107 protein-coding genes, 2 tRNA genes, 1 other RNA gene and 1 pseudogene (1 of these 111 running past the window's edge) are annotated in these 115,343 nt (G+C 38.4%); 52 read left to right on the forward strand and 59 right to left on the reverse strand.

Annotation, left to right across the window (positions count from 1 at the left end; all coding sequences use genetic code 11):
- Positions 1-136: 136 nt before the first annotated feature.
- The 3 genes from MSG66_RS15600 to MSG66_RS15610 form a co-directional block, all read right to left on the reverse strand.
- A complete protein-coding gene (locus MSG66_RS15600) occupies positions 137-1,600 on the reverse strand; it encodes an amino acid permease (RefSeq protein ID WP_324654554.1) in 1,464 nt (487 codons plus the stop codon).
- Positions 1,601-2,000: 400 nt separating this feature from the next.
- Positions 2,001-3,095 carry an arginine N-succinyltransferase gene (gene astA, locus MSG66_RS15605; RefSeq protein WP_324654555.1) on the reverse strand — a complete coding sequence of 365 codons (1,095 nt, stop codon included), beginning with the start codon at positions 3,093-3,095 and terminating at the stop codon, positions 2,001-2,003.
- Positions 3,092-4,327: an aspartate aminotransferase family protein gene (locus MSG66_RS15610; protein WP_324654556.1), complete on the reverse strand. Its 1,236-nt coding sequence runs from the start codon at positions 4,325-4,327 to the stop codon at positions 3,092-3,094. The genes astA and MSG66_RS15610 overlap by 4 nt, the downstream gene beginning before the upstream one ends.
- 136 nt (positions 4,328-4,463) lie before the next feature.
- Between MSG66_RS15610 and MSG66_RS15615 the strand changes: the two genes are divergently transcribed.
- The 9 genes from MSG66_RS15615 to MSG66_RS15655 all read left to right on the forward strand — a co-directional run bounded on the left by MSG66_RS15615 (position 4,464) and on the right by MSG66_RS15655 (position 14,224).
- Entirely contained in the window at positions 4,464-4,886 is a 423-nt protein-coding gene (locus MSG66_RS15615; protein ID WP_002120489.1) for an Lrp/AsnC family transcriptional regulator, read from the forward strand.
- Positions 4,887-5,215: 329 nt separating this feature from the next.
- Positions 5,216-6,646, forward strand: a complete 1,431-nt coding sequence (locus MSG66_RS15620; RefSeq protein ID WP_199990168.1) for a gamma-aminobutyraldehyde dehydrogenase — start codon at positions 5,216-5,218, stop codon at positions 6,644-6,646.
- 28 nt (positions 6,647-6,674) lie between these two features.
- Complete coding sequence (locus MSG66_RS15625; RefSeq protein WP_202742819.1) at positions 6,675-7,445, forward strand: nuclear transport factor 2 family protein; 771 nt, start codon at positions 6,675-6,677, stop codon at positions 7,443-7,445.
- Positions 7,446-7,500: 55 nt separating this feature from the next.
- A complete protein-coding gene (locus MSG66_RS15630; protein ID WP_324654557.1) occupies positions 7,501-8,220 on the forward strand; it encodes a FadR/GntR family transcriptional regulator in 720 nt (239 codons plus the stop codon).
- Between the two features lie 65 nt (positions 8,221-8,285).
- Complete coding sequence (locus tag MSG66_RS15635) at positions 8,286-8,993, forward strand: cache domain-containing protein (RefSeq protein WP_324654558.1); 708 nt, start codon at positions 8,286-8,288, stop codon at positions 8,991-8,993.
- A gap of 197 nt (positions 8,994-9,190) precedes the next feature.
- Positions 9,191-10,522 (forward strand): APC family permease, encoded by a 1,332-nt coding sequence (locus tag MSG66_RS15640; protein WP_324654559.1) that lies wholly within the window; start codon positions 9,191-9,193, stop codon positions 10,520-10,522.
- Positions 10,523-10,540: 18 nt separating this feature from the next.
- On the forward strand, positions 10,541-11,986 hold the full coding sequence (locus MSG66_RS15645; RefSeq protein WP_324654560.1) for an FAD-dependent oxidoreductase: 1,446 nt from the start codon (positions 10,541-10,543) through the stop codon (positions 11,984-11,986).
- 146 nt (positions 11,987-12,132) lie between these two features.
- On the forward strand, positions 12,133-13,491 hold the full coding sequence (locus MSG66_RS15650) for an amino acid permease (protein ID WP_324654561.1): 1,359 nt from the start codon (positions 12,133-12,135) through the stop codon (positions 13,489-13,491).
- Between the two features lie 373 nt (positions 13,492-13,864).
- A complete protein-coding gene (locus MSG66_RS15655) occupies positions 13,865-14,224 on the forward strand; it encodes a hypothetical protein (RefSeq protein WP_133974641.1) in 360 nt (119 codons plus the stop codon).
- Positions 14,225-14,381: 157 nt separating this feature from the next.
- Here the strand turns inward: MSG66_RS15655 and MSG66_RS15660 are convergent, their stop codons facing one another.
- The 4 genes from MSG66_RS15660 to MSG66_RS15675 form a co-directional block, all read right to left on the reverse strand.
- Entirely contained in the window at positions 14,382-15,062 is a 681-nt protein-coding gene (locus MSG66_RS15660; protein WP_324654562.1) for a DUF799 domain-containing protein, read from the reverse strand.
- Positions 15,059-15,427 carry a DUF4810 domain-containing protein gene (locus MSG66_RS15665; protein WP_324654563.1) on the reverse strand — a complete coding sequence of 123 codons (369 nt, stop codon included), beginning with the start codon at positions 15,425-15,427 and terminating at the stop codon, positions 15,059-15,061. The genes MSG66_RS15660 and MSG66_RS15665 overlap by 4 nt, the downstream gene beginning before the upstream one ends.
- 17 nt (positions 15,428-15,444) lie before the next feature.
- The gene (locus tag MSG66_RS15670) at positions 15,445-16,116 is read right to left on the reverse strand and encodes a CsgG/HfaB family protein (RefSeq protein ID WP_005048277.1); all 672 of its coding nucleotides are present in this window, start codon (positions 16,114-16,116) and stop codon (positions 15,445-15,447) included.
- A 289-nt stretch (positions 16,117-16,405) separates the two neighbouring features.
- On the reverse strand, positions 16,406-16,960 hold the full coding sequence (locus MSG66_RS15675; RefSeq protein WP_324654564.1) for a helix-turn-helix domain-containing protein: 555 nt from the start codon (positions 16,958-16,960) through the stop codon (positions 16,406-16,408).
- A 743-nt stretch (positions 16,961-17,703) separates the two neighbouring features.
- Between MSG66_RS15675 and MSG66_RS15680 the strand changes: the two genes are divergently transcribed.
- The 3 genes from MSG66_RS15680 (at position 17,704) to MSG66_RS15690 (ending at position 20,543) form a co-directional block, all read left to right on the forward strand.
- Positions 17,704-18,153 carry a hypothetical protein gene (locus tag MSG66_RS15680; RefSeq protein ID WP_324654565.1) on the forward strand — a complete coding sequence of 150 codons (450 nt, stop codon included), beginning with the start codon at positions 17,704-17,706 and terminating at the stop codon, positions 18,151-18,153.
- 186 nt (positions 18,154-18,339) lie between these two features.
- Positions 18,340-19,428, forward strand: coding sequence for a YjgN family protein (locus MSG66_RS15685; RefSeq protein WP_324654566.1), 1,089 nt, complete (start codon positions 18,340-18,342; stop codon positions 19,426-19,428).
- A gap of 20 nt (positions 19,429-19,448) precedes the next feature.
- Positions 19,449-20,543 (forward strand): M48 family metallopeptidase, encoded by a 1,095-nt coding sequence (locus MSG66_RS15690; RefSeq protein WP_324654567.1) that lies wholly within the window; start codon positions 19,449-19,451, stop codon positions 20,541-20,543.
- Positions 20,544-20,694: 151 nt separating this feature from the next.
- Here MSG66_RS15690 and MSG66_RS15695 read toward each other — a convergent pair whose 3' ends face one another.
- From MSG66_RS15695 to MSG66_RS15705, 3 genes are all read right to left on the reverse strand, one after another.
- On the reverse strand, positions 20,695-21,018 hold the full coding sequence (locus MSG66_RS15695) for a hypothetical protein (protein ID WP_133976363.1): 324 nt from the start codon (positions 21,016-21,018) through the stop codon (positions 20,695-20,697).
- Between the two features lie 365 nt (positions 21,019-21,383).
- Positions 21,384-21,473 (reverse strand) — tRNA-Ser (locus MSG66_RS15700).
- Positions 21,474-21,559: 86 nt separating this feature from the next.
- The gene (locus MSG66_RS15705; protein WP_324654568.1) at positions 21,560-23,590 is read right to left on the reverse strand and encodes an NADPH-dependent 2,4-dienoyl-CoA reductase; all 2,031 of its coding nucleotides are present in this window, start codon (positions 23,588-23,590) and stop codon (positions 21,560-21,562) included.
- 444 nt (positions 23,591-24,034) lie between these two features.
- Between MSG66_RS15705 and argG the strand changes: the two genes are divergently transcribed.
- Positions 24,035-25,393 (forward strand): argininosuccinate synthase, encoded by a 1,359-nt coding sequence (gene argG / locus MSG66_RS15710; protein ID WP_100222880.1) that lies wholly within the window; start codon positions 24,035-24,037, stop codon positions 25,391-25,393.
- A gap of 60 nt (positions 25,394-25,453) precedes the next feature.
- On the opposite strand, the gene MSG66_RS15715 is transcribed toward argG, so the two are convergent.
- On the reverse strand, positions 25,454-26,716 hold the full coding sequence (locus MSG66_RS15715; protein ID WP_324654569.1) for a diguanylate cyclase: 1,263 nt from the start codon (positions 26,714-26,716) through the stop codon (positions 25,454-25,456).
- A gap of 149 nt (positions 26,717-26,865) precedes the next feature.
- Here MSG66_RS15715 and pyrC point away from each other — a divergent pair, with 149 nt between their 5' ends.
- From pyrC to MSG66_RS15735, 4 genes are all read left to right on the forward strand, one after another.
- Complete coding sequence (pyrC, locus tag MSG66_RS15720) at positions 26,866-27,900, forward strand: dihydroorotase (RefSeq protein ID WP_324654570.1); 1,035 nt, start codon at positions 26,866-26,868, stop codon at positions 27,898-27,900.
- Complete coding sequence (gene rnt / locus MSG66_RS15725; protein WP_003652803.1) at positions 27,885-28,547, forward strand: ribonuclease T; 663 nt, start codon at positions 27,885-27,887, stop codon at positions 28,545-28,547. The genes pyrC and rnt overlap by 16 nt, the downstream gene beginning before the upstream one ends.
- Positions 28,548-28,565: 18 nt before the next feature.
- Positions 28,566-28,641, forward strand: a tRNA-Glu gene (locus MSG66_RS15730).
- 183 nt (positions 28,642-28,824) lie between these two features.
- Positions 28,825-30,939 carry a TonB-dependent receptor gene (locus tag MSG66_RS15735; protein WP_324654571.1) on the forward strand — a complete coding sequence of 705 codons (2,115 nt, stop codon included), beginning with the start codon at positions 28,825-28,827 and terminating at the stop codon, positions 30,937-30,939.
- Between the two features lie 40 nt (positions 30,940-30,979).
- Here the strand turns inward: MSG66_RS15735 and MSG66_RS15740 are convergent, their stop codons facing one another.
- The 6 genes from MSG66_RS15740 to MSG66_RS15765 all read right to left on the reverse strand — a co-directional run bounded on the left by MSG66_RS15740 (position 30,980) and on the right by MSG66_RS15765 (position 41,124).
- Positions 30,980-32,224: an NADH:flavin oxidoreductase/NADH oxidase family protein gene (locus MSG66_RS15740; protein WP_133974661.1), complete on the reverse strand. Its 1,245-nt coding sequence runs from the start codon at positions 32,222-32,224 to the stop codon at positions 30,980-30,982.
- Between the two features lie 187 nt (positions 32,225-32,411).
- On the reverse strand, positions 32,412-34,007 hold the full coding sequence (locus MSG66_RS15745) for a dipeptide ABC transporter ATP-binding protein (protein WP_324654572.1): 1,596 nt from the start codon (positions 34,005-34,007) through the stop codon (positions 32,412-32,414).
- The gene (locus MSG66_RS15750) at positions 33,982-34,992 is read right to left on the reverse strand and encodes an ABC transporter permease (protein ID WP_324654573.1); all 1,011 of its coding nucleotides are present in this window, start codon (positions 34,990-34,992) and stop codon (positions 33,982-33,984) included. The genes MSG66_RS15745 and MSG66_RS15750 overlap by 26 nt, the downstream gene beginning before the upstream one ends.
- The gene (locus MSG66_RS15755) at positions 34,992-36,044 is read right to left on the reverse strand and encodes a microcin C ABC transporter permease YejB (protein WP_324654574.1); all 1,053 of its coding nucleotides are present in this window, start codon (positions 36,042-36,044) and stop codon (positions 34,992-34,994) included. The genes MSG66_RS15750 and MSG66_RS15755 overlap by 1 nt, the downstream gene beginning before the upstream one ends.
- A 31-nt stretch (positions 36,045-36,075) precedes the next feature.
- A complete protein-coding gene (locus MSG66_RS15760; protein WP_324654575.1) occupies positions 36,076-37,911 on the reverse strand; it encodes an extracellular solute-binding protein in 1,836 nt (611 codons plus the stop codon).
- A gap of 15 nt (positions 37,912-37,926) precedes the next feature.
- The gene (locus tag MSG66_RS15765; protein WP_324654576.1) at positions 37,927-41,124 is read right to left on the reverse strand and encodes a lytic transglycosylase; all 3,198 of its coding nucleotides are present in this window, start codon (positions 41,122-41,124) and stop codon (positions 37,927-37,929) included.
- A 233-nt stretch (positions 41,125-41,357) separates the two neighbouring features.
- Here MSG66_RS15765 and dnaQ point away from each other — a divergent pair, with 233 nt between their 5' ends.
- The 3 genes from dnaQ (at position 41,358) to nudC (ending at position 45,251) form a co-directional block, all read left to right on the forward strand.
- A complete protein-coding gene (gene dnaQ / locus MSG66_RS15770; RefSeq protein WP_324654577.1) occupies positions 41,358-42,734 on the forward strand; it encodes a DNA polymerase III subunit epsilon in 1,377 nt (458 codons plus the stop codon).
- A 130-nt stretch (positions 42,735-42,864) separates the two neighbouring features.
- On the forward strand, positions 42,865-44,508 hold the full coding sequence (locus MSG66_RS15775) for a chemotaxis protein (protein WP_324654578.1): 1,644 nt from the start codon (positions 42,865-42,867) through the stop codon (positions 44,506-44,508).
- Complete coding sequence (nudC, locus tag MSG66_RS15780; RefSeq protein ID WP_005303431.1) at positions 44,508-45,251, forward strand: NAD(+) diphosphatase; 744 nt, start codon at positions 44,508-44,510, stop codon at positions 45,249-45,251. The genes MSG66_RS15775 and nudC overlap by 1 nt, the downstream gene beginning before the upstream one ends.
- 28 nt (positions 45,252-45,279) lie before the next feature.
- On the opposite strand, the gene MSG66_RS15785 is transcribed toward nudC, so the two are convergent.
- The 3 genes from MSG66_RS15785 to MSG66_RS15795 form a co-directional block, all read right to left on the reverse strand.
- A complete protein-coding gene (locus MSG66_RS15785; RefSeq protein ID WP_042898264.1) occupies positions 45,280-46,143 on the reverse strand; it encodes an alpha/beta hydrolase in 864 nt (287 codons plus the stop codon).
- Between the two features lie 3 nt (positions 46,144-46,146).
- On the reverse strand, positions 46,147-46,854 hold the full coding sequence (locus MSG66_RS15790) for a BON domain-containing protein (protein WP_042898263.1): 708 nt from the start codon (positions 46,852-46,854) through the stop codon (positions 46,147-46,149).
- A gap of 77 nt (positions 46,855-46,931) precedes the next feature.
- Complete coding sequence (locus MSG66_RS15795) at positions 46,932-47,333, reverse strand: YraN family protein (protein ID WP_003652834.1); 402 nt, start codon at positions 47,331-47,333, stop codon at positions 46,932-46,934.
- Between the two features lie 209 nt (positions 47,334-47,542).
- Between MSG66_RS15795 and rsmI the strand changes: the two genes are divergently transcribed.
- A complete protein-coding gene (gene rsmI, locus MSG66_RS15800; RefSeq protein WP_324654579.1) occupies positions 47,543-48,379 on the forward strand; it encodes a 16S rRNA (cytidine(1402)-2'-O)-methyltransferase in 837 nt (278 codons plus the stop codon).
- A 131-nt stretch (positions 48,380-48,510) separates the two neighbouring features.
- Here the strand turns inward: rsmI and MSG66_RS15805 are convergent, their stop codons facing one another.
- Positions 48,511-49,401 (reverse strand): LysR family transcriptional regulator ArgP, encoded by an 891-nt coding sequence (locus MSG66_RS15805; RefSeq protein ID WP_324654580.1) that lies wholly within the window; start codon positions 49,399-49,401, stop codon positions 48,511-48,513.
- A 105-nt stretch (positions 49,402-49,506) separates the two neighbouring features.
- Between MSG66_RS15805 and MSG66_RS15810 the strand changes: the two genes are divergently transcribed.
- On the forward strand, positions 49,507-50,109 hold the full coding sequence (locus tag MSG66_RS15810) for a LysE/ArgO family amino acid transporter (protein ID WP_324654581.1): 603 nt from the start codon (positions 49,507-49,509) through the stop codon (positions 50,107-50,109).
- 56 nt (positions 50,110-50,165) lie between these two features.
- Here MSG66_RS15810 and MSG66_RS15815 read toward each other — a convergent pair whose 3' ends face one another.
- A complete protein-coding gene (locus MSG66_RS15815; RefSeq protein ID WP_042898260.1) occupies positions 50,166-50,807 on the reverse strand; it encodes a cation transporter in 642 nt (213 codons plus the stop codon).
- A gap of 65 nt (positions 50,808-50,872) precedes the next feature.
- Between MSG66_RS15815 and MSG66_RS15820 the strand changes: the two genes are divergently transcribed.
- Positions 50,873-51,274 (forward strand): MerR family transcriptional regulator, encoded by a 402-nt coding sequence (locus tag MSG66_RS15820; RefSeq protein ID WP_133974685.1) that lies wholly within the window; start codon positions 50,873-50,875, stop codon positions 51,272-51,274.
- Positions 51,275-51,334: 60 nt separating this feature from the next.
- On the opposite strand, the gene MSG66_RS15825 is transcribed toward MSG66_RS15820, so the two are convergent.
- From MSG66_RS15825 to MSG66_RS15845, 5 genes are all read right to left on the reverse strand, one after another.
- Entirely contained in the window at positions 51,335-51,586 is a 252-nt protein-coding gene (locus MSG66_RS15825) for a hypothetical protein (protein ID WP_003652849.1), read from the reverse strand.
- 206 nt (positions 51,587-51,792) lie between these two features.
- Positions 51,793-53,025 (reverse strand): FAD-dependent monooxygenase, encoded by a 1,233-nt coding sequence (locus tag MSG66_RS15830; RefSeq protein ID WP_324654582.1) that lies wholly within the window; start codon positions 53,023-53,025, stop codon positions 51,793-51,795.
- Positions 53,022-54,230 (reverse strand): 2-octaprenyl-6-methoxyphenyl hydroxylase, encoded by a 1,209-nt coding sequence (gene ubiH / locus MSG66_RS15835; RefSeq protein ID WP_133974690.1) that lies wholly within the window; start codon positions 54,228-54,230, stop codon positions 53,022-53,024. Before ubiH ends, MSG66_RS15830 begins: the two co-directional genes overlap by 4 nt.
- A 31-nt stretch (positions 54,231-54,261) precedes the next feature.
- The gene (pepP, locus tag MSG66_RS15840; protein WP_324654583.1) at positions 54,262-55,581 is read right to left on the reverse strand and encodes a Xaa-Pro aminopeptidase; all 1,320 of its coding nucleotides are present in this window, start codon (positions 55,579-55,581) and stop codon (positions 54,262-54,264) included.
- A gap of 67 nt (positions 55,582-55,648) precedes the next feature.
- The gene (locus MSG66_RS15845; protein WP_133974694.1) at positions 55,649-56,278 is read right to left on the reverse strand and encodes a UPF0149 family protein; all 630 of its coding nucleotides are present in this window, start codon (positions 56,276-56,278) and stop codon (positions 55,649-55,651) included.
- Between the two features lie 64 nt (positions 56,279-56,342).
- Between MSG66_RS15845 and MSG66_RS15850 the strand changes: the two genes are divergently transcribed.
- The 3 genes from MSG66_RS15850 (at position 56,343) to ssrS (ending at position 57,556) form a co-directional block, all read left to right on the forward strand.
- Entirely contained in the window at positions 56,343-56,903 is a 561-nt protein-coding gene (locus MSG66_RS15850; protein ID WP_133974696.1) for a hypothetical protein, read from the forward strand.
- Positions 56,900-57,184, forward strand: a complete 285-nt coding sequence (locus tag MSG66_RS15855) for a cell division protein ZapA (RefSeq protein ID WP_003652859.1) — start codon at positions 56,900-56,902, stop codon at positions 57,182-57,184. Before MSG66_RS15850 ends, MSG66_RS15855 begins: the two co-directional genes overlap by 4 nt.
- A gap of 188 nt (positions 57,185-57,372) precedes the next feature.
- A non-coding RNA gene (gene ssrS / locus MSG66_RS15860) (6S RNA) lies at positions 57,373-57,556 on the forward strand.
- A 116-nt stretch (positions 57,557-57,672) separates the two neighbouring features.
- On the opposite strand, the gene MSG66_RS15865 is transcribed toward ssrS, so the two are convergent.
- From MSG66_RS15865 to MSG66_RS15875, 3 genes are all read right to left on the reverse strand, one after another.
- Entirely contained in the window at positions 57,673-58,002 is a 330-nt protein-coding gene (locus MSG66_RS15865; RefSeq protein WP_324654584.1) for a hypothetical protein, read from the reverse strand.
- Between the two features lie 91 nt (positions 58,003-58,093).
- Positions 58,094-58,207: a hypothetical protein gene (locus tag MSG66_RS15870; protein WP_128814522.1), complete on the reverse strand. Its 114-nt coding sequence runs from the start codon at positions 58,205-58,207 to the stop codon at positions 58,094-58,096.
- Positions 58,208-58,321: 114 nt separating this feature from the next.
- A complete protein-coding gene (locus MSG66_RS15875; RefSeq protein WP_324654585.1) occupies positions 58,322-58,666 on the reverse strand; it encodes a hypothetical protein in 345 nt (114 codons plus the stop codon).
- Positions 58,667-58,908: 242 nt separating this feature from the next.
- Between MSG66_RS15875 and MSG66_RS15880 the strand changes: the two genes are divergently transcribed.
- The 5 genes from MSG66_RS15880 to MSG66_RS15900 all read left to right on the forward strand — a co-directional run bounded on the left by MSG66_RS15880 (position 58,909) and on the right by MSG66_RS15900 (position 65,320).
- Entirely contained in the window at positions 58,909-59,493 is a 585-nt protein-coding gene (locus tag MSG66_RS15880; RefSeq protein WP_324654586.1) for a 5-formyltetrahydrofolate cyclo-ligase, read from the forward strand.
- A 444-nt stretch (positions 59,494-59,937) separates the two neighbouring features.
- Positions 59,938-62,367 carry an endopeptidase La gene (lon, locus tag MSG66_RS15885; RefSeq protein WP_133974795.1) on the forward strand — a complete coding sequence of 810 codons (2,430 nt, stop codon included), beginning with the start codon at positions 59,938-59,940 and terminating at the stop codon, positions 62,365-62,367.
- A 305-nt stretch (positions 62,368-62,672) separates the two neighbouring features.
- On the forward strand, positions 62,673-63,152 hold the full coding sequence (gene rlmH / locus MSG66_RS15890; protein WP_003652981.1) for a 23S rRNA (pseudouridine(1915)-N(3))-methyltransferase RlmH: 480 nt from the start codon (positions 62,673-62,675) through the stop codon (positions 63,150-63,152).
- 112 nt (positions 63,153-63,264) lie between these two features.
- On the forward strand, positions 63,265-64,041 hold the full coding sequence (locus tag MSG66_RS15895) for a dioxygenase (protein WP_042898249.1): 777 nt from the start codon (positions 63,265-63,267) through the stop codon (positions 64,039-64,041).
- A 169-nt stretch (positions 64,042-64,210) separates the two neighbouring features.
- Positions 64,211-65,320 carry an META and DUF4377 domain-containing protein gene (locus tag MSG66_RS15900; protein ID WP_324654587.1) on the forward strand — a complete coding sequence of 370 codons (1,110 nt, stop codon included), beginning with the start codon at positions 64,211-64,213 and terminating at the stop codon, positions 65,318-65,320.
- A 54-nt stretch (positions 65,321-65,374) separates the two neighbouring features.
- On the opposite strand, the gene gdhA is transcribed toward MSG66_RS15900, so the two are convergent.
- Positions 65,375-66,778: an NADP-specific glutamate dehydrogenase gene (gene gdhA, locus MSG66_RS15905; protein WP_262472868.1), complete on the reverse strand. Its 1,404-nt coding sequence runs from the start codon at positions 66,776-66,778 to the stop codon at positions 65,375-65,377.
- A 272-nt stretch (positions 66,779-67,050) separates the two neighbouring features.
- On the opposite strand from gdhA, the gene MSG66_RS15910 reads away from it, so the two are divergent.
- Both MSG66_RS15910 and nth read left to right on the forward strand, forming a co-directional pair.
- Positions 67,051-67,842 carry an RnfABCDGE type electron transport complex subunit B gene (locus tag MSG66_RS15910; RefSeq protein WP_324654588.1) on the forward strand — a complete coding sequence of 264 codons (792 nt, stop codon included), beginning with the start codon at positions 67,051-67,053 and terminating at the stop codon, positions 67,840-67,842.
- On the forward strand, positions 67,843-68,532 hold the full coding sequence (gene nth, locus MSG66_RS15915; RefSeq protein WP_262472866.1) for an endonuclease III: 690 nt from the start codon (positions 67,843-67,845) through the stop codon (positions 68,530-68,532).
- A gap of 37 nt (positions 68,533-68,569) precedes the next feature.
- On the opposite strand, the gene MSG66_RS18730 is transcribed toward nth, so the two are convergent.
- From MSG66_RS18730 to MSG66_RS15935, 4 genes are all read right to left on the reverse strand, one after another.
- Positions 68,570-68,707: a hypothetical protein gene (locus MSG66_RS18730; RefSeq protein WP_162234628.1), complete on the reverse strand. Its 138-nt coding sequence runs from the start codon at positions 68,705-68,707 to the stop codon at positions 68,570-68,572.
- Positions 68,708-68,779: 72 nt separating this feature from the next.
- Entirely contained in the window at positions 68,780-69,433 is a 654-nt protein-coding gene (gene adk / locus MSG66_RS15925) for an adenylate kinase (RefSeq protein ID WP_016138896.1), read from the reverse strand.
- Positions 69,434-69,519: 86 nt separating this feature from the next.
- The gene (locus tag MSG66_RS15930; protein ID WP_324654589.1) at positions 69,520-70,833 is read right to left on the reverse strand and encodes a hypothetical protein; all 1,314 of its coding nucleotides are present in this window, start codon (positions 70,831-70,833) and stop codon (positions 69,520-69,522) included.
- A gap of 61 nt (positions 70,834-70,894) precedes the next feature.
- Complete coding sequence (locus tag MSG66_RS15935) at positions 70,895-71,413, reverse strand: hypothetical protein (RefSeq protein ID WP_005042185.1); 519 nt, start codon at positions 71,411-71,413, stop codon at positions 70,895-70,897.
- A 235-nt stretch (positions 71,414-71,648) separates the two neighbouring features.
- Between MSG66_RS15935 and mrdA the strand changes: the two genes are divergently transcribed.
- The gene (mrdA, locus tag MSG66_RS15940) at positions 71,649-73,649 is read left to right on the forward strand and encodes a penicillin-binding protein 2 (protein WP_324654590.1); all 2,001 of its coding nucleotides are present in this window, start codon (positions 71,649-71,651) and stop codon (positions 73,647-73,649) included.
- Positions 73,649-74,200, forward strand: coding sequence for a 16S rRNA (guanine(966)-N(2))-methyltransferase RsmD (rsmD, locus tag MSG66_RS15945; RefSeq protein WP_042898243.1), 552 nt, complete (start codon positions 73,649-73,651; stop codon positions 74,198-74,200). The genes mrdA and rsmD overlap by 1 nt, the downstream gene beginning before the upstream one ends.
- Before the next feature lie 40 nt (positions 74,201-74,240).
- On the opposite strand, the gene MSG66_RS15950 is transcribed toward rsmD, so the two are convergent.
- The 8 genes from MSG66_RS15950 to MSG66_RS15985 all read right to left on the reverse strand — a co-directional run bounded on the left by MSG66_RS15950 (position 74,241) and on the right by MSG66_RS15985 (position 80,018).
- Positions 74,241-74,810: a HupE/UreJ family protein gene (locus MSG66_RS15950; protein WP_202742781.1), complete on the reverse strand. Its 570-nt coding sequence runs from the start codon at positions 74,808-74,810 to the stop codon at positions 74,241-74,243.
- Between the two features lie 9 nt (positions 74,811-74,819).
- On the reverse strand, positions 74,820-75,434 hold the full coding sequence (ureG, locus tag MSG66_RS15955) for an urease accessory protein UreG (RefSeq protein ID WP_133974813.1): 615 nt from the start codon (positions 75,432-75,434) through the stop codon (positions 74,820-74,822).
- A gap of 26 nt (positions 75,435-75,460) precedes the next feature.
- Complete coding sequence (locus MSG66_RS15960; protein WP_324654591.1) at positions 75,461-76,126, reverse strand: urease accessory protein UreF; 666 nt, start codon at positions 76,124-76,126, stop codon at positions 75,461-75,463.
- A complete protein-coding gene (gene ureE, locus MSG66_RS15965; RefSeq protein WP_042898240.1) occupies positions 76,113-76,595 on the reverse strand; it encodes an urease accessory protein UreE in 483 nt (160 codons plus the stop codon). The genes MSG66_RS15960 and ureE overlap by 14 nt, the downstream gene beginning before the upstream one ends.
- A 78-nt stretch (positions 76,596-76,673) precedes the next feature.
- The gene (gene ureC, locus MSG66_RS15970) at positions 76,674-78,374 is read right to left on the reverse strand and encodes an urease subunit alpha (RefSeq protein ID WP_324654593.1); all 1,701 of its coding nucleotides are present in this window, start codon (positions 78,372-78,374) and stop codon (positions 76,674-76,676) included.
- A gap of 37 nt (positions 78,375-78,411) precedes the next feature.
- Positions 78,412-78,720, reverse strand: coding sequence for an urease subunit beta (locus MSG66_RS15975; protein ID WP_324654594.1), 309 nt, complete (start codon positions 78,718-78,720; stop codon positions 78,412-78,414).
- Positions 78,721-78,739: 19 nt separating this feature from the next.
- Positions 78,740-79,042 (reverse strand): urease subunit gamma, encoded by a 303-nt coding sequence (ureA, locus tag MSG66_RS15980; RefSeq protein ID WP_042898237.1) that lies wholly within the window; start codon positions 79,040-79,042, stop codon positions 78,740-78,742.
- A gap of 100 nt (positions 79,043-79,142) precedes the next feature.
- Positions 79,143-80,018: an urease accessory protein UreD gene (locus tag MSG66_RS15985; RefSeq protein ID WP_324654595.1), complete on the reverse strand. Its 876-nt coding sequence runs from the start codon at positions 80,016-80,018 to the stop codon at positions 79,143-79,145.
- A 201-nt stretch (positions 80,019-80,219) separates the two neighbouring features.
- Here MSG66_RS15985 and MSG66_RS15990 point away from each other — a divergent pair, with 201 nt between their 5' ends.
- The gene (locus MSG66_RS15990) at positions 80,220-80,543 is read left to right on the forward strand and encodes a hypothetical protein (protein ID WP_075431296.1); all 324 of its coding nucleotides are present in this window, start codon (positions 80,220-80,222) and stop codon (positions 80,541-80,543) included.
- Between the two features lie 186 nt (positions 80,544-80,729).
- Positions 80,730-81,200: a copper resistance protein NlpE gene (locus MSG66_RS15995; RefSeq protein ID WP_324654596.1), complete on the forward strand. Its 471-nt coding sequence runs from the start codon at positions 80,730-80,732 to the stop codon at positions 81,198-81,200.
- Positions 81,201-81,258: 58 nt separating this feature from the next.
- Here MSG66_RS15995 and MSG66_RS16000 read toward each other — a convergent pair whose 3' ends face one another.
- Positions 81,259-82,863 (reverse strand): isocitrate lyase, encoded by a 1,605-nt coding sequence (locus MSG66_RS16000; protein WP_133974825.1) that lies wholly within the window; start codon positions 82,861-82,863, stop codon positions 81,259-81,261.
- 588 nt (positions 82,864-83,451) lie between these two features.
- On the opposite strand from MSG66_RS16000, the gene MSG66_RS16005 reads away from it, so the two are divergent.
- The 3 genes from MSG66_RS16005 (at position 83,452) to MSG66_RS16015 (ending at position 87,786) form a co-directional block, all read left to right on the forward strand.
- A complete protein-coding gene (locus MSG66_RS16005) occupies positions 83,452-84,441 on the forward strand; it encodes a LysR family transcriptional regulator (RefSeq protein ID WP_133974827.1) in 990 nt (329 codons plus the stop codon).
- 110 nt (positions 84,442-84,551) lie between these two features.
- Entirely contained in the window at positions 84,552-85,877 is a 1,326-nt protein-coding gene (locus MSG66_RS16010; protein WP_003653027.1) for a hemolysin family protein, read from the forward strand.
- Positions 85,878-86,445: 568 nt separating this feature from the next.
- Positions 86,446-87,786: a CitMHS family transporter gene (locus MSG66_RS16015; RefSeq protein ID WP_133974829.1), complete on the forward strand. Its 1,341-nt coding sequence runs from the start codon at positions 86,446-86,448 to the stop codon at positions 87,784-87,786.
- A gap of 40 nt (positions 87,787-87,826) precedes the next feature.
- On the opposite strand, the gene MSG66_RS16020 is transcribed toward MSG66_RS16015, so the two are convergent.
- The gene (locus MSG66_RS16020) at positions 87,827-88,339 is read right to left on the reverse strand and encodes a hypothetical protein (RefSeq protein ID WP_202742773.1); all 513 of its coding nucleotides are present in this window, start codon (positions 88,337-88,339) and stop codon (positions 87,827-87,829) included.
- Between the two features lie 222 nt (positions 88,340-88,561).
- Between MSG66_RS16020 and MSG66_RS16025 the strand changes: the two genes are divergently transcribed.
- The gene (locus MSG66_RS16025; RefSeq protein WP_324654599.1) at positions 88,562-89,110 is read left to right on the forward strand and encodes a DUF2239 family protein; all 549 of its coding nucleotides are present in this window, start codon (positions 88,562-88,564) and stop codon (positions 89,108-89,110) included.
- 53 nt (positions 89,111-89,163) lie between these two features.
- Here the strand turns inward: MSG66_RS16025 and cysN are convergent, their stop codons facing one another.
- From cysN to lysS, 5 genes and pseudogenes are all read right to left on the reverse strand, one after another.
- Positions 89,164-90,777, reverse strand: coding sequence for a sulfate adenylyltransferase subunit CysN (cysN, locus tag MSG66_RS16030; protein ID WP_324654600.1), 1,614 nt, complete (start codon positions 90,775-90,777; stop codon positions 89,164-89,166).
- A gap of 30 nt (positions 90,778-90,807) precedes the next feature.
- On the reverse strand, positions 90,808-91,716 hold the full coding sequence (gene cysD / locus MSG66_RS16035; protein WP_004641806.1) for a sulfate adenylyltransferase subunit CysD: 909 nt from the start codon (positions 91,714-91,716) through the stop codon (positions 90,808-90,810).
- A pseudogene (locus tag MSG66_RS16040) lies at positions 91,709-91,841 on the reverse strand (hypothetical protein). The gene cysD and the pseudogene MSG66_RS16040 overlap by 8 nt, the downstream one beginning before the upstream one ends.
- A gap of 254 nt (positions 91,842-92,095) precedes the next feature.
- Complete coding sequence (locus tag MSG66_RS16045) at positions 92,096-93,541, reverse strand: capsule assembly Wzi family protein (RefSeq protein WP_324654601.1); 1,446 nt, start codon at positions 93,539-93,541, stop codon at positions 92,096-92,098.
- Positions 93,542-93,726: 185 nt separating this feature from the next.
- Positions 93,727-95,256, reverse strand: a complete 1,530-nt coding sequence (gene lysS / locus MSG66_RS16050; RefSeq protein WP_004641802.1) for a lysine--tRNA ligase — start codon at positions 95,254-95,256, stop codon at positions 93,727-93,729.
- A gap of 258 nt (positions 95,257-95,514) precedes the next feature.
- Between lysS and MSG66_RS16055 the strand changes: the two genes are divergently transcribed.
- Positions 95,515-96,003, forward strand: a complete 489-nt coding sequence (locus MSG66_RS16055; protein WP_133974839.1) for a YqiA/YcfP family alpha/beta fold hydrolase — start codon at positions 95,515-95,517, stop codon at positions 96,001-96,003.
- A 53-nt stretch (positions 96,004-96,056) separates the two neighbouring features.
- Here the strand turns inward: MSG66_RS16055 and MSG66_RS16060 are convergent, their stop codons facing one another.
- Complete coding sequence (locus tag MSG66_RS16060; protein WP_133974841.1) at positions 96,057-96,497, reverse strand: SRPBCC family protein; 441 nt, start codon at positions 96,495-96,497, stop codon at positions 96,057-96,059.
- A 434-nt stretch (positions 96,498-96,931) separates the two neighbouring features.
- On the opposite strand from MSG66_RS16060, the gene rubA reads away from it, so the two are divergent.
- From rubA to oxyR, 4 genes are all read left to right on the forward strand, one after another.
- Positions 96,932-97,096: a rubredoxin RubA gene (rubA, locus tag MSG66_RS16065; protein ID WP_000760495.1), complete on the forward strand. Its 165-nt coding sequence runs from the start codon at positions 96,932-96,934 to the stop codon at positions 97,094-97,096.
- Positions 97,097-97,190: 94 nt separating this feature from the next.
- Positions 97,191-98,372 (forward strand): rubredoxin reductase RubB, encoded by a 1,182-nt coding sequence (rubB, locus tag MSG66_RS16070; RefSeq protein WP_324654602.1) that lies wholly within the window; start codon positions 97,191-97,193, stop codon positions 98,370-98,372.
- A gap of 53 nt (positions 98,373-98,425) precedes the next feature.
- On the forward strand, positions 98,426-99,370 hold the full coding sequence (gene estB, locus MSG66_RS16075; protein WP_324654603.1) for an esterase EstB: 945 nt from the start codon (positions 98,426-98,428) through the stop codon (positions 99,368-99,370).
- 6 nt (positions 99,371-99,376) lie between these two features.
- On the forward strand, positions 99,377-100,285 hold the full coding sequence (gene oxyR / locus MSG66_RS16080; RefSeq protein ID WP_042898222.1) for a LysR family transcriptional regulator OxyR: 909 nt from the start codon (positions 99,377-99,379) through the stop codon (positions 100,283-100,285).
- Positions 100,286-100,315: 30 nt separating this feature from the next.
- On the opposite strand, the gene MSG66_RS16085 is transcribed toward oxyR, so the two are convergent.
- Positions 100,316-100,906, reverse strand: coding sequence for an SPOR domain-containing protein (locus MSG66_RS16085; protein ID WP_202742936.1), 591 nt, complete (start codon positions 100,904-100,906; stop codon positions 100,316-100,318).
- A gap of 57 nt (positions 100,907-100,963) precedes the next feature.
- Between MSG66_RS16085 and MSG66_RS16090 the strand changes: the two genes are divergently transcribed.
- Positions 100,964-101,092: a hypothetical protein gene (locus MSG66_RS16090; protein WP_081399186.1), complete on the forward strand. Its 129-nt coding sequence runs from the start codon at positions 100,964-100,966 to the stop codon at positions 101,090-101,092.
- Between the two features lie 59 nt (positions 101,093-101,151).
- Here MSG66_RS16090 and ppk1 read toward each other — a convergent pair whose 3' ends face one another.
- Positions 101,152-103,230 (reverse strand): polyphosphate kinase 1, encoded by a 2,079-nt coding sequence (ppk1, locus tag MSG66_RS16095; RefSeq protein WP_324654604.1) that lies wholly within the window; start codon positions 103,228-103,230, stop codon positions 101,152-101,154.
- Between the two features lie 104 nt (positions 103,231-103,334).
- Positions 103,335-104,012 carry a monofunctional biosynthetic peptidoglycan transglycosylase gene (gene mtgA / locus MSG66_RS16100; RefSeq protein WP_133974845.1) on the reverse strand — a complete coding sequence of 226 codons (678 nt, stop codon included), beginning with the start codon at positions 104,010-104,012 and terminating at the stop codon, positions 103,335-103,337.
- A 76-nt stretch (positions 104,013-104,088) separates the two neighbouring features.
- On the opposite strand from mtgA, the gene MSG66_RS16105 reads away from it, so the two are divergent.
- Positions 104,089-104,898 (forward strand): rhomboid family intramembrane serine protease, encoded by an 810-nt coding sequence (locus MSG66_RS16105; RefSeq protein WP_133974846.1) that lies wholly within the window; start codon positions 104,089-104,091, stop codon positions 104,896-104,898.
- Position 104,899: 1 nt separating this feature from the next.
- On the opposite strand, the gene MSG66_RS16110 is transcribed toward MSG66_RS16105, so the two are convergent.
- Positions 104,900-107,362, reverse strand: a complete 2,463-nt coding sequence (locus MSG66_RS16110) for an ABC transporter permease (protein ID WP_324654673.1) — start codon at positions 107,360-107,362, stop codon at positions 104,900-104,902.
- Positions 107,363-107,365: 3 nt separating this feature from the next.
- Positions 107,366-108,058, reverse strand: coding sequence for an ABC transporter ATP-binding protein (locus tag MSG66_RS16115; RefSeq protein ID WP_133974848.1), 693 nt, complete (start codon positions 108,056-108,058; stop codon positions 107,366-107,368).
- Positions 108,059-108,102: 44 nt separating this feature from the next.
- Here MSG66_RS16115 and MSG66_RS16120 point away from each other — a divergent pair, with 44 nt between their 5' ends.
- Positions 108,103-108,726, forward strand: a complete 624-nt coding sequence (locus tag MSG66_RS16120; protein WP_133974850.1) for an arylesterase — start codon at positions 108,103-108,105, stop codon at positions 108,724-108,726.
- A 35-nt stretch (positions 108,727-108,761) separates the two neighbouring features.
- Here MSG66_RS16120 and MSG66_RS16125 read toward each other — a convergent pair whose 3' ends face one another.
- The gene (locus MSG66_RS16125) at positions 108,762-109,376 is read right to left on the reverse strand and encodes a carbonic anhydrase (RefSeq protein WP_075431290.1); all 615 of its coding nucleotides are present in this window, start codon (positions 109,374-109,376) and stop codon (positions 108,762-108,764) included.
- A 285-nt stretch (positions 109,377-109,661) separates the two neighbouring features.
- On the opposite strand from MSG66_RS16125, the gene MSG66_RS16130 reads away from it, so the two are divergent.
- Together MSG66_RS16130 and MSG66_RS16135 are read left to right on the forward strand one after the other, a co-directional pair.
- Positions 109,662-110,687: an alpha/beta hydrolase gene (locus MSG66_RS16130; RefSeq protein ID WP_324654605.1), complete on the forward strand. Its 1,026-nt coding sequence runs from the start codon at positions 109,662-109,664 to the stop codon at positions 110,685-110,687.
- A 26-nt stretch (positions 110,688-110,713) separates the two neighbouring features.
- Complete coding sequence (locus MSG66_RS16135; RefSeq protein ID WP_202742764.1) at positions 110,714-111,721, forward strand: hypothetical protein; 1,008 nt, start codon at positions 110,714-110,716, stop codon at positions 111,719-111,721.
- A gap of 23 nt (positions 111,722-111,744) precedes the next feature.
- Here the strand turns inward: MSG66_RS16135 and MSG66_RS16140 are convergent, their stop codons facing one another.
- Entirely contained in the window at positions 111,745-114,009 is a 2,265-nt protein-coding gene (locus tag MSG66_RS16140) for a TonB-dependent siderophore receptor (protein WP_324654606.1), read from the reverse strand.
- A gap of 170 nt (positions 114,010-114,179) precedes the next feature.
- Positions 114,180-114,818: a Fe-S biogenesis protein NfuA gene (gene nfuA, locus MSG66_RS16145; RefSeq protein WP_133974854.1), complete on the reverse strand. Its 639-nt coding sequence runs from the start codon at positions 114,816-114,818 to the stop codon at positions 114,180-114,182.
- Positions 114,819-114,976: 158 nt separating this feature from the next.
- Here nfuA and MSG66_RS16150 point away from each other — a divergent pair, with 158 nt between their 5' ends.
- A protein-coding gene (locus MSG66_RS16150) for a rhomboid family intramembrane serine protease (RefSeq protein WP_324654607.1) crosses the window boundary here: on the forward strand, positions 114,977-115,343 show its 5' portion. The gene runs 251 nt beyond the window's last position; 367 of the gene's 618 nt are visible here — the first part of the coding sequence; its start codon is at positions 114,977-114,979; its stop codon lies beyond the right edge, outside the window.

The raw sequence follows: 115,343 nt of genomic DNA on the forward strand, positions 1-115,343 counted from the left end.
TTCTTAGTTAACATCTTGTAGACAGAATTGTATGTATAGTCACATTATTTTACATAACAACAATATATATCTCAATATTTTTATTTCATAAAAAAGCTAGGCTCCTGCCTAGCTTTTAAAAAATTCATTATGTAGTTTAAATATAATCAACCTTTTGAGCTTTTAAAATATCAAGCTGCAACATCTTTTTCTTTTTATATCTATAGGCAACAAACAAACCAATAAACCAGATGGGCGAACACTCAAGTGCAATTAAGGTATCATGATCTAAAGCTAAAATTACAATAGTGAAAACTAAAAACAGCATCGTAAACCATGCCATAAATAATCCACCCGGCATTTTATATTGGGATTGAATATGTAATTCAGGGAATTTTTTACGATAGGAAATATAAGAAAGCACAATCAACATGAATGTAAAAATACATAAAATTGAAGTCAGTGCTGAAATAATCGTAAATGCAGTCATAACATTTGGAACAATAAATAAAATAGATGTTCCCGCCGTCACACAAGCCATAGAAAACACAAGCCCTCTAATTGGAACCTTACTTTTCGATAATTTACTAAAGCTTTTAGGTGCGTCGTTGTCCAATGCTAGGCCATATAACATACGGCTGGTCGCAAAGATTCCACTATTTGCCGAAGATAGCGCCGAAGTTGCTACAACAAAATTGATTAAACCTGCCGCAATTGGTAACCCGACCAATGTAAACATTTCTACAAATGGACTTTTTTCTGGTGAAACTTTTGCCCAAGATGTAACTGCAATAATACAAATCAATGCACCCACGTAGAACAATAAAATACGTAAAGGAATAGAGTTAATCGCTTTTGGAAGTGATTTATGCGGATCTTTAGTTTCAGCAGCAGTTGTACCAACAAGCTCAATACCCACAAACGCAAATATGGCAATTTGGAAACCAGCCAAGAAACCTGTTACACCATAAGGAAACATAGATTGTGTTTCAAACAAATGGCTTACCGATGCCTTAACACCATTAGGAGAAGTAAAGCCGGTACTAATTAAATAGATACCCGCAAGAATGAACAGAATAATGGCTGTAATTTTGATGAGGGAAAACCAAAACTCGAGTTCACCAAATAGCCGAACGGCCACAAAATTGAGTATGGTTAAGACTGCCAATGAAGTAAATGCAGGAATCCAGACGGGTAAATCGGGATACCAAAACTGCATGTACCCTCCGATCACAATCACGTCTGCAATAGCAGTAATAATCCAGTTACACCAGTAGGACCAACCAAGGAAAAACCCCGCCCACGGACCGAGATAAGCCGTTGCAAAATCTGCGAATGTTTTAAAATTAGTATTCGCCAGCAGCAACTCGCCCATTGCTCGCATTACGAAGAAAAAGAAGAAACCAATAATTAAATAGGTTAATACAATTGAAGTTCCTGAAATACTTAATGTTTTACCGGAACCCATAAATAATCCAGTACCAATTGCACCGCCAATCGCAATCATCTGAATATGACGATTGGTTAATGAGCGTTGCAATTTCTCTTCTTCTTGCTCAGTCATATGTTGACTACCAAGAAGATCTCCTTCCAGGAATTGCTTTCCGTTATTCTTACTCATGTAATATTTACTCCAATTTATAGCAACCGTCGTAAATGCTTTAATAATAAATAAATTATATGATTATTAATTTAGTCCATTAAATCATGTTAATAATATTATTAAATCATTTAAAACCTTATAAATTCCTTTTTAAAAGCTATTACTTATAACAATAAAAATTAATCATAAACCCTTTCCTTCATTATTATATTAGCCTGACCTCTATCAATATAATTTCGGTAGATAATTAAAATATATGAATGAATTAAATATTTTAATTATCTGTCTTTTATAGAATAACGGCAGGCTAATGAATTCCAGCTCAGCGAGCAAGATTGTGTTTATCCATGTACCAATCTTGCGTTAGCGATAATATAGTATTCCTTCTTAAATTTGGTGAAATGTATAGTATTTCTGCTTAATTAACAGCCATTCGCAAATGATCAGCCTCTTTGAGTTTGTTTACCGCTTTTGGATTGGAAACGTGTTTAGCTTGGACACTTAGCACACGAACTAAACAACCATTTTCGGCATTCAATTGTTCTGCCTGTTCTTTAGTTAATTGCAGCTTTTCTCGATAAGGTTTGCTGTATACAAGAATGGCGCGATAATTTTCATAGTCATCATTGGCTACAATGTAAGGTTCATCCCCTACCGCAATATTTTCAGGTTGTTCAATTTGGACCACTACCGATTGACTTTCTTTAATCGCTCGTAAATTTTCGATATCGGCCTGCAATGTCGCCCCACCATCAAAAATATCGACATACCCTTTATAGCGTAGCCCTTCTTCGAGTAAGAGGTTATAGGCTGGTCGCGTGTTTGGGTGAACAATACCGATCGCAGCTTTAGCATCGTCAGGCAACATATCGACATAGAGTGGATGTCTTGGCATCAGCTCAGCAATAAAAGCCTTTTGCCCGACTCCACTTAAATAATCAGCTTTGGTAAATTCAATATCAAAAAACTTATGACCTACTGCATTCCAAAATGGTGATTGCCCATTTGCATCGGAATAACCACGCATTTCTGCCACAATGGTTTCTTCAAAATATTGGCGAAATGCCGACAGAAACAAGAAGCGAACTTTAGATAAAAATTTGCCATTTTTATTTAAGCGATAGTCCGGATCTAAAAATAAAGTACAAAGCTCACTACAGTTGGTGTGGTCATTACTCAAATATAGTGTTGGTAAAGCTTTATAAACACTTAGAGGTTCTGACGCATGAACTTGGGTCCCTACATGAAAATTGTACCAAGGCTCTTTTAAACCAAGTGCGACTTCAATACCACAGACCCCTACTACTTTGTTGAGTTCAGTATCTTCTAGAACAAATAAATAAACCTGATCTGCCTTTGGCAACTCACCTGCAACTGTCTTGCAAGCTCGGTCGATGCGCGCTGCCAATTTTTCTATATTGGGCTGTAAAGACGTCAAGCCAAAACCTGCTTTTTGAGCCAAGAGGTAAAGGTCATTAACATCTTTAGGTTCGATGTAGCGAATAATCATCATGCCGCTTGTTCATCCTTTTGAATTGCTACGAAGCGAGTAAGTGCACGATCAAATCTTTTTAAACCTTCATCAATATCAGCCAAAGGAATAATAAGTGATGGCGTAAAGCGCACAACATTTGGACCAGCAATAAGGCTAAGTAATCCCTCTTCACCCGCAAGGTTGTTAATATCTTTTGCTTTGCCAGCGAACTCTGATTTTAAGACACAGCCAATCAGTAAACCTTGACCACGAATTGCTTCAAAGATTTCATATTTTTCATTTAATTTATTTAAAGCTTTTTTATAGTAGTCATGACGCGCTTTAACCCCGTTAAGTACTTCAGGTGTATTAATAAATTCAAATACTGCACCTGCAACCGCACTTGCTAATGGGTTACCACCGTAAGTCGTACCGTGCGTACCGACTGAAAAATGTGGAGCAAATTTATCTGTCGTTAACATTGCACCGACTGGGAAACCACCACCTAGTGCTTTTGCAGTTGTGAGAACATCTGGAATAACACCAGTGTTCATGTAGGCATAAAGTGAACCTGTACGGCCTACACCAGTTTGTACTTCATCAAAAATAAGTAAGGCACCAAACTCATCACATAGTGTACGTAAACCTTTTAAAAATTCGATGTCAGCCGGAATAACGCCGCCTTCACCTTGTATTGGCTCAACAATAACTGCACATGTCTGCTCATTAATTACCGCTTTTGCTGCGTCTAAATCATTAAACGCAACATGGTTGATACCATTTGGAAGCGGAGCAAAGTCTTGTGAATATTTAGGCTGACCACCTGCTGAAACGGTAAATAAGGTACGACCGTGGAAAGCATTTTTAAATGCCACAATGCCACTTTTACCAGCAACGCCGCTGTCTAGACCGACTTTACGAGCTAATTTCAATGCAGCTTCATTGGCTTCTGCACCTGAGTTACAGAAGAATACCTTGTCTGCAAATGTATTTTCAGTGAGTTGTTTTGCAAGGCGTAGAACAGGTTCATTGGTATAACCATTGCCCACATGCCAAAGTTTTGTTGCTTGTTCTGTTAAAGCATTCACTGCCACTGGATGCGCATGACCTAATGCGTTTACTGCAATCCCGCCTGCAAAATCAATATATTCTTTATTTTCTTGATCCCAGATACGAGAACCTTCGCCACGTACAGGAATGAAATTTGCCGGTGCAAAAACTGGAACCATCCAGTCGTTAAAGTCACTACGAGAAACTGCAAAATTATTCATTCTATCTAGTCCATTAAATTAAAATTATTAGGGTTAGCTGATGACCTTATTATTCAAAATCAAATTGATTCACAAAATTTGTATTTCAGTAAAAAATGAATTATTTTTTACCAATCTGATAATTGACAATTACAATATGGATAACATTGATCAAATTATTTTAGGTTTGCTTAAAGATAACGCACGGATGTCTGTTACCGAGTTAGCCGAAAAAGTTCACGTTTCACGAGCAACGGTCAAAAAGAGAATCGAGTATTTGGAGTCTTCGGGCATCATTACCGGATACACGGTACGGTTTAAACCCAATGCAGAACGAAATGTCATCCGCGCATGGATGAGCATTATGGTTGAAGGCACTAAAGCGCAGTCTGTGATTAAAGAACTACGTCTAGAAAGTGCGGTCGAATGTTTGCATAAAACCAATGGCAAATGGGACATTTTGGTCGAGCTACGGTCTGACACTTTAGAAAACTTCGACAAAGTTTTAGAAAGAATTAGGAATATTTCAGGTATTTATAACAGTGAAACCAGCATCCTGCTTGCGAGTCATAAGACCTGATATTTCAGTTTAATTTCAAAGAATAAGAACAAAAAATTGATGAGCTAAGCATAAGGTTTGGCTCATCAAGCTGCTCTCGACTATTAAAATTCTTCTATTGTCTTTCATCAAATCTACAAAACTATTACGACGATGAACCTCTCCTAAAAATCTTCAATAAATTTTTTAATTTTTTTAAATAATCAAATCAAAAACTTAAAATCTAATTTAATCTAAATTCCAACTTTTTTCACTCATTCCCCTCATCAAAGCATTTGACAGAAAATTTAAAACATAATACATATAGTCTTATATGTTATATGTTAAAACCTAAGGACAAGGTATAAAAAATGGCTAAAACTCAACTAAAACACTTTATTAACGGCGAATATGTTGCTAGCAAAGGAAATGATTATTTTGACTTGGTAAGCCCAGTGACTGGCGAAGTTTACGGTCAATCGCCTAATGCAACCGAGGCCGAAGTTGATGCAGCTTACGCTGCTGCAAAAGAAGCCTTTAAAATTTGGGGACGCAGTACACCTTCGACTCGCCAAAAAGCATTATTGAATTTGGCAGATGCTATCGAAGCAAATGCAGAGCGTTTAATTGAGGCTCAAAGCCGTAATACAGGTCAGTTAAAGCACTTAATTGCATCTGAAGAAGTAGGTGCATCGGCAGATCAGGTTCGTTTCTTTGCAGGTGCTGCCCGCTTACTGAATGGCACAGCTTCAGGTGAATATTTAGAAGGTTTAACCTCTTCTATTCGCCGCGAACCAGTCGGTGTAGTGGGCCAAGTTACACCTTGGAACTACCCACTCATGATGGCTGTTTGGAAAATTGCTCCTGCTTTAGCAGCTGGTAACACTGTGGTACTTAAACCAAGTGACACAACACCAGAAAGTACACTTTTACTGGCAGAAATTGCTGCGCCATTTTTCCCTAAAGGTGCATTTAATGTGGTGTTAGGCCAAGCTCAAGTAGGTTCAAAAGTTGTTTCGCATAAAACACCTGCGCTCGTTTCTATTACCGGTTCAGTTCGTGCAGGCTTACAAGTTGCGGCTTCTGCTGCTGCAAATTTAGCTAAAGCCCATCTTGAACTTGGTGGTAAAGCACCAGTTGTTGTTTTTGAAGATGCCGACATTGATAAAGCTGTTGAAATGATTGCTTTAACGGGTTACTTCAATGCAGGACAAGACTGTACTGCTGCAACACGCGTGATTGTTGCTGAAGCAGTTCACGATGAATTTTTAGGTAAATTAATTGAAGCGGCAAAAAATACACGTTTTGGCGAACCAGATGATCAAGACGCACTTTATGGTCCACTCAACAACGCCAATCAATTAAAGAATGTTAAAGCCTTTATTGACAACTTACCTGCTCACGCCAAAGTTGAAACGGGTGGCAAACAAGCAGACCGTCCAGGATTCTATTTTGAACCGACTGTGATTAGTGGTTTAAAACAACACGACGAAGCAATTCAAAATGAAATTTTTGGACCAGTGATTACAGTTCAAAAATTTACAGATGAAAATGATGCTATTGAAAAAGCCAACGATATTGAATATGGCTTAGCTTCAAGTGTCTGGACTAAAGACCATGCACGTGCAACTCGCTTGTCTCGTGAACTCGATTTCGGTACGGTTTGGATTAACACCCATATTCCACTCACCGCAGAAATGCCACATGGCGGCTTCAAAAAATCAGGTTATGGTAAAGATTTATCAGGTTACGGTTTTGAAGAATATACACGCGTTAAACATGTAATGAGTTCAAATGAATAATAAAAATCAGATTTGAAAGGAGTTCAAAATGAATAAACAAGAAATGAAAGACTTTGTGAGTAAGGCGCACCACGAGTTATTTAATTTACATGACACCAATGCTCTAGACCGTTATTTTTCTGAAGACTTTATTGAGCACTCTCCACTGGTTGCCAACGGTATTTCAGGATTGCGTCAACTGGTAGAAGACTGCCCCAACATGCAACATGAAGCTGTACGCGTATTGGCAGATGGCGACTTGGTTGCAATTCATGGGCGCTTTCAGGGATTAGATGAAAACCCGTTAGTTGGCTTTGATATTTACCGCGTTAAAGATGGAAAAATTGTAGAGCATTGGGATGGACTGGTAGCTGAAGCAGCCCCGAATGTGAGTGGCAGAACACAATTAGATGGTCCAACCGAAATCGTAACTCACCATGACCCAGAGGAAAATCGAGAGATTGTGACCTCTTTCTTTAAGAAGTCATTAATTGATGGAAATTACGAAGCGTTTAAAGAATACACCCATGGTGATCAGTTCATTCAACATAGCCCAGATATTGGGGATGGCGTTAAAGCAGTGATTGATTTTTTGAACAATATCCGTAATGAAGGACAAGGTTTGGTATACTCCAAAACTCATCGCTCCATTGCTGATGGTCAATTTGTATTGACTCATTCCGAAGGAAATATTGCTGGAAATCGACATGCCTATTTTGAATTGTGGCGTGTAGATAACGGCAAAATTGTTGAACTTTGGGATGCAATACCAGCTGTACCTGAAGATGAACAGGCAGTCCATCAATATGGCGTGTTTTAATCATTTATCCGTTTCATTAAGCTAAGTCACTGACTTAGCTTTTAGAGAATTCGCCATGTCAGCATATACGATAATTTTTGCACCTATCGCTCAGGCAACTCGATCGGAACAAGTTGTTGAACGCTTGGAAAATGCAATTATCTCTGGATTGCTCAAAAGCAATGAACAACTTCCTAACGAGGCGGATTTAGCTCGCTTAATGGGAGTGTCACCGATTACCGTTCGTGAAGCGTTAAATACTTTACGGGTAAAAGGTCTGATTGATACACGACGCGGACGAAACGGCGGAAGCTTTGTTTGTGAGTTACCTTCCGACTTACTCTTAAACAAACATCCTTTGCGTCAAGCTTCAAATGAATATCTTGCTGATCTAGGTGAATTTCATAGTGCAATTTTAAGTCATGGTGCCTATTTGGCAGCACAAAGAACCACTGAATATGAACTGAACAAAATAAAAGAGTTGATTGAGCAATTTGAACACGCCGTTGAAGCAGACACTCGTGCGCAACTTGATTTACGTTGCTTGCTTACTCTCACATCTTTTGCTCAATCAGCTCGACTAGCAAATCAAGAGTTAACCGTACAAGCTGAATGGGCGCCCCTCATTGCCGTGCTTTATCAAGATGATCATTTTCATCAATTAGTCGTCGCGCAATACCACCAACTTTTATCATCTTTTGTTCAAGGCAATGAAGATAATGCTGTTATTCAAGCACGAAAAATTATTTCGATGCTAACAGACCAAATGCTTCGATATAAGTTATCTATCGAATAAAAATAATAAAACAGAGCGCTTATCAAATATCGAGTGAGAAATACGGAATTTTAGGAGTTATAGGAATGACCCAACATTTAGATATCGAAGAGCTTCAAAATTTGTTAAAGACGGTGGTTGAGGAAACGACAGCCATTACAGAAAAGCTTGCAACTAAAGCGAGCAAAATTCTCTCAAAACATGAACCTGAAAAAACAAAAGACGTTAAGCTTTCAGGTTCAGAGCGTTCAGCTTTGCAAAAAGAAATTAAAAAGGCATTACAGGAAAGCCATTACAGTCAAGGTATCGGCTTTGCAAGTTATAGTCCTGCAACGCAAGAAGAACAAGATTATTGGACGCTCGAATGGTGGTATAAAAAAGAAGATCAGTTACAACAAGCCAAACTTGAAAACTATCAAAATGCTCAACGATTTTTAGATTTTCGCTCATTCGAATGGTTCCATAAACCAGCTCAAAATAAAAGTCCGTGCATCCATGGACCTTATGTCGATTATATTTGCAATGGTGCATACACCATCACCCTTGCCCATCCAGTCATGATTCGTGATCAATTTATCGGTGTGATTGCCACCGATATTTTAGTTTCCGCACTCGAAAAACTTCTCATGCCGAAGCTTAAAAACATTAAGCAAAAAGCAATCGTGATCAACGATTCTTCTCGCGTCATTACGTCAAATGACGTCACGATCAGGACAGGCACATTATTTAGAGAACAAAGCCCCGAGCAGGTTCTCTCACGACCGTGTCAATCTTTTCAATTGGTCGTTATCTAAAGTGAAGTCAAAAATACTAAATATTTGACCTTACTTTAGGGCATCACCAAAGCGAAACAGCACCTAAAGCCTCTGGCTTTTGTTCAAACTTTCTTCAAACAGACTTGCTCATTCAGGTCTTGGGGAAGTTTTGGCTCAAAAATAGCATCGCTTTTCCGGATGAAAAGCAAAACAACGAAATTTGAGGTTGAAATGACATGGAAAATAAAACGTCTTCCTTAAAAAAACTGTCTCTTTGGCAAGTCACGATTATTGGTATTGCCTACATGACGCCAATGACAGTGTTTGATACTTTCGGCATTGTCTCTGGAATTACCAATGGTCACGTGCCACTGGCATATTTACTCGCACTTGGCGCCATGTTACTTACTGCTTGGAGCTATGCAAGATTCAGCAAAAATTCAGAAAAATCAGGCTCAGCATATAGCTATACTGCTGAAAGCCTAGGCCCTAAAAGTGGCTTTTTTGTCGGTTGGTGCTCCCTACTCGACTATCTGTTATTACCACTCATTAATGTTTTGCTTGCCGCAATTTATCTCACTGCCCTCATACCAAGTCTGCCTTACTGGTTTTGGGTGATTGTGTCAGCGAGTCTAGTCACTTTAGTGAACTGTTTCCGCATTCGCTTACTGGCCAATTTAAGCCTGTTGTTTGTGTTTGCACCTATCATACTCATGGTTATCTTTGTCTATTTAGTGATTCATGGCATTGGTTCTACACAAGGCTATGATCATGTACTTACTTTAGCCCCACTCTGGCATGAGCACCAATCTTTACTACCGCTCGTGGCGGGCGCCTCAGTTTTGTGCTTTTCATTTTTAGGTTTCGACGCAGTCACAACGCTTTCAAATGAAACCAAACAACCCACCAAAAATATTCCCCGAGCAGTCATGTTAACAACACTTGCTGGTGGATTCATTTTCTTTACCGCCGCTTGGTTTATTCAGCTTTATTTTCCAAACAATCTTCGCTTTCAGCACCCTACTGAAGCACTTCCTGAAATTGTGCTTTATGTCGGTGGTGCATTTTTTCAGTCCATATTCTTATGCGGGCAAATTATGAACACCGTTGCCTCTGGCCTAGCCTCACATGCCAGCGCGTCACGTTTACTGTATATAATGGGCACTGACAATATTTTTCCTAAAAAGTATTTTGGGACAATTCATATCTCCTTAGGTACACCATTTTTCTCGGTTTTATTTGTTGGTCTTATTTCAATGTCGGCGGTTTTTCTAGATTTAGCACAAGTCGTAAGCCTTATCAGCTTTGGTGCTCTAGTCGCTTTTACAGCCGTAAACTTCTCGGTTTTTATGAAATTTTATATTAAAGATAAACAGCGCTCAGGGTTTAAAAATAAATTTCTAAACCTATTTTTGCCGCTTATATCAGTCATCAGCATTATTTGTCTCTGGCTTAACCTTGACTCCTCTTCACTGACTTTCGGATGTCTCTGGTTATCTTTAGGCATTCTTTTATTTATCTATAAAACGATTAAAAAACAAAGTATTGCTATTAGTAATGCTTATTAATTTTTAAGGAACTTCATCATGAATATTATTTCTAAACCCCAGTTTTTAAAAGACGTGGAATATAAACCAAGTCAATCTTTACAAGTGGGTAAAGAATGGAGCTGGTTAAATCCAAAACATGCAAAATTTGATGAAACAACAGTTGAAAGCGCATCGGTAGATAACCCAGCGAACTACTATGAAAGCTCACTTTCTGATTGGCATACATTTGACAGTTTAAAAGCTGATATTGAATGTGATGTGGTTGTTATTGGTGGCGGTTTATTAGGTTCATCGACAGCCTTACATTTAGCTGAACAAGGCGTAGATACCGTTTTATTAGAAAAAAATCGTATTGGTAGTGCAGCTTCTGGTAGAAATGGCGGACAACTTACCCCCGGTTTGGCACGCTGGGAAGCTCAAGAAATGGCCGATCGCTTAGGTTATGAAGATGCAAAAAAACTGTGGCATTTTACCTCTACAGAAGCCATGCAACTCATTGATGACATCTCGGAAAAATATCAGCTCAACTTTGATCGAAAACAAGGTCATATCACTGCCGCCGTTCATGAAGGACATTTAGTGGGTCTGACCCAAGGTTCAGATGCACGAAAATATTTAGGGGAAGACCACACTCGCATTGTGGGTAAACACGAACTCATGGACTATATTAAGTCTGATTATTATACGGGCGGTTTAATTGATGAGTTGGGTGGACAAATCCATCCTTTAGCTTTAAACCGTGGCTTAATTTATGGTTTTTGCCAAAACGGCGGTTCTATTTATGAGCAAACAGAAGTTATTTCGATAGAAGAAAAACCAGATGGTATTTATGTTCAAACAGCCAATGCCGTCGTGAAAGCTAAAAAATCTGTAGTTTTAGCTGTTCACCATGCTTCGTTTAAACTTTTATCAGAACAAAACAATACGACTATTCCATTTTATACCTATGTAGCGACCACCGCTCCGTTAGAGCTTGATACAAAAGAGCTTCTGCCATTTGGGCATCCGGTTTATGACACTCAGTTCCAGATTGATTATTACCGTCCTGTGTTTAATAACCGTTTATTGTTCGGTGGACAAGGCACAGGAACATGCTGGGGTCCAGAGAAAACCTTAAATTATCTAGAGCATCGATTTCATACGGTGTTCCCTCAAATTAAAAATCTAGAGATGGATTTTGTCTGGAGTGGAACGACTGATTTAACCGTAAATGGTGCAGTCGATAGCCGTAAGTTCGGCAATAAATTCCCGATTTACGCGGTTCATGGCTGGAGCGGTCACGGCGTTGCTCAGACCGTGCGTATTGGTAAAGCCATCGCAAGTGATTTTGTTGGGCAATCTAACGACTTTGAAATGTTATCTAAAATTGACCATCAAAATATTATATTTGGCCGCACACTTGCACCCGTTGTCATTCCACTCGCAAAAAGCATGTATGGCATTGGTGCAATGCTGAATCCCGGCAAAATGGTGTCTTTCTAATCTTTAAAAAACCTATTTTTCTAAAAAAGGATTCGTACAGTTTTGTGCGGGTCCTTTTATTTACCTGAGTAAAATCCTTTTCAAACTAGGTTATCCCTAACCAATCTATTACAATAGCGCCAGCTTTTTAATTCAGCGCATATATTTTGAGCAACTCATCTTCCCAATTAAAACGTGGACTTAAAAATCGCCATATCCAGTTAATCGCTATGGGTGGTGCTGTCGGCACAGGACTATTTTTAGGTTCTGCACAAGTTATCCAGTCTGCTGGTCCTTCCATTATTTTAGGTTATGCCATCGTTGGTTTAGTTGCATTTTTAATTATGCGCCAAATGGGTGAAATGATCGTAGAAGAACCAGTGGTCGGTTCCTTTAGTTACTTTGCACAAAAATATTGGGGCAAATTCCCCGGTTTTTTATCAGGCTGGAACTATTGGGTTGTCTATATTCTGGTCGCAATGACCGAGCTGACAGCAGTTGCTAAATATGTGCATTACTGGTGGCCCCACATTCCGGCATGGATATCGGCTTTATTTTTCTTTGTTCTGGTTACTTGTTTGAACTTGGGCAATGTTAAATTCTACGGTGAATCTGAATTTTGGTTAGCCATTATTAAAGTTGCTGCTGTCATTTCAATGATTGTGTTTGGACTATATTTATTGCTTACAACAGATAGCAACTCAATAGCTAGCTTTTCAAACCTATGGCAGCATGGCGGATTTTTCCCACATGGGTTCTCGGGCCTGTTTTATATGCTCGCCTTCTTAATGTTTGCTTTTGGCGGTATTGAACTGATTGGGATGACAGCTGCCGAAGCCGAAAATCCAGAAAAAAGTATTCCGCAAGCAATCAATCAAGTCATCTTTCGAATCTTGGTTTTTTATGTTGCTTCACTTGCCATCATTATGTCGCTTATTCCTTGGAATCAGCTTGACCTTGGTGGATTAGATAAAAGCCCATTTGTCATGATTTTTAGCCAGCTTGGCATTGGTTGGGCTGCACATTTACTCAACTTTATTATTTTGACTGCTGCGCTTTCGGTTTATAACAGCGGTATGTATGCCAACAGCCGTATGTTATATGGGCTTGCAGTACAGGGCCATGCCCCAAAAGGTTTTGCAAAAGTAAGCAAACAAGGTGTTCCTAAAGCTGCTGTTATTTTTTCCTCTATTCTGATTTTTGGTTGTGTATTACTTAACTATTTCGTACCAGAAGAAGCTTTAAGCTACCTCATGTACATGGCAGTGTCTGCACTGGTTTTAAACTGGGCAATTATTAGCTTTACCCATTTGAAGTTTAAACGTGCTATGAAACTTGAAAATAAAGTTGTCAAATTCCCTGCACTATTTTCACCTTTGAGTAACTATATCGTTTTGATTTTTATTTGCATGATTTTATATATCATGTGGACACAAGGCTTTGATAAATCCGTGATTTTACTTCCGATCTGGATCACTTTCATGTTTGGGTTATATAAATTTTTAAGTTGGAAAAAAGCGCTCTAATATTCAAAGAAGGCTTATTCAAACAGGATAAGCCTTTCATCATTTAACAGCTCGTCATCCTAAGTAACTTCAGAAAATCTACTCAAAAAACCATCCACATTTTATTCATCATTATGAATTGTTCTCTGCTAGACACATCGATATGTAACCCTTCGTCATTCTAAAGATTGGTTTTTAATGAGATAATTATTAAAGTACAAGTGTTTACATGATCTATAAATATTTGCGCTCATGTTCAGCTAGAATCAAAGCTGACCAGTTTATTGTTGCAATCACCGATCAGGCAAAGCGCTTAGTTATAAGTATTGATTTACCCACTCTTTGATTCAGCTCAATCAACTACGTCACTCAATGATGAAAGACAGGAAATTTTATGGAAAAAGCTCTGCAATGTCCTAAGTGTGGTTCTACAGAAGTTGAAGCACGTGACCATGACAAATTACTTAGAACAACTGGTGGTGTTTTACTAACAGCTGCTGGTACAACAGCAGGCACTGTGGGTGGTGCAGCAACTGGCGCTACTGTTGGGGCAGCTATTGGTACCGTTGCTGGTCCATTAGGTGTGATTGTTGGCGGAACTGTAGGAACGTTTGTCGGTGCAATTAGTGCAGGAATTACTGGCGGTGTGGTTGGTAATATTTTTGGTAAAAAAGCGGGTGTGATGATCGATAAGAACATTTTTCAGGATTATCGCTGCCTAAAATGTAAATACCGTTTTAAACTAAAAAAATAAATTGAATTAAGTAGGAGAACTAGTTGCTCTAGCTCTCCTACTTAACCAAAAAATTTATAAACCGTCTGGAATAATAATTTTTTATATAGTGCTCCATATAATTAATATATGAAGCAGCCTATTTTTAAAAAAGTAACACTTTAGCTAAGAATTTAATTTACTTAGCTACTACTCCATCTTGTTGATACTTTGGTGAACGTGGGCCATATAACAATCCCATACCAGGATTATAAGAAGTCGGAGTAAATAGTTGAGTATTTACCATACTCGATAATGGATAAGCCCGATCATTAAAGCTACCAGCAATCTGTTCAACTAAAGCACCGACGACCATGCCAATTAAACCTGCATTACCATCATTACTTGCTTGAACAAGTTTTTTCTCACCTGTCCAAATCACATCTCCAGTTTTTAAATCGACAAGCTTTGCATCAGCACTTACTGTCGCGACACTTTGAATCACTTGATATTTAGAACCATATTCTTTAATTCGAATATATAAAGCAGCATCTGCGCCAAAAATCTCTTGTAATTTCTGAGGTGAGATAGACTGAGCATCGCTGCCATTAGTCACACCATTCTCTTTAAACATATTGTCTACAACAGAGATTGGAAAAACGTAATAGCCAGCTTCTGCGACAGGTGCCACCACAGTAGGCCAATAACTATAAGTCGCTTTTACATCAGGTGAATCATTGACTGGCGGTAATACCAAAATTGACTTTGGCATATGAGCTTTATAAGCAGTAATATCTTTATTAGGTGGTGGAGTAACAGCACATCCCGTAAATGCAAGGCTAGAGATGACCAAACCAGCAATTAAAAATTTCTTAATCATGATTTTGTAGCCCCACCATTAGCATTCATTTTTTGCAATAAACGGTCCATTAAAACTGTAGACTCTGGATATACTTGTCGTTCGAGCTGGAAATACTCGATTGCTTTTTGAGAATTATTTTCTTGCAAATATAATAATCCTAAATGAGCATATAAACCTGGTGGAACAGCTAAGTCCTTACCTTTAGTTTTTTCAATCTCAGCTTCTAATTTTGTGATTTGCGTACTTGGTGTAGCTTTCTCAGGTGCGTTATACATCAAATAAGTTTGATGAGTATAAGTTCCCCAATTATATAAAGGTTGAGGACCAGCAGCACAACCAACCAATCCTATAGCAAAAAAACTGCTTAAAAGAATTTTTTTCATCTAATAAATATCCAAAATTATTGAACTGACCAACGGTTATTTTGAATATCTGTTACTAGATTATTAACTGCTTCACGAACAGCTAAATCGAGTACTTTGCCATTTAAAGTAGAATCATAAGAAGCTGTAGAGCCAAAACCTAATACTTCACGAGCACCTAATGCATATTCACCCGCACCTTGTACGGAATGCACAACTTCTGATGTTTTTACATCAACAACATTTAAATTAACTTTTGCGTAAGCAACTTGCTCTTTACCGCGACCTAAAATACCAAATAATTGCTGATCGCCTACCTCTTTTCGACCAAACTCAGATACGTCACCAGTAATGACATAACGGGCGCCTTTAATAGATTGGCTTGTATTGCTATAACCAACTTCTTGTTTGATTTCAGATAAATTATCGCGATTTAAAACTGTAAAATAACCAGTTTGCTGTAGATGTGTCTCAAGAATAGTTTTCGCTTGCCCACCTAGACGATCTACATTGTCAGAGAAAACACCTCTCATATAACTAGAGCGATTATCAAATTTACCAATAGAAACTGGAGCTTTTACTCCGGTATATTTAATTTGTGATGTAGCTACAGCCACTTGTGGGCTTTGGATCGTTCTTGAAGTTTCAGTAGTTGAACACGCAATTAAACTGAAAGAACTCAAAGTAGTAATGATTAATATTTTTTTCATGTTTACTCTATAATGATTACAAAATATAAAGAATACATATTATATACAAAAAGACTATCAAACAATCCAGTAATTTAACCATTGAGTAAAAAATGCTATTTTTATTTTAGAAATATTTAATTAATAAAAAACTCCTATTTTTATAGGAGTTTTTCGAATTTGGTTAAAGTGATAAATGTCTGAAAGCAATCTTACAAAATATTATAAATATAGTGATAAATCGAGCAGCGATTATTGCGGGCTTTAGATAGGATTTTTGGTATCTTTCCTTACTATCCTCTCATCACACCTACTCCAAAGTAATTAAAAAATAATCCAACAACCTTTCTCTTTCATCTGGTTTGTTCGGATCTAAAAGCTGAACCATTGCCCCATCAATCACGAATAAAAACATGTGCGCATCTTGTTTTGCAGCATTTGCATTGGTTGTTAAAAGCAAATTATAAATTTCATTAATAAGCCAATTTCGATAGTCAACGACCACCTGATAAGCCTTGGGATGTGTTTTCGCAATTTCAAAAATAGCTTTAAAAGGCAAATGATAGAGTCCGTCTAAATCTGCATGTAAAAAGTAAATTTTGCGAAGCTTTTCAAGCAGAGTTAAGTCTTTTTGAACATAGATGATTGAAATCACCTCATGTTTAAGTCCATCTTTTTGAAAGGTTAAGCTCATTTCAATGAGCCTTTCTTTTGAGTGAAAGTAATTATAAAAAGTCGCTTTGGGAGTTTTCGAAGATTCAATAATGCGGTCCACCCCGACTTTATGAAAGCCATATTTATTAAAAAGAAATCGGGAGGTATGAAGTACGCTTAAAGCACGAAATGGAAGATCTGAATGTGGCATAGTTTTACCGTTATAAAATAAATTTTTGTTGTAAATTAATGAGATAAAAAAACCTGCGCCCTTTCTGGGAGAAAAAAGGCACAGCAAAGCCATAAAGACTGTGCTTGGCACATCTCAAGTTTTATTGTTAATTACGTTTTTTAGTCTTGACGAATTAAAGTCCGATAAGCCTAGTAGCCATCAAACTGCTTTAAAGGTTTAAGTTGTGTCGTTATAACTTTTGGCAAAGGCTGCCAAGAAATAATGAATGTGCAAAGCCAACTCCTTTTTATTGGGAGTTCTGCCAAAACATTAAAATTATGGTGGCAGAACGAAAGGGGGTTCGCAGACTGGAAACAAAGGAACCAGCACACCCGAAGGTGTCCCCCTTCCGCCCTACCGTAGAGAAAAAGGAGGCGAACGAGTTCCCGACACACAAAACAAGAGTTTTGCATATCGACTTTGTTTTCCCGGTCTGCGACAACCGACTGGCAATGTGGCCAGCAGGCAAAGGATAGTGCCCAACCCTATTGCAGTCAAGCACACAAAATGACATTTGTTTTAAAATAGATCATTAAAAAGTAAGGATAAATAATTAAAATTTATTGTTAAATTGGGGTTTATAAAGTCACAGAAGTTAAGAACAGTTTAGTGATTTATAGGTTTTTCGATTTGGGTTTGTGCCCGTATTTCGTATAAGGGGTACTATGTTAATTGAGGAAAATTTATTATATTAATAATAATCTCTAAGGCTAAAAAATTTAATGCTACCGAACACTCATCAAGACTATATAAACAAGATAACTAAAATACTTGAAAATTTGGAAGAAAAAGGAGAAATAATGATTATTTCATCATCTTCAGAAATAATATCGAAACTGATAATCCACTCAATTGCAGAAGAAACAATAGAAAAGAGATTAGAAAGTGATTTTATTATTGAATGTGACATTCCTTATTTACTAGAAACTATATCATCTCAGTTAAGCTCAATATTTAAAGAAGATAAAGAAAACTCAGATGCAATTGTGAATCAGTTTTATCATAATTTATTAGATAGATTGAATATGCAGCAAGTTGCAGAGCTTTTACACCATGAAGGAGCTTTTGAAATAGCCTTAAGATCATACTATTCCATAAAATTGGGGAATGAAGATTATTTAGATTTAAACTATGTTGATTGGCGAAAACAATATTATTCTCAACTAAAATAATAAGAGGCTTTATATAAAATAAAAGGTGTCTTTCTCCCGTTCCGCCGCAGAGGGAGACGAGTGGTATTGTTGTTTGCTTTTCATTCTATTTCTTTCTATTTATAAAAAATATATAATATTCTCAATAGCTTTCCAATTATCTATTACTTTCAATCAAGATCATTTAGTTTCAATAAAGAGAATAAAATGCAAGAACAAGCTTTACCCTCATCTCCTCAAGATTTGAATGAAGATCAAAATATTACGTCACAACCAATTTCTCAATCAGGAATTTATCATTTTAAGTTTCATGGTAAAGCCTCAGAATATTTTGGAATCTGGATCGTTAATATTCTTTTGACTATTATTACTTTAAGCTTATACGCACCTTGGGCTAAAGTTCGTCGCTTACGCTATTTCTATGGCAATACAGAATTTTTTGAACGTCGCTTTGATTTTACAGGGATTCCAACCAAGATTTTGATTGGACGTTTAATTGCATTAGGAATTTACGTCGTATTTGCAATTTCATCACAGTATTCAATGATTGCGACTGTGGTTGGACTAGTTGCGTTATATACAGCAGTACCTTGGTTAATTCGGGCTACTTTGCGTTTTACGGCAAGAAATAGTAAGTTCGGCAACACACGTTTTTATTTTGGTGGAACGATAAAAGAATCTTATAAAGTCTTTCTTTTGAGTATATTGGTATATATTTTCACATTAGGAATCTTTACACCCGTAGCTATTTGGCTATATAAAAAATATTATCTTAACAACTTATATGCTGGACAATTAAATTTCAAATTAAACGCAAATTGGTCTGCATACATGGCTGCATTTTATATACCCGTTTTTATTGCGCTTGGTGTAATTGCTATCTTTTCAATCTTTTACTTTGGTATTATCGGAACAATTTCTGGATTCTCATCGAACTCTGTAGTCTTCGGAATGTTTATGGTATATGCATTTATTGGATTATTTATTTATCCATTAATTGCTGCACGTCTTTTTATTACGACATGGAACAATACTACTGTTGGAAACAGTCAATTTAAAACAGACTGTAATCAATGGCGTTTTGCATGGATTGTAGCTTCAAACTGGATTGTAAAAATCTTAACTATAGGCTTAATGTCTGCTTGGGCTGCAGTTCGTATTCACAAATATCAGATTGAATCGATGAGTTTAATTTTATTAGATGATCCAGATCAAATGATGAATCTCGCTCAGCAAGAACAAAGTGCTTTAGCTGAAGAAATCAGTGATATTTTTGATATTGACATCTCTTTATAATAATTTGAGTTTAATAATTTATGTCCCAAGCAGTAGATATCATTTTCTATGACGGCATAGTGTCTAAACCTCACCGTGCTCAGATTTCAGCTCAATCTAAATCTGAAGTTCTCATTCGGTATGGTGAGCAATTAGAACAACAGCGTCATTATCAATATACTGATATGAAATTGATTGGTGCGCTGGGACAGTTACACCCAATGATTGAATTATCTGATGATGCTCGGATTGAATTTCATAGTGCATTACCTGAATGGTTTAATTATGCAACTAAAAAGGTTCAACATTCGATCTGGAAATTTGAACGCTCTCCAGCTCTTATTCTTTTTAGTGTAATTTTTGTGATTACTTTCGCGATCAGTCTCGTGAAATGGGGTGTTCCAGCTACATCCCATTATCTTGCTTTTCAATTACCTGAGAATACTTTAAAGAAACTAGGTGATGAAGCCGAGAATTATGTATTAAATAATTGGACTGCACCCAGCCAATTAGCACAAACTCAAAAAGACCAAATTACTAAACAATATTTGAATACTATTGCTGAAAACAGACCAGCCAAATTAGTCTTCCGTCAAGGTAATCAATTAGGAGCAAATGCTGTAGCATTACCTAATAATACGATCATCATCACAGATGAACTGATCAAAATGGCACATACTAATCAGGAAATCTTAGGCGTATTAGCCCATGAACAAGGCCATTTGATTTATCGCCATAGTTTACAACAAGGGTTAACTAGTTTAGGCCTAAGTGTATTATATATTGCAATGACCGGAGATAGTTCAGACTTATTTACCTCATTACCTGCCGCTATGATTGGTGCAAATTATTCACGTAAATTTGAGTCCGAAGCCGATCTATATGCTTTACAGCTGATGGATAGGAAGCACATAGAAGTCTCGCACTTCGCAAATTTCTTACAACGTTTAAGCGATACAACAGAAGAAGGTATCGATAAAAAAAATCAGTCCAACCCGCCAACTTCTCAAGAAGAATCTTCAGCTAATAAACTATCTACAGCTGTTCTTGATACTTTATCTTCTCATCCTGCAACTGAAGAGCGTATTCGAATGGTCCATGATTTTGAGAAAAAACAAAAGCTAAATATTAAATAGTAGAAAGTGAGGATTCAGTCCCAAGACACTATGAAATATAAAATTAAGCTGAAGTCTTAATCTGCCCAACTCAATCCAAATTTTTATATGGGTTTCTAAGTACTAAAACATTTTTTAAAGGCGCACAAAATAATTTATAGATTCACAAGCTCTATCTAGAAAATTTATGGTCTTTAGGAAGTGGAGCATCACATGGTTGATCCGTCTTTACATTGACCATTTTCACAGGCCCATCGTTGTAGATTGTTACCTTACAGCCTTTTACGACATATTCCTGTTGAATTCCACCATACATTTCATCCTCAGGAACAGCTGATGCAACATCACACGCCTCGTCAGCACGGCATGCAGCCTCATCTTCACCAACCTCTACAGCTTCTGCTCCAACTGCTTCCATTGCGTCTACAGCGCTCTCCTGCACTTCAGCATCTACAGCCTGTATCTTTGCTGCATATGTATTTGAAAGATTCATCATAAGAAAAATTGCAAGAAATGACTTACTACAGTGATTTATTAAATTCATGAACTATCCATATCTATTAATTTAAATTCAGCGTATACCGAGATCGATTTTACTTTGCAAGTTAGGGATGCAAAGGGGTTAGTATTATAAGGAGCTATTCTACCCATAATTATACATATAGCAGCAATAGTTGACCCGAAAGAATTCTTCAAACAATTACAAGATATTGACCATTATGAAGGTGTATTAACTAAAAATATAAAATTAAGCTGCATCTAAATCTGCCTAACTCAATCCAATTTTTTATACAGGTTTCTAAGTACTAAAAAACATACATATAAAAAAAGCCCCTGCTTTTAACAGGGGCTTTTCGAATTTGGCGGAAGCGGTGAGATTCGAACTCACGGAGGACTCACACCCTCGTCGGTTTTCAAGACCGGTGCATTAAACCGCTCTGCCACGCTTCCATGTGCGTAAGAATACAAAGCTTATTCATTTTATTCAAGAAAAAAATCACTGCTTTGTGTTCAAGTGCGTATTGTTTCATCAAATATTACAATCGAGCAGCTAATTCTGCACCATCTTTGATCGCACGCTTCGCATCTAGCTCTGCTGCAAGCTTTGCACCACCAATAATATGGTAGTTTGCTACGGTCGACTCACCCTCTTTTGGCATCAAGTCTTTTACCGACTCTTGACCTGCACACACCACAACCGTGTCTACACGTAAAAGCTGATCTTGACCGTTATGTTCAATCCAAAGCCCTTCATCAGTGACTGCTTTATATTGCACGCCACGGAGCATACGCACGCCATGCTTTTTAAGCTGTGCACGGTGTACCCAACCAGAAGTTTTCCCAAGTCCAACACCTAACGGCGTAGTTTTACGTTGCAGTAAGTAAATTTGACGAACTGGAGGTTCAATCTGAGCAGGTTGCATACCTCCCTCAGAAATATAGTCAGGGTTAGGGTCAATTCCCCATTCACGTTGCCATTCGGCTAAAGGTTGAGGCTGTGGTTGATGTGGAGGTTTAAGTAAAAATTCAGACACATCGAAACCAATACCACCCGCACCAATCACTGCTACTTTTTGTCCAACTTCTGCCCCTTTTAAAACTTGAGCATAAGAAAGAACTTGTGGTGCATGGCTTCCTTCAATCTTTAATGCGCGAGGGATTACACCTGTTGCAACAATAACTTCATCAAAACCTTCGCGTTCAAGCTGCTCACGATTCACGCGAGTATTTAAACGTACATCCACGCCTGTTTTTTCGAGTTGGACTTTAAAGTAGCGAATCGTTTCATGAAATTCTTCTTTACCTGGCACTACCTTGGCAAAGTTAAACTGACCGCCCACATCTGAAGTGGCTTCAAACAAAGTGACTGCATGACCACGGCTCGCCGCAACGGTTGCTGCTGACATACCCGCAACTCCGCCACCTACTACCGCAATACGTTTAGGCTGCTTGGTTTTTAAATAAACCAGTTCAGTTTCATGACCTGCGCGTGGGTTAACCAAACATGACACACGCTTATTTTTAAAAGCATGGTCTAAACACGCTTGGTTACAGGCAATACAGGTATTAATTTCATCAACACGGTTAGTCGCCGTTTTATTTACCCAAAATGCATCGGCCAATAATGGACGTGCCATTTGAACCATATCCGCTTTACCACTTGCCAAAATTTCTTCGGCAGTTTCAGGCATGTTAATACGGTTTGATGCAATAATCGGAATAGAAATATGTTGTTTTACATGAGCCGTGTAATCAACAAAAGCGGCACGAGGTACAGATGTTACAATGGTCGGAACACGGGCTTCATGCCAACCAATGCCGGTATTTAATAAAGTCACACCTGCCTTTTCTAGAGCCTTGGCAACAGTAACCACTTCTTGCATGGTGTTACCGTCATGAACTAAATCGAGCAAAGACAAACGGAAACAAATAATAAATTTCTCGCCAACTTTGGCACGAATCGCCTTAACAATCTCGACTGGGAAACGCATACGGTTTTCAATTTCACCACCCCAGCGGTCAGTCCGCTGGTTCACGTGGCTACTCAAAAATTGGTTAATTAAATAACCTTCAGAGCCCATAATTTCGACACCGTCATAACCTGCTTTTTTGGCAATGTCCGCGCACTGTGCATAGTCATCAATTGTGCTGAGAATATTTTTGTCAGATAGTTCACGTGGTTTAAATGGTGAAATTGGCGATTTGATCGGACTAGAAGACACCACAAAAGGTTGGTAACCATATCTGCCCGCATGCAAAATCTGCATTAAGATTTTAGAGCCATGTTTATGAACAGCATGCGTTACCAAACGGTGCTGAGGAACATCAAATAGACTGTTCATGGTTCCGCCAGCAGGTGCCAACCATCCTTGACGGTTCGGTGAAATACCACCGGTTACAATTAGGCCAACTCCGCCTTTTGCGCGCTCTTCAAAATAAGCTGCCAGTTTTGGATAATTATAGAAACGGTCTTCTAAGCCAGTATGCATGGATCCCATCACCACACGGTTTTTAATAGTGGTAAAGCCTAAATGTAATGGTTTTAATAGATTGGCGTAACTTGTCATGCTGCGTCCCAATAGTTTTTGCAACTTGTTGCATAGTACTTTAATACTTTTTTTATGGTTTTGGATGACCAAGAGCAAAATTTTATCGAGGCTTATGGTCAATCCATCCAACCCCAACGTATTGCTTTTATTTAATGACACTAATGAAATCTGGTTCTTTCTCCCATTTATATAATAGAAACAGCATAATCATGCCAAGAATGGTGACGCTTCATATTCATCCTATTTTCTTTTTAAGTTATTAAAAGTCTTTTCTTATTTGCACAACAATACTTCACTTACTTCTTCTCATTCTATAAGTGCGCTTAGTTTTTTATCAAATTAAAACTTCAAAGCAGAACAAGCGAATTAATGCTTTTTTTGCCAAAAAAAGCACCATGAATAGTGCTACAATAGCCGCCATTCAGAATTCTCGAGACCACCTGTACGGGGTCTTTTTTATAAATGTTAGGATTAGCAATGACTGATAATGCAACTATCTTGCAGCATGTACCAGTAGGCAAAAAAGTTGGGATTGCCTTCTCCGGAGGCCTAGACACTTCAGCTGCCCTATTGTGGATGAAACAAAAAGGTGCAGAGCCTTATGCATACACTGCAAACTTAGGCCAGCCTGATGAAGATGACTACGATGCAATTCCAAAGAAAGCAGAACAATACGGCGCTGTAAAAGCTCGCTTAATTGACTGCCGCTTACAACTTGCGCTCGAAGGTATTGCTGCAATTCAGTGTGGTGCATTCCATATCAGTACAGGTGGTGTTCCTTATTTCAATACGACTCCATTGGGTCGTGCAGTAACAGGTACAATGTTAGTTACTGCAATGAAAGAAGATGACGTTAACATCTGGGGTGACGGTTCAACGTATAAAGGTAACGATATTGAACGTTTCTATCGTTATGGTTTGTTGACCAACCCAAATCTTAAAATTTATAAGCCTTGGTTAGATCAAAACTTCATCGATGAACTCGGTGGCCGTGCAGAAATGTCACAGTTCCTGATCGACAACGGTTTTGACTACAAAATGTCAAAAGAAAAAGCGTATTCAACTGACTCGAACATGTTGGGTGCAACTCACGAAGCAAAAGATCTTGAATACTTAAATGCTGGTATCAAAATCGTTGACCCAATTATGGGCGTTGCTTTCTGGAAAGATGACGTTGAAATCAAACCAGAAGAAGTGACCGTACGTTTTGCAGAAGGTGTACCTGTTGCATTGAACGGTCAAACTTTTGACAATCCGGTTGAGCTTATTCTTGAAGCAAACCGTATTGGTGGCCGTCATGGTTTGGGTATGTCTGACCAAATCGAAAACCGTATTATCGAAGCGAAATCTCGCGGTATTTATGAAGCTCCGGGTATGGCCCTTCTTCATATTGCTTATGAGCGTTTGGTTACTGGTATTCACAACGAAGATACGATCGAACAATACCGCATTAACGGTTTACGTTTAGGTCGTTTACTTTACCAAGGTCGTTGGTTCGACTCTCAGGCGCTTATGTTGCGTGAAACTGCACAGCGTTGGGTTGCTAAAGCTGTTACTGGTGAAGTTACTCTTGAACTTCGTCGTGGTAATGACTACACCATCATGAACACTGAGTCTCCAAACTTAACATACGAAGCTGAACGTTTAACAATGGAAAAAGGCGATTCAATGTTCTCGCCTATGGACCGTATTGGTCAGTTGACTATGCGTAACCTCGACATTACCGATACACGTGCAAAACTTGGTATCTATACAGATGCTGGCTTGCTTTCAATCGGTCAAGGTTCTGCTATACCACAATTAGATAGCAAGAAAAAATAATTTTCTTAGCTCATAAAAAAGCCACCTACAAAGGTGGCTTTTTTATTTGAATGCTTTTACTTAAGCAATTTCTGGTAACTGCAAAGGTTGATAATAAATCTGATTACGTCCAAGCTGCTTAGCTCGATATAAAGCTTGATCGGCAGCATGAATTAAATTTTCCTGAGTAACTTTTAAGCCTTCTGTATAAACAGTAAAGCCTAAACTAATGGTAACCTGCTTAGAAACCAAAGATGCAGCATGAGGAATCGCTTGACGCTCAATGGCTTTATAAATATTGGCAGCCACAGCATAGGCACCTTGAGCGGGTGTTTTCGGTAAAAGAACGACAAACTCTTCTCCGCCATAACGAGCAACAAAATCAACATGTCGAATCGAATTTTTAATTGTAGAGGCAATAGATGAAATGACCTTGTCTCCCATCTGATGTCCATAAAAGTCGTTATAATTTTTAAAAAAATCGATATCAATAAATAAAACGGCCAATGGGCGCTGTTCCTGCTTTGCACGATAGTAAAAGAAGTCGAACATCTCATCAAAGGTACGTCGATTAGGAATTTTAGTAAGCGCATCTTGCTGACTTAAATGAAGCAACTCAGATGCCTCAATACGTAAAATCTGCTCGTTAAGTTCAGCAAGCTGATTATTTAAAAAAAGGCTTCTTTCTCTAGACGTGAGCATCGTGCTAATTGAAAAACCTAAAATACAGCTACCAAATAAAGCCCTTCCCAAAGCAATATAATCACAATTGGCTTGCAATAATAACAATAGAGAAAAAACGGAAATTGCTGCGATCAAACCAACATAAAGCATATGTAAAGGCTTTATACCGCTCAAAATAAAGCCAAGCATATATAAAAAAGAAAGCAGTAACATCGACTGATTTTTAAGGGCTGCATTTCCGACACTAAGAAGCAACATTGCATTGACAATAATGGTAAAAAAAATAATAACGCATGCGGCAATATAAAAATAATCGGTGAGTTTCTTAAACTTTGCAAATACCCAAAATAGCAGTAGCGCACCTGCAATATTAATTGCACTTAATATGCAGTAAATAAAATCCCAAGTGATGTAAGGTACACCTATCACCAAATAGTCAGTAGGTAGCGCTAGCAAAATAAAAATGAGATAGGTTAGAACACCACTTGCTAAAAACTTGGAGATGTTTTGTTTGGTTCGTTCAAGATTTAAATGCCAGAACTTTTTTTCTAATTGATGAGGCAAAGGTGTATTGGCATAACGATGAGTATGTAGAGTTACCAGATATTCTATTTCTTCTTTTGCTTTGAGTAATTCATGTACATTCCCCCTATTTACCACTACTCAATTCCTAGCTCTTACATATTAACAAAATATAACATTATTTTTTAAGGCCTCTTGCGCTTTATTTTGCCATTTGTCCGTAATTCTCGTTACCATTTTCACACTTTATCGATTATCATTTGTTTTATTTCGAAGTTTGAACTGCCTTGGACTCTATTACCCTGCTCCAGCCAGATGACTGGCATGCACATTTACGTGATGGTTTAGCATTAAAACGTACCGTACCCGATTTGGCTAAACAATTTGCTCGCGCAATCTGTATGCCAAACCTTGTTCCGCCAGTAAAAACTGTGGAAGAAGCATTGGCTTATCGTGAACGTATTCTTGCTCATGTTCCAGAGGGTCTCAATTTTGACCCACGTATGGTGCTTTATTTTACTGACTTCACCTCACCAGATGAAGTTCGTAAAATTAAAGAATCTGGACATGTGAATGCCATTAAACTTTACCCAGCTGGCGCAACCACCAATTCTGATAATGGTGTGAGTGATATCCGTAAGGTTTATGCGGTTATTGAGCAATTAGAAGAGCATCAAGTGCCGTTATTACTTCATGGTGAAGTGACTCATAACCACGTCGACATTTTTGACCGTGAAAAACGTTTCCTTGATGAAGTACTCAACCCGCTTTTAAAACAATTTCCAAAACTTAAAGTGGTACTTGAGCACATTACAACAAGCGATGCGGCTCATTTTGTTTTAGAACATGACCGTAATGTTGCTGCAACAATCACGCCTCAACATTTATTATTTAACCGTAATGACATGCTGGTCGGTGGTATTAAACCGCATTTTTATTGTTTACCAATTTTAAAGCGCCAAACACACCAAACAACTTTGCTTGAAGTTGCAACCAGTGGTAACCCTAAATTTTTCTTGGGTACAGACAGCGCACCCCACTCGCAAGATGCAAAAGAAAATGCGTGTGGCTGTGCAGGCTGTTATAGTGCACCTAATGCAATTGAACTTTATGCTCAAGCATTTGACCAAGTAGGTAAATTAGAACGCCTAGAAGGTTTCGCTAGCCATTTTGGTGCGGACTTCTACGGTCTACCACGTAATACTTCTACCATTACCTTGGTAAAAGAAGATAACCTTGTACCAGAATCTTTTGATTATTTAGATGATCAAAAAATTATCCCGCTGCATGCCGGGAAAAAGCTGCAATGGAGAAAAGTGTGACACAAGAAACCTCTGTCCCGGTCATTGGCCAACGTTTTCGTGGCTTCTTACCTGTTGTTGTTGACGTTGAAACGGCAGGTTTTAATGCCCAGACAGATGCATTGCTAGAAATTGCGTGCATTCCAATTGTGTATGATGCTCAGGGACAATTTGTCCCTGGTCCAGCATTCCATGCGCATATTAACCCGTTCGAAGGAGCTAACCTCGACCGCCGTTCGCTAGACTTTATTGGTATTGATCCGTTCAACCCAATGCGTATGGCAATGGCTGAAGATGAACGGACTGCATTACGCCGTATTTTTAAATCAGTAAATGAAGTTCGTAAACAGCAACATTGTACGCATGCAGTGTTGGTCGGCCATAACGCCCATTTTGATCTTGGTTTTGTTCAAGCAGCGATTGCACGTACAAGCACAAAAAACCAGAACCCATTTCATAGTTTTTCAGTCATGGATACGGTTACTTTAAGTGCTGTTATGTTTGGACAAACTGTCCTTGCCAAAGCCTGTATACAAGCTGGAATTGAGTTCGATGGTAAAGAAGCCCACTCTGCTTTATACGATACTCAGAAGACTGCTGAACTGTTTTGCTATATTTTGAACAAACTGTCTCCTTACCTACTTGACAGTTTGGTGGCGGCTTCTTAAGATACCGCCATCCTCAACGTCCCTATCGTCTAGAGGCCTAGGACATCGCCCTTTCACGGCGGTAACCGGGGTTCGAATCCCCGTAGGGACGCCATTATTCTATTCTTATAAAATTTCTTTTTATTTTCTTAATATTCTATTTATTTTTTAACCCCTCTTATTTCCAAATAAAATACATTTGTATTTAAATATCACTGATCCAGTATTTCTTTTATATACATTTACAATATAATAATTCCTATTTTTATACTGATATTTATTATCAAACAGGTTTTAAATGGATCTTAAGCTTCGCCTCCTCTCCCTCAGCATTGCTCAACTCTGTTGTATTTCAACTGCTTTTGCAGAAACAGATAGTTCTTCAACGACTCTTGCTACGATTAAAATTAAAGCTCAACAGGCTTCTGACCAAACTTACAAAGTCGATAGCTCGAGTAGCGCGACACGTAGTGAAGTCGCATTAAAAGACACACCGCAATCGGTAAGTGTTGTGACCCAAAAAGTAATTGAAGATATTGGTGCAACACGTTTAATCGAAGCGCTTGATTTAGCAGGCGGTGTTGGACGAGCGAATAACTTTGGTGGTCAAGGCTTAACTGCTTTTAATCTTCGTGGTTTCACCAGTGGTGAATTTTATCGTAACGGATTCCCAATTAACCGTGGTTATCCAAATGCGCCAGATAGCAACACCATTGAACGTATAGACGTTTTACGTGGCCCCTCTTCTAGCTTATATGGCCGTGGTGACCCAGGCGGTACGTTTAACTTAATTTCAAAAACACCAAAGTCTGAGCAACAAACAACTTTAGGCGCTCAGCTTAACAGTGAAGGTTTATACCGCACCACTGTAGACACCACAGGTACGATACCAAATGCAGAAAATATCGGTTATCGCCTAAATGTGATTGCAGAAGGTGGTGATAGTTATCGTGATCATGTCGAATCCAAACGTTATGGAATTGCGCCAGTCATTCAATGGCAAGCGACTGATGCAACTAAAGTAACCTTTGAAGCCGATATTTCACGGAATCAACATCCGCTTGATCGTGGGCATACGCGTTATCCTACACAGAAGTCTTTTAATAGTTCACCAGAAACCTATTTGTGGGAAACAGGTAAATATAACAATCGACTCTACAATGATAACAACATGACTCAATTACGAGTTGAACATGACCTTGGAAATGACTGGAAGCTTAATGCGGGTGTGCAATATTTAAATGGCAAATTGCATGGCTATGCCGTAGAAGCAAATGGAATTCAGTCTGATGGAGAAACACTCGAAAGAAATTACAACTATCGCGAATTAAAATGGCAAGATACCGATGCCCAAATTAATTTAACAGGTAATTTCCAACTTTTAGGTTTAGCACATACCTTAGTGACTGGACTCGAATACGAAAACTATGATTACAAGTCATACATTATTCGTTCAGATCTAAAGTCAAATAACTACCCAATCAATATTTATAATCCTGTTTTAGGCCAACCTCTACCTGAGCTTAAAAATGTTACTACCCATGATCGTGAAAATTTAAAAACAACTGCCCTTTTTGTACAAGACCAAATCGATTTAAATGAACGTTTAAGTGCTTTATTGGGTTTACACTTTGAGCACTATGAGCATGACTATAAAAACCTATTACCAAATACTGCAAACTGGAATACTAGTCACGATGCCTTTATTCCCCGTTTAGGGTTAGTTTTTAAAGCCCGTGACGATCTTTCAATCTATAGTAATGCAGCAAAGTCTTTTAAACCAAACACTGGCGCTAGCCGTAATGGAGAGGGATTTGATCCAGAAGAAGGCATGGCTTACGAGTTAGGTTTTAAATGGCAAGCGCTAGACAATATGTTGTCGGTTGACTCTGCTATTTTTTATGCTGAAAAAGAAAATGTATTAACTATCGATCCTGTTGATTCAGCTTACAAGGTTTCTGCTGGTGAAGTCCGTAGTCGTGGTATTGAGCTAAATATTACAGGTCAACTTACACCTGCTTGGAAAATTATTGGTGGATACGCATATACAGATGCTGAAGTGACTAAAGACAACACTTTGCAAAAAGGAACGTCTTTAGCCAATATTCCAAAGAACAGTTTTAACCTGTTAAATATGTATGAGTTTCAGGATGGTCCTTTACAAGGTTTAGGTCTAGGGGTTAATCAAAAATATATTGATAAGCGTGCAGGCCAAACAGCAAATAGTACCTACACCATGAAAGGTTATGCAGTTACCGACTTAGTTTCTTACTATCAAGCAACACCAAAACTTCGTCTTAACTTAGATCTGAAAAATATTTTCGATAGAACTTATGATGAAAGTGCCTTTAATTTATATGCATACCCAGGCGAACCACGTACTGTTCAGTTTGGTATGAGCTATACGTTCTAAAATAAATGCGCCATTTCAGCTTTTGAAATGGCGCATCGGATTAAGCAGATTTACGTGAATTCACGCGACCTTTTACCACAGCTGTAATATTGCCTTTGGCATAATTAAAAAAGACGACTAGTGGTGAAAGTTTCGGATTTGGCTTTTTGCCTTTACCAATGGTTTTAAATTGAGCGGCATACCAAATAATTTCCATGATTGCCATTTTATCGACAAAAGGTAGGCCTGTTTTAATTGGTTTTACTGCATAGCGTACGTCCTGCCCTGCAATTAAACGGTCTGTTAAATCAGTCTCAACTGCAAGCGGACGCGCAATACCAATAAAATCACAAGCCCCACTTGCGAGTGCTGCATTCATTCCTTCTACAGTACGGAATCCACCTGTCACCATGAGTTTACATTTAACATGTTGGCGGATCTTTTCAGCAAAATCTAAGAAATAAGCTTCACGAGCAATCGTGCTTGTCTTACGCTTATCAGCTTTAGCCCCTGCCATTGCAGGTGCTTCATAAGTACCGCCTGAAATTTCAATTAAATCAATACCAGCTTCATCAACTGCTTTAAACACTGAAATTACATCTTCTTCGCTAATTCCACCACGTTGAAAATCGGCAGAGTTCAGTTTGACTGAAATGATAAAATTCTCGGAGGTTGCTTCGCGAACAGCCTTATAAACTTCTAATAAAAAGCGGGTACGGTTTTCAACTGAACCACCCCATTGGTCGGTACGCTTATTCGTTAAAGGTGATAAGAACTGGCTAATCAAATAACCATGCGCACCGTGTAATTGCACTCCTTCAAAACCTGCTTTTTCACAAATACGAGCAGCGGTTGCAAATCGATTAATGATATCTAGAATTTCATCATGAGTTAATTCACGTGGCGTTCCAAACATAGTGGCTAAAGCTGGACTAAATGGTACTGCTGACGGCGCGACAGTCTCTTTATTTAATCCTTTTGGACACTGACGCCCTGGGTGGGACAATTGAATCAATTGCACCATTCCATATTTTTTACCTAATGCTGCCCACCCTTTTAAGCGCTCTAAATCACGTTCGGTTTCAATAACAACAACACCGGGTTCATTTTTTGCGGCTACATTGACCATGACGTTGCCTGTGATTGCACAGCCAAGCCCACCTTTTGCCCACGCCCCATATAAGCCTAAATGCAAGTCATTTGGTTGACCTTCATAATTTGCAAGCGCTTCACTCATTGCACCTTTAATAATTCGGTTTTTGAATGTGGTATTGCGAATTGTGATGGGTTGGGCAATCTGGTTCATGGTTAACCTCTTTTTTAGTTTTTTAGAGCAATTGCTCTAATTTAGACGAGTTATAGGGCATGTCAAGTTATAATCGATAGCTGACAATAGCATATGTCAATTTCAAAAAACATAAAAATATGCAACTTTTTGCATAAAATGCATAAATAAAATATTCCATTTAAAAACAATAATTTAATATTTTATTTTAAAAGCTTGCTTTAATTAATTGTCTTGTATATTCAGTCTTAGGCTTAGAAAACAACAGTTCTGTTTCCTGATATTCAACAACTTGTGCACGGCGCAACACCATAACTTTATGGCACAACGATTTGACTATATTTAGATCATGACTAATAAAGATATAGCTCAAATGTTCAGTTTTCTGTAATTGTCGTAAAAGTTTAATGATGGCTTTTTGCGTGGTTCGATCTAATGCAGAAGTGGGCTCATCCAAAATTAAAAGTTTCGGTTGAACGACTAAAGCTCTTGCCAAAGCAACCCGTTGACGTTGTCCTCCAGAGAGTTCGTGTGGGTAACGATGTTGAAAATCTTCAGGCAGTTCAACCTTCTTGAGAACAGATTTAACTTGTTCTTGAATTTGACTGTTTAATACTTCTTTTACTTTTAAACCTTCAGCAATAATCTGCCCAACCGTCATTCGAGGGTTCAAACTACCAAACGGATCTTGGAATACAAGTTGAAAATCAGATCTCGCCAAACGTAAAGCTTTGGGAGCCAACTGATTCAAATCTTGTCCTAAAAAATTAATCCGCCCTTCACTTTTAATGAGCCGCACTAAAGCCAGAGCCAAAGATGACTTTCCAGCGCCACTTTCCCCAACGACTCCAAGTGATTCACCTTGAGCAAGATCGAAGCTCAAACCTTCTATTGCAGTCACATAGCCCTGAACGCGATTAAAAATACCTTTTCTAATTGGAAATTGCACGCTAAGCTGTTGAACAGACAAAACATTCTTTTCTATTTCAAGAAGTTCTGCATTGCCAAAATCATGTTCTAATAATTGCTGTGTATAAGCGGTTTTAGGATTTGCAAAAATCTGGCTAAGCTCACCTTGCTCTACAACACACCCACTTTGCAATACAACCAGTTCATCGGCATATTGACGTACCAAATTTAGGTCATGGCTAATTAAAATAAGTGCCATTCCATATTTTGCTTGTAAAGATTTTAATAATTCTAAAATCTGGATCTGTAAAATGACATCAAGTGCTGTAGTCGGCTCATCAGCAATTAAAATTTTGGGTTGCAGTGCCAATGTCATGGCAATCATGACACGTTGCCTTTGACCACCAGAAAGCTCATGCGGATAGCGTTTTAAAATCTGTTCTGACTCACTTATTCCAACATCTGTGAGTAACTCAATGACTTGTTGTCGAACATTCTTTTTAGTCAAACCTAATAAAAAAAGGTTTTCCCCTACAATTTTTTCAACCCGATGTAGCGGATTTAACGCAGTAGCAGGCTCTTGAAAAATCATGGCGATTTGTCGACCACGCACATTAGATTGAGCTTTTTCATCTAGCTCAAGCATATTTTGGGAACCAATCCAAACGTGACCTGTTATTTCTAATTTCTCTTGTAGTAGCCCCATGATTGCTAAACAGCTAAGTGATTTACCTGAGCCACTTTCCCCAACAATAGCCAGTGTTTCCCCTTCACTAAGCTGCAAATTAAGGTCTTCTAACAAAATCTTTTGATCTAGCGTTTGAATAGAAAGATGTTCTACTTTTAATAACGTTGGAGCTGTATTTAAATTATTTTCTTGGGTCAAAAGCATCACGGGCAGCCTCCCCAATATAAATTAAAAGTGAAAGAACAATAGCCAAACTAAAAAAACCTGAAATCGCTAGCCATGGTGCATCTAAATTATTTTTACCTTGGAGCAACAACTCCCCTAACGATGCTGCATCGGGTGGTAAGCCATAGCCTAAAAAATCAAGAGCAGTTAAAGCGCTAATATTAGTGGTTAAAATAAATGGTAATTGGGACAAGCTCGAACTGATTGCATTCGGCAAAATATGCTTAAAAATAATAACGCGGTCAGTCACTCCTAACACTTGAGCGGCACGAACATAATCAAGCTGACGAGCTTTCAAAAACTCTGCTCTGACAATCCCCACTAAAACTGTCCAGCCAAAAAATAACATAATGAAAAATAGCCAATATACATTGGGTACAAACATGCTGACCAAAATCATGACCATAAATAGCATGGGTAAGCCATTCCAGACTTCAACCAAACGTTGTCCCAATAAATCTACCCAACCGCCATAGTAACCTTGAATGGCACCCACAGTAATGCCAAATAAAGCAGAACAAAAAGTTAAGGCCAAACCAAAAAGCAAAGATACCCTTAAACCATAAAGAATACGGGCAAAAACATCTCTTCCCTGATCATCAGTTCCTAACCAGTTTTGCTTGGTAGGTGGTGACGGTACAGGAACTGCCAAGTCTAAATTGGGAGTTTGATATGAAAATTTAATAAGTGGCCAGACTGCCCATCCTTGAGCATGAATAAGTTCTTGCACAGCTGGATCTTTATAATCAGCCTCTGTTTCAAACACGCCACCAAACGTCGTTTCTGGATATGTCTTAAACACGGGTAAATAATAGGAATCTTCATACTTCACCAGTAAAGGCTTATCGTTAGCAATCAACTCAGCAGCTAATGACAAAACCAAAATTAGACTAAATAAAATAAAGCTGGCCCAACCTAATTTATGTTGTCTAAAACGTTGTAACCGTGTCCGCACAATCAAAGACATTATTTGCCTCCTTGTGCGTCAAAGTGAACCCGAGGATCAATCCATTGGTACAGCACATCACAGATGAGACGTAAAATTAGACTAAATAAAGTAAAGAAAAATAAGACGCCAAAAATAACAGGATAGTCCCGCTGGACAATGGCTTCAAAGCCTAATAATCCGACACCATCTAAATGAAAAATAATTTCTACAAACAGGTTACCCACAAAGAAAATACCCGCTAGCACTTCTGGTAACCCTGCGAGCACGACTAAAATAGCATTACGAAATACATGCTTATATAAAACTTGCTGGCCATTTAATCCTTTTGCATAAGCAGCTAAAATGTAGGGTTTATTGAGTTCTTCTAAAAACGAATATTTAGTTAAATACGTTAAACTGGCAAAACCACCTAATACCATCGTAATAAGTGGCAAAGTCATATGCCATAAATAGTCGGTAACTTTGCCCCAAAGACTGAGTTGATGAAAATTATCTGAAACAAGATTTTGTAATGGAAACCATTGAAAATAAGAGCCGCCTGCAAAAAAAACAATCAATAAAATGGCAAATACAAAACTGGGTACAGCATATCCCACCACAAGAACTAAAGAAGTTGAGCGATCAAACCATGAACCTTGCTGTCTGGCCTTCTTTATACCAAGCGGAATCGAAATTAAATAAATCAGAAAAGTACTTACCAGCCCAAGCGAAATAGAAACAGGCATTTTGTCCCACAGCAATTGCACGACTGGTTTATCTTTAAAAAAACTTTGTCCAAAATCTAAAGTTAAATAGCCTTTTAACATGAGAAAAAACCGCTCAGGAGCAGAACGATCAAAGCCATACTGCGCCTTAATTTGCTCAACTATTTCAGGGCTTAAACCTTGAGCACCTTGATAATAAGTCTCTGCACTTAAGGCACGTCCAATTCCCAAATCACTTTGTGCCTGATGTATTGCTTGCTCAACTGGCCCACCCGGTGCAATTTGCACAACCACAAAGTTAATCAATAAAATGACAAACAATGTGGGAATCATTAAAAGAAGTCGCTTGAGAATATATGAACCCATATAACAGGATTTCCTTTATGGCAGGTGCTTTTTATTGTTGATGTAAATATTTAGCAACTTTTTTGGCTTTGTTTGCATCACTCCACCAATAATCTATTCCAGACGAAAGTACTGGTTTAATTTTAGGCTGTTGATACATATTCCAATAAGCATACCAGTTTTCACCTTTACCATAGGTCGGAATTTGATAATAACCAGCCCTCAGCAATCGATCGAGAATACGAGTATAAATAATCTGTTGTTCACGATTTTTACTTGCAATGAGTTTAGAAATAACTTGATCAATTACTGGATTGCGAATTCCCGCATAATTGTAATTTCCATCCTGCGCTGCCGCCTTGCTCCCCCAAAACTGAGTTTGTTCATTACCCGGATTAAGAGATTGCGGCAGATTCATGGTGGTCATATCAAAGTCATAGCGGCGAGTACGTTCTAAATATTGCGGAGCGTCGACTTGTCGTAAATTAACATCAATGCCTAACTTTTTTAAGTTACGGACAAAAGGCATTAATGTTCGTTGTTTACCATCTTGTTGAATTAAAAACTCAAGCTGAACTTTTTTACCTTCAGGCGTCAACAACTGTCCATCTGTAACTTTATAGCCAGCCTGTATAAGCAGCTGCCGCGCAATTAATAAATTTTGACGGTTAAATCCACTCGCATCCGACACTGGGTATTTCCAATCTGCTAAGACACCCTTTTGCATTATTGGAGATAACTTAGGCAATAACGGTTTTAACAACTCTAATTCAGTTTTTGAAGGTCGACCCGTTGCTGCTAATTCACTATTTTCAAAATAACTTTTAAGACGCTGATACTGTCCATAAAACAAAGCTTTATTTTGCCATTCAAAGTCATAGGCGTAAGTTAAGGCTTGTCTAAAACGAATATCATTTAAAGGTCTTCGTCGTGTGTTAAAAACATAACTTTCAGTGGCAATCGGGTTATGGTGACGAAACTTATATTGAGTAACAAGTCCTGCTTTTACGGCTGGAAAACGATAATCTGTTACCCATTTTTTAGGGTTAGTTTCTTCATGCAAGGTGTATTGACCAGATTTAAATCCTTCAAAAGCAATATCCCAATTTCGATAATAAACATATTTTAATCGGTCAAAATTATAACGTCCTTTATTAATAGGCAAATCTTTTGCCCAATAATTTGGGTTTCTTTTATAACTAATGCTTCTACCCGGATCAATTCGTTCAACCACATAAGGTCCCGAGCCAATAATCGCTTGTAAAGTAATTCGGCTAAAATCCCTTGTTTGCCAATCTGCTTTTGAATAAATGGGTAAGGTTGCCAAAATGAATGGCATTTTAGGGTTGTGCGTAGATTTAAAACTAAACTTTACTTGATGGGCATTTATTACTTCTGTTTTTGCCAAATCGGCAAGGTACATCTGCAAACCTAAATTTGACTTAGTCTGATAGGCATCAAAACTAAATTTAACATCTGCTGCTGTAACAGGCTGTCCATTACTAAAACGCGCTTTAGGGTTTAAATAAAAAGTAACAGACTGTGTTTTTTCTGGATCATAAGTAACTTTCTCTGCCAAAAGAGGATATAAAACCCCGACCTCATCTAGCGATTGGGTCATTAAAGTATCAAAAAGATAATTAACGCCTTCTGTAGCATTCCCCTTACCATTCATACTATTGAGGTTATCAAAAGTTCCTTGAGCCGCCTGACTTAACAAGCCACCTTTAGATGCATTAGGGTTTGCATATGGCATAGCCATCATTCCTAAATATTTAGGCTTGGAATGAATCGCTATATATGAGGTAGTTTGCTGTGCAGAAAAAACAGCATGAGAAACAACACTGAGCCCGACTAGCAGGCTCAGTTGAAAATATGATTTATGCATAAGTTGCTAATTATTTTATAAATTAGGTACTTTAATGACGTCGCCAATGCGAAGCTGAGTAGAAGGTGTCAAATCATTCAGCTCAGCCAAGAAATTGGTTTCTAAACCATATTTGCTAGCAAGACCAATTAACGTATCACCACGCTTCACTTTGTATTCCACAACAGTTTTTGGAATCACAATATTTTGACCACGTTGTAAGTTAGCACTTGCTTTTAATGCATTCATTTCAGCAAGTTCACGCACTGAAATACCCGCACGGCTCGCAATACTATTTAAAGACTCACCAGATTTAACAGTATATCTTTCAGTGTTTTTACCAGCCGCAACTGTTTTAGTTGACGACTTAGTATCAACTTTTGCTGTTTCAACGGTAGGCATATCACCTGTTAGCTTTAAACGTTGCCCTACACGAACACTACTGTTACGCGAAAGACCATTTAATGCGGCAAGGTAGTCCAACTGCAAGTGGTGACGGTTAGCAATATTACCTAAGCTATCACCAGATTTGACTGTATAGGTCTCTGGTATTTCTTCTTTCGTATTTTTAGAAGGTTTACTTGATGCTTCTTCAACCGTACCTGTGAGTTTTAAACGTTGACCAGCACGTAAACCAGCACTACGAGACAAACCATTTAAGTCAGCCAAATAGCCTGTTTGCAAGTTATATTTACTCGCAATCGCATTTAGGCTGTCCCCAGACTGTACAACGTATTGTTCCGGTACCCTTAGACCAGCAGGCACTTTTAAAGTTTGCCCAAGCTGTACATAACTACTCGTTTTTAAGTTATTTAACTCGGCTAACTCGGCTAGGCTAATTTTTGATTTAGTTGCAATACTCGATAAAGTATCACCACGTTGTACTTTATAGCCTTCTGTTTTATAAGAAACACTTAGCGTCGCTTTCTCAGATTTATTAGACGTCTTAGTTTCAGCAACTTCATCTACCGAAATATCTTGTGTAGGCACATTAATTTTTTGGCCTACCATCAAGTTACTGCCCGCAGTTAAACCTGGAGTTAATTCAGCAAGCTCCTGATTAGAGAGTGCATAACGGTCTGCAATCAATTTAAGGTATTCACCACGCTTCACAGTATAGCTTTTAGTTGCTATACGTCGTGCATTTGCCTGAGCCGCTTTCGCACTTGAGCGGCTATTCTTCGGCTCTTTCAACTGTAGCTTTTGCCCAACAAATAGGCCATCGGTCACTGATAAATCGTTATATTCAGCCAATTGTTTGACTGACAAATCAAACTGATTAGCAACACCACTTAAGCTATCGTTAGCCTCCACTACATATACATCTGGTTTAGCCGTACTTTTCGAAGTACTTTGAGTTTCTTGTGGTTTCGCATCATAGAGATAAAGACTAGTTCCTACAAACAAAGTCTTTTCTGGATCAATCTGGTTCCACTTAGCCACATCACGCCAGTTCACACCATTTTTCATGGCAATCACGGCTAAAGTATCACCTGGCTGAATTGTATAAGTACTACGCTTACCTTTAGGCTGTACAACTACAACATCAGTATCAGTTTTGATATAAGGCTTATCTTTATTACGTTGCCCATCTTCAGAGCTAGCTACAGTCGCATCTTCAGCTAAAGTTTTTGGATAAGCAAAACCTCTACTTACCTCTTTACCTTGTTGCTCTGCAACTGACTGGCTCGTCTGAATTGCGGTTAACCTAATTTTGCCATCATAAGGATCGACAATTTCAGTTCCTTGCGGCGCAATTGCTTTTAATTCAGCAACGACTTGATCTTTCTCTGCTTGAGTTGCTTGCGGTTGTAAAGCTTGATCTACAGTTTCTTTTGCGCCTTCAGCACGAACTGCAGCTAAAATCTTTTCACGTTCAGAAGCCGAAATTGGTGGCTCCATTTTAACAGGCTGCTTAATATTAGCTGCATTAGTGACAGCTACAGGAATACGCGGCGCACTCGGTACATCTGCCGATGCGGCAAAGGCAGCCAACGCATCTGAACCACGTGGTGTAGATTTTGAAGTCGTTGAACTATTCTTCACAGGTGAAGACGGTTTAACTGGCTGAACTTGCGTTGTAGGAGTTGTTTTTGTTGTTACTGTAGTCGAAGGACTAACCGTAGGTGTAGACGGCGAAGTTACATTTGCCCACCAACCTGAGCCACCACCCGTTTTTTTCCCTTTTAATTTATTATCAATTGAAGGACTTAAATCTGCTGGAAGCAAAATACGCATTGGACTTGCAGGGTCCACTGCTTCACCACGATATCCCGGGTTTAATGCATAAAGTTCTGAACGGCTTAATCCTGCTACAGAAGCAATTTCATTTAAAGTTAAAGGCGCAGATAAAGTCACTTCACGGAAATGGGGTCTATTTGCAATAGGCGGTAGTTCTACACCATAAGCTTTTGGATTTTTAATAATTTGAGCAACAGCTAAGAAACGTGGAACATAGTTCATCGTTTCTTGAGGTAATTTTAGTGACCAATAGTCAGTTGGTAAACCCGCAGCTCGGTTACGGTTAATCGCCTGTTGAATACGTCCCGGGCCAGCATTATAGGCAGCCAAAGCAAGTTCCCAAGAACCGAATTGATTATAGAGGCTTCCTAAAAATTCATAAGCTGCACGAGTCGACTCAACCACATCGCGGCGCCCATCATACATACCTGTTTGCTTTAAGCCATAAATACGACCAGTACTTGGAATAAATTGCCATAGCCCTGCTGCTGCTGCACTACTTGTTGCAGCTGGGTCATAAGAACTTTCAATTACGGGTAATAACGCAAGTTCAGTTGGCAGTCCACGGCGCTCAGCTTCTTTCACCGTATGGTACAAATAACGACTGGCACGAGCACTCAAGCGATCGAGGTAAGGCTGACGAGAAATAAACCAGCTACGCTGAGCTTCAATACGTGAATCCCAATGATTCAAGTCCATTTTGAAACCAACAGACATACGCTTCCAGACATCACCGTGCTTTAAAATAAGCAGACGATCACCTTCTACAGCACGCATATCAGTTGCTGAAAGTAGGTCTTCTAAAGAGTCAAGACTACTTGCATCTAAATAACCTGCACCACTGACCTGTTTCGATTTAGAGGTTTTTGCAGATTGCGGAGTCGATGAACAGCCTGTTGTAATACCCAACGCAGCTAAAGCAGAGCTAAGTACGGTAATTTTGAACAATGATGCCGCAGATGGCTGCCACACAAATGTGGTTGGTTTATACATAAAAACTTCCAAACAACTCGCGTAATATTTTTTGGGGGTCTGCCGACAAACCCTAGGTCTTCGATGCCATTGTAGTAAAGCGTGCAAGATAGACAAGGCAATAAGTTAATGTCATTTGCATGGAAATGTTACAAGAAATTAAAAAAACCTTGCTTTGTTACGATGGAACCGAACTTTTTGCGTATACAATACACCATATTCAGTTCTTTTTCTTTTAGTTTAGGTTTCGATTTATGTCTCAAACAATCACACTGTATGTTGATGGTGCATGTCGCGGCAATCCGGGTTTAGGTGGTTGGGGCGCATATGTCATTACCGAGCAGGGTGAACATAAATTATTTGGCGGTGAACCGGATACAACCAATAACCGCATGGAGCTCACTGCTGCGATTGAAGGCGTTGCATTTTGCCCAACCGATGCTCATTTAATTATCTGGACAGATTCAAATTATGTGAAGCAAGGGATTACTGAATGGATTCATGGCTGGAAAAAGAAAAACTGGAAGGATGTAAAAAATCCTGACCTTTGGCAAAAATTAGATGCTGTCTGTGCAGGTCGAAATATTGAGTGGCATTGGATTAAAGGCCATGCTGGACATGCTGGCAACGAAATGGCCGATGAGCTTGCAAATATCGGAGCTGATCAAACTGCACTGCAAAAAAAAACAGTTCAAGCGACGGCCCTACAAGATATAAAAAAGCCTGAACAGGATTGGTTACTTGATGACCCCTTTGGGTTTGATATGGCAGAAGTAACCGAAGAAGATAATATTGATCTTGAACAGCCTGAAGAAGTTGAGATGATTATTGTGGACGAAAAAGTTATTGAAGTTGAACCTACTGAGTCAGAAAGTAAGCAACCAATTAGTAATATTCATCCTCAAGTTGTTGTGACCGAAGCCAAACTAAAATTACAAGGGCCTCGACAACTGATTCTTGATACAGAAACCACTGGTTTTTATTTTCAAGATGGTGACCGCATTATTGAAGTGGGCGCCATTGAAATGATTAACCGGAAACTCACCGGTAGCTCGATTCATATTTATATTAACCCGCAAAAACCAGTGGGCGACTCAGAAAATATCCATGGTATTAGTGATAATTTCTTAAAAGATAAACCGCTCTATGCAGAGATTGCCGATACGCTTTTTGATTATCTAAAAGGCGCAGAGATTATTGCCCATAACGCAACCTTCGATATGAACTTCCTTGATATGGAGTTTAGACGCGCAGGCCTTCCCGCGCTTTCTGAAGTATGTGAGGTAACAGATACGTTAGCCTTAGCAAAAAGTAAGCATCCAGGACAAAAAAACTCGCTTGACGCCCTTGTAAGACGTTATGAAATTCCAGCACGTGACCGTACTTTCCACGGTGCATTACTCGATGCTGAAATTCTTTCAGATGTTTACTTGGCAATGACAGGTGGGCAGGTTTCTTTTGATATAGATGCCTTATCTCAAAGTGAAAATAGCCTGAACACAGCAAATAAAACCAGAGTTCAAATTGAACTACCCGTTATTCTTCCTTCCGAAGAAGAGCTAAATACACATGAGACTTGGGTCAAAGAATTTGAGAAAAAACATGGAGAACCTTGCCTTTTTGCAAAATAAATTTTTGATTCTTTAGCATTTTTAGCTTTTCCCCTTTGTAAGTTAAGTTATATTAGTCACATAGATTTTTAGCTCAAATTATCGAGCACTACGAATATAACAATTGATTTTTTTGCAAAGGGGAACGTTTATGTCTGAGCATACTTCGATTCATTTCGATCCAACAGCTTTACTCATCATTAAACATGAAATTGATCGTTCAATAAAACTGGTTGAAGGCGCAGTAAGTACTTTAATTGAGGAACAAACACTCCCTTTTGGCATTGATGATGCATTAGAACAATTTAAGCAATGCACTCAAGTCCTCCATTTAATTGATATCCCCTATCTTGCAAAAATCACTCAATATTCAACTGAGCTGATGCAAAAAATTATTGCCAAGCCAACGCAAATTAACACCAATGATGTGGTTGCGCTGAGTGAAGGCACGACCATGGTAAAACGATATATTGATTTTATCTGTCTGCGTGAATTACAAGTCCCTCAGTTTCTTCTTAATACTTTAAACAATTTAGAATTAGCTTTAAATAAACCACTGACATCTTCTGGACAAGCAATTGTTCCGTTAATTGCAAATACTTCTCTTGAACTTCCCTTACCAGAAGTATTCATTAATGAAAAAACTCAGTTTATTCATCAACTCTATAAGCTATCTCTACATCAAATTTTAAACAAGACAGAAGCTAATCATAATTTTCAAGCTTTTAAACTTATTGGTACCTATTTGGTCAGCCTAGCAAACCATCAGCCAAGCCAACAATATTGGCAACTCGTGAATTATGCTTTCGGCCATATTGATAACCTGCTTTTAAATGATTCACGCCTACGTGTACTCATTAATATTGAAAGTTATATTGGTCAGTTCTTAACAAGTCCTAAAACTTTTAAGCCTGATTTGGCTGCACTTGCAGATATTTTAAGTATAGTTATTGCTCAAGAAGATGAGATTGCTCACCATATTCGTAACCAACTCCATATCGGTGAAGAAATACCTACAGATACTCAATTACTCGTTTTAAGCCGCCATCTTTATGGGCCTGACTTTGACACCATGCACACAGTCAGCCAATTAATATTGAGCGAAATGAACAAAGTGCGTAATGATATTGAATATAACTATCAAAATATGTCGCCTGAAAAAGCACAGCAATTACAAACGAGTCTTTTGCAATTAGCCTATACATTTAAACTGCTTAATCTTGATGAAGCTGCATCTGAACTTTCTCAACAAGCGAGCAGTTTAAGTCAGCTCAATATATTAAGTAATGAAAACTATGCTCAGCAGCTTATGGACAGCATTTTGTCGGCCATGAACTCAATTGGTATTTTGGTACGCCAATATACATCTAGTCGTTTACAGCTTAATGTGAACAATACAAATATTTCTTTAGATCGCCTTGATGAGGCACATCAAGCCTTACTCACAGAGACAAAAAATTTAATTGATTTTATTTGTCAGAGCCTTACGTTGTATGCAAATGATCCTACACAAAATATTGAAGCAATTGCAGGTTCATTAAAAGAGCTGGCGGGTGCAGCAGAATTTCTCGGAAGTACCATTCAACAAGAGGCTTTACTTCAAACTGCTCAATTTGTTCAACAGCAACTTGAACAAAACCAGCCTTTTAATACAAACCAAATTCACTGTATTTTTAACGTATTAGCAGGCCTTGACATGTTGGTTGACAATTTAAAAAATAAACAACCTGTTCTACAATCCATGTTTAATGTAGCATTGTCGAGTAGTCAACAACTTCAAAAAAAGGCAGCTTAATGTCTGAATTATCACTTGCTTATATTTTCCATCATCAACAATTACTGGTTGATCAAAACCTTCAACTACCCAAAGTCGAAAAGTTAGCAAGTGATTTACTTTTCACTCATGATGAGCAGGTCATTGCACGTGACTTACTTGCTGAGGAACCTATCCCTGAAGGCTTACAATTAGTTCCAATTCGCCAACTCATTACAAGTTGGTCGAAAGAACAGTTTTTGCAAGCAAGCCGAGCTGTTCAGTTACTTGAATGGCGACGCAATCATAAGTTTTGTAGCCACTGCGGACACCCGACAGAAGTTCATCCAACTGAATATGCAATGGTGTGCCCTTCTTGTCGCTATCACCAATATCCTCGTGTAAACCCGTGCATTATTACCGTCATTACTCGAGGGGATGATGAAATCTTGCTGGCAAAGTCAGTCCACAATAAAACCAACATGTATGGTTTGATTGCAGGCTTTGTTGAAGTGGGTGAAACTCTAGAGGAAGCGGTACAACGCGAAGCTTTTGAAGAAGTAGGCCTACGGCTCAAAAATGTTCAATATATGTCAAGTCAACCTTGGCCTTTCCCAAGTAACCTTATGGTTGCGTTTAGAGCAGAATATGAGTCTGGTGAAATTAAGCTGCAAGAAGAAGAAATTGCAGATGCACAATTCTTCAAAATTGATCAATTACCTGAAATTCCATTTAAAGGTAGTATTGCTCATTCAATGATTATGCAGATTACCCAAGCTGGGTAATCTGTTGTGTTTTAAGCGATACTCTCGTTTAAAACACTTCCTCAAGAAAATGCAAAATAGTTCTTTTAGTTCTGAAATAATGACTAATAAAACTAGAAAGACTAGCTAAAATTGTAATATGGCCAGTTTTAGGAATCACGGCAATATGGCTGTGATTTCCACTTTGCCTTAAAGCGCGATCCAAATCTAAAGTATTTTCTTTACCGACAAGCTGATCATTTTCAGCCATGAGTAAGTAATGTTTAATACTATTTTGATTGACGAAATAGTATGGCATCACTTCTTGATAAGAAATACTTTGGTCAAAAGCATCTTCGGCCATCGGATCGCCCTTATAATCAAAATGATATGGGCCAGCCAAACCAAAAATCGCTTTGATATTGCCCAAACATTGAATAGTGTTTGGTTTTGGGTGATAAACAGCAGACATCACATTAAATGCCCCTGCTGAGTGTCCCATAAGTACAATATTTTCTGTAGAAATTTCTAGTTTCCCTTGGTTTTGATGCAAATAATTTAATGCCTGAGTCAGGTCATCAACAAAACTTGGGAAAATATTTTTAGGTGCTAACTGGTAGTTAATAACAGCAACGTCATAACCTTCTTTGGCAAATGTCTCACCAATAAAAAGATAATCTCGTTTGTTACCATGCTGCCAAGCTCCCCCATGCACAAAAACAATGAGAGGTTGATGAGTTAGCTTTTTAACAGATCGGTAAATATCCAAACGGTGGCGAGGCTTTAGACCATAACGAATATTTGGAACCTGTTCAAAACCATCTTTTGGTGTAAAACGGTTTAAAGCAAAACTCCCCAAATCATACAGGCGGAACTCTTTATAAAGACTTCGCGCCTGTTCAATTTTGCTTTGCAGTTGTTCAATCAGATTCATATATTACTGTGCAGTCGAAGCAGGAGCTGTTTGGTCAGGATCAATTGCAACAGGTGTTTGAACTGTTGGCTGAGCAATGACGTTATTAATAATCGGTGTAGTCGTTGTACTACCCGCACTCGCTGCTGGTGCAGGCGCCAAATCAATATTATCAATTAAAGTGACAATTTTGGTGACGTTACCGACGTTTTGTAAGACGCTATTTAAATCATTAATTTCAGCTGTATTTAAACGTCCCATTACATAAAGCACGCCGTCTTCGGTATGTACCAGAACCTTACTATCAGAAACTACAGGCGCCTTCATTAAAAGGGCACGCGTATTTGCTGTTACACCCGCATCTTGCATGATGGTGTTATAGCTGACTTTGTTACCCACCGTAATATAGTTATGTACAGCTTTCACATCACTCATGGCTTTAAGATTGTCTTCTGCCAATTGTTTTAAGTACGGGTCTGGAACTTGGCCAGTTAATAAAACTGTACTATGGAAGCTTTCGATATTAATACGCGACTGCTTGAAACGTTGATCAAGTTTATAAATATTGATATTTGCTGTACGTTTAATTGAAGAGTCAATGAATACTTGGCCTAGACTACGGACACCACTATCTGTGCCCACTGGAGCTGTGCCTGTTCCACCAGAAATAAAACTTGCGCAACCTGATAAACTTGCGACACAAAGCATTGTTACAGCAATACGTTTTAACACTCCACCAGACTCCTATCAATTTCTTGGCTTGATCATAAAGCATCAGACTTAAATTTGCTCAAAAGAGTAATGAACTCTTAATCCAAAGTAAATGCATTTTCGATCCATTGCAGATCATAATGGAATTTTGAAAAGTCATGCTGTACTGTTTTTGCAATTTTCTGTGGAAAATCAAAACAAATCACATCAAAACGACAATAAAAATCCTGATAAGATGGATAGCGCTGTAAAAAACGCATCGCAGTTTTGATAATTTTCTTCTGTTTTGTCCATGTTACCATTTCACAAGCCTGCCCATAATTTCCTATAGTGCGTGCTTTTACTTCAACAAAAACTAACTCTTGCCCTCTTTTGACGATTAAATCAACTTCGCCACGGCGTGAATGGTAATTACTTGTGACCCACACATAGTTTTGTGCTTGTAAAAGGTTCAAAGCCGTTTGCTCTGCCCACTTCCCCAATTGCTGTGCTAATAACATTTTTATTTTCCCCAATTAAAAAGCATCTCTACATGTCTTTATACGTAACTTATTTTCTTAAATTCATCCGCCCTATCAAATCTGAATTGAACAAATGAAAATCAGATCACCTTCGAAAAGCTCAAGCTGGCAGACATTGTTCACGCCCAAATCATAATTTCGGGTAAACTACCCCATTAAAATTGTTTATCTGTACGGAGTAAAACCAAATGAGTGCTCAGTTATTTGTTGTAGCCACCCCAATCGGGCACTTAGATGATATGACTTTCCGTGCAATTGATATTTTAAAATCAGTTTCTATTGTAGCTGCCGAAGATACTCGCCAATCAGCACAATTATTTAAACACTATAATATATCGACTCAACTTACTGCATGTCATGATCACAATGAAAGCAATAAAATTGAGCAGTTAGTTCAAAAACTACTTGCCGGCGATAGCGTTGCTTTAATTAGTGATGCAGGTACACCGCTCATTAGTGACCCAGGGTTTAAATTAGTTCGTGCTGCTCAAGAGCATGGCATTAGAGTCGTTCCTGTGCCGGGTGCATGTGCTGCCATCGCTGCCTTAAGTGCTGTAGGTTTACCGAGTGATCGCTTTAGCTTTGAAGGCTTTTTGCCATCTCGAGCTTCGCAACGTATTTCTCAATTAGAAAAACTTAAAAACGAAACCCAAACCTTAATTTTCTATGAAGCACCCCATCGTATTTTAGAGTCTGTTAAAGATATGACTCAAGTATTTGGTGAAGACCGTCCTGTAGGGTTTGCACGTGAAATTACCAAAACCTTTGAAACCATCAAAAAAATGACGTTAAAAGATTTGGTCAGCTTCATTGAAAATGACCATAACCAAGAAAAAGGTGAAATTGTAGTGGTTGTGGGTGGTGCAGCTGCAAAAACAGATCTAGAGCAAGAAAAATTAGATGAGCTTTTAAAACGCTTACTCCAAGATTTATCTGTTAAAGCAGCGTCTCAACTTGCAGCCGATTTAACAGGGATTAAGAAAAAAATCGCTTATCAACGCGCGCTTGAATTAACTCAAGCTTAGTTAAAAAATTAAGCATGGTGATGACGAATAGTCTGTGTCATCACCATGCTAGAATTTTGCATAATAATATTAAAGATAAAAATAACTTCAAAACTGAAATAAACTTTATGGCTTTTAAAAATACCTAAACGCTATCTCAATATGTGTTTTGCTGACTGTACAATTGTCTCTGTCAGTGCATCTAACTGTTTAGACTGCCTTTTCCAATGGTGCCAATATAACGGGATGTCGAGCTCAGCTTCGGGTATAACATCCAGTAAAGTTCCATTGGTTAATAAAGATTGCACCTGAAGCTCGGGTACCATGCCATATCCCAAACCCAATTGAATCGCTTTTACAAAGGCATCTGTAGCAGGAATAAAACTGTAAGGATAACTCTGCAAGGACAATCCATAATATTTCAGTAATACCTCTGAATGCATAAGGTCTTTATGGTTAAAAATGACTGCAGGTGCATTTCTTAAAGTTTCTCGGTTTACGCCATGTTTAAACCAGTCGGCAGCAAATTCGGCCGAAGCCAACATTTTATAACGCATTTTCCCCAGCGGTTGAGCTAAACAGCCTGACATGACCTGCTCTTCTGCCGAGATACAGGCGTTGACTTGTCCAGTTTCTAATAAAGTATGAGTATGAGATTGATCATCAATTTTTAGTTCTAAGACTATTTTTTCTTTAAAAAGGGTTTGCTGAATGCTCGGTAAAAGCCAAGTAGCTAATGAATCTGCATTTGAAGCCAGAGCAATTTTATAGAACTCTGATTCAGATGATTTACCCATCAAACCTTGTAATAAGTTTTGCTCCATTAATCTTGTATGACGTAAATGTTGCAATAAGGTCTGCCCAGCTTGTGTAAGCACACATGGACGACCACGTATAATTAAAATTTGGCCTAAATACTTTTCTAAAGCCTGCACACGTAAGGATACTGCCGAGGGCGTAATATATAAATGCTCTCCTGCCGCATCAAAACTTCCCGCTTCTGCTACTGCAAGAAAGGCTTCACATTGTTTGCTATCTAACATATCAAACCTAAATATTTTTTAGCCAAACCTAAATATTCTTAATTTTACTTATTTCTTAATAAAAAGTCAGATAATTCCTACATCTGATTTTTTCACCTTATTGTTATGTTCTCTCTTAGTATATTTTTTAAAGGTTTCGGTATTGGTAGCGGACTTATTGTAGCAATTGGAGCTCAAAATGCTTTTGTTTTAAAACAAGGCCTTAAACAGCAATATGTATTTTGGTTATGTTTAATCTGTGCGCTCTCCGACTCGATTCTAATCGCTTTTGGTGTATTAGGTTTTGCCGAAATCATGACCGCATCACCGATCTTAATTACGGTCGCTAAATATTTAGGGGCAACGTTCTTATTGGTTTACGGCGCGAAAGCATTCTACGCGGCCTTTAAGTCCACCCAAAGCATGGAGCTTGGTAGCGGTCAAAAACAGACTCTAACTCAAGCACTAGTGACCTGTCTTGCCTTTACTTGGCTCAACCCACATGTCTATTTAGACACCATTGTTCTGATTGGTTCTGTTGCAACCCAGCTAGAAGACAAAATTAGTTTTGCTTTGGGCAGTATTGTTGCCTCGTGGATTTTCTTTTTCAGTTTGGGCTATGGTGCAAGATTATTAAAACCATTATTTACCAATCCAAAAGCTTGGAAGGTTTTAGACTTTATTATTGGTATTGTCATGTGGAGTATCGCAATATCACTACTCATCTAGTTCATTTAAAACAGCAAAAAGTACCATGTTTGAATGGTACTTTTATGCACTCAAAACTATGCTTCTGAACCCAACACCAGTTTTGACTGTTTTCTTTCTTGCTGTGACTGTTTTATAACAGCATAGCCAGAAGATACGCCCAAGTAAGCAATGACAAAGGCAACAAATAAATCAGGAAATACACTACCTGTTCCAAATACTCCAACCGCCGCTAGAATTACCGCAACATTGGCAATAGAGTCGTTTCTACTGCACAACCAGACAGAACGCATATTGGCATCTCCATCACGGAATGCGTAAAGCATAAGCGCGACAGAAACGTTAGCAACTAAAGCCATCACGCCAATTGCGCCCATCACCATAGCTTCGGGTGGAACACCATGAAAATATGACCAGACCACTTTCCCAATGACAAAAACACCAAAAGCTGCCATCGTTATTCCTTTCACTAATGCCGCCGTTGCACGCCAATATAAGCTCATCGAAAGAACGACTAACGATAACGCATAGTTTGCTGCATCTCCGGCAAAATCTAATGCATCTGCCCACAGTGAAACTGATTGGGCTTTGTAACCCCCAAAAATTTCTACCACAAACATCAATGCATTAATGACAAGTGCAATCCATAACGCTTTTCTAAATCGTGGACTCACTTTCTTTGAAGGAGAACATGTCGAAGCACAACCACATCCAGCCATTTTATTTCCTCAAGAACTCTTTTATAGTGATTAGAAACCCTTGAGTAGCTCCAGAGTCAAGCCTTATGAATCTTTCTATTGGTCAATTATCAAAAAAAGCGGATGTTCCAATTGATACGATCCGTTATTACGAAAAAGTAGGTGTACTTGATCGTATCCAACGTTCAGAAAATAATTATCGTGTTTATACTGAGCAAACATTGGGTGACCTTTTGTTTATTAAGCATTGCCGTGAACTCGATATTTCACTCAGTGATATTAAAACGTTAAAAGAAATGAAAACTCAGCCTAAACAGGCATGTACAAAAATTGATAATTTAGTAGATAAATACTTAAATGAAGTATCAGAGAAAATTGAACGATTATTGCTTTTAAAAGAATCTTTAATTGATTTAAAACAGCACTGCTCTACCAATCGAACAGTAGATGAATGTGGGATTTTAAAAGAACTGCAAAGCTCTCTTTAAATCTATTTTGGTAAATTCATACAAATAAAAAAGCACCACTCATGTGATGCTTTTTTAAGATTAATGGTCGCTATGTTCATCAGGAGGAACTTCGGTAATTCTCCCACCCCGAGCTAAAAATGCGGCGATTTCATCTTCCAGCGCTTGGCGCTGTTTCTGTTTAGCAGTTACAGTCAGCGTTTCTGCCTCAGCAAGATCAGTATCACTCATACTGCCTGCTTCTTCATCAGCCGCACCGCTTTCAGCTGCTTTCGCTTCATCTTCATCTACAGCAGAATCTTCTGCATCTTCATAATCATTGATATCTGACATTTCACACTCCCCAGAATGATTTTATTGCATCATTGCTATGGTCCCAAGACCTCAGAAATTTAGCAACCTCTTTGCATTTAGCAAAGAGCCAATTTGGTCAATTACGTATCTTTTATGACCAAATTGGTAATGATATATAAATGATTGTTCAAAAATTATCTACTGGCATTTAATTCGCTCAGTAGAGTATAGGCCCAGTAAATATTTTAATGCCTATAGCGGGTACTTTGTAAAGCCCCTAAACCATTTGCTTGTTGCATAAATCGCTCTTTTAAAGCAGGAGTCTGCTCAACCTGCTTAAGACCCATATTGCGAGCCCAAACTATTGGAAATAATTCACTACTTTCAAGCCAACCAATTGCCGACATGCTATGCATCATTGCATCATTCTGACCTTTACGGCGATGCTCATAACGCATTAAAGTTTGTTCATTTGCCCATACCCCACGCGCTAAGTCATGTAGTAGTGCATCACACAGCATTGCTGCATCCAGACAGCCGATATTTACCCCTTGTCCAGCAAGTGGGTGAATCACATGTGCAGCATCACCAATCAAAGCTAAGCCTGCTTTTACATATTGTTTTGCAGCACGAGCTTTCAGCGGAAATTGTGCTCTTGAACGAACTTCTAACACCTCACCCAACATGTGTTGGCTTTCTTGAGTTAAAAGCTGCATAAAATCGGTATCGGTTAAAGCTGAATATTCATCGGCATAATCATCTGGTAGTGTCCAGACAATTGATTGCCAGTAGCCGTTTTCAGTTTCTTCAAGACTTGCCATAGGTAAATATGCCAAAGGTCCTGTAGGTAAGAAAATTTGACGGGCAACATAATGATGGGGTTTTGCTGTTCTAATTGCACAGCTAATGGCTGCTTGTTTGTAATCGAGTACATCGAGATCAATAAAAGCCTGTTCACGTACAAATGAATTAGCGCCATCTGCACCAATCAGCAGTTTAGTTTTGAGCGTAGTACCATCTGCCAATTGAATATGCCAACATCCAACACCCTGCTCAATACGAGTAACACGAACTTGGGTACGGTAATCTGTTAATTGCTCTAACATTTTTTGTTGAATGGCAACATTTAATACACTCGGCTCTACCATAGAACCCAAGGCTTGCTCAGGCATCGGTCTTTGTTGCGACTCTTGGCCAAAATTAATTTCACCATAGCCATTAAGATTCCAGACTTGCATGCCTGTATAAGGCATTTGGCGCGCAAGATCATCCCAAACATTTACCGTTTTAAGCAAATGAATGGTCGCTTGGCTAAGCGCCAAAACACGTGGATTCATCACACTTAATGTTTTCTCAACATCAAGTACAGGAGCCGCATCAAGCACTGTGGGTTGTACGCCACCTTGCGCAAGTAATAAAGCAGTTAAACCACCAACCAATCCACCACCAACAATGACGACATCCAACACTTCACTCATGCTTTTAACCCCATTGCATAGTTAGCCACCAATGGTTTTACACCTGGAATGACATCAAATGCAATTAATCCTGTATTACGAATTAATTTTAATAATGGATTTTGGTTACTAAAACCACGAACGACAGTGTCACAGAACTTAATTACTCGCTGCTGATCTGATAATCGAGCTTGTTCATAGGCAAGTAAGTTATCAGGGGCACCTAGATCATCAGAACTGGTTAACTGATTCACTAAATAACGTACTAAAACATCTGCATCACGTAGGCATAAATTAAAACCTTGTCCTGCAACCGGATGAATTGTATGTGCTGCATTCCCCATTAAAATAACGCGGCCAACAGCTTGTTTATGGGCAAGCACTTGTGAAAGTGGATAACTAAAACGCTTACCCGTTTTTTCAAATTTACCCGCTCGGTCACCGTAGGTTTGTTGCAAAGCACTTAAAAAGTGTTGGTCATTTTCTTCACCTAGCCATTCATTTTCGGTGCCTTTTTTCACAGGCCATACGACCGAGCGGCGGTACTCACCAGGCAAAGGCAATAAGGCTAAAGGGCCTAAAGCACTAAACCGTTCAAAACCTACCTGCTCATGCGGTTTTGATGTCTGAACCGTAGTGACAATTGCAACCTGATCATAATCATGGACATCCACACCAACGCCAATTGCCTGACGACAAAAAGAATCGCGTCCATCAGCCGCAATTAATAATTTTGACTCAAGTTTTAAGGTTTCTTCACCACGTTGAGCTTCAATATGCACTTGTTCAGCATCTTGAGTTAAAGCCGTAACTTGTACGCCATCAATCAGCTCAATCAAAGGTTGTTGACGCACTTGAGTTAACAGAACACGACCAAGCCAAGCATTTTCAATCACTTGCCCAAAGCTTTCGACTTTTTCTTGCTCTGCGATTAAACGTGCTTTACCAAAACTGCCTTGCTCAGTAATGTGAACTTGTAAAATTGGAGTAGCATGTTGCTGTAATGCATCCCACAACCCTAGCTTTTGATAAATTTGCACACTACGACGTGATAAAGCCGTATTACGTGCATCAAAACTCGAATGGTAAGGGGCAACATTTTGATCATCATAGTTTGGGTATTTCACAGCTTCTAATAGCTTTACCGCAATATTGGCCTTCGCCAGCATGAGCGAAAGGCTCAAACCAACCATACCCCCACCTACAATAATCACTTGTTGTTGCATCGAGTTTTGCTCCTTGGGCGAATACGTTTAATTATGCTTTAGCTTGCGCCATTAAATGTTCAATATCTGCAATATCTTTAACTACATTAGCAGTTAAAACTCGTGGCCCTTTCGATGTTGCGACTACATCATCTTCAATACGAATACCGATACCACGCCATTTTTCATCTACAGTTTCATCATCTGGCGCAATATATAAACCAGGTTCGACTGTAATAACCATGCCTTCTTCGTATTGACGCCAGTCTTCACCTTTTTTGTAAGACCCAACATCATGTACATCCATACCTAGCCAATGACCTGTGCCATGCATATAAAACTGACGGTATGCTTCGGTTTGGATAAGTTCGTTAACTTCGCCTTTAAGCAAACCTAAATTAACTAAGCCTTCAGTTAAAATTTTGACTGCAACTTCATGAGGTTCACGGTAAGAATTGCCAATACGAACTGCATCAATGGCTGCATATTGGGAAGCCAATACAACTTCATATAATGCTTTTTGCTCAGCACTAAATTTACCATTTACTGGAAAAGTACGGGTAATATCCGAAGCATAGAATTCATATTCACATGCAGCATCAATTAAGACTAAATCACCATCTTTGAGTGGCTGGTTATTTTCAACATAATGCAAAACACAAGCATTCGCACCACCGCCTACAATACTGTTATAAGACGGGACACAACCATTTTTCCCAAAAATATAATTGAGTTCAGCTTCAAGAGCATATTCCATCATTTCTGGATGTACCGTTTGCATCGCACGAGTATGTGCATCGGCACTAATGTTTGCAGCAATTTGCATTAGCTCAAGTTCTTGTGGTGATTTGACCAAACGCATTTCATCAACAATACGGTCGAGCTGCACCAATTGAGCTGGAGCACTCTCATGTCGGTGTTCGTCATCTGCTTTTTTAATCCACTGGCTCACCCGCGCATCAAACGCAGCATTGTGCCCAATTCGATAATAAAGACGCTCTTTATTTAATAATTTTTCAATAATCTCTTCATCAAGCAAATCAATTACGTATGCTTCATCAGCATCATAGTCTTCAACTGCACCATCAACTCCAGCACGAAAACCATTCCAGATTTCCATCTCACGATTGCGTTCACGGCAAAAAAGACTATAGCTATAGTCATCGTCCTCGAAAGTTTCAATGACAGCAACTGCCTCAGGCTCAGCAAAGCCCGTCAAATAGAAAAAACTACTATCGGCGCGGAATTTATAATCCGCATCACGATTACGGTACATTTCCTCACGCGTTGCAATAATTGCAATACTGTTTGGACCCATTTTTTCTGCCAGACGGTCTCTACGATGTCGAAAATCAGCTTGAGGCAATTTCATAATGATCTACTTGATTTAGAATTTTAAAGTTAAAAAATAAAATACAACCAATAACACATCGCCTCAATTAACTTGGGCGATGTGGAGTAAACATTTCTACAATAGTTTGTTCTGTATCTACAGCAGCAGATTTAATTTTTGCATGAAAGTTTTTCAATAAAGAACTTTCAGATACAGTGATTTTTTTTCTACCAATAGACAAGCTTACAGGTATTAAGCGTACAAATTCATACAATTCTTCGTAACTGCTTTCACCTTCCTCATCATTATCAGAGTCTTCAAATTCAACTGCTGCAATATCTTGAAGGTTCTCAATCAACTCACGTTCATCATCACGAATATGGCCCGATGCCAACCCAAAACCTAATACAACACCCGCACACCAATCTGATAAAGCTTGCACACGCTCTTGAAGTGGGTGCTCATCATCAGGAAGCATTGGTAAGTAATCTAATTCATCATCAGATATAGCGTGAACAACATCTTCTGCTTCATCAGTTAAAAGTACTAAAGCATCTTCACTTAACGCTGGCACATTAAGGGTTGTTAAAATTTGTGACCATTCTTCACGCGTTGGCGCTTCTGTCACACAAACAATACCTGTTAACAAACCATGTAACTCACTAGGGCTTGAAATTTCTTCAATTCCTTCAAAATGAGCGTTCCAATCTGTCCAGCCTGAAATATCGTCTTGCATTCGTTTATCCAATCTCTATACTTTGTATATATTACCTTTGATTGCAATTCTGTGCGACCTCGTTATGTTAGAACAATTACAGCGGCTACAAGCGCATATTAGCGTATTAAAAACACGCTTACATCATTTAGAGAGTGAACATGCGACACTCTCAGAAGCTAAAGAACTGGCTGAAACAGAGCATCACGCACAAGTTGTGCAAAAAAATAGTATTATCACTAAAAAACAAGAGGAAATTGAGTCGGTAACTGAGCAACTATCTCAGTTAAAAGGTCAATTTCAGCAATTGAATCAGGATGCTAACACACTTGCTGAACGTTATAGCCGACTAGAAAAAAGTACGACTGATTTAAAAAATCGTTTTCAAGAAATTCTTGCCGAACGCAATGAATTACGTGTGGCAAAAGAAAAGTTACAAGCCCACCAGCGTCAAACCCAACAGGAGCTTCATGATTTACAACAAGATCGTGATCGTTTGTTACAAAAAAATGAGCTTGCTAAATCAAAAGTTGAAGCCATTATTCAACGTTTAGGAATTTTAGGTACTGCCCAAGATCAGCATACTCAAGAAATTCAGCAACTTGCCCATCCAAATGCTGAAACTGGTGAGGAGACCCAATCATGAGTGAACAAGTCATGGTAGAGCTTAGGCTGATTGAGCAGACCTTTAGACTCGCGACTACTTTAGATAAAAAAGATGAACTTGAACGTGCAGCAGAACTTCTCAATGAGAAATTTAATGAAATGCGCCGTAGTGCTCCACGTGTTGAGCACAATAAACTGGTCATTATGGTTGCTCTACAATTGACTCAAGAAGTACTAAGCCTTAATAAGTCTTTGCAAGAATACACTCACTGTGAACGTTTACTGCAAACGATATTGGATGATGTTGAACAAATTGTTTAATAAACTATCCATAAGAAAACGCCTTGCTCTATGAATAATAGATGCAAGGCGTTTTTTATTGAGGCTATCTAGCACATTGAAAATTAATTTATGCTTGTGAGTGTACAAAGCTTCATCAAACGCAAACTAAGTTTACAGTTCCAGAGGTTTAGGTGATTGCCAACAGGGTCAGATCGGTTATACTTAAGTTGTCTCTGGGATGTTCGCCAGCGGGTCTATTCCCCTGCCGATACTTAAACTTATGGATGTGTTCTGTATATTTAGAGTGTATGCCTACCTTCGTGTAGGAAACCCAGCAAGTATACGTCGCGTCCACCTTGAACTCATCGGGTTCAGGGTAACGACACATGCAGCGGCATCTTCGGAGCATTTAGTTTTAACTTTAAGAAAAATTCAAAATATTTATTTTAATTTAGCTTTTCATACAGACCTTTCAGTCTAAAATTTTCTTTTTAAACATTAAATTGCAGCTTATATATTTAATTTATTCAACTCTCTCTAATTTTATTTTTATTAAGACACTCTTCATACCAACCTGTTTGAAAATCTTCTATTGCTTTTCTTTTAAAGAAACCTGTTCTGAATACTTTGACAGAGTAAGCTGAATTAATTAAATCTTGATAAAGTTGTTTTGCTTTTGGATCTTCGAGACCATTCGCTATCTGCTGTAAGTCTTGAGATGGAACTTTTTGTTGACGTGCCTCCATGACAGTATAAGCAACTTTTTTCACCACATTACAAATCTCGGGATCACTTACGTTTTCGTTGGCATGACAACTTAAAGACAAAAAACCAAGAAGAAACAATTTAAACTTCATGACCCTACCTTATCTTTATAGTTTAAAACGAATGACAGAATTTAATTATTAAAAAGAAATAGAAAATTTCTCACTATTTCTTTTTAAAAGATCACGCTGGATTAATTACGTAAAAATAAATAATGAGCCCACCCAATACGGTTGAAGCAATTGTTAAGTATGTACCGACTGTATTAAAACTCTGTAAGAATTTCAAGATTTCCATATCTAGAACCCCCTAAATTAGCGACTATAAAAACAAAATGAAATTTATCACAACTCAATAATGCCAATCAATTCACATTTGTCGGATTTTTTGAGATTTAAAACATCAATTGACTTATTGATTACAACTAATCGCAAAGGCTTCTTTATAGTAGTCAGTTGCACTCTTCAAATCTAACAACAATTTTTCTTCGGTATAAGGTTTGGGTGAAATTTTTATTAATGCGGGCATATATTGGGTTTTATAAACTTCCGGATAATCATGGCACAAGATTTTGACTTTAACTTCTTGTGGTGTTTTCGGATTATCCAATTGATCTAAAAACTCTCCGATTTTACGGTCAGACTCTTCAAATTGAGCTTTATAGTCAACTTCAGCAGCTTCAGGCTCAGCTTGTTTTGTGCACCCACCAAGTAGCAATACGGCGCTTATTGTAATGGTTAAAATTTTTAACTTCATAGGCTTAACAATTTCATATTCATCTTTTTAAATATTCTTAACTTATTAAATGTAAATAAATACTGGTAATACGTAAAGAAATAGAAGATTTTATCGTTAAAAGAAGATCTATCACCTCTGTTTAAGGCAATTAACCAAATAAATTTAATGTTATCTTCCAATTACTCTTCTATTTCCATAAAGCTATAAAAAAATAGGTATAATTTTGCACGACTGATCTCAAATCTTTGTTAGATTTACATATGAATGAACTTGGTTTTATTAGAAAAAATTTAAGATCTAAAAGACGCTCTTTAACTCTCTTTGAGCAAAAACAAGCTCAGCTTAATGTTCTCCATCATTTAAGTACGCTTGCTATTTTTCATACATCAAAAAAAATTGGTTTATATTTACATGCCTTTGGAGAGGTTCATACAGAACTTCTCATAAAGCTGTGTTTTCAAAAAAATAAAAAAGTTTATTTACCGATGATTTGTTCTATGAGTCAACGTCTAGTTTGGGTAAAAATATCTAGAAACCAATATTTAAATCGACGTTTTTCTCATCATCCATTGGGCATGAAAGAACCCATGGCAACTCGAGGAGAACATGTATCAAAAATTGATTTACTGTTAATACCACTTTTAGCTTGTGATCAATACGGTACGCGTATTGGTATGGGAGGCGGCTATTATGACCGCACATTGGCAAGTGCAACACATAAGCCATATCGTTTGGGTGTAGCCCATCAATTTCAATTTATTGAGCATACTTTAAAACGTCAAAGTTGGGATCAACCATTAGATGCTTTACTCACCCCTCAACATATTTATTATTTTAAAAGATAATATCAATATGAAAATTAAAAATCAGTCTTTATTTTTCATGCCTCTAAAATCATAAAAGTAACCACCCTAAGGATGGTTACTTCTACGTGACAGACCGCTTTACCAACTTATATTAACACGTCTATTTAATGCTCAACATTAAATAAGTTTTGCATTATTGTTAACCATACACTGCTTATAAATGGCATAAGAAAATGATTATTTTCTATCCGAACGCCTTTTTTCTTATATGAATATTTCATAATTATTAAGCTAAATTACTTATCCTTTCTACAAAATTTTATTCTTCTTAAGAATTAATCCATTGATTCATAATATTTTAATAAAAAAGTTGACCAAATTAGTCATTTTTTCCACATTTTCTATTGAAAGGCCCTTGTAATTTTTAAAATACACATCACTATAAAAACATGGCAACCTCGTTGTCACTCATTAGGAGTGCCCATGTCTGAACTTATTATGAATGAAAAAACTGACTTAGAGCCTCAGGTTCCAAGTGTATTACCACTTTTAGCGTTACGCGATGTAGTGGTTTATCCACACATGCAAATTGCGTTATTCGTGGGTCGTGAAAAATCGATCAATGCAGTTGATGTGGCTCGTAACAGTGACAATTTAGTATTTGTAGTTGCGCAAAAAGATTCGCTTACAGAAGATATTGATCACGATAACCTTTATCAGTACGGAACTGTCGCTAAGATTGTTCAGGTCGTAAATCATGAAAATGATGAAAACTGTATCAAAGTACTGATTGAAGGGTTACAGCGCTCTAAGCTTGAAAAAATTATCGATGAAGATAGCCATTTGACTGCTGAACATAGCTTAAGTCCAATGACAATTGACGTAGATAAAGCTACCCAAGAAACTCGTTTACAAGAGTTACGTACTTTATTTGCTCAATATGCTGAAGCAAAATTACGTAATGCACGTGAACTGGTTGCAGCTGCTAATAAAATTGAAGACTTACTACAACTTATGTTCTTCGTGGCAACACGTGTGCCTCTAAATATTGAAATTAAACAGAAGTTTTTAGAGTACGATGAGTTTGAAGCACATTTACAAGAGCTTATGAGCTACTTGGTGAATCAATCTGCTGAACAGCAAATTGAACAAACTTTGCATGACAGCGTAAAACGCCAAATGGAAAAAAATCAACGTGAATACTTTCTAAATGAAAAAATGAAAGTTATTCAACGTGAACTTTCTGACATGAATGGCGGCGCAGAAGATGACGTTGCTGAAATAGAAAAACGTCTTGCTGAAGCTGATTTACCTGAACACGTACGTAAAAAAGCTGAAGCTGAGTTCCGTAAGCTTAAAGCAATGCAACCTGCATCTAGTGAAGCGGCTGTTGTACGTAACTATCTAGAAGTAATTTTAGATACGCCGTGGAATAAAGCGAGCAAAGTCAGCATTAACCTTGCGAAAGCTCAGGAAATTCTTGATACAGATCATTACGGCTTAGATGACGTTAAAGATCGTATTGTTGAATACTTAGCTGTTCAGTCACGTGTTAAAAAACTCAAAGGCCCGATTCTATGTTTAGTAGGACCTCCTGGTGTAGGTAAAACTTCACTTGGTGAATCAGTTGCAAAAGCAACAGGTCGTGAGTTTGTTCGTATGGCACTCGGTGGCGTACGTGACGAAGCTGAAATTCGTGGTCACCGTCGTACTTATATTGGTGCGATGCCAGGTAAAATCGTGCAATCTTTAACAAAAGTTGGCGTGAAGAACCCTCTGTTCTTACTCGACGAAATTGACAAGATGGCACAAGACTACCGTGGTGATCCAGCTTCCGCATTGCTTGAAGTACTTGATCCATCACAAAACAGTAAATTCAACGACCATTATTTAGATCTTGATCTTGACCTGTCTGAAGTGATGTTCATTTGTACAGCAAACAGCATGAATATTCCTGAAGCATTGCTTGACCGTATGGAAGTTATTCGTCTACCGGGTTATACCGAAGATGAAAAAGTGAACATTGCTGAACGTTACCTTGTTCCGAAAGCGATTAAGAACAACGGTCTACGTCCAAAAGAGTTAACAATTCATGAAGAAGCAATTCGTGATATTGTTCAGCGCTATACACGTGAAGCTGGTGTACGTAGTTTAGAACGTGAAGTGTCTAAAATTGCGCGTAAAGTGGTAAAAGAAGCCGTAAGTAAAAAGTCTAAAAACTTACAACTTGATGTTACCTCTACCAATCTTCCAGAATACTTAGGTCCACATAAGTTTGACTTTGGTATTGCAGAAGATGAAGCGCAAGTAGGACGCGTAAATGGTCTAGCTTGGACATCTGTAGGTGGTGAGTTACTTACCATTGAAGTTGCAGCTGTAAAAGGTAAAGGTAAATTCATTACTACCGGTTCACTCGGTGATGTCATGAAAGAATCTATTACTACAGCAATGACTTTAGTACGTACACGTGCCGATGAGCTAGGTATTGAAGCTTCTCGTTTTGAAGAAACTGATGTACACGTTCATTTACCAGAAGGTGCAACACCAAAAGATGGTCCATCTGCTGGTTTAGCGTTAACCACTGCCCTTGTATCAGCATTTACAGGTATTGCGATTCGTCCCGATATTGCAATGACTGGTGAAACAAGTTTAGGTGGTCGTGCAATGCGTATTGGTGGCTTAAAAGAAAAACTTCTTGCAGCACACCGCGGTGGAATCAAACTTGTATTTATTCCACAAGATAACGTTCGTGATTTGGCAGAAATTCCAGCCAATGTTAAAGAAGGTTTAGAAATCAAAGCTGTAAAAAGTATTGATGACATCTTGCCTTTAGCATTAGTGTCAATGCCAAAGCCTTTACCAAAAACACCGATTGTAAAACCGGTGGAAGGTTCAAAAGCAGCACGTCACTAATTAAAATGTGAAAAAAAGAGAGCTTCGGCTCTCTTTTTTTTGTTACACAATTTGATTGAAAAATATCCAACCATCCTCATAATAGGTATTAAGAGTACTTAATTAAATTAAGTATTCTTCGTTATCTATTATCTTTATAGATAGCCTTGTTTTTATTCTCTATGATCATCTGAACTCCAGACAGATGATCATTTGATCGCAGTCCAACATCGTTTTTTGGACTGCGTTTTTTATGCCTATTTACTACCACGAACTTACCTTTTCCTCAGGTATAATGCCCAAGCTGTTTTGAATGAATAGATAATATGAAAATTCGTATTCTGACCATTGGTCAAAAAATGCCTGCTTGGGTTCTCACTGGTTTTGAAGATTATTTCAAACGCATCCAACCTTTTGTGCAAACTCAAGTCATTGAACTTCCTATGGCCAAACGTGGTAAGAATGATTCAGAAGCAGATATTTTAAAATATTGCCAAATTGAAGGCGAAAGTATTCTAAATGCGTTAAAACCGAATGAAACTTTAATTGCCCTAGAAGTTGGTGGTCGAGAACTTAGTACAGAAAAGCTGGCTGACACCATGAAACAATGGATGCTTGAAGGCAATGATGTAGTACTCGCGATTGGTGGCCCAGATGGTTTGTCGGATCAAGTACGCAAAGCTGCTGCATGGCATTGGTCACTCTCAAAACTAACCATGCCTCACCCTTTGGTACGTGTATTATTAATTGAGCAACTCTATCGAGCGATGACTATTAATCATAATCACCCCTATCATCGTGCATAAAAACAACAACCGTTTCATTTTAGGAACAAACCGTTGAAATCAGAATACTTTTAACATGTCCTGATTTTGGCATAATGACTATTATTCTGCTTTTCAACTCAGGTGTAATGCAATGGAACTACAAACCCTTCCTGGACTGTTTATTTCACATGGTTCACCCATGCTTGCACTTGACCCAGAACAAGTAGGGCCTGCTCTACACCGTTTAGGTACAAATCTTCCCACACCAAAGGCAATCATTGTGATGTCTGCACATTGGGAGAGTAAAGCACTTGAAGTGTGTATTTCGACTCGTCCTGAAACATGGCATGACTTCCGCGGTTTTCCTAAAGAGCTATACGAAATTCGCTACAGCGCACCGGGGCAGCCAGAGCTCGCCGAAGAAATCTTAAAATTACTGGCAGATGCTCATTTTGTTGCACATGCGAATAGCACCCGTCCTCGTGACCATGGCGTATGGATGCCTCTATTACATATGTATCCTGACGCAGATATTCCTGTGGTCGAAATTTCTTTGCCAACAAATTTAAGCGCACAAGAAATTTATCGTATAGGACAGACTCTCGCGCCTTTACGCGACAAACAAATTTTACTCATTGGTTCAGGCAGTATTACCCATAATCTTGCAGAGTTATCTTGGCAAGGAGACAACTCTAAAGTTCCTGAATGGGCTTCAACTTTTAGAAATGCTATTGTTAATAAACTTACACATCAAGATTATGATGGCGTACTCGAATGGCAGTCATTGCCTTATATAAAACGTAATCACCCAACCCTTGAACATTTTGCACCTTTGTTTTTTGCTATGGGTACAGGTAATCGCTTTACGATTGTTCACAGCAGCTTCACAATGGGCTCACTAGGCATGGATATCTATCGTTTTGATTAATTATTAGCAAATACCCCTTTTTTCGAGGTATACCATTATTTTTGTTGAAAATTAGAATAACTTACAAACTTATACATTTTAAAAACCGAAACAATCAAATGTTTACATTTTCTTTTTTTAAGAATGTTTTAAGCTTACTGCTGTTGTTTTTTTACTTGAAGTTTTTTAAATGAAAATTAAATATTTAATTCTTGCGTTATTACCTTTTTCTTTGATGGCGTGTCAAACTGTTACAAATACTCCTGCTCCAATTGTATCTGAGCAACAACAAAACCTTGCAACCACTTTAGGTGAATATGCTTGGACTTATCAAAATGTAAAAGCTTCTAAACCACTTGTAGTTAATTTTAATGCAGACGGCCAACTAAATATTAATACAGGTTGTAACGGTCAGGGTGGTACTTGGAAGGTTGAAGGTAACCAACTTGTTACCTCTAGTCTTGTTTCCACCATGATGGCTTGCCAAGATGACTTGATGAAGCAAGAGCAACTCTCTACTAGCCTCTTTAGTGAAGCAAAATTACCAATCGAAATTAGCAACAATAATGGTCAGGTGATTTTAAGCGTGACAGATAAAACTGGTCAAAAGCACATTTTCCAAGGTCAAAAAGCAGTTAATACTCAAGCTTTAACAGATTATTCTTGGTCTTATCAGCCTGAAAATACAAAAAAACCAATCGTTCTTAACTTTACCAATGACCGTTTATCTATCGCAACAGGTTGTAACCGCCAAGGAACAACTTGGAAAGTTGAAAATAATACGATTGTAACGGCTGACGTAATGTCAACTATGATGGCGTGTGAACCTGCTTTAATGAAACAGGAACAATTCTCTAGCAGCCTCTTCCAAAAACGTGCGATTCCATTTGAACTCAATACAACAAATGTTGATCAACCAACATTAACTGTTGTTGATGCGCAAGGTCAAAAATATACTTTCACAGGTAAAATGACACCTGAAGCAAAATATCAATCTGAAGGGAAAACTGTTTTCCTAGAAGTTGCTCCACAAACTAAATCATGTACTGGTGTAGCACCACAAACATGTATGCAAGTTCGTGAAATTAAATATGATGACAAAGGTGTTAAAACTTACGCTGACAAAAACTGGTCATTATATTATGGTCAAATTGAAGGTTTTGAACATAATCCAGACCAACGCGTAATTTTACGTGTAAAACGTTTTGAAGTGAAAAACCCAGCAGCAGACCAATCTAGCCTAGCAGATGTGTTGGATATGGTTGTAGAGCAAGAGTTAGTTAAAAAACCTAAAAAATAAGTTTTTAGACTAAAAAAATCCGATGCTTATGCATCGGATTTTTTATTTCTATTCTTAGAAAATACCTTGAGCAAGCATTGCATCAGCTACTTTTACAAAGCCTGCAATATTGGCACCATCAACATAGTTAACTGTACCGTCTTCTTTGGTACCGTATCTTACGCAATTGGCATGAATGTCTTTCATAATTGCATGTAGACGCTCATCGACCTCAGCATGTGTCCAGCTTAAACGAATTGCATTTTGAGACATTTCTAAACCAGACGTTGCTACACCACCCGCATTTGATGCTTTTCCTGGTGCATACAAAATTTTAGCTTCAATAAAGTGTTCAACAGCTTCAAGTGTAGATGGCATATTAGCACCTTCAGCGACACAAATTACGCCATTTGCAATAAGCGTTTTAGCATCTTCACCTGTTAATTCATTTTGCGTAGCACATGGTAAAGCAATATCAACAGGAATATGCCAAGGCGTTTTTCCTTCAAAATATTCAAAACCATGTTTAGAAGCAAACTCAGAAATACGGCCACGTTTAATGTTTTTAAGATTCATGACTTCAGTAAGCAATTCATCTGTAAAACCATTTTTTACATAAACTGTTCCGTTAGAGTCAGACAAAGTAACAACTTTTGCCCCTAAGAACATAGCCTTCTCTGCCGCATATTGCGCAACATTACCCGAACCAGAAACAGAGACTGTTTTGCCAACGAAAGACTGCCCACGTGCTTTTAGCATTTCTTCTGCAAAATAAACCGTACCATAGCCAGTTGCTTCTGGGCGCATTAAGCTACCACCAAATGAAATTCCCTTACCAGTAAAGACACAAGCGGTGTCATTACTTAGCTTTTTCATCATGCCTGCCATGTAACCGACTTCACGCGCACCGACGCCAATATCCCCTGCTGGAATATCAGTATTCGGTCCTAAATGACGGTATAGCTCAATCATTAATGCCTGACAGAATCGCATAATTTCAGCATCAGATTTACCTTTAGGATCGAAATCTGAACCACCTTTCCCCCCACCCATTGGTAAGGTTGTAAGTGAGTTTTTAAAAGTCTGCTCAAAACCTAAAAACTTTAAAATTGATAGATTGACCGATGGATGGAAACGCATTCCACCTTTGAATGGACCAATTGCTGAATTGTATTGAACACGGAAAGCTCTGTTAACTTGAGTCTGACCTTGATCATTCATCCATGAAACACGAAATTGAATAACTCGCTCTGGTTCAACAAGACGCTCTAACAATCCCTGCTCTGCATACTCTGGATTTTTTTCAATAAATGGCCACAAACTCGTCATAACTTCTTCGACAGCTTGCAAAAATTCAGGTTGATGCGGATCACGCGCTTGCACGTAATTCAGGAATTCATTCAGATTGTTGTATTTCAATGCACGGTCCTCAGCATAGTCATGAATTAAATTGGTGCAATACATTATTAAATGCATCATTTAGCAGCAAAATATTAAATCTCTTTCCATCAATTTTAACAATAGTTATTTTAAATTATTTTATTTAGCTTAATTATCAAAAACTTATTCTTAGGAAAACTACTCAAAGATAAGAAATAGTAATTTAACTCTTCACTTTTATTGATCTATTATTGTGCGATATTGGCTACATTTTAGGTCAATTAAAAACCCGATAAATTCGTTAAAATCCATTGACCTTACTTAGGTTTTTCTTCATTATCGCATCGTTTTAACCAACCTATTTGCCCACTATGAATTCATCTATTTCTCTCATACGCGAGATTGATGCGTTATTACCACAAACACAATGTGGTCTATGTGGACATCGTGATGGATGTCTACCCTACGCAAAGTCGATTGCTGAAGGTGAAGAAGCAAATAAATGTGTTCCAGGTGGTCAACCTGTTGCTGATGCACTCGCAAATCTACTCAATCGTCCTCTATTAACCGCTGAAACTAGCGTATGGCCTGTACAAACGGATGGTCGTCCACAGCGAATGAAAGCGATTATTCGTGAGGATGAATGTATTGGCTGCACCAAATGTATTAGTGCTTGCCCTGTAGATGCTATTATTGGCAGTGGTAAGCTCATGCATACTATCTTGGCCGACTTATGTACGGGTTGTGAGTTATGTATTCCACCTTGTCCAGTAGATTGCATTGATCTGGTTGAAGATACACAAGCCTTACCCAATGAACAACAGCGTGCCGCAGAACAAAATGATTTAAGGCAACGCTACTACTCACATATTCAACGTGAAGAAAAGCGTCGCAGTCACCGTAAAGGGCCTGTGGTACGTGCTGAAATTGACACTCAACTGTTTGCGCAGTTTTCTCAGGCACTTGATGAACTACCTTCTATTGAGCTCATCGAAAAACCTAAAGAAGCTGTGTTAACTGATGCAAAAACTACAATTGAGTTAGCCAAAATCCGCACCCAAATTAAGAAACTGGAAAAACAGCTCGGTGTGCGTGAAGATGCTAAAAAGCGTCTTCAACTCGAAGAACTACAACAGCAGCTTATGCAACTACAGGAGGTCTGAATGGCTGTCAAAAATATGACGAAAAAGCAGATTCAAATTTTCTTTGAACGCCTTCGCGAACAACGGCCGTCTCCTCAAACCGAGTTAAAATACTCATCCTCTTTTGAGTTACTCATTGCAGTTATGTTGTCAGCTCAAGCCACCGACGTAAGTGTGAATAAGGCAACTGATAAACTCTACCCAGTGGCGAACACGGCTGAGAAAATCTATAACTTGGGCGTAGATGGCTTAAAGGAATATATTAAAACAATTGGTCTTTATAACGCTAAAGCCGAAAATGTCATTAAGACCTGTAAGATTTTAATGGAGCAATTTAACGGTGAAGTTCCAAGCAACAGAAAAGACTTAGAGGCCTTGCCAGGTGTGGGGCGTAAAACCGCAAATGTTGTTTTAAATACAGCTTTCGGACAACCTACCATGGCCGTCGATACGCATATTTTTCGAGTTGGAAATCGAACTGGCTTAGCCGTAGGTAAAAATGTACTTGAAGTTGAGCACCGTTTAATTAAGGTCATTCCTAAAGAATTTATTTTAGATTCACATCACTGGCTCATATTACACGGCCGTTATTGTTGTATAGCTCGTAAACCTAAATGTTCTGAATGTGTGGTTGCTGATGTTTGTAACTGGCCTGACCGTTTTGAATTTGGCGCGCAAAAACAAATTGCTATTAAAAATATTGAAACTTAAAAATATGGTTGGGTATGTTACCTATACCCAATCAATCTTACTTTAGACGCTTTTTCTGATTACGCTCTTCTTTTGCTTGTTTTTGTACCTGCCTAAGCATTTTATAGCTCTGATAACCCAAAAATATGACGAGTGCCAGACTTAGCAATACCACCAAAATCAATATGATTTTCATATTGTTCTCCTGCACTAAATGAAAGAAAAGAGCCCTCATAATGAGAGCTCCTTGTCACAAATAATATTTTAATTATTTGTCTAAAATGTTAAATAAATCTTTTTGCACATCTTCAATTGTACGTAAGCCATCAAGCTTGTCATAAGTCGGCGCATTCTCACCAGATGCAGCACGACTTTGATAGAAACCAACCAATTGTTCAGTCTCTGTATGATAAGACGCTAAACGTTTACGAATCGTTTCTTCTTGATCATCTGGACGTTGAACAAGGTCTTCACCAGTTTCATCATCTTTACCTTCCACTTTAGGTGGATTGTAAACTGTATGGTAAACACGGCCAGAAGCTGGATGCTGACGACGACCAGAAAGGCGTTGTACGATTTCTTCATCAGGAACATCAATTTCAATCACGTGATCAATGCTAATCCCTTCTTTTTCCAAAGCTTCAGCTTGTGGAATAGTACGTGGGAAACCATCGAAAATGCAGCCATTTGCACAGTCAGGTTGAGCAATACGTTCTTTTACTAAACCGATAATAAGTTCATCTGAAACCAAACCACCAGATTCCATTACACTTTTAGCTTTTAGACCTAATTCAGTACCTTCACGAATTGCAGCACGGAGCATATCACCGGTTGAAATTTGTGGGACATTGTAGCGCTTACAGATCAACTGAGCCTGAGTCCCTTTGCCTGCCCCAGGTGGTCCGAGTAAGATAATGCGCATAAAAAACATCCTCATTTAAAACAATGAATGTGAAGCCTGGCAGAAAAAGTCTCGTTAATCTTCAATAGATTCTGCCCGACGTCGAATTATAAGAAAGCCACAAACAAATGTATTGTACCAGCAATAAATCCGGTTACCCCACCTAATACAATAAGAATCCACTCATCCTCCTGAAATGCAGGACGCAATAAATTCTGAAACTCTTTTGGTGTCAGTTCGCGAATACGCTCTTTAAACATTTGAAAAATCTTCTGTGCCCGGCTTGCGTTTAGTGCAGGGTCACATACGGGTCCCATCGTAATTTCAATTGAACGATCAATCAAGTCCGTCTTTAATCTTGCGTACTCTCTAGGTCCTAAAGAAAGCTGTAAAGATGTACGAACTAACGGTGTTTCCATAATTTCGTTAATATGACGCTTCACAATGCGGCGGGTTTTATCTTTACGTGGCCCGTACATCATTTCGGTCATAATCGACTTTAACGTAATCAAATCTTCTGTTACTACGCTTGAAAACACATCAGAAACTTCTTCTTGACGCTTCATAAAAGCACCTTGGACATTATAAGTGCCAATTCGAAGAACGGGTACAATCCAAGGGAACTTACGATCTTTTGTTAATCTAAAAAACTGTGGGTAACGAATATAATGTGGCTCAAGAGGGTTAAACACCATCCAGATTGCAATCCAGTTCGTTAAAAACCCCCAAATCGCAGCCCAAAACGGGACTGTCCAGTGCCAAGGTACGACAAACCAGACAATCATTTGGAAAATACCAAAGAACATTCCAATTAAAGCACTTATATGCCAAATAAAGTTGATTTCTTTCTGCCCAACTTTTAAGAACATACGTACCATCAAACGGCGATCACCTTCCATCTGAGTCACGACCATTTCACGCATATTAACCAGTGACTCGACGTTCATGGTCAGCTCAGTCACTAATTCTCTTAATACACCTGGTAATTGTTTATGCGCCTGAGCATAAATACGGCGTTTAATTGAATAAGGTAAGTTTTCCCAAAGCACAGCATTACGATCAATCATGACTTCATCAATCAGATGCTCAAGTTCAAACCCAACCTGCTCACCAATAATGCGTGCCATATCTTCAGGATCCATTGCTTCTAAAAATTCACGCAATGAACCTAATTTAGATAAAGTATTGTCGGTAATAATGCCCGAGATACGCCCGGCTTTACGTGGCACAATGCCTTGCCAACCGACTGGTAATGGACCTAAGTGGAAACCCCAAAATTTGATTGGGTAGAACACCATTTTTAAAGCCATCCATACGTGTGCCCATGTGACAAAGGCAGTAACTGGAATAATACTTAAAACGGCCCAAAAATCAGGTCTGTGTAAAAAGGTCTGCCACAATCCACTGACGTACTCTAACATGTAAGACTCTCGTATTTATTTGTGCTCTGCTTATGGCGAGTTAACGATAAACTGCTTTGTTTTATAAACCAAAACTTAGAGAATAAGAAAATTGAATTTGTGGTTTAGTATCTGCGGCAACATTCCCATTTTGGTCAGTCAACTTTTCCGCTGCACCAATACCCACACTAAAAGTACTAATTCTTTCTGAATTCAACAATACATAGGCTAAATCGACACCAGCGCCTAAACGGGATTTATAATCTCCATCGACCTCTTTACTATCGAGATGCCCAGCATAAAAACCGATATAGTAACCATTTTTATCTGTGCCGGTAAGATAATAAGGGTATCGAAACCCAACTTGGCCACCAGCAGTTTTATCACCATTCAAAAAAGCGCCAACTTTTGCATAGGCAATACCATAAGGGTTTACCCATTCGCCGTTTAGATGTAATAGTTTTTGTGTAAACCCTGCGCCCACATTCCACGTAGATGCTGTGTGTCCTGCTAATTTTGCTTCTGGAAGAAACGAATAGTCTTGAGCATGAGCCCAACTACTTACCGTCAAAACTGCAAGTAAGGGATAAATTTTTCTCATTATTTTCTCCATTTTCCCTAATCGTATTGTGAGAACAACCCTATTCTATTGAATGAGAGACTTTAACAGAATTATTTTGCTTCTTATATACAAGTATCTACAATTTTATTGTCTGCAAAGTCAAAACGTATCTTATTAAAAGGCAATGAAACTTTGAAAATTATGCAATATTTTAAGCTCTCTTGCGTTAGAATAAGCAGCTATTTTTCTACCCTATGTCATTAAGTCGATCCTTATGAAGCAGCACTTTCCTTTAAAAGATATCCAGCAAGAAAAGCGCATTTATCGAGGACGAATCTTTTTTGCCATAGGTCTGGTTATCATTTGCTTATTAGTGTTGATTAGCCGATACGCTTATTTGCAAATTTTTCACTACGACGAATTCTCTACCGCATCTGACAAAAACCGAATTCGTTTGCAGCCACTTCCACCTGCTCGTGGTTATATCTATGACCGAAATGGTGTATTACTTGCAGATAATTATCCTGTTTTTACAGCAACTTTAAGTAAAACAGATGTAGAAGATGCCGACCATGTTGTTGAGCAGCTACAGCCTATTTTAGATCTAACACAAGAAGATATTGATCGTTTTAAAAGTCGTATAAAAACTGCTCGAAAAACTGAACGTGTCGCAATTAAACTTAATCTAACCGAAGCCAATATTGCCAAGTTCAGTGAAGCTAAATATAAATTTCCCGGCGTAAGAATCGAAACACAAATGACCCGTTATTATCCGCATGGTGAGTTATTTGCTCATGTGATTGGTTATGTAGGGCGTATTAATGATAAAGAATTAAAAAGTATTGATAAAGATTTATATGCTGGAACCAACCTGATTGGAAAGATTGGTGTTGAAAAAAGCTATGAAGATTTGCTACACGGAACACCGGGTTATGAGTCTGTTGAAGCAGATGCCCACAGTAATATATTGCGCCATTTAGGCCGTAAAGACCCCACTCGCGGGAATGACCTCTATTTATCTTTAGATTATGGTTTACAAGCGGTTGCGTCTCAACAGCTCGCAGGTCGTCGTGGTGCTATTGTCGCCATCGACCCTCGTACTGGCGAAATTCTGGCTTTAGTATCTAGTCCAAGTTTCAACCCTAATTTATTTGTGACTGGTATTAACCATAAAGATTATAGTTCTTTACGTGATAGTTTAGATCAACCACTTTATAACCGTGCTGTACAAGGTGCATATCCACCCGGTTCTACCATTAAACCAATGGAAGCCATGGGCGGTTTACACTACGGTATTGTAAACTGGTCAACAGCAATTTCTGACCCGGGTTACTTCCATTTACCCGGTGATTCTCATAAATTCCGCGACTGGAAAAAATCTGGTCATGGCATCGTAAACATGCATAAAGCCATCATTATGTCATGTGATACCTATTTTTATATTCTTGCCCACCAAATGGGTATTGATCAAATGAACCAATGGATGCGTCAATTTGGGTTCGGCCAAAAAACAGGTGTTGATTTACCAAGTGAAAGTGAAGGTCTTTATCCAAATCCTGAATGGAAAATGCGTACTCGCAAAGCCAAATGGATGAAAGGTGAGACTATTTCTGTAAGTATTGGTCAAGGTGCGTTTACAGCTACCCCCTTACAACTTGCTATGGCGACTGCAATTACAGCCAACCATGGTTCTCATGTCACTCCTCACGTTTTACGTTCAACTCATGGTGCAAAACCATTTACCGTTCGTAATGCGCCTGATGGCAAAATCAATTTCAACGGAACGGATGAAGACTGGATTCAAATGCGCGATGCCATGGTTGATGTAATTCAATCAGGTACTGGCCGAGGCATTCGTACACCTCTCTATCAAATTGCAGGAAAGACAGGAACTGCGCAGGTTAAAAGTATTGCACAGGGTAAACGTTACAATGAATCAGCCCTAAGCGAACGCCAACTTGACCATGGTTTATTCGTTGGCTTTGCACCAGCCGACAAACCAGAAATTGCGATTGCGGTGATTTGGGAAAATGGTCGTCATGGGGGTTCTGCTGCCCAACTAGCAAAACCTATTTTTGATTATTGGTTATTAACTCGTAAGAAAAACCCGATTCGACCAGCAAATCATCAAGTTAATGGTGGATTGATGACCGCAGGAATTAAGCCAGGTGAACTCTCAAACGGCGGTGAAAGCTCTAGTCCAGCACCAGCCACCTCAGCATCAACACCACAAGCTACACCAGCTCGCTCTGCAACGAATGAGGTTGAGGATTAATGAAAAATCAATTACGCATTATTGGTGGCGAATGGAAAAGAAGAGTACTTCCATTTGCCAGCATTGATGGTTTACGCCCAACGCCGGACCGTGTACGCGAGACTCTATTTAACTGGCTCATGTGGGATATTCAAAATACCCAAGTTCTTGATGTCTGCACAGGTTCAGGTGCTTTAGCTTTTGAAGCTCTGTCACGTGGTGCCGCTTCTGTTTATATGATTGAACCTGATAAAACTCAAGCACGTTTTTTAAAAGATAATATTCAATTATTAAAAGCTCAGAACTGTCATTTAATCAATGCAACTGCACAACAAGCTTTACCCCGCTTAAAAGAGCAATTTGATGTTGTCTTTTTAGATCCACCTTATAGTCTTAATTTATGGCAAGAGCTTGCCGAATTAGCAGACCCTCTCATTAAAACCAATGGTTATATTTATGTTGAAGCTGACCGTGATTTGTCCCAACTTCAACTTCCTACTACTTGGCAACAAGTCAAAACAACCAAAGCCGGTACAGTTCACTCAGGTCTTTATCAGAAAGTAGCTAAATAAAAAGGTAGCCTAAAGCTACCTTTTACCTATGAAGTTATAACTAACTCAATCCAATAACAGCAACAATTGCCGCACAAGCACCTACAATTTTTTTGCCATAGGGCACATATCGTGTAAGCACAGCACCCAATGCTAGTCCACCACAGTAAATTAAAGCCATAGCTGTGACCATACCTGCAACCAAAGCAATAATATGCCCTGCATGCGATAATTCGACGCCATGAGCCATACCATGAAAACTTGCAAGCAAAGCAGCGGCGATAGGTAAAACACGATTTGATTTTGTCCATAGCGCAATTGCTGTCACAACTAAAGAAGCAACAATCCCATATTCAGCAACATTTGCAGGTACTAAACCTTGAGCACCGATTAAAAAGCCTACAATTAGGGTAACACTCAAAGTAATGATACCCGCAATTTTCCATTGTTTAGCTGCTGACCAGAGTAAAACGCCAAAAGCTAAGGCCATGACTAAATGATCTAAACCAGTAAATGGATGAATAAAGCCTGCCATAAAACCCGAATGTGCATGGTCATGCCCCGGGTGTGCCATTGCAAGTGTAGGTAACAATGCAAGGAGCCCTATGCCCCATTTTTTAATGAAGTCCATAATCTCTCCTTAAGCTTTAAACAGCCCTTGTTTCTCAATAAATTGAATGATTTCTTCAAGACCATCTTGTGTTTTCATATTTGAAAATAAGAATGGCTTTTCCCCACGCATGCGTTTCGCATCTTGATCCATAACATCAAGGTTTGCACCGACCATTGGTGCAAGGTCAGTTTTATTAATAATCAGTAAATCTGACTTGGTAATGCCTGGCCCACCTTTACGAGGGATTTTTTCTCCACCCGCTACATCAATTACATATAGCGTTAAATCAGAAAGTTCCGGACTAAATGTAGCAGCCAAATTATCACCACCACTTTCAATAATAATGAGCTCTAAACCTTCAAACTTTTCACATAAATCATCAATTGCAGCCAAATTAATTGAAGCATCTTCACGAATTGCAGTATGTGGGCAACCACCTGTTTCGACACCAACGATACGATCTGGTGACATGGCTTCATGACGAGTTAAAAAATTGGAATCTTCTTTGGTATAAATATCATTCGTCACTACAGCCATATTGTATTTATTACGCAAAGCAAGGCATAAATTGAGCGTAAGTGCAGTTTTACCCGAACCTACCGGACCACCAATTCCGACCCTTAATGGACTACGTTCTGTCATGATTTTTATCCTTTTATTTCCTAAAATTAAGATCTGAATAACCGTGAATATTGTGTTTCATGTTGCATACTCAGCATGGCGTAACGAGGTAAAGCGCTGCTCAATTGCTCATCTTTAAGTTTTAAGGCTTTCTCTATTGCTTGTGGTACCAAACCATGTAAATGCCATAAAATTCTTTGTCCAGCCATTTGCCCTAAAGGTACGGTTTTTACCGCAGCCAAAACCTGATTTTCTAGAACAGTAAAAGTGTAGGCTGTAAGCACATCAGCGTCTTTAAGCTCAAGTCGACCACAGAGCTGTGCATAGACAGGCACAAAACCAAACTGCTTTTTAACCTCAACCGTTTTTTTTAAAACATCTCTAATCCACGCATTTAAAGAAAATGCCAACTGCTGAGACTCTGCCAAAAGCTCTTTACTTTCTCGGCTTGCTCTATATAAATTTGCCCAAACCAAAAATTGATCTTGATCATCATGATGCTGCATGAGACGTTTCAGTACTGGCAGTTCAAACCGCACTAACAGCATTTCAAGCACTTCTTCGAAATAAGCAATTGCCGACGTTTCATCGTGTATTAAGCCAATATCAATGGCTGTTTCTACACCTTGTGAATAACAATATGCTCCAACTGGCAATGCCGTAGAAGACAGTGTCAGCAATTGAAGTAATTGCGCTGCGTTATGAATGGACATGGTGCAAAGCTTTGATTGGGCTTAAGCGGTGGTCATGGCTATGCTGCGCATAAGCACCACTTTCAGGTTCAAATGGATGATCAGTTTCTGAAACTGTAAGCCCTAGCCCTTCTACCATTTCTGCAAGAACATGATCAGGTTCAAAATATAAAGCAGTAGGCGTCAGCATTAATGGCACATGTCTGTTACCGAGGTGATAGGCTGCTTTAAGCAAATCAAAATCGTTTGCAGCAATCACTTGCATTAAACGTTCAGGTTTAGCATCAACACGTAATATGTCGCCATCATTCGTCGCAATATATGAGCCACTTCGCAAAATGCCTGTACGCGGTAAATCAGCGCCCACATCTATGCCATTGGCTAAAGTCGCTCGAAACCGTGATTTTTGACGTGTATCAAAAGTGAGTTCAACCGTTTCAAATGTCTGATCAGGAGAAATGTGTTCAAGACGTTGGGTATAAATTTTCATGTAGTTTCTCTCTCCTTTATTTATTTTTTGCATTGCCATCTACATATAAGCGGATGGGAAATATCTTCATAAAATTAACTAAAACAAAAAATAACGCTGAGCCATTGGTAACACTTCAGCTGGTTCACAGGTTAATAGCTCTCCGTCTGCCCTCACTTCATAGGTTTCAGGATGAACCTGCATGACTGGACAATAAGTATTGTGTTTCATATCAGCTTTCGTAATTGCACGCGTATTTTTACAAGGGCTAATCAACTTTTTCAGATTTAGCTTTTCAGCAACTTTTTCATCAATCGCAGCTTGAGATAAAAAGGTAATACAGGTGTTATGCACACCACGCGGATAAGCGCCAAACATTGGACGGTAATGCACTGGTTGAGGTGTCGGAATTGAAGCATTAATATCACCCATCGGTGCTGCTGCAATCATGCCGCCTTTAATAATCATGGATGGTTTCACCCCAAAAAAGGCTGGCTTCCACAACACTAAATCAGCTAGTTTTCCGACTTCAATCGAGCCAATTTCATGACTTAAACCGTGTGTAATTGCAGGGTTAATTGTATATTTGGCAATGTAGCGTTTAACGCGATTGTTATCATGAAACTCGTTATCGCCCTCTAAAGGACCACGTTGAATTTTCATTTTATGAGCAGTTTGCCAAGTACGTAAAATCACTTCCCCCACGCGACCCATCGCCTGAGAATCAGAGGACATCATCGCAATTGCGCCTAAATCTTGCAGAATATCTTCAGCTGCAATCGTTTCACGGCGAATACGACTTTCTGCAAAAGCGATATCTTCAGCAATTGCTGGGTCTAAATGGTGGCATACCATCAGCATATCTAAATGCTCATCAATGGTATTAATCGTATAAGGTCGTGTTGGATTGGTCGAAGACGGTAAAACATTACTTTGCCCAATCGCTTTTAAAATGTCTGGTGCGTGCCCACCACCTGCACCTTCGGTATGGTAGGTATGAATCGTACGATTTTTAAATGCAGCTAAAGTTTCTTCTAAAAAACCGCTTTCATTTAAAGTATCAGTATGAATCGCCACCTGCACATCAAACTCATCCGCCACGCTTAAGCAGTTATCAATGGCTGCTGGTGTTGAACCCCAGTCTTCATGGAGTTTTAAACCAATCACCCCAGCATTGATTTGTTCACGAATTGGATCTGGCAAGCTCAAATTACCTTTACCTAGCAGACCAATATTCATTGGCAAATCGTCAATGGCCTGCAACATGGTAGCAATGTGCCAAGGTCCCGGAGTCACAGTAGTTGCAGACGTTCCTGCTGCTGGTCCGGTACCACCTCCAACCATTGTCGTTGTACCTGACATAAGTGCAGTTTCAACTTGTTGAGGACAAATCCAGTGAATGTGGGTATCAATACCACCAGCCGTTAAAATCTGCCCCTCACCCGCAATAACTTCTGTTGCAGCCCCTAAAGGAATCGTAATGTCTGGTTGAATATCAGGGTTTCCAGCTTTTCCTATTTTCCAAATGCGACCATTTTTTAAGCCCACATCAGCTTTAACAATTCCCCACCAATCCACAATTAAAGCATTAGTAATGACAGTGTCAGCGACTTGATCGGCCAAAAGTTGTGACTGCCCCATCCCATCACGGATGACTTTTCCGCCACCAAATTTAACTTCTTCACCATAAGTAGTTAAGTCTTTTTCAACTTCAATAAAGAGCTCTGTATCAGCCAAGCGAATACGATCACCCACTGTTGGACCAAACATCTCAGCATATGCACGACGTGACATTTTCATAACTTAATACTCATCTCTTTCATTATCGTTGTTATGTCTAATCCAACTTACCCATGACTCGGCCTGCAAAGCCATATACTTCTCGCTTACCCGCTAAAGCAACAAGTTCAATTTCACGACTTTGTCCCGGTTCAAAACGTATCGCTGTGCCTGCAGCAATATTTAACCGAAAGCCTTTCGCTGTTTCACGATCAAACTGTAGTGCATCATTTGCTTCATAGAAGTGAAAATGTGAACCCACCTGAATAGGCCTGTCACCAATATTCGCGACCACCACTTTTAAGATTTCTCGTCCAACATTGAGCTCAATATCTGTATCTGGAGTAATGATTTCGCCCGGAATCATATACCTCTCCTTTTTATATTTATAAAATCGGTTGATGAACAGTGACTAACTTAGAACCATCAGGAAAGGTTGCTTCGACCTGTACTTCTGCAATCATTTCAGATACTCCGTCCATGACATCTTCGCGCTTTAATAAAGTTGTACCGTAATGCATTAAGTCACTGACCGTCATACCGTCTCGCGCACCTTCAAGTAAAGCTGCTGAAATAAAAGCAATAGCTTCCGGATAATTCAGTTTTAAACCCCGAGCTTTACGGCGCTCAGCAACGAGTCCTGCTGTAAAAATGAGTAACTTATCTTTTTCTGTTGGATTGAGTTCCATATCTCTTTCCTAAATAGCATTTATATTCTTTAAGCAAAATACGTGCTCAAAAATAGCTTACTTGTTTTAAATGTTTTTTAAATACACAATTTAACGTAACTTAGGTTTTCCAAATTCTTGGAAATTCCTCTTCCAAATCAAACCAGTAACGTCTTAATCTTGCTCGTATAGCTGCAAATGCGTCATGACAATTTCGGACATCATTTCCCAAAAAACGAGCAGAAACCACATCATCCAATAATGTTAATGTGACAGGTGCTTGCATGCGCATCATCAATTCTCGAATGAGTTCTAGCTGTTGTTCTAAATAAAATGATGAACGATATTTTTCGGGAGCAACTGCCCAAAAGCTTCCCATTACTGCTTGATTGTTCATACCTAAACATGAACTAAGCCAACGGTCTTCTCCGTCAAAACACAATGTATCTGCAACCAACAATTTTTGTTCTCGCCACAATTTAAACTGGTTGTGATAACTGCCCTGAACAAAGCGCTCAGCACGCGCCTGCCGCCCAAGTACCAACATATCCCATCCAATAAAACTTGCAGCATGATCAAGATGAATATGAGTTTCTGAATGCGCTAAAGCCCCATCAAACAGCATCGTTTCTTGTGGAACCCACTCTAAAATAGACTGATCTTTCACATGCAAATGAATATGCTGAAAAGCTTGCTTCCCATTGGTTTTGTACCATTTCCCCGCTCCGGGAGTAGTCACTACCGCATGGGCTTGATCTTTGGTTTCAATTTCAAAAGTAAGATGATCTCCTCCTGCAATTCCTGCGGGTGGATGAACAATAATGGCATGACATACACCTGTTCTTTCAGGCCAGAGCATTTTTTGCACCCTAACAGGGCCATGATGTTTTCGATGACTCATTATGGTGCGTGAATTTTCAAAACAAAAACCGAGCTCGAGTTGTGCATACCAAAATGGTGCTGAAGAGTTTTTTGGAAACGGTTGTGCCTGATTCATTCTGGTTCATATGTTCAAAATAAGTGCTTAAACTTATAAGCAAAATACGCACCAAATATAAAAATAAGCCGACTGATAAAATTAGATACAATTTTTCGATTTTAATGAGCTAAAAAATCATCAATGTCTAACATAAAAGCACAGTAACTTATGGAATTGTTTATACAATAGCGCCCATCGTTGCTTCCATACTTGCTCTCCATGAAACTTTTTTTCGTGTTAACCCCACTTGTCTTTTTAACTGGGTGTATTTTTGGCCAATCTAGTGAAGTCAAACGTGCAGAAAAGCTCCTGCACAATTTCGAATGTAAAAATGTTGAGACGAGTCAACTTGCAACAAGCTCGATTAATTCTTATTACCAGCAATCTTTAGCGGTAAGCAAAGAAAAAGCAACTTCATACGTAGAGAGCTATAAGAATGGTGAAGAATTATTCGATATGCCACTGGATGAAGTTCTAAAACAACAATACCAACTTTATAAAGCAGCGTGCGATTCCTTAGGTGGAGTTTCTTCGCAACCGTAATTCATAAGGTATTCATTAAATCATTTTAGTGAATACCTCCTTCTTATTTTCGTTTTAATAATTATTCAAAATTTACTCACTTTACCTTTTGTTAAAATTAAATTACATACTTAAACTTTTATTAAGCTCTCATATTTCATAGCCTATTTACTGATTTTTTATTTATTTTCCGAGGTTTAGATCATCATGAAAAAAACATTATTATCAGTTGCACTTGTAAGTACCCTTCTTGTTGCTTGTAGCAAAAATGAAAATAAAGCCGACACGACAACACAAGCCTCTGCTCCGGCACAAACTACTGAAGCCACCAACAATGCAGTAGATACCGCACATACAGCTGAAAATTCACTAGATTGGGATGGTACATATAAAGGTACTCTTCCATGCGCAGACTGTGAAGGCATCAAAACTGAATTAGAACTGAAAGATGATAAAACCTACGAGCTAACCGAAACCTACATTGGTAAAGGTGACACAAACCCGTTTGAAACCCATGGTACATTTACTTTTGACAAAGATAATACTTCTGTCATTACCTTGGATGATAAAGGGCAAAACCGTAAATTCTTTATTGGTGAAAATACCGCAACTGCTTTAGATATGGAAGGTAAAAAAGTTGAAGGTTCTTTAGCTGAGCACTATGTATTGAAAAAATAATTTTTTTAATGATAAAAAAACCCGCTCATCTGAGCGGGTTTTCTTTTGAAATCAATTCTTAGTGTGCTGCGAATTGGTTCATTGTGTTTTTAGCATCATCATGTGCTTTAAGTGCGTTGTCACCAGAGAAGATTTCTTTATGATCATCACCGATATCAGAACCCGCCATTGCTTGGTGTTTCACACAAGCGATGCCACCACGGATTTCTTTACGTTGTACGCCAGCAACATAAGCCAACATACCTTCAGAACCGAAGTAACCTTGTGCAAGCTCATGTGTAGAAAGAGCAGCAGTGTGGTAAGTCGGAAGTGTAATCAAGTGATGGAACACACCCGCTTCACGAGAAGCATCTGCTTGGAATGTACGAATCTTGTCATCAGCATCAGCAGCTAATTCAGTAGCATCATACTCAGCGCTCATTAATTTAGCACGATCGTAATTCGATACATCTTTACCTTCAGCAACCCAACGGTCATAAGCTTGTTGACGGAAGTTTAAAGTCCAGTTAAATGATGGGCTGTTGTTGTAAACAAGCTTCGCATTTGGAACAACTTCTTTAACACGGTTAACCATGTGAGCGATTTCTTCTACGTTTGGAGTCGCAGTTTCGATCCAAAGAAGGTCAGCACCATTTTGAAGACTAGATACACAGTCAAGTACAACACGGTCAATTTGAGTGTCAGCACGGAACTGATATAAACCAGAAGGTAAACGCTTAGGACGGTGTAATTTACCATCACGTTTGATCAAGATTTCGTCTTCTTGAGCATCAGCAATATCAATTTCAACAGTGTCTAAGAAACCGATGTATTGAGAAGCAATGTCACCTGGCTCTTTAACCACTGGGATTTTTTGAGTCAAGTCAGCGCCTTCAGAGTCAGTACGCGCAACGATAACACCGTCATCAAGACCCATTTCTAAGAATGCATAACGTAATGCATGGATTTTAGAGATGAAATCTTCATGTGGAACAGTTACTTTACCAGCTTGGTGACCACATTGTTTAGCATCAGATACTTGGTTTTCGATTTGAAGCGCACATGCACCAGCTTCAATCATTTTACGAGCAAGTAAGTAAGTCGCTTCTTCGTTACCGAAACCAGCATCGATGTCAGCAATAATTGGCACAATGTGAGTTTGGAAACCGTCGATTTGAGCAGTGATTTCAGCAGCTTTAGCAGTATCACCAGCTTCGTTTGCTTTTTTAAGCGCACGGAATAAATCGTTTAATTCTTTTGCGTCAGCTTGACGTAAGAAAGTATAGATTTCTTCGATTAATGCAGGTACTGAAGTTTTTTCGTGCATAGATTGGTCAGGAAGTGGACCAAACTCTGAACGAAGAGCAGCAACCATCCAACCAGAAAGGTAGATATAGCGACGCTCAGTAGTACCGAAGTATTTTTTGTTCGCAATCATTTTTTGTTGTGCGATAAAACCGTGCCAGCAACCTAATGATTGAGTGTATTTGCTAGAGTCAGCATCATAAGCAGCCATATCACGACGCATAATCGCAGCTGTATATTTAGCAATGTCTAAACCAGTTTTGAATTGGTTTTGCATTTGCATACGTGCAGCATCTTCTGGGCTAATATCGCGCCAAGTGCTACCGAATTTTGCTTTTAGTTCGCGGATTGCATCAATCGCTGTTTGATATGTAGTCATGATATTGTCCTGTATTCATTTTAGGATTTCATCGATTAAAGCCTAGAGTCATGTACTTAAATTTCTTATGACACCAGCTGCTTCTTCATGAACACAGCTTAGACTTAGCCAATCAATTAATCCAATATCCTTTATTAATCTTCAGTATTTATTTAAAAAATGTACCGATAAATCGATATTATAGATAAAACAAAAAACCTTAATACTTTGTTTATAAAAATAAAATTATTCTAAAGGAGTATAGAGTTTTATTCTAAAAACTTAGTAAGTCTTATTTTTATACAATTTATGAAGTTTTTTCCACCCATTTTTAACCTTAAAAGTCAATTGTAAATTAGGCTATTTTTGCCAATGTAAAAAATCAATTTCCATGCTAGAAAGTAATAAGTTATATATAAATATATTCTATTTGTCACCTTCATACTTAAAAATGTAGCAAAGATAATAAAATCGAGCCTTTGAAGTACTTTTTACACCTACTTAATTCCTACAAAAAATGTCGTTTTTCTCATCATTTTTTCACACAATAGTTATTAGATATGGCATAATTTGAAACAATTTCAGGGTTTTATTTTCGGTATTTTTTTTATGAATCTGGAGCGAGTAGATCTTAATCTATTAATATATCTTGATGTACTTCTTCGTGAAAAAAATGTTACACGCGCAGCCGAACAACTTGGGGTAACTCAGCCTGCCATGAGTAATATTTTACGTCGCTTACGTAATTTATTTAATGACCCTCTTCTTATCCGTTCTTCTGAAGGGATGACTCCAACAGAACGTGCTCTTGAATTACAACCTCGTATTCGTGATGCGCTTGCTGATCTCTCCATGATTTTGGAACCCCGTACCGAATTCCGCCCTTATACAAGTAATCGTGTTTTCCGCATTATGACATCGGACTATGCCGAGGCAACTTTAGTTCCTCGTCTTGTTAAAGCGCTCCGCTCTGAAGCTCCAAACGTTGTTCTTGATTTTCTTACACCAAGTGATGTGTCTTATAGAGACATGGAACAAGGTAAAGTTGATCTCGCAATTAATAGATTTAATGAAATACCGCAAAGTTTCCATCAGGTTTTAGTTTGGCGTGATAGTTTCAGTTGTATTCTTAACGACAAACACCCTGCTGTAACTCATTTAAATTTAAAAAGCTATTTAGATGCACAACATATCTGGGTTTCTAAAACAGGTATGGGTGTCGGTTTTGGCGTAAACCCTGATAAACAAGGTGGTTTAGGCTGGATTGATCAGGCATTAGAACGTATTGGTCAACGTCGTAAAATTTCTGTATTTACTCGTCACTACCAAATGCCAGCGCTACTTGCTCAAAACGTAGACCTTATTGCCACATTACCAACACGAATGGCACGCCTACAAACACAGAATCCCAAACTACTTATAAAGGATCCTCCTTTTTATATTCCAGAGTTCGAACTCAAAATGGCTTGGTGTCCATTGTTACATCATCACCCTGCTCATCGCTGGCTGCGCCAACTTATCTTATTTGTTGCTCGTCAAATGATTGAAGAGGAAAACCGTGAATTTCTAACCAATAATTCACAGTTTTCTCACTATTAAATAAATTTTAATTTAATTGTCGATTTCAGGCGCTGAGCAATCAATCTGATTACCTCAGCGCTTTTTTATGTTAAAACATAGTCATAATAATGATGAATCTCAGGTGATTTGTGAGTCTCTTTCAAAATATCATTATCATCGTACTGCTCATTATCGGAGCGGGCTTTTTATCTTTAACTGAAATTGCACTCGCTGGTGCCAGAAAAGTTAAGCTAAAAATTCTAGCCGAAGCGGGTGAAGAACGCGCTCAACAAGTACTAGATTTACAAGAACAATCTGCTGACTTTTTTGCAGCCTCTCAAATTGGCCTAAATGCAGTTGCGATTTTAGGCGGTATTTTGGGTGAAGCTGCTTTTCGTCCTTATTTCGTGACTTTAGTTGACCGTTTCTACGCAGGTCCCTGGACACAAACGATTGGTTTTGCCCTATCCTTTACTTTAGTGACATCACTCTTTATTTTATTTGCCGATCTTATGCCAAAACGTTTGGCTATGATTGCACCCGAAAAAATTGCAATTAGTGTTATTAACCCAATTCAGGTTTTTATTAAGGTTTGTAAACCTTTAGCTTGGGGAATTAACGCAATTGCCAATCTGTTATTCCGTTTATTTAAAGTGAATACAACGCGAGAAGACAACATTACTTTTGATGATATTTCAGCAGTAATGGATGCAGGTGCGCAGGCAGGTGTACTTCAAAAACAAGAACATCACTTTATCGAAAATGTTTTTGAATTAGAAGAACGCAACGTACCTTCCAGCATGACAACACGTGAAAATGTTGTTTATTTCACTTTAAATGAACATGAAGATAGCATTCGCCAAAAATTAGCAGAGTACCCTTATTCAAAATTTTTGGTATGTAATGAAAATATCGATCAGGTCATCGGTTACGTCGACGCCAAAGACTTTCTTGTTCGCATTTTAAACAATCAATCTCCAACGCAATTGAATGAAACAACCATTCGTACTGTCTTGATGATTCCTGACACCTTAACCCTCTCGGAATTACTTGATCGTTTTCGCTCTACCAAAGAAAAGTTTGCGGTTGTTATAAATGAATATGCGCTTGTCGTGGGGGTTATTACCTTAAGCGATATTATGATTACGGTTATGGGCGATTGGGTAACCCCAATTGAAGAAGATCAACAAATCATTAAACGCGATAATAACTCGTGGTTAATTGATGGCAGCACACCAATTGATGACCTAAGACACGCACTTGAAATTGATGAAATGCCTGATGAAGAAAATTATGAAACATTAGCAGGCTTCATGATGTACCGTCTACGCAAAATTCCACGTCCAGCAGATTTTGTGGAATTCGGTGGATACAAGTTTGAAGTAGTCGATGTCGATAATTTTAAAATTGACCAACTCCTTGTAACTCGAATTTTAGAACAAAGTGAAGTACATTCATCAATTGATGAAAACTAATTTATATTAATTTAAATACCTCACAATTTTATGTGGGGTATTTTTCAACCTAAATAAATTTTTCAAATATATATAATAATTATTTTAGATTCATAAATTCAATTTGCTCTTTTAATCTAAAAATAATATTATTTAAATTATCAATTATATTAAATCTTAAATACTGAAAAATAATAGAATAGTCTATATATCTTAATTAACATAAAGCGATTAGATCCCCATTTACATTATCATCAAACTTTTGTAACCTAGCCCAAAGTCAGTCTTTAAATGGTTCTTCTTCTCATTTCACCCATCAAAACATGTATAACTAAAAAAAATATCATATAATTTTTATTTTTATAAAGCCTTTATAATCTATTATTATGAATTACATTTATTATATGCTTACTATAATCCAAATATATATGTTCAGTATTTCTTCAAAATATACCTTTCCAACTGAATATATATTAACCAAATAAACTAAATATATTATTTGTCTTTTTGATAAAAATTAATAAGAATAACCAAGGTCAGAGTTTTGAATAAACTTGTTCAGTAAAACTATAGGCAAAGGATTGATTGTATGCTGACATTACTTGGTGTTGGCATGATTTTGTGCTTCATGTATTTAATCATGTCCAAACGTTTAAGCCCTATTATTGCTTTAATTCTCATCCCATTTATTTTTTCTCTTATTGCTTGGGGCCTAGGTCACTACTTTGAAAGTTTGAGTCACATTGAACTCAAAGGTCTCAGTGAGATGATGCTAGAAGGCATCAAAAAATTAGCGCCAACTGGCGTAATGCTTTTATTCGCAATTTTATATTTTGCCTTAATGATCGATGCAGGTCTTTTCGATCCACCAGTTAAATGGATTTTGAAAAAGGTTAAAGGTGATCCTTTAAAAATTACCATGGGAACCGTGTTTTTAACCACAATGGTTTCTTTAGATGGTGATGGTTCAACGACTTATATGATTTGTGTGGCTGCAATGTTGCCACTTTATCAACGCTTAGGAATGAATACACTCATCATGACAGCACTAATGCTGCTCTGTAGCGGTGTAATGAACCTAACACCATGGGGTGGCCCTACAGCTCGTGCTGCAAGCGCCCTGCAAATTGACCCAAGCCACATTTTCGTACCAATGATTATCCCTATGGTCATTAGTATTGGTTGGTTATTCTTCTTGGCATATTTATATGGTCGTTACGAGCAAAAACGTTTAGGGGTTATTGAGCTTGAAACTCACCATGGCGACAATATTACCGTATCGAAAGATCCTGAAGCGACCCGCCCACATTTACGCAAAGTAAATATGGTGCTCACAATCCTTCTTATGATTGCTTTGATCAAAGGCATTTTGCCTATGTCTGTGTTGTTCATGATAGCGTTCTGTATCGCAATGCTTATTAACTACCCTGACGTTGATATGCAGAAAAAGCGCATTGCAATGCATGCAGATAGTGTCTTAGCTGTTGTGGGCTTAATTTTTGCAGCAGGTATTTTCACAGGAATTTTATCTGGTACAGGTATGGTTGAGGCGATGTCTAAAGAGTTCGTCGCAATGATTCCTCCAAGCATGGGTCCATATCTTGCACCAATCACAGCTTTAGTCAGTATGCCTTTGACTTTCTTTATGTCTAATGATGCATTCTTCTATGGTGTTTTACCTGTTCTTGCCGAAGCTGCTTCACATTATGGTATTAGTGCAGAAGAAATTGCCCGTGCCTCGATTATTGGTCAACCAGTCCATTTACTATCACCTCTTGTACCATCAACCTATTTGTTATGTGGTCTTGCTAAAGTCGATTTTGCAGACCACCAAAAGTTCACTTTAAAGTGGGCATTTATTACTTGTATGGTTCTTATGGGTACAGCGCTAGTTATTGGTGTTTTCCCTTTGTTCCATTCACTTACATAAATTATCAGCAATAAAAAAAAGCCCCAAATGGGGCTTTTTTTTATTGCTCTACATATTCAATTAAGTGATCTAACACAATGTGAAAATGCAATGTAATGTCTTCTTCTAAAATTTTATAGGCATTATCAAACTGAACCATTGGCCAACCTTCTTTCCAAAATGGAAAAATATTGTGTAGGCTCTCAGTCACGATCGCATCTTCACGACTAATCGCTTGAGCAACTTGAGCTAAAACCTGAGCGGTTTCTGCCCCATCCATAGCTAAATAATCAAGACCACGTGCTTTAAAAATACGGATACGGTCTTTTTTATAACGAATCTTTTTCGCCTGACCTGAATTCAAGCCTAATGCCAGCGTAGCCGCTTCTACAAACTTTTCTTCAAAGTTTGCACTCAATGCAACTAAAGCCTGTTTATGTGCTTCTTGACGCCCAGCTTTCCCCCCATTACGGATAATCTCATTTGCTTCCGTATCTAGCTTATCTTTTTTCATAGACTGTAAAATGTCTAAAATTTCGATATCGCTTAAAGATTCAGGAGATTGCTCAAACATAGGAGTCCTTATACATAAAACTAAAGGCATATTCTCTCATAAAAGCACTACTAAAGCAGAGTAAAATTTTAAATAGCCTATTATCTTGACTATTTTTATAGTCCTAACTTCATAGACTACACTCACAAAATCAAACAATTCTTTGGTTATAATTTCAATTATTTGCCAAATTAATTTTACCCTGATAATATTATTTTACCCAGATAAAAATATACGGCTAAAATGAATACTAAAATCACCTATACTGCTTTCACTGGAAGCACGTTTATTGCGAGTGACTCCCTAGTTGAACTTGCAAAAAAACTTAAAAATCTTCCGAAACCAACGGAAAATATTCTGATTTTTAATGATCAAACAGGTCAACAAATTGATCTTGATCTTTCTGGTTCGGAACAAGAATTTCAACAACGTTATGCTGAACCGGAAGAAATTAAAAAAGTTGGACGACCTAAACTCGGAGTAATTTCTCGTGAAATCACTTTACAGAAAAAACATTGGGATTGGTTAGATCAACAAAGTGCGAGTGCATCAGCAATAATTCGTAAGTTAATTGATAAAGAGTTAAATAACCCAAATTCTGAAGGTAATATTATGCTCGCTAAACAAGCCATCGACCGTTTTATGTCTTCCATGTTGGGTAATATGCCAAATTACGAAGAAGCAACACGCGCCTTATATCAAGGCGATCGAGATATATTTTTAAAGATGATTCAGAGCTATCCTAAAGATTTAAGAGAATATTTAACTTTAAAAACTCAAAGTATTTTCTAAACCCAATAAAAAAAACCCGCTTACGCGGGTTTTTTCAAAATCAATCCAGCCTATTAAAGACGGACTAATTCCACAACTTTTTCAGCTGCCTCTTCAACGGTTTCAGCAGTAACTTCTGTATCTGTGCCTTCCACAGCCGTAGTGATAACCACAACACCTGTCTCACGCAATAAAGTAATTTGCTCAGCAGTTAAGTTGGCTTTTGCAATCACAACTACACCTTGTTGGATCAATAAACTTTCTAAAACTTGAGCTTTCTCGATTAACTGTGCAGAAATCCCAATCACCGCAGGCTTTTGACCCAAACGTGCAGCACGATCTTCAGCAGTTACAGGGTTGCTATGTGCAGCCCACTCTACCGTAGACTCAACCATACCCGCACCAACCGTTACATTGCTTAAACGATCAATGAAAATAAATGAACCTGTGTATCGTGAATCTTGATATTGATCAAACACGACTGGCGCATCAAACTCAACAACAACGTCTGCAATTGCATTTAATTCAAGCTCTTCCACCTGAGTATGCTCAAGCGTATTCACATTCACACGATAGTGAATGTTAGTCACTTTTGCAGGAACAGTCTGTGTACCAATCTTAACGTTGTACAACTTGCCCTTGACTAGTGGGTGTTCATTCATCCACACCACTGAAGCACGAACACTGCGTGAAATTAATGGCTGTTCACCTGCACGTACTAATACATTGCCGCGGCTAATATCAATTTCATCATTCAACGTTAATGTAACCGCCTGACCCGCAACAGCTTGATCTAGATTTCCATCAAATGTTACGATTTCTTTAACTGTTGAGCGCTTACCTGATGGTAATGCAACAATTTCATCACCAACATTGATTTTACCTAAAGCAACAGTACCAGCGAAACCACGGAAATCCAGGTTTGGACGGTTCACATATTGAACAGGGAAACGAAATTCGCGTTTGTTTGATTCACGACTAATTTCAACTGACTCAAGAATGCTCATCAAGGTTTGACCCTTGTACCAAGCTGTATGCTCAGAAGCATTTACCACGTTATCGCCATTTAAAGCAGAAATCGGTACAAATTGAATATTAGCTGGACGACGATCACCTAATTGGTTCACAAAATTATCATATTCAACCTGAATTTCGTTAAAACGCTCTTCAGAGAACTCAACTAAATCCATTTTATTAATGGCAACAACAATATTTTTAATACCAAGTAAACTTGCAATAAAAGTATGACGACGAGTTTGAGTTTGTACACCATAACGCGCATCGATCAAGATAATTGCAAGATCAGCGGTTGACGCACCTGTTGCCATGTTACGGGTATATTGTTCATGCCCAGGTGTATCAGCAATAATAAACTTACGCTTTTCCGTTGAAAAATAGCGGTAAGCCACATCAATGGTAATACCTTGCTCACGCTCGGCTTGTAAACCATCTACAAGTAACGCCAAGTCTGGTGCATCACCGGTAGTTCCTACTTTTTTACTATCACGCGTTACAGCTTGCAATTGATCTTCATAAATCAATTTTGAGTCGTAGAGTAAACGTCCAATTAAAGTACTTTTACCATCATCTACGTTACCGCAAGTCAAAAAGCGCAAAAGGTCTTTTTGTTCATGTTGTTTCAAATAGGCCAAGATATCTTGACTGATTAATTCTGATTGATGAGACATTGCTCAAACTCCACAAATTTAGAAATTGTCTTAGAAATAGCCTTCTTGCTTTTTCTTTTCCATTGAGCCCGCTTCATCATGGTCAATCATACGACCTTGACGCTCAGAACTCGTGGCTAAAAGCATCTCTTGGATAATTTCAGGTAACGTATCTGCTTCAGACTCAACTGCACCAGTTAATGGATAACAGCCAAGCGTACGGAAACGTACAGACTTCATCTGTGGAACTTCACCCTCTTTTAAACGCATACGCTCATCATCAACCATGATTAACGTACCGCTACGTTCTACTACAGGACGAACTGCAGAGAAATAAAGAGGAACGATTTGAATATTTTCTAAATAGATATATTGCCAGATATCTAACTCAGTCCAGTTAGATAATGGGAATACACGAATACTTTCACCTTTATTCACTTTACCGTTGTAAAGATTCCAAAGTTCAGGACGCTGGTTTTTCGGATCCCAACGATGCTTACTATCACGGAATGAATAAACACGTTCTTTTGCACGTGATTTTTCTTCATCACGGCGTGCGCCACCAAAAGCAGCATCAAATTGATATTTATCCAAAGCCTGTTTCAAGGCTTGGGTTTTCATAATATCTGTATATTTTGAGCTACCATGATCGAATGGATTGATTCCAGCTTCGCGACCTTCTTTGTTCTGATGAACGATTAAATCAAAGCCATGCGTTTTTGCCATGTTATCGCGAAATGAAATCATCTCTTTAAATTTCCACCCAGTATCTACATGTAATAATGGGAATGGAAGTTTAGCTGGATAAAATGCTTTTAACGCAAGATGAAGCATTACCGCCGAGTCTTTACCAATTGAGTAAAGCATGACTGGATTTTCAAATTCAGCAGCAACTTCACGAATAATATGAATGCTTTCAGCTTCAAGTTGCTTGAGATGTGTGAGTCTTGATTCAGTCATGAACACGTCCTTCTCTATCCATTTTGCCCATAAAATCTAGAAGTGGTATTAAACCGCCACCTAGAAGACCATGTGGAGGAACGAGTGCCATAACAACTCCAATTTTTTCGTAATAGATAATCCAACCACAAGCCTTTATATGGCTTATAGCATTAGTTATGCATTATAGTGATTTAAAACCGATTTCTTTTGCTTGTTTTTTCATATTGATATTCGATTTCATCATATACATGTAATATGCTGATTCACTTGCACAACTTGGCAATCGTAGCTTGTATAGTCAACTTAAGCAAATCATGATCTACTCTTTAGATTTCTCTAAAAACCATAAAAAAAGAGAAGCCTTAATAGCTTCTCTTTTGTAAAACATAATCTAATCTTAGAAACCGAACATTTTACGTTCTAATGGAATTTCAATCCCAATAGATGCGCCTGCATCATTACCTTCTAGATCTGAATCACTTACCCAGCCATTAATTTTTAATGGAAGATCAGGCTTGATGAAATGTGTCCAAGTTAAATCAAGGGCTTTAATTTCATCGTCTTTAGGGAATGCTTTATTAATTGCCCGGTCAGATTGGTTAACCTTAACCACCATAGCACGACCACTTAAACGGTTCATGACATCAAAGCGGATATCACCACCCACTGAATACATTTGCCCATCACCACCCATCGCGTGGCCTAATGGGTAACCATGCTGGTAATAGCCATCTTTATAAGTTGAATGTGCATAAGAGATACCTCTTACATCGCCATTCGTACGTGTATCTGCCCATTCTGCATAAAGTTGATAAGGCAAGTTATTGTAGCTAGATGAATAGTCCACACCTGCTAAGTACATTTTCTTAGAAGGTAAACCACCTGCTTCATCTTCACCTACATATTGTCCATATATACTGACTGGAACTTGGAATAGCGGTTGTAGTAATAAGCGACCATCAAAGCCTGCAATTTGGTTTGAAGGATCTGCTTCACCAGTTCCACCATTATCTTTATTGCCGACAAATGCATCCCATAAAGAACTAAAGCTTTCAGGACGTCCATCCCCACCCCATTGAATAGCACGCGATGCGCCTAACTCAATATATGGCAACGGTTGTGCAGTTACACGCAAGCCAATTAATTTAGCATCAGGGACTGCTTTATAGTCATCTAATTGACCAGCAAAAGCTTGATATTGCCAAGGCCCAATCCAAGATAACCATTTTGAATCAAAAGCATTTTGCACAGCACGTTGTGCCGTTACACCATAAACCGGACGGCTAGCATCACCACGAATTAAGCTACCATCATGGCCAGGACCCCACCATGTTGGAATTTGACCTGCAACTACCCACTGATTCCAAAGTTTACCAGCAACATATGAACCTTCAACATTCACATCTTGTCCATTATCAATTTGTGGATCTTTTTCTGCATTTACTCGGATTTTTGCATCCCAGTTTTCACCACCTGCATTAAACTCTAAAGAACCTTGATATTGAGCTTTTTGGTTATCACCGAATGCTTGCGGAACATTTTTAGCATCAGTCTCAGCAAAAGCGCCTACTTTAACTGTATTGTTATCTGCTTTTAATGCATTAAGAACGGAATTAATAACTTTTTGTTGAGCTGGATGAGACACTTCTGCCCGAGAGAGTGCTCGATGAATTTCATCACCACTTAACGGCCAAGTTGAAGTGCTAATATTGATAACACCTTGTTGATTCAACCAATTTAAGTCTGTACGTAAGTCCTCATTATTTAGCACTAAACCTTGTGCAAAAATAGCGGATGAAGCAGTTGCCAATATTGCAATCGAAAGTGTTTTTCTTAGAAACATGCCAGCCAATTCTCAAAGTTATTTATGAGCAACACCTTAAATTTTTTATCACAACTTTGCAATTGTTAAACTGTGCAATTACATTTTTTAACGCTATCTTAAGATTAGTGTAGATAGGTAAGTTTTTGAGATATATAAGTAATAAAAAAGGCAGTATAAATACTGCCTTTTTTACCTTTAGAAGATTAACCTTCTTTACGGCGCATGTGTGGGAATAAAATTACATCACGAATACTTGGTGCATCGGCAAATAACATGACTAAACGGTCAATACCGATACCCTCACCCGCTGTAGGTGGTAAACCATACTCAAGCGCTTCAACGAACTCTGCATCGTAATGCATTGCTTCATCATCACCAGCATCTTTCTCTGCAACTTGGGCTTGGAAACGTTCAGCCTGATCAATTGGATCGTTTAACTCGCTGAAACCATTTGCCAATTCACGACCACCGATGAAAAACTCAAAACGGTCGGTAACATGTGGATTGTCATCATTACGTCGAGCAAGTGGAGATGTTTCAGCTGGGTATTCAGTAATAAATGTTGGCTGACGAAGTTTAGTTTCAACAGTTTCTTCAAATACGATAGTTTGAAGCTTACCTAAACCAAAACCAGGCTTAACTTGTTCTTTTAATTCTTCACGAATAAATTGAGCAAGAAACTCACGGTCACCCACATTTTCTGGCGTAAACTGTGGGTTATTCTCTAAAATCGCATCAAACATAGAGATTTTTTTGTATGGCCCTTTGAAGCTAAACACTTCACCTTGGTAAGGCACATCAGTTGTACCCAAAATATCCAAGGCCAACTTTTCAATCATATTTTCAGTTAATGCCATCAAGTCTTTATAATCAGCGTAGGCTTGATAAAACTCGATCATCGTAAATTCAGGGTTATGACGTGTTGAAACACCTTCGTTACGGAAGTTACGGTTAATTTCAAACACACGCTCAAAACCACCAACAACCAAACGTTTTAAGTAAAGCTCAGGTGCAATACGCAAGAATAATGGCATATCCAAAGCATTGTGATGTGTTTCAAACGGACGTGCAGATGCGCCACCCGGAATCACATGCATCATTGGCGTTTCAACTTCCATGAAACGTTCATTGTTTAAAAATGCTCGAATACCTGCAACAACTTTAGCGCGGATTTCAAAAGTTTTACGTGTTTCTTCATTCACAATTAAGTCAAGGTAACGTTTACGGTACTTAACTTCTGTGTCATTTAAGCCATGAAATTTATCTGGTAACGGGCGAAGCGATTTCGTTAAAAGCTCAAAGCCTTCAAGATGAACATATAAATCACCTTTTCCTGAACGTCCGATATAACCTTCAGCAGCAATAATGTCACCAAGATCTAGACCTTTAATGGTCTCAAGAATATCTTTTGGTAAACCTTTACGGTCAACATATAACTGAATACGACCTGTCATATCTTGAATAACCATGAAAGAACCACGGTTTAACATGACACGACCAGCAATTTTTACATAGACATGCTCAGCGCTTTCAATTTGTTCTTTCGACTGATCTTTAAATTGTTCTTGTAGATCAGCAGCGTAATGTTCACGCTTAAACGTATTCGGCCAAGGACTCTTTCCAGTTTCCTTCGCAACATCTTGGATTTGCTTTAATTTGGCATGACGCTGTGCAATTAAATCGTTTTCGGAAATAGTTGGTTCAGAAGTCGATTGAGCGTTTTGTTGCGTCATCTCTGCCTCGATTAAGTAAAAATTAAGTGCTATATCTTAACAGATTGCGGGAGTTTTTCGAATGATTTCAATCAAACAAAAATGAAAAAAGACAATTTTATAGAACCAAACACTACTTTTTAAAGGCAAAATGACTTAGACCAATCGCTAAGATCATTTTTTAAAGCATTTAGTAAAATATAAAAAAATCCAAATAACCTCGATATTCAAAAGGCCCTATTTGCCTTTTATTTTATCAATGAGATTGTGTAGTAAATAATGAAAATTCTATTTTTACATGGCTTGGATTCTTCTCGTGAGTCGACAAAGTTCCATGCCATTTTACATCCTGAAAAATTTTGTATTGACGTCGATTATCGTAACTTAAGTTATGCATCTGTTGAGTACTTCTACCATCAGGTTATTCAGACGATCAAACCAGATTTGTTGGTGGGCCATAGCATTGGAGGCTATTGGGCGCTAAAAACTGCTGCTCAACATAAATTAGCTGTTATTGTGGCGAATCCAAGTCTTACACCTAATTTTCGGGAGGACTACCCTCAACTTTCTGAAGAAGAACTCATTCTCTCTAATCCTAAAATGGCCTATTTAGAATTAGGAGATGAGCAACTTGATATGTATCAGGTTCAAGAAAAACTTGCTCCCTACATGAACATTGAAACTTTTGAAGGTGGACATCATCGCTTGGCCTATCCTTCGCGAATTAATGATCTGATTATAAAAATTTATAAAAAATATTTGGCTTAGACTTACTATAGTTTGATTATATAAAACTGGTGTATATGTGAGTAAAAGAAGCTCTATTTTGCTTCTGCCATTTTTTTAACCACATCAAAACCTTGAACAAAGCCACTTTTCAACATGCCCATATATTCAGGTAAGGTGGCCACTTCAACTTTTAGAGCGGTTATATTATCTTTTTGGGTTAGAAAATATTTTTCTAAGGAACCACTCCACCCTTTAACCTCTTCACTTTCTAAATCCTCCTTACCCTCCTTAATCATTCCTAAATGTTTAAAAATCAATATTTCCGGTTTTTGCATTTGTTCAATCGTAGAAACCATTCCATTGCCTTCACCGTCAAGAAAATAAGTTTTACCACCGATTTCCCAGTCGGTACGCATGGTGGAATCCGGTGCAAAGAATTTCGTCCAAGCGTTATATGTCTCGCTATTCCAAAGTATGTCCCATACTTTTTCTATAGGCGCCTCAATTTCCACTTCATATACTAAATTTTCCATATTTCACTTCCCTGATTTATACCGTCTTAATGACAACAAATTTTAATTTTCGGTTTTAATAATGACATTCTGTCACATCATAGTTTGTTGTTATTTAGCTTTCGTATGAAATGAATCTTTAAATTATGAGGTGCTCTTTATTTCAAGATACTTTCACAAATAAAATTAATTATAAGAATGCATTAGTTATTATTCGTTTATGGCGAAGTTTTGCCTAAATAACCAGTTATTTGTCCTAACCTGCCATTCATCTTTACTTACGAATGATTAAACTCCGTTATTTACTTTACTTTGAATGTAGAACTGCGTAAAAATTTGATATCCGATCAAAGGCACATTGGTTATTATTGACCGGATCGTAGTTACATTATTAATAGATGGAATAGTTTTACTGAAAGGCAGCTTTGAGCAAACTTATCAGTGCGGAGAGTCTCATGAAAAAATATCAATGTATCGTTTGTGGATGGATTTATGACGAAGCGGAAGGTTGGCCACAAGACGGCATTGCAGCTGGAACAAAATGGGAAGATATTCCAGATGACTGGACTTGCCCTGATTGCGGCGTTTCAAAAGCTGACTTCGAAATGATCGAAATCTAAGAACGTAAAGTAAAAGGCCATGATCGACATGGTCTTTTTTACGAATATTACCCATCACCGTATTAAATAAATAATTCTAACTCTGGAGAAAAAAATGCATCCTATCGTCATTATCGGATCAGGCATGGCGGGTTATACCTTAGCACGTGAGTTTCGTAAGCTTAGCCCAGAGCAAGAACTTGTGATGATTTGTGCGGATGATGCAGTGAACTATGCAAAGCCAACATTATCAAATGCATTTGCAGGTAAAAAAGCACCAGAACAGATTCCATTAGGTGATGCTGCTAAAATGGGTACTCAACTCAATATGCGTATTGAGCCTTTTACTTTTGTAAAAGAGATTTTAGCTGAACGCCATGAGCTTGTTCTAGAGAAGGATGGTGTAACGTCGAAGCAACCCTACTCAAAACTAATTTTAGCCGTGGGTGCTAATCCAATTCGCCTTGCAATTGCAGGTGATGGTAGCGATGACATTCATGTCGTGAACTCACTGATTGATTACCGCACTTTCCGTGAAAATCTAGCTCAGCGTAAAGACAAACGTGTTGTTATTTTGGGCGCCGGTTTAATTGGTTGTGAATTTGCCAATGACTTACTTCATAGTGAATATGACATCACTGTAATTGATTTGGCTCCTCAGCCATTGGGTCGTTTACTTCCATCACATATTGCTTCTGCATTCCAGCAGAACCTTGAGGAAGCTGGAGTAAAATTCGCTTTAGGAACCACGGTTGAGAAAGTCAGCAAAGTTAATAATGGCGAAGATTATGCGATAACCCTCGCAAACGGACAAACATTGGTTGCTGACCTTGTTCTTTCTGCAATTGGCTTACAACCAAATATTTCACTTGCTAAAAGTGCAGATATTCAAACCAGCCGTGGCATTATTACCAATGGTTTACTGGAAACAAATCAAGCAGACATCTATGCAATTGGGGATTGCGCAGAAGTAAACGGTACCTTACTTCCATATGTTATGCCGATTATGCAACAGGCTCGTGCCCTCGCAAAAACACTCAGTGGACAACAAACTACCGTTCATTACCCTGCTATGCCTGTTGCAGTAAAAACTCCAGCGGCTCCGCTTACAGTATTGCCTGCTCCAGTTGATGTAGAAGTGAACTGGGAAACAGAAGAGTTCGACGATGGTATGCTTGCCAAAGCAATTGACAATGAAGGAACATTGCGTGGTTTTGTATTGCTAGGTGCAACCGCAGGTAAACAACGCTTAGCTTTAACAAAGCTTGTTCCAGATCTTATTCCAGCCCAAGCATAAGGTTTGTATCAGGAATACTCTCTAAATGAGTATTTCTTTAAGGAATGAATAACATGAATAGCGCCTTACAGTTTAACATTTCACCGTACACATCTTTCATGCAAGAAACCAAAGTCAACTTAGGCAATGGAATTGAATTACATGTAGAAGTAGGTGGGAAGCCAGAACATCCAACCATTTTGCTGATTATGGGTCTTGGTGCTCAAATGCTTTTTTGGCCAGATTTCTTCTGTAAATCGCTGATTGATCAAGGATTTCGTGTTATTCGTTTTGATAACCGTGATATTGGCCTTTCTTCAAAAGTACGTCATGAGGGTAAACGGTTAAATACTGTCAAATTGATGGGCCGTTTTGCACTTGGGCTAACTAATCAGGGTGCGCCTTATACTCTGCATGATATGGCAGACGATGTATCTATGCTCATTGATCGTTTAGGCGTAACCAAAGCGCATGTGATTGGTGCATCAATGGGTGGGATGATTGCTCAAATTCTTGCAGCAAAATATCCCGAAAAGGTTGAAAAATTAGGGCTTATGTTTACAAGCAATAATCAACCCTTTTTACCCCCTCCTTTTCCTAAGCAACTTTTGAGTTTAATTGGTAAACCTGAGTCCCGTGATGAAGAAGGTATTGTTAATCATAGTTTAAAACTATTTCAACTGATCGGTTCACCTGGATATCTCAACCAGATTGAAGCAATACAAACCGCACGTAAGCTTTATCAACGTAGCTACTATCCTGCTGGTGTACTTCAGCAGTTTTTAGCAATATTATGTACAGGTTCCTTACTTCAACTGGACCGTAAAATTAAGCAACCCGCTTTAGTCTTACATGGCTCTCGCGATCGTTTACTTCCACCTAGCCACGGTAAGGCTGTAGCAAAAGCAATTCCCGGTGCTAAGTTTGAATTAATTGATGGAATGGGGCATGATATCCCTGCACATTTTATTCCACAGCTTAGCGGTTTATTTGCGCATCATTTTAAATCATCAGACTAGGACACTATGGCTGCATTACCCTCACTAAGACAGCTATCATATTTAGTTACGTTGTCGGAAACTTTGCATTTTACTGAAGCAGCACGCCGCTCTTTTGTCACTCAATCGACGTTATCAGGCGGCATTATGGAGCTTGAACGTTTATTAGGTGGCGTTCTAGTAGAACGTGATCGTCAGAATGTGCGTTTAACACCTTTAGGTGAACAAGTCGTTGCTCGCGCCCGTGTACTACTAGCAGATGCTCAAGATTTAATGCGTTTGAGCCGTGAAATGAGTGAACCGTTAACGGGTGATTTGCATTTGGGTGTTATCCCAACCATTGCACCTTTTATCCTGACACGGTTACTTAATGAAGTGCATCAACAGTTACCTAAAATTCAGCTGCATTTGCATGAAGCACAAAGTGAAAAAATTGTAGAGCGCCTAGAACACGGTAATCTAGACATGATCGTTCTTGCTCTACCATTTGACACGAGAGGTCTAAAAACCGCTGAAATTTCGAAAGAAAATTTGTACCTTGTATGTAGTAAGCAAGATACGAATGCTCTTCAAGCAAACTCTCTAGATGATCTTGATTTATCAAGATTAATTTTGCTTGAAGAAGGCCACTGTTTACGTGACCACGTTTTAAGTGCATGCCCTATCGGTGAGCGTAAAAACGATAACCGCTTAAAAGCAAGCTCTTTACCAACATTAGTTGAAATGGTTTCTTCTGATTTAGGCTTTACGCTTTTACCAGAAATTGCAATTGAAAATAGTATGATCAAGTTTAATGATCAGATTACTGCAAAACCAATTGAAGATGCACCGAGCCGTACCTTAGCACTAGTGACTCGTAAGAGTACGCCATTGCAAAGTGAGTTCGATGTCTTACTGCAAATTATGCAGAAAATCACGATAAGATTACATGAATAAAAAAAAGGAGTCTTCGGACTCCTTTTTATTTTATTGAGGGGTTAAAGAAGCCCACTTAAACACCCAAGCGGATTGCATATTCAAACTATTATCAGCAATAATTTTTTGTCTAATAATTTGTGCAATGGCATAGTCATTTGCAGGGTCTACCATGACTCGTATTCCTTTAGTCGTTGCACTAGTTACAACCTTGTACCCTTTCGCTTCTAACTGCGACTGAACCGTACTTGCCTTATTTTGATTAGTGGCTAATGCAACTTGTACCATCCATTTCTTTTCACCATTTTCCAAAATTTCTTTAGCGACAGCTGCATCAAGTTGCTTTTTACCGTCAAATTTTTTCTTTTCTTCTATTTTCTTAGTGGGAACATCTTCAATTTTCTTTTGGGCTAAAAACACATCTTGTTTTGGTTTTCTTTTTTGGATGAGTACTTTTTTATTTTTCTCACCATTTTTGTTAGCTTTAACATTAGAAGAATTTACAAAATAAGGATATATCGCTTGGTCATCAAACCTTTGAAATACGATGATATCCCCATAACACTTCTGATCTGCATAGGCGGTCACTGGTATTATCCCCAAAAGTATTTTAATAAGTAAACTTCTAATAAAGCATTGCATCTTATTCATTTACCAAAGTTAAGTATATTTAATGCGGCGTATTAAAGTAGATTTCTTGTGATTTGTATATTTTTAAAATTCAATGTTTTATGTAAAAAATCACATATTTTCAAAACATATTGCAGTGCTTCAAATTATTATCGTTTATCCAGCAACCATTTAGAAAAACTAACTAAATTACTTTGAATTTCAGATAATTAAAAAAGCCGACAAAATGTCGGCTTTTATTTAATCTTGTGAGTTCATTATTTAATGATTTCCAATAATGCCCTTTGAGCATTATGCAATTTTTCACCCTCTGCTGGCTCAGCACGAATCCAAGTACTATCACCTTGTAACAGCCATGCCTGTTGATTATCTTGTAAGTAGTTCACTAAACCTTGTTGATAAATACGTTTTTTCAACGCAGGGTCTTCAACAGGGAAACACGCTTCAACACGATTAAATAAATTACGATCCATCCAGTCTGCACTTGAACAGTAAATACGTGCATCACCATTATTACTAAAATAATAAACGCGAGTATGCTCAAGGAAACGTCCTACAATTGAACGCACTCGAATATTTTCTGATAAGTTAGGCAAACCCGGACGTAAACAGCAAATCGAACGGATAATCAGGTCAATCTGAACACCCGCCTGAGAAGCTTCGTACAATTTATTGATTAACTGGACTTCGGTTAATGCATTTACTTTAACAATGATTTGAGCTTTACGCCCTGCTTTAGCATTGGCAATTTCTTCATCAATAAAGTTAATGAGCTGAGCATGTAAGGTAAATGGTGCATGTAATAGCTTTTTCAATTTCGCCATTTTGCCCATACCGGTCAATTCTTGGAAGATACGGTGTACGTCTTCACATAGATCTTTATCCGTGGTCATGAGACCATAATCCGTATAAATTCGTGCATTCATCGCATGGTAATTACCTGTTCCTAAATGAACGTAACGCACCAGTTTATTATTTTCACGGCGTACCACCAAGATCATTTTGGCGTGGGTTTTATAGCCGACTATGCCATAAACAACGACTGCTCCAGCCTCTTGTAAAACGTTTGCTACTTCAATATTTGATTCTTCATCAAAGCGAGCACGTAACTCAATGACTGCAATAACTTCTTTTCCGTTACGCGCCGCTTCAGCCAAAATTTGCACAATTTCAGAATCAGCACCACTACGATATAACGTCTGCTTAATTGCTAATACTTGCGGATCACGTGCAGACTCGCGTAGCAATTGAATAACCGGCGCAAAAGATTCAAAGGGATGATGCAGTAAAATATCCTGTTTTTGCATTGCCGAGAAAATACTCTCGGTCTTTTTAAACACTTTAGGCACAATTGGTGTATGCGAGTCATAACGCAAATGAGGACGCTTAAAATTTGAAACCAGACGAGCTAAGTTTACCGGACCATCAACTTTATATAATTGCTCATCGGTTAAATCGAACTCTTCAAGTAAATATTCATAAATGTGTTGAGGACAGTTATGGGTCACTTCCAAACGAACCGCGCGACCGAAACGACGAGAACTTAATTCACCTTTTAATGCTTTAGCTAAGTCTTCAACATCTTCATTCAATGCCAAGTCTGCATTACGTGTAACACGGAATTGGTAACATCCAGTTGCTGTCATTCCCGGGAATAAATCAGACACATGCTCATGGATAATTGCCGATAACATCACGTGATGTTCTTTACCGCCCGTTAATTCATCAGGTAGTCGTACAACACGAGGTAATGAGCGTGGTGCAGGCACAACAGCTAAATCGATTTGACGGCCAAAAGCATCTTTACCTTCAAGGGTAATAATGAAATTCAGGCTTTTATTCACAAGTCGAGGAAATGGATGTGCTGGATCTAAGCTAATTGGTGTTAGTACAGGTGCAACTTGTTCCTGAAAATATTTTTTTACCCAAGCAGACTGGGCTGGAGTTAGCTCACCACGACGTAAGAAGCAAATATCTTCTTCACGTAGCTTAGGTAAGATTTGCTCATTTAAAATACGATATTGACGCTCAATCGCTGCATGAGCAGTTTCAGATATTTTTTGTAAAACCTGTCTAGGAGTAAGGCCATCAGGGCTACGACTTTCATTGCCTAGAGAAAATTGCTCCATTACTCCTGCAACACGAATTTCAAAAAACTCATCGAGATTACGTGAAAAAATGAGCAAGAAATTCATTCGTTCAAGCAATGGGTGTAAAGGGTCTACTGCTTGTTCCAATACACGCAAATGGAAGTCAAGAATAGACAATTCACGATTGATATAACGGTCATTATAACTATATTCTATTGGGGTCGTTGCTGTAATCGCTGTATTCATGTCTAACTCTATTCTCTATCCAGCCAAATCTCTATGAACCAGTATGCTGCAAAAATATGACAATTTGGTAAAAACTAAAAAATTAACACATCTTTAAAACAGCATTATTCAGGAATTTGGGTGCCATTCATATAACGTAAAATAACGCGTTTTCTATATTGTAGTTTATGATCATTGCGGTGATCTTGATAATATTTCGGATCAGGCAATAATGCAGCTAAAAAAGCAGCTTGTTCGCGCGTTAAGCTTTTAGCACTTTTCCCATAATAATATTGAGCGGCTGCTTCAATACCATACCGATTTTTACCGAATTCAACTGAGTTCATATACACTTCAAGAATTCGACGTTTTGACCACATCCGCTCCATCATCCAAGTCGCGACTGTTTCTTGGCCTTTACGAATAAATGAACGTTTATTGTATAAAAACAAGTTCTTTGCAAGCTGTTGAGACACGGTAGAACCGCCAGCAACAATCTCACCCTTTTCATTATTTCGCTCAAGAGCAAAACGAATACCCTGCCAGTCAAAACCATGGTGATGAATAAACTTTGCGTCTTCGCCCGCTAAAATCGCATGTTTGAAATTGTCGCTAATATCATCATAGTCGCGCCATTCATGAATGATCGGCTCTGATGTATCAGACCAATAATCAATTCGCATGAACATGGTCGTATCCACTTCATGTGTCCGCCACCAGACCAAACTCGAAAAAATCCAAAGTTGAATAAGGAGAATCGCCCCAATAAAAATTAACAACACGCGAACAATAAAAGCTTTCATGTTCGTCCTGATCTCCTGTATTCAACTTTTTTCATGTTAAGCTGTAAAGCATGTTCATATATAACAAAAGCATAGCATGACTCAATATCAGCCTCCGCACATTAATCGTAAACTCAATGTACAAAATTGGTGGCTGACCGCCCTACTCATCGCAATCAATGTAGGTTTGTTTGTCTGGCAAATTGCGACTGGTGTCGATATTAGTGACCCAGCCATGAAAGATGCCATTCATTGGGGGGCTGATTTTACACCACTTACTTTTTCTGGGCAGCCCGAACGTTTATTTACCAGCATGTTTTTTCATTTTGGTTTAGTTCATCTCATGCTTAACATGTGGGCCCTCTATATTTTCGGTAATGTTGCTGAGTCACTATTTGGCCGCTTCTATTTTATTGGAATATACTTACTCGCTGGCTTATTCGGTAGCCTTTTAAGTAGTTATATGACCATTCAAAATGGACATGAATTACTGCAACATTTCGACCAAAGCTTACTTCCTCATGTCAGTGCCGGCGCATCGGGTGCTGTAATGGGATTAGGTGCTGCGTTAACAGTTCTTTCTTTATTTCCACCTCTGCCTCATCAAGCCTACATACTTGATAAAAAAGCATTATTAATGATTATGGCAATCAACCTTATTTTTGGTTTTGTCGCAACTGGCATTAATAATGCCGCACATATTGGCGGCATGGTTATTGGAGCATTTCTTGCACTGATGTGGTACTTAAGCTATGTCAGCAAGTTTAAAAACACACTCAAAATTTTAGGTCTTTTAGGTGCAGTTTTAATTACAGGTGGTTTTTATATGTACTGTGTACAACTCAATTCACCTTTACTTCCGTTATGGCATGAAATCATCATCCAAAACCCCGGAATTATTCCTTAAGTTACAACTGGTTTAATTCTCTTAAGCTTTGTAAAGGTGGTAAGTTGCAAAGATAACCGAGTCGATAACGACCAATCAAAGCACAGACCAGCATCATGCCAAGCGGTAAAATCAGCCATATTTCAAAATGCCACTGTATTGCCATATTCATTTTATAACTAGCAATAGCACTAATTACTTCTGCAAAACAGCAGGCCACTATGCCTGCTAACAATCCTAAAAACCCTATCTCAAAACTAAGCATTTGCTTCATTTTGTTTTTTGACAAACCAAATGAACGTAATAAAGCAACTTCACGGCGTCGCTCATCCATTAATAGATTTAAACATGCAACAAGAACTAATACGCCTGAAAACCCAACTAATGCTGCCAGTACAGTCACAATTTTGACCAAAACATTCATTAAGCGTTTTACTTCATCTAAAATTCGATCAACATCAATAAATACCGTATTCGAAAACTGCTGAATGATATTAATCATTTTTGGTTGATCTAGCTTAGGTACATAAAAGCTACCCAAGTAACTTCCAGCATTTTCATCTAACGTTTTAGGTGAAAAAATAAAGAAAAAGTTAGGGCTAAAACTTTCCCACTCTACACTTCGGAAGTTAATAACTTTGGCCTGTAAAGTGCCTTCCGGCAGACTAAAGCTAAGCTTATCTCCAATTTGAATACCAAGGCTTTCAGCCGTTTTGTTTTCAACAGAAACTTGCCCTACACCACTAAACTGAGCTTGTCCTTTTGTAATGGCATTGTCATTCGGCAATTGATTAGACTGAGTTAAATTTAATTCGCGGCGCAAAGAATTATTCTGTTTTATAGCTTCTTCCGAAAAAGGTACATCATTCTTTGCCAATAATCGGCCACGGATATTTGGATATAACGGCGTGCTTTGCCAACCATTTTGCTTTAATTGTTGTTCAAAATCTTTTAAGTCAAATGGCGGTAACCCATAAACAAATTGATTAGGTGTTCCTTCGGGAAGTTGCTGCTGCCAACGCTGTAATAAATCTGTTCTTAAGACACTTAACACCGTAATGAGGCTTAATCCTAAAGCCAGAGCAGTAATTTGTAATGCACTTTGAGACGGAGAACGAATATAAAAAGACAACCGATTTTTCATCTTTTTTAAGCTACGAAGCAAAAGCCAAACAGCGGTGTAAAGAAAAATACAAAGAATGATAATAGCAGCCAAAACCGAAATGCTGAGCATCAAGTTTTCACTCAGCACCAAGCTAAAAACAATCAGGCTGCTAATACCGGCAAAAAACATAAAAAATAATGATTTTCGAGATTTTGCCTGTTCACGAATAACCCGAATAGGCGGTGTATTTAAAAGCTCCCAAATACTTGGCAAAATAAATCCAAGCAGTACAATCACACTCGTAAAAATAGCGATTGGTAACGGCCCAAGTAAAAGCGGTATTAGCGAAAAACTTAATTCCAGCTGAGGAATGAGTTGTAACATCAGTTGCAGCAGGCCATACCCCATGACTAAACCTAATAGACTACCCATCACAATCGAAATCGCACTAACAATAGACAGTAGTCCAATATATGCCCACAAGATTTGGAACTTACTTGCTCCTAAACATCTGAGAAGTGCAATGTGATCTTGGTTTTGTTGAACATATCGTTGACTCGTTAAAGCGATGGCAATACCACACAATAAAATTGTTAAAATATTGGCCAGTTGCAAAAAGGTATCTAAGTTTTCAAGTGGGCGTAATAATCTACTATTTGATTCACTTGCATCACGTAAACGCAAGCCTGCCGTTTCATCTAATTCTTTATTTGTAGTTTGATGCTGCTGTTTAAACTGCTTAGAGAAAGCTTGAACCTGTTCAGAACTACCTGCCATTAATAAGCGGTAATCAATTCTGCTTCCTGTCTGAATTGCATGAGTTTTAGCAATATCAGCTTGATGAATAATAACCGTGGGAGAAAAGCCAGAGAAACCTAACTCCTGATTTGAATCACGCACAATCACGCCACTAAAACGGAAGGTGCCATCCGCAATAGAAACAGCATCACCAAGTTTTACTTTAAGTAAATCAGCAGCCCTTTGACTTAGCCAGACTTCACCAGATTGAATTGCTTGCGTCTTTGGCTCAATTTCTAACTGTCCTCTTAATGGAAATAAAGGCTCTATTGCTTTTACATTGACCATAACAAACTGATCTTGGGTATGAGCCATAGAACTAAATAGAGTGACCTTAGTTTGCTTTAAGCCAAGCTGCTCTGCCCTTTTTTTCCAAGACTGTTCAATAGGTTCATTATTTGATAAAACTAAATCAGCACCCAACATTTGCGAAGCTTGCAAACTGACAGCGTTTTTAACTTGGTCATTGCTAAATTTCAGAGCGGTTGTTGCACTGATCGCAAGCGATAGAGCAATTATGAGCAGATATAATCCACCTGTGCGGAAACTTTGTAGTAAAAGTGGTTTTAGAAGATTGCGCATCATTTAACCACCCTGTACTGTCTTTAGTCGGCCGTCGTCTAATTCAACATGACGCTGACAAAGGGTTGCTAGATTACGGTCATGGGTCACCAAAATCAGAGTCGTACCTAACTCTCGATTTAAATCAAAAAGTAGACTCTCAATTTCTTGTGCTGTCTGACCATCTAGGTTTCCAGTCGGTTCATCAGCAAAAATAATTTGTGGTTCTGCAATCAGTGCTCGTGCAATTGCAACACGTTGCTGTTCTCCTCCAGATAAGACTTTAGGTGTTTGTTCAACCTGACGACTAAGTCCCACTCGATGTAACCAATCTAAAGCTTTTTTCTCTGCAGTTTTATAATCGAAATCTTTACGTAACCTCAAGGGCAACATCACATTTTCAAGCGCACTCAACTGAGGTAAAAGTTGAAAAGACTGAAATACAAAACCAATATGCTGCATTCTGATTTGGGCGCGTTGTTCCTCTGTTAGCTGATGAACAGCTTGCCCGCACAACCAAACTTCGCCTTCAGACGGTTGATCTAAAGTCGCCAAAATTCCCAGCAAGGTCGATTTACCTGAGCCAGAACGCCCCGTAATTGCTACCTGTTCCCCTTCAAAAATCTCTAAATCGATCTCTTTTAAAATCGTAAACTGATTTTGGTTAATCTGAATAGTTTGTGTAACTTGATGGGCAGCAATGATGGGTTGTGGCATGATGTAAAAAGTCCTATGTATTCAGAATCAGAGTCGAAGTACAAATGTATAAATCTTTTTTGATTGGTTCTAAAAGCATCATGCTCATCTCGTTGAGTATGTTACCTATGCTTGTATCGGCGAAAACTATTTTAATTTTAGGAGATAGTATTAGTGCCGGTTACGGAATTGATCCCAAACAAGGTTGGGTACAATTGCTGCAAAAACGTTTAGACCAACAGTATCCCAAACAGCACAAAGTGGTCAATGCAAGTGTTAGTGGAGAAACAACCAGCGGCGCTTTAGCCAGATTACCTAAGTTATTGCAGACCTATAAGCCTAATGTGGTCGTGATTGAATTAGGTGGGAATGATGGTTTACGTGGGCAACCCCCTCAAATGATTCAACAAAATCTGTCTCAACTGGTTCAATTAAGCCAAAAACAAAAAGCTAAAGTTATTGTTTTTGGTATGAAAATCCCGCCAAATTATGGAACTGCGTATAGCAAAGCTTTTGAAAATAATTATAAAGTTGTCAGCCAAAAATATCAGGTGAAATTACTGCCATTTTTCCTAAATGGTGTCGCAGGTCAAAAACAGCTTATGCAAAATGACTTGATTCACCCAAATGCACAAGCACAATCAAAACTAGTTAATTTGGCTTATCCATACATAAAAGGTGCCCTATAGGCACCTTTTAGTTTTAAGAATTATTGCTAATATGATTAGAAATCAAAAAAAGTAACTTCGCCAGTTTCTAGCGAATATTCAGCACCAACAACAATTAATTTACCTTGTGCAATTAAATTTTCTAGCACAGCCGAACCATGACGTAATTGATTTACTGAAGCAAAAACGTTTGAACGTACTGCATGGCATGAAAGTTTTTTCAAATCATTTTTTAGATCAGTTTGCATCAAAATTTCAACTGAAGGTCGAACACGGTTCACAATCGACATTAAGTTTGCAGAGGGTGGTTGATCAGGATTCATCAACGTATCAATTGTTGCTTGAATCGCGCCACAATGACTATGTCCTAATACCACAACAACTGGGCAGTCATAACGCTCTGCTGCGAATTCAACACTACCTACTTGTGAAGGTGCAACGACGTTACCCGCAACACGAATTACGAATAAGTCACCAAGACCTTGGTCAAATACCATTTCTGCTGGTACACGAGAATCAGAACAACCTAATACAATCGCAAACGGATTTTGATCCTTTGCCATTTCAGCTCGTTCATGATGCGATAAGGTTTTTGCAAGGGAAGTATTTCCATTTACAAATCGTTGATTACCAGCTCTCAAACGATCTAAAACTTCTTGCGCAGTAGGCATTTTATATTTCCATTGTTTTTTCAAGGTTGGAAATCATTTTAATGTGTCAAATTTTGAATGTCACTGACAAAAAATTAAATCCTTTTCCATGAAAAATTTTAAAAATATGTCCTCTACTTGAATAGAGAATTTACTGCACATTTGCTACTGTTTAGCGAAAAAATAGACATACTTTGGTTCTCGGATTGACTATAATTTTTGTCCTTTTGATCATTGGGCAAATGACTCATTGGCAAAGTTTTTCAATAATTTTCAAACTCGCTTATGCCTCAAGGATGAAATCTTATGACAACGCTGTTTGTATCAACCAAAACTACCCTAAAAAAAACAGCTATGGCACTTGCCTTGGCCTGTAGCCTTACAACAATAACAGGTGTTTTTCAGACGCAAGCAGCTGATACGATAGATATAAACTTTCAGAATATTTTACAACAAGAGCGCAGTTGGGCAGGTTTACAAAGTAAAAGTTTAAAAGTTGGTGATATAACTTGGTCATATAGTGAAGGTGGGTCTGCCACTAAACCCACTTTACTCCTTATTCATGGATTAGGAGGGAGTCGTGATAACTGGAACCGTGTCTCTCGTTATCTGACAGCAAATTACCATGTCATTATTCCTGATTTACCTGGCAGTGGTGAAACCTTAGTTACACAAGACTTTGATTATTCAGTGCCTAATCTTGCCGAAAAATTACGTCGTTTTGTTGAAGCTGCAAATTTAAAAGGCCCTCTTCATATTGCTGGCCACTCACTTGGCGGTTCAATTGCCTTACTCTATGCTGGACAATATCCATTTGAAACCAAAAGCCTATTCTTAGTTGATAGTGGCGGTATTTTCCGTTCAGCAAATACAATTTATCTAAAAGATCCTGCTTACCTAAAACAACTTTTAGTATCTATAAAGGGTGACTTTAACTATTTATTAAAGCAAACCATGTTTAATCCTCCGTTTATTCCAAAAGAATTTTTAGAAGCTCAAGAAAAGCTGATGATTAATCAGGCACCTCAAACTCAAAAACTGGTTGATCAACTTATTGCACTCAATAAAGTCTACACGCCTGATTCATTTGCAGTTCTCACCAAGACAATCGATGCACCGACACTAATTTTATGGGGTAAGCAAGATAAGATTATTAATGTCGAAGTCGCAAGTGAACTAAAACGACTTTTAAAAAATGCCCAGCCTCCAGTTATTTTAGAAAATGTCGGCCATATGCCGATTTTGGAAGCTGAGCAGTTGGTTATTCAACAATATGTACCGTTTTTACTTAAAGTAGAAACAAATCAGTCTTTAAGAACGACTACACCTTAAATAAAACTTCGGACTTGTGAGACCTTATGTCTACCCAACCGCTTATAGAAAAACTCATTGAAGCTCATCTTGATTTTTTAGATGAAGAATTCGCTCAGCCCCATGTTATCCAACAAGAATTTGAGCAATTTTATCATTGGTTGGGTAGTCGGCAACTACAACACCTCTGGACCTTTGAACAAATTCAGCAGCTGATTCAAAAGCAGATTTTAGACACCCCTGCTTCTGATTCCCTGCTTGAACAAATTGCAGAACATATCCGCTTTGCATTGATTCACCCAACCAATGACACTACAACAATTGAAGATGTTATTCCTGTTTTAACAATTGACGGAATTGCGCAATACGTTGCAAGTAAAGAACAGCATCGTAAAAAAATCATTAAAACGATTGTGAATAATCCTGCATTTTCAGCACTTTTGACTCAACTGATTCAACAAACAATGCATGACTATTTAGATGAGTCGATGTCAAAACGGGTGCCGGGTGTAGGTCGTTTTATGAAGATGGGTAAATCGGTTCTAGAAACCGTAACCGACTCAAATCTAGATGACACGATTCATCATTATTTGCAAAAGAATATTTTAAAACTCAGCCAAATGAGTGAGCGTGTTTTAAATCAACATTTTGACAATGATAAGCTCTACCATTTTCAAGCAAATGTTTGGCATAAAGTTAAAACCATGCCGCTTTCTGTTTTAAAAAATTATGTAGAAGTTCAGGATTTATCAAAAACTGTGGGTTTAGGACATGAGATTTGGGATCACATTCGCCAAACTTCTTATTTGAAACAACAAGTACATGATGGTATTTACACGTGGTATGTGCGTAATCAGGAACATAATTTTGACTTGTTACTTCGTGATCTGAATATAGATGAAAGCTTAATTCAACATGAACTGACTCAGTTACTTGTTCCCGTATTACAGCAATTAGTTGCAACAGGGCATTTAAGACGACGTGCTCGTGTTTACCTAGAGAAATTTTATTATTCTGAAAAAGCATTAGATATTTTAAATAACAAAGGCGCTTAAAGCGCCTTTGTTATTACTATGGATTAAAATGAATATTTTAGAGAAGCGTAATAAGCACGACCTGGCTCATTGTAAGTTTGGCTAATCGAATTACTGTCTCTTAAAATTTGTTTATCAAATAAGTTGCTTACACCAATACGGGTACTAATATTGTCTGAAATTTTATAACCCATATTAATTCCAGCGGTACTATAGCTTTTTACAGTGCTTGGCTTAATCGCAGAATTTGATCCACCTGAACCAATGCCAGATTCGATTCTATTTTCGGCAAACTGACGTGATTTTTGACGGCCATATTGAGTGAATACAAAATTCACATCCAACTGATCTGTAATGTCGTAATCAAAGATTGAGTTAATTGTATAGTTTGGAACCAAAGATAATGGATTACCCGTTTGCTTATCTTTCGAGTCCATCATATAGGTAAAGTTATTGGTCCAGCGAATGTCGCCAAAGTCTAGTCCCAAACTTCCTTCAAAACCTTGAATTAATGCTTTAGGCGTATTTTCCCATCGTAAGATATTCCACTTGGTATTGGTCACAGCTCCTGTATTTGCATTGGTACTTGAGCCATCTACAGTGCCAACAACATTAGTTCCTGCCACAATTTTATCTTTATAGTCATTACGGAACCAAGTTAAGCTTGCATTCACAATATCTTTTTGGAACTGGATGCCTAACTCTTTGTTTACCGAAGTTTCAGGTTTTAAATCACCATTACCTTGTAATAAACAACGCGAATCAATATTGGCTGGACAACCATTGCCGTTTGTACTGAGTAAGTACCCTTCAGCATTTTGATACATATTCGGTGCTTTATAAGCTTTAGCTACTCCACCTTTTAAAGTGAAATAATCATTGAGTCTTTGAGTAACGTTTAAGCTTGGGCTCCAGTTAGAACCAGATTTACTATGGTCGTCGAAACGCAAACCTAACACGGCATCAGTGCTGTCGGTGAGTTTCAAGTTATCTTCGATATATGCAGAAGCAATACGTGATTCCATTTTACTGCGATTGCCTTTGGCTAATTGATCGCCATAACCTGAACCGCTGCTATCTGTACCCTGATTTGTCGAAATATTATCTTTAAATCTGTCTTCAACCCATTCAGTACCGAGTGTTAATACGTGTGGTACATAATACTCAAACGGAATATTGGCTTCACCATTCAACCGAAGAGTTTCTAATCTTGAAGTGGCTTTATCATCCAGATTATTAATTTTTCCTTCTGTGCTGCCGCCAAGACCTTCCGGAAGACGTTTATTATGAGTCTTATCATATTGAGCAACTAACTTGCTCTTACCCCAAGACCAGTCCCCTTCATGAGTTAATGCATAGCTATCGCGGTACATCGTATTGGTTTCTTTACCAATAAGTTCCGAGAGAATTGCATCTGCTTCAGCATTTGCATTTAACTGAGAATCGCCAGAATAAATATTACCTTGCTTGCTAGATGAAACATCAAGTAAGACGGTTTGCTGATCTGTTGCTTGCCATGCTAAGCGTCCCGAAATATCTTTATTTTTAACGCCTTCACGCCCAGCGGCTGTACTTCCAATTGATTTATTAATATCAACATCGTCAGATTCTGTTTTATTGTAATTACCATATAGACGGTATGATAGAACATCTTTAATCAGTGGCCCACTTACATTAAAACCAACACGATTTGATGAACCTTCTTTAGAATCTTCGGGTTGTGATGTATAAAATTCTACCGAGCCATGGGTTTCGTTAGTGACTTTTTTAGTAATGATATTGACTACACCACCTGCCGCACCCGAACCATATCGAGCTGCCGCTGGTCCACGTAAAACTTCAATAGATTCGATTGCTTCTGCTGGAACCCAGTTTGAATCACCCCGTGTATCACGCTCTCCTTTCCAACCATAACGAACTGAATTACGAGAGTTAATCGGTTTTCCATCCACTAAAATGAGTGTATTTTCAGGACCCATTCCACGAATATCAATTTGTCTATTATTACCACGCTGCCCCGTTGCGCTATTGCCTGTTAAATTGACACCCGGCATACGACGCACATAATCAGAAATATCATTACGAACTGGTAGTTTTTCTAAATCTTCTTGGGTGATCACTGATACACCGAGCGATTGCTTTACTTGCTCTTCAGCCGTTACAAAAATTGTTTCCAATTTCACAGGTTCAGCAGGCTTTTCTAATGCTTGTTCAGCTTGTTCTTGCTCATTTTTTGCAGCATAAGCCATAGACATCATACTTGCCAGTACTGAAACAGAAAGCACTGACTGGATAATACGCTTCGACATAAGTATTCCCAATATATTGATTTATTAAACATCTCTCATTTTAAGTTCCGCATTGTAACAAATCTAAATAAAATTACAAATGATATTGATAATAATTATCATTATTTATATTGAATAATAAAAAAAGCCTCAAATCGAGGCCTTTTTATTTCACTTTTCAAATAATTTGATTATTTGAAATAAGCACCTTCAGCTTGGGTATGGTCAGTTTCATCAACCACACGTTGTAGCTCAGGAATGTTCTCTTTCAAAGTCGTTTCTACACCTTGTTTTAAGGTAACGTCAATTGCAGAACATCCTTGGCAACCACCACCAAATTTCAAGACAGCTGTTAAACCATGTTCTGGATTATCTTGTACTTCTACCAAGCTACAATTTCCGCCATGCCCTGCAAGGCCCGGGTTAATTTCTGCTTGAAGAATGTAAGTAATACGTTCTTCAATTGATGCATCTGGACCAACTCGTGGAACTTTAGAGTTTGGAGCACGGAAGGTTAACTGACCACCAAAACGGTCCTTGTTATAATCAATTACAGCATCTAAAAGGTAAGGAATAGATGGTGCATCAATATATGCAGGGAAATCAGGATAGTCCTGTTTATAATCCGTCGGGATCACTTCTTCTGGTGCACTATATGCCATACAGCATTCTGCACGTGGCGTACCCGGATGTTCAACAAAAACTCGAACGCCAATTCCCGGAGTATTTTGTTTCGACAATAAATCGTGCAAATACTCTTGTGCAGATGGGGTAATCAAAAGGTTTGGAATTTCTTCTGCAACAGCAGTGTTGGTGTTCTCAGTCGACATAACAATATTCCTCAAGCTGATGCCTTTATATTAACTGAAGATGAGGTAGATTGAAAAAAAATCAACTAAATTTGTCGGATTTATACACAACAGGGTTTCAACTTAAGTTTTTAATGGCATTATTGGGCTCAGTATTGATCATTTTTTAAATATTCCTTATGTTGCATTTGCCGTTTAACCATACCATTACCCTTATTATTATTACGGTCATTGTCTCTTTACTTGCTTTTAGCAACCAAAATGTGATGAATCGACTTATCTTTTGGCCACCAGCAATGCAACGAGGTCAATTTGATCGTTTCATTACTCATGGCTTTATTCATGCAGATGGAACCCATCTACTTTTTAACATGATCACCCTGTTTTTCTTTGGCAGCATTATTGAAAGTTTTTACCGCCAATATTTTTATGACATGGGTTTTGTATTGTTTTACTTAGGTGCTTTGATCTTTGCGATTTTACCTAGCTATTTACAACATAGAAATGATACAAACTGGGCTAGTCTAGGCGCCTCTGGTGCAGTTT

The sequence above is a fragment of the Acinetobacter sp. IK31 genome (genome assembly GCF_035615195.1).
Lineage (GTDB): Bacteria > Pseudomonadota > Gammaproteobacteria > Pseudomonadales > Moraxellaceae > Acinetobacter > Acinetobacter calcoaceticus_C.

Coding starts and splice junctions, on each gene's coding strand:
- MSG66_RS15600 (WP_324654554.1), bottom strand. CDS start 1,600: ATGAGTAAGAATAACGGAAAGCAATTCCTGGAAGGAGATCTTCTTGGT.
- astA (WP_324654555.1), bottom strand. CDS start 3,095: ATGATGATTATTCGCTACATCGAACCTAAAGATGTTAATGACCTTTAC.
- MSG66_RS15610 (WP_324654556.1), bottom strand. CDS start 4,327: ATGAATAATTTTGCAGTTTCTCGTAGTGACTTTAACGACTGGATGGTT.
- MSG66_RS15615 (WP_002120489.1), top strand. CDS start 4,464: ATGGATAACATTGATCAAATTATTTTAGGTTTGCTTAAAGATAACGCA.
- MSG66_RS15620 (WP_199990168.1), top strand. CDS start 5,216: ATGGCTAAAACTCAACTAAAACACTTTATTAACGGCGAATATGTTGCT.
- MSG66_RS15625 (WP_202742819.1), top strand. CDS start 6,675: ATGAATAAACAAGAAATGAAAGACTTTGTGAGTAAGGCGCACCACGAG.
- MSG66_RS15630 (WP_324654557.1), top strand. CDS start 7,501: ATGTCAGCATATACGATAATTTTTGCACCTATCGCTCAGGCAACTCGA.
- MSG66_RS15635 (WP_324654558.1), top strand. CDS start 8,286: ATGACCCAACATTTAGATATCGAAGAGCTTCAAAATTTGTTAAAGACG.
- MSG66_RS15640 (WP_324654559.1), top strand. CDS start 9,191: ATGGAAAATAAAACGTCTTCCTTAAAAAAACTGTCTCTTTGGCAAGTC.
- MSG66_RS15645 (WP_324654560.1), top strand. CDS start 10,541: ATGAATATTATTTCTAAACCCCAGTTTTTAAAAGACGTGGAATATAAA.
- MSG66_RS15655 (WP_133974641.1), top strand. CDS start 13,865: ATGGAAAAAGCTCTGCAATGTCCTAAGTGTGGTTCTACAGAAGTTGAA.
- MSG66_RS15660 (WP_324654562.1), bottom strand. CDS start 15,062: ATGATTAAGAAATTTTTAATTGCTGGTTTGGTCATCTCTAGCCTTGCA.
- MSG66_RS15665 (WP_324654563.1), bottom strand. CDS start 15,427: ATGAAAAAAATTCTTTTAAGCAGTTTTTTTGCTATAGGATTGGTTGGT.
- MSG66_RS15670 (WP_005048277.1), bottom strand. CDS start 16,116: ATGAAAAAAATATTAATCATTACTACTTTGAGTTCTTTCAGTTTAATT.
- MSG66_RS15675 (WP_324654564.1), bottom strand. CDS start 16,960: ATGCCACATTCAGATCTTCCATTTCGTGCTTTAAGCGTACTTCATACC.
- MSG66_RS15680 (WP_324654565.1), top strand. CDS start 17,704: ATGCTACCGAACACTCATCAAGACTATATAAACAAGATAACTAAAATA.
- MSG66_RS15685 (WP_324654566.1), top strand. CDS start 18,340: ATGCAAGAACAAGCTTTACCCTCATCTCCTCAAGATTTGAATGAAGAT.
- MSG66_RS15690 (WP_324654567.1), top strand. CDS start 19,449: ATGTCCCAAGCAGTAGATATCATTTTCTATGACGGCATAGTGTCTAAA.
- MSG66_RS15695 (WP_133976363.1), bottom strand. CDS start 21,018: ATGATGAATCTTTCAAATACATATGCAGCAAAGATACAGGCTGTAGAT.
- MSG66_RS15705 (WP_324654568.1), bottom strand. CDS start 23,590: ATGACAAGTTACGCCAATCTATTAAAACCATTACATTTAGGCTTTACC.
- argG (WP_100222880.1), top strand. CDS start 24,035: ATGTTAGGATTAGCAATGACTGATAATGCAACTATCTTGCAGCATGTA.
- rnt (WP_003652803.1), top strand. CDS start 27,885: ATGGAGAAAAGTGTGACACAAGAAACCTCTGTCCCGGTCATTGGCCAA.
- MSG66_RS15735 (WP_324654571.1), top strand. CDS start 28,825: ATGGATCTTAAGCTTCGCCTCCTCTCCCTCAGCATTGCTCAACTCTGT.
- MSG66_RS15740 (WP_133974661.1), bottom strand. CDS start 32,224: ATGAACCAGATTGCCCAACCCATCACAATTCGCAATACCACATTCAAA.
- MSG66_RS15750 (WP_324654573.1), bottom strand. CDS start 34,992: ATGTCTTTGATTGTGCGGACACGGTTACAACGTTTTAGACAACATAAA.
- MSG66_RS15755 (WP_324654574.1), bottom strand. CDS start 36,044: ATGGGTTCATATATTCTCAAGCGACTTCTTTTAATGATTCCCACATTG.
- MSG66_RS15760 (WP_324654575.1), bottom strand. CDS start 37,911: ATGCATAAATCATATTTTCAACTGAGCCTGCTAGTCGGGCTCAGTGTT.
- MSG66_RS15765 (WP_324654576.1), bottom strand. CDS start 41,124: ATGTATAAACCAACCACATTTGTGTGGCAGCCATCTGCGGCATCATTG.
- dnaQ (WP_324654577.1), top strand. CDS start 41,358: ATGTCTCAAACAATCACACTGTATGTTGATGGTGCATGTCGCGGCAAT.
- MSG66_RS15775 (WP_324654578.1), top strand. CDS start 42,865: ATGTCTGAGCATACTTCGATTCATTTCGATCCAACAGCTTTACTCATC.
- nudC (WP_005303431.1), top strand. CDS start 44,508: ATGTCTGAATTATCACTTGCTTATATTTTCCATCATCAACAATTACTG.
- MSG66_RS15785 (WP_042898264.1), bottom strand. CDS start 46,143: ATGAATCTGATTGAACAACTGCAAAGCAAAATTGAACAGGCGCGAAGT.
- MSG66_RS15795 (WP_003652834.1), bottom strand. CDS start 47,333: ATGTTATTAGCACAGCAATTGGGGAAGTGGGCAGAGCAAACGGCTTTG.
- rsmI (WP_324654579.1), top strand. CDS start 47,543: ATGAGTGCTCAGTTATTTGTTGTAGCCACCCCAATCGGGCACTTAGAT.
- MSG66_RS15805 (WP_324654580.1), bottom strand. CDS start 49,401: ATGTTAGATAGCAAACAATGTGAAGCCTTTCTTGCAGTAGCAGAAGCG.
- MSG66_RS15810 (WP_324654581.1), top strand. CDS start 49,507: ATGTTCTCTCTTAGTATATTTTTTAAAGGTTTCGGTATTGGTAGCGGA.
- MSG66_RS15815 (WP_042898260.1), bottom strand. CDS start 50,807: ATGGCTGGATGTGGTTGTGCTTCGACATGTTCTCCTTCAAAGAAAGTG.
- MSG66_RS15820 (WP_133974685.1), top strand. CDS start 50,873: ATGAATCTTTCTATTGGTCAATTATCAAAAAAAGCGGATGTTCCAATT.
- MSG66_RS15825 (WP_003652849.1), bottom strand. CDS start 51,586: ATGTCAGATATCAATGATTATGAAGATGCAGAAGATTCTGCTGTAGAT.
- MSG66_RS15830 (WP_324654582.1), bottom strand. CDS start 53,025: ATGAGTGAAGTGTTGGATGTCGTCATTGTTGGTGGTGGATTGGTTGGT.
- ubiH (WP_133974690.1), bottom strand. CDS start 54,230: ATGCAACAACAAGTGATTATTGTAGGTGGGGGTATGGTTGGTTTGAGC.
- pepP (WP_324654583.1), bottom strand. CDS start 55,581: ATGAAATTGCCTCAAGCTGATTTTCGACATCGTAGAGACCGTCTGGCA.
- MSG66_RS15845 (WP_133974694.1), bottom strand. CDS start 56,278: ATGCAAGACGATATTTCAGGCTGGACAGATTGGAACGCTCATTTTGAA.
- MSG66_RS15850 (WP_133974696.1), top strand. CDS start 56,343: ATGTTAGAACAATTACAGCGGCTACAAGCGCATATTAGCGTATTAAAA.
- MSG66_RS15855 (WP_003652859.1), top strand. CDS start 56,900: ATGAGTGAACAAGTCATGGTAGAGCTTAGGCTGATTGAGCAGACCTTT.
- MSG66_RS15865 (WP_324654584.1), bottom strand. CDS start 58,002: ATGAAGTTTAAATTGTTTCTTCTTGGTTTTTTGTCTTTAAGTTGTCAT.
- MSG66_RS15870 (WP_128814522.1), bottom strand. CDS start 58,207: ATGGAAATCTTGAAATTCTTACAGAGTTTTAATACAGTCGGTACATAC.
- MSG66_RS15875 (WP_324654585.1), bottom strand. CDS start 58,666: ATGAAGTTAAAAATTTTAACCATTACAATAAGCGCCGTATTGCTACTT.
- MSG66_RS15880 (WP_324654586.1), top strand. CDS start 58,909: ATGAATGAACTTGGTTTTATTAGAAAAAATTTAAGATCTAAAAGACGC.
- lon (WP_133974795.1), top strand. CDS start 59,938: ATGTCTGAACTTATTATGAATGAAAAAACTGACTTAGAGCCTCAGGTT.
- rlmH (WP_003652981.1), top strand. CDS start 62,673: ATGAAAATTCGTATTCTGACCATTGGTCAAAAAATGCCTGCTTGGGTT.
- MSG66_RS15895 (WP_042898249.1), top strand. CDS start 63,265: ATGGAACTACAAACCCTTCCTGGACTGTTTATTTCACATGGTTCACCC.
- MSG66_RS15900 (WP_324654587.1), top strand. CDS start 64,211: ATGAAAATTAAATATTTAATTCTTGCGTTATTACCTTTTTCTTTGATG.
- gdhA (WP_262472868.1), bottom strand. CDS start 66,778: ATGATGCATTTAATAATGTATTGCACCAATTTAATTCATGACTATGCT.
- MSG66_RS15910 (WP_324654588.1), top strand. CDS start 67,051: ATGAATTCATCTATTTCTCTCATACGCGAGATTGATGCGTTATTACCA.
- nth (WP_262472866.1), top strand. CDS start 67,843: ATGGCTGTCAAAAATATGACGAAAAAGCAGATTCAAATTTTCTTTGAA.
- MSG66_RS18730 (WP_162234628.1), bottom strand. CDS start 68,707: ATGAAAATCATATTGATTTTGGTGGTATTGCTAAGTCTGGCACTCGTC.
- adk (WP_016138896.1), bottom strand. CDS start 69,433: ATGCGCATTATCTTACTCGGACCACCTGGGGCAGGCAAAGGGACTCAG.
- MSG66_RS15930 (WP_324654589.1), bottom strand. CDS start 70,833: ATGTTAGAGTACGTCAGTGGATTGTGGCAGACCTTTTTACACAGACCT.
- MSG66_RS15935 (WP_005042185.1), bottom strand. CDS start 71,413: ATGAGAAAAATTTATCCCTTACTTGCAGTTTTGACGGTAAGTAGTTGG.
- mrdA (WP_324654590.1), top strand. CDS start 71,649: ATGAAGCAGCACTTTCCTTTAAAAGATATCCAGCAAGAAAAGCGCATT.
- rsmD (WP_042898243.1), top strand. CDS start 73,649: ATGAAAAATCAATTACGCATTATTGGTGGCGAATGGAAAAGAAGAGTA.
- MSG66_RS15950 (WP_202742781.1), bottom strand. CDS start 74,810: ATGGACTTCATTAAAAAATGGGGCATAGGGCTCCTTGCATTGTTACCT.
- ureG (WP_133974813.1), bottom strand. CDS start 75,434: ATGACAGAACGTAGTCCATTAAGGGTCGGAATTGGTGGTCCGGTAGGT.
- MSG66_RS15960 (WP_324654591.1), bottom strand. CDS start 76,126: ATGTCCATTCATAACGCAGCGCAATTACTTCAATTGCTGACACTGTCT.
- ureE (WP_042898240.1), bottom strand. CDS start 76,595: ATGAAAATTTATACCCAACGTCTTGAACACATTTCTCCTGATCAGACA.
- ureC (WP_324654593.1), bottom strand. CDS start 78,374: ATGAAAATGTCACGTCGTGCATATGCTGAGATGTTTGGTCCAACAGTG.
- MSG66_RS15975 (WP_324654594.1), bottom strand. CDS start 78,720: ATGATTCCGGGCGAAATCATTACTCCAGATACAGATATTGAGCTCAAT.
- ureA (WP_042898237.1), bottom strand. CDS start 79,042: ATGGAACTCAATCCAACAGAAAAAGATAAGTTACTCATTTTTACAGCA.
- MSG66_RS15985 (WP_324654595.1), bottom strand. CDS start 80,018: ATGAATCAGGCACAACCGTTTCCAAAAAACTCTTCAGCACCATTTTGG.
- MSG66_RS15990 (WP_075431296.1), top strand. CDS start 80,220: ATGAAACTTTTTTTCGTGTTAACCCCACTTGTCTTTTTAACTGGGTGT.
- MSG66_RS15995 (WP_324654596.1), top strand. CDS start 80,730: ATGAAAAAAACATTATTATCAGTTGCACTTGTAAGTACCCTTCTTGTT.
- MSG66_RS16000 (WP_133974825.1), bottom strand. CDS start 82,863: ATGACTACATATCAAACAGCGATTGATGCAATCCGCGAACTAAAAGCA.
- MSG66_RS16005 (WP_133974827.1), top strand. CDS start 83,452: ATGAATCTGGAGCGAGTAGATCTTAATCTATTAATATATCTTGATGTA.
- MSG66_RS16015 (WP_133974829.1), top strand. CDS start 86,446: ATGCTGACATTACTTGGTGTTGGCATGATTTTGTGCTTCATGTATTTA.
- MSG66_RS16020 (WP_202742773.1), bottom strand. CDS start 88,339: ATGTTTGAGCAATCTCCTGAATCTTTAAGCGATATCGAAATTTTAGAC.
- MSG66_RS16025 (WP_324654599.1), top strand. CDS start 88,562: ATGAATACTAAAATCACCTATACTGCTTTCACTGGAAGCACGTTTATT.
- cysN (WP_324654600.1), bottom strand. CDS start 90,777: ATGTCTCATCAATCAGAATTAATCAGTCAAGATATCTTGGCCTATTTG.
- cysD (WP_004641806.1), bottom strand. CDS start 91,716: ATGACTGAATCAAGACTCACACATCTCAAGCAACTTGAAGCTGAAAGC.
- MSG66_RS16045 (WP_324654601.1), bottom strand. CDS start 93,541: ATGTTTCTAAGAAAAACACTTTCGATTGCAATATTGGCAACTGCTTCA.
- lysS (WP_004641802.1), bottom strand. CDS start 95,256: ATGACGCAACAAAACGCTCAATCGACTTCTGAACCAACTATTTCCGAA.
- MSG66_RS16055 (WP_133974839.1), top strand. CDS start 95,515: ATGAAAATTCTATTTTTACATGGCTTGGATTCTTCTCGTGAGTCGACA.
- MSG66_RS16060 (WP_133974841.1), bottom strand. CDS start 96,497: ATGGAAAATTTAGTATATGAAGTGGAAATTGAGGCGCCTATAGAAAAA.
- rubA (WP_000760495.1), top strand. CDS start 96,932: ATGAAAAAATATCAATGTATCGTTTGTGGATGGATTTATGACGAAGCG.
- rubB (WP_324654602.1), top strand. CDS start 97,191: ATGCATCCTATCGTCATTATCGGATCAGGCATGGCGGGTTATACCTTA.
- estB (WP_324654603.1), top strand. CDS start 98,426: ATGAATAGCGCCTTACAGTTTAACATTTCACCGTACACATCTTTCATG.
- oxyR (WP_042898222.1), top strand. CDS start 99,377: ATGGCTGCATTACCCTCACTAAGACAGCTATCATATTTAGTTACGTTG.
- MSG66_RS16085 (WP_202742936.1), bottom strand. CDS start 100,906: ATGCAATGCTTTATTAGAAGTTTACTTATTAAAATACTTTTGGGGATA.
- ppk1 (WP_324654604.1), bottom strand. CDS start 103,230: ATGAATACAGCGATTACAGCAACGACCCCAATAGAATATAGTTATAAT.
- mtgA (WP_133974845.1), bottom strand. CDS start 104,012: ATGAAAGCTTTTATTGTTCGCGTGTTGTTAATTTTTATTGGGGCGATT.
- MSG66_RS16105 (WP_133974846.1), top strand. CDS start 104,089: ATGACTCAATATCAGCCTCCGCACATTAATCGTAAACTCAATGTACAA.
- MSG66_RS16110 (WP_324654673.1), bottom strand. CDS start 107,362: ATGCGCAATCTTCTAAAACCACTTTTACTACAAAGTTTCCGCACAGGT.
- MSG66_RS16115 (WP_133974848.1), bottom strand. CDS start 108,058: ATGCCACAACCCATCATTGCTGCCCATCAAGTTACACAAACTATTCAG.
- MSG66_RS16120 (WP_133974850.1), top strand. CDS start 108,103: ATGTATAAATCTTTTTTGATTGGTTCTAAAAGCATCATGCTCATCTCG.
- MSG66_RS16125 (WP_075431290.1), bottom strand. CDS start 109,376: ATGCCTACTGCGCAAGAAGTTTTAGATCGTTTGAGAGCTGGTAATCAA.
- MSG66_RS16130 (WP_324654605.1), top strand. CDS start 109,662: ATGACAACGCTGTTTGTATCAACCAAAACTACCCTAAAAAAAACAGCT.
- MSG66_RS16135 (WP_202742764.1), top strand. CDS start 110,714: ATGTCTACCCAACCGCTTATAGAAAAACTCATTGAAGCTCATCTTGAT.
- MSG66_RS16140 (WP_324654606.1), bottom strand. CDS start 114,009: ATGTCGAAGCGTATTATCCAGTCAGTGCTTTCTGTTTCAGTACTGGCA.
- nfuA (WP_133974854.1), bottom strand. CDS start 114,818: ATGTCGACTGAGAACACCAACACTGCTGTTGCAGAAGAAATTCCAAAC.